Genomic DNA, 115,343 nt, shown 5'->3' on the forward strand with positions numbered 1-115,343 from the left:
CATTTGTCATTTGTCATTTGTCATTTGTCATTTGTCATTTGTCATTTGTCATTGGGCATGGCTTTAGTAATCCCCCTTGTCTCCCTGCTCCCCTGCTTCCCCTGCTTCCCCTGCTCCCCCTGCTTCCCCTACTCCCCACTCCCTTACTTCACTGGCCAAGGAATCATCGGATCGTTAGCTAGCTTTTTCGAGACTTCGTATGCACCAAAGCGGTTGAGGTGGCTAGGATCAGAAAAGAAATCATTTACTTTTGTCCACTGTTGGCTCAAATCACGATAAATAAAGTTGGGATTAGTAGCCAAACGTAACATATATTGCTGAAATTGTTGCTCATATTGCTTACGCACTGGATCTAAATAATCTCCCGTCAGAGGCATATTCACAAATACTAAGGAGATTTTATGAGACTGGGTAAACTGAAGCACTTCTTGAAAAGCAGTATCTTGCTGTCCTTCTACTTGGAAAGATTTATAGTCGCTGTCATAATTTCCGGTAACTCTAGAATGTTTTTGATAGTATCTCGCGGGGTTAAAGCGAATAGATAAGGGTAGAAAGCCATCAAAGTCAACCGCTTGCTGGGAAATACTTTCATCTGAAGTACCGTCTGTCAACTGTTTTTGTGATGCAACTGTCTGATTATTACCAAATATGAGTAATTGTTTTTGTAGTAAACTTTTAATTTGGTCGCGGTTTTGATAGCTAACAGAAACAGATGCTAGAGCCTGATTTAACGATTGATTGACAGCTTCATAAGTACTAATCTCCTGTTTTTCTTCGTTTGTTTTTTGTTCTCCCGAATTTACCGTATTTTCTGGCAAATCATCGCTACTTGCCGTTGTTGGTGTTTTTTCAAATGCTTGTTTATAACCAGCTGATGCAGCAAGCGATTTAAAAGTAATATCCTCGCGCCCACCGTTGAAAGCACGCGCACCATCTGCCCAGATAATTATTTTGGGTAGTTCTGATGGTTCTAGTACATGACGAATCACAAAGTCTACAACTTGTGCCGTAGCACCGTTAATCCCAAAGTTGAACACATCAAGATTTGGATAGCCTTGAGTCGCTAAAGCTTTAGAAAGTGCTGCGGGATCTACTCCTCTGAGGGCGCGAGAGGAGCCAATAATCAATATATCTGGCGGACTACCAGTTCTAGCTAAACGCTGTTTATACAGTGCTAGTTGCTCGTCTAACTGTCTGACATTAAAACTTGGCATCTGCGATCGCGCTGCTAAAAGAATAGCTGTTGCGGTTGCTTTTTCCTTCAGTGGTGCGGCTGCCAAATTATTTTTTGGGCTATCATCACTCTGGGTAAATTCCGAAGCATTAAATACAGAACTCTGATTTGGAGGAGATTTTGTCTTGGAAGGGCTGGTAAAAAATATCGTTTTTTCGCTCTGATTTTTTCCAGATGTCAAAGATGCCTTTTGCTCGGAAGATGATGGAAGGGTGGCACTAGCGACTTTTGGCGAACTGGGCGTATTACGTGCAATAATTTGACCCAATACCCAATCAGTTTGGAGGGTGAGCAATAATCCCAGTGTTCCCCAAACCAGAGCAGTTTTAATTCCTTGAACATCATGGTTATGTTCGGCTGACTGGTTGCTTTCGGTAAATAGCTGGCTTTTCAACAGGAATTTTCTCGCAGTTGAACTCGCCGTTGCTATCCAATCTCGCGCTACTTCTGTTACAAAATTTTGAACTTCTTCTGTGGTTAAGTCTGGGCGCAAAATTGGCTCACTAGTCTCAGATGTTACTAAATCGTTAATGTATATAGAAGTAGCAGCAAATTCTGGGGTTGCTTCTGGTACTAAACGTTGGCGATGTTCAAGATCGACGCCATAATGCCAAAAAGGTTCTTTATTCCCAGCACGGCGACCGTAGATACGTACTCCCATAATACCGGAAATTTTTAACTGGCGGATAAACTGCGTAATTTTACTTGCTACTTGTTGCCGATGTGGACAAACAGGTGCATCACACATAATGTGCAATAAACCATTTCTGTTCAGTAGAAGTACGCGAATTCCACCAGTCAATAGTCGCCAATCCAAATCAGGATTGAGTAAGCGCTCTAGTAAAAATACGAGCGCTGGTTCATCGCCAGTATTTGCCAAATCAAGTGGTGATATGGCAAAGGCGGGATGGTTTGCTGCGGGTAAAGCCAGCCAATCAATCCAAGTGGGTTCCTTGTCGCCTGCTTTTTGTCCGTATACAGTGGCGGCGAGAATGGCTTGAGGAGCGATCGCTTCTAGCTGCGGTAAAATCGCCTCTAAGCACATTACCTTGTCTGGGATCGGGGCAGTTCCTAAAGGATCGAAAGCTGGGATACAAAATATATGTAGCGTTGATTCTTTTAGAGAAACTTGGACACCAACTTTTAACCCTGATAGTACTTCAGCTAATAATCGAGCGATCGCTTGCACATCCCCCCAACGCGCCCACTCTTTCAGCATCACCTCTGGTGGCGTCAAATCCACCCGCAGCAGCCAATCAGGGGCAGTTTCGCCGCTTACCTGAGAAACAATTACGGCATCTTGGTAGCCAGAAAGCTTGAGATAACGCAACTTTTGTGCTATGGGTTCGGCAAGCAAAGATGCATCAGGGCTATAGCTTGACTGGCAAAATATCCACAGGCGATTTTCTTCTGGCTGAGAATTCTTTGGCTTATGTAGCTTAATTTTTGCCTGTACTGATACACCTAACGTACTCAGAGTTTCGCTCAGATATCGAGCGATCGCTTCTGGATTGCCTTGGCGTGCCAAACTTTCGTTAGAGACAATTAGCGCCCCACCCGATTGTTTTGATTTTTCCGAGTCTGCTAGCAGCGCTTGCTGTACCTGATCGAGATGCTTATCTATTTGATTTAACTGAACCCGATGGCACCATGAGGGGCGCTGTTCTCCTTTTCTGCGGCCATAGACAAATACTTGATATATTGAGGTTTGTTCGCTGTTTGTGAGGATATCTAAGTTTGTTTGCTGTAGTGCTTGCAGCAAATCAGACAAAGTACGCCAACGCTGCGGACATTCTGTACCTTCACAAAGAATATGAAGGTCATTTCCCCGCAACCGGACTTTCACTCCGAAAGTGTTGATCCCTGTTGCTTGGCTTACCCATTGCACTAAGGATTGCTGGCGATCTGGTACTACTGTTTTCATGCTCAGTTAACTTTACAGTCAGCGATGGTTGGGAGATAGTGCCTGCACTTGTAAACTAGAACCATAGGTTTATCACACTCTGACGTTTTTTTTTAACAATTTTGTTACCTTCGTAGCTCACAAAATCGGCCAAGATAGTCTTGTATAGGTTGCAAGTCTGACTAATGTTGAGTTTTGCGTTTATTTTACTAATAGGGAGTTAGAAATCAGAAGTTAGGAGAGACGCGATTAATCGCGTCTGTACAAGATTTAGGAGTTAGGAGTCAGAATAATTCTATATGACTGGCTGATGACTTGTCCTTTAAAGCCGGATTTGTGTCCTACTACGCTAATGCTCCGGATCGGCTAAACAAATAATAAGCTTATCTCATTTCAACTCTCTCCCTTTATCGTTGGAGTCATCTTAACTCTGAACTCTTAACTCCTAACTCCTAACTCTGAACTCCTAACTTCTTCTTACTCATAATTCCCATAACCAAAAATTAGCAATGCCTCCTACCAACCAACAGTCTTCACCTAAACCCGCATCCAATCTGGATTTGTTTCCCATTTCTCAATCGTTCCTTTTACAAATAGGTACAGCGTCTATATTACTGCTGCTGATTACTGGAAAAACTACAGTAAGAGCACTAGAAGCCATAGGAGAAGCTAGTGAAGAATTATTTCGAGGCGATCGCCTACCCAATCTAGACTTCCCAGATGAACCCGAAATCAATCAAGATGAGAAGATATACACCAAATAATTATTTGCTCAGGAACAACCCGGTGAGCATTAAGTGCAAAACCTAGAACCGTAAACAGTAATTAGCTTTACAAGAATAGAGAATATGGGTTCCCTTTTATACTCTTCGTCTCAAACTGCTGATATATACCCGGTGTCGGAATTATTTTTGCGCCATCGTCTCCAGGTAGTGGAAGAATTGTGGGAGTCAGTTCTCCGGCAAGAATGCGGTCAAAATATGGTGGACTTGTTGCGTGAGTTGCGCGATTTATGTTCGCCAGAAGGACAAGCAACAAATGACCAAGCATCCTCAGCCGTCAAATTAATTGAACAACTAAATATCAACGAAGCAATTCGCGCGGCTCGTGCTTTCGCTCTGTATTTTCAGTTGATTAACATCATCGAGCAGGAATACGAACAACGGCAGCAATTGAGTCGGTATGAGGCAGAAACAGAGGCTATGGAGCCAGAAACACCAGCCAATGTTAACTATTCGTCTAATCAAAGAGAAGATGATGCGCCTGTTAGCAAGGGAATAGCAGCAGCCTTCTTGAAAAAAAGTTATCTAGAAAAAGCGCCAGTCAAACCAAAAGGTACTTTTGCTGCCTTGTTTCCCTATTTATTCAAACTGAATGTCCCACCCCAGCAAATTCAACGTCTAATTGCTCATCTGGATGTACGCTTAGTTTTTACAGCCCACCCGACGGAAATTGTTCGTCATACCATCCGAGATAAGCAGCGACAAGTAGTACAACTTTTGCAAAAACTGGATGCCTTGGAAAACCATTCCGGGACTACGCCAGGAGCGTATTCTTGGGAAGCAGTAGATGTCCGTGAACAATTGCTCGAAGAGATTCGCCTGTGGTGGCGTACAGACGAACTTCACCAGTTCAAACCCACAGTACTAGATGAAGTAGATTATGCCCTGCACTACTTCCAAGAAGTTTTATTTGATGGCATTCCCCAACTGTATAAACGTTTTAAACACACTCTATCCAATACCTTTCCTTGGCTAGAACCACCGAGTAAAAACTTTTGCTCTTTTGGCTCCTGGGTAGGCTCAGACAGAGACGGGAACCCATCAGTTACACCCGAAATCACCTGGAAAACAGCTTGCTATCAGCGCAAAATGGTGCTAGGGAGATATATTCAGTCAGTGAAAAATCTGATTGAATTGTTGAGTGTGTCGATGCACTGGAGTGATGTTTTACCAGACTTACTGGAATCTCTAGAATTGGATCAGTCCCAGTTGAGTGAAGTCTACGACGCACTGGCGCTGCGTTATCGACAAGAACCTTATCGGTTGAAACTGGCTTACGTGCTGAAACGGCTGGAAAATACTCGCGATCGCAATCTAGCTTTGTACAATCGGGAAACGCCAAAAAATCCAGACAGCCCCCTGTACCGTTCGGGAGCCGATTTTTTAGCAGAACTGCGAATGATTCAGCGCAACTTGACAGAAACAGGTTTAAGTTGTCGAGAATTAGAAAATCTAATCTGTCAGGTAGAAATTTTTGGCTTTAACTTGACACAGTTAGATATTCGCCAAGAGTCATCCCGTCACGCCGACGCGCTCAATGAGATCCTGGAATACCTGCAAATATTACCCCAACCTTACAACGAACTATCCGAGGAGCAAAGAGTTGCTTGGCTCACAGGCGAACTGCAAACCCGAAGGCCATTAATTCCGGCAGAATTGCCATTTTCCGAAAAAACCAACGATGTCATTGAAACCTTTCGCATCGTGCGATCGCTGCAACAAGAATTTGGTCTAAATATCTGCCAAACTTACATTATCAGCATGTGCCGCGACGTGAGCGACGTGCTGGAAGTATTGCTTTTAGCCAAAGAAGCCAGACTTTTTGACCCCGCCATTGCCGTCGGAACTATTCAAGTTATCCCCCTATTTGAGACAGTAGAAGATTTACAACGCTCCAGAAGCGTCATGCGAAAACTGTTTGAACTGCCGTTATATCGCGCTTTGTTAGCAGGTGGTTACGAACAGACAAAAACACAAGGTACAGATGAAAATTCACCCTCCCCTGCTCCCCCTGCTCCCCCTGCCTCCCCTGCCTCCCCTGCCCCCCCTGCCCCCCTGCTCCCCTGCTCCCCTGCCTCCTCCATCACCCCCAACTTACAAGAAGTAATGCTGGGGTATTCTGACAGCAACAAAGACTCTGGTTTTTTAAGTAGCAACTGGGAAATTCATAAAGCTCAAAAATCATTGCAAGAAATAGCAGAAAGCTACGATTTGAATTTGCGGATTTTCCACGGACGCGGCGGTTCTGTGGGACGAGGTGGCGGCCCCGCTTACGAGGCAATTTTGGCTCAACCGGGTCATAGTATCAATGGGCGAATCAAGATTACCGAACAAGGAGAAGTTTTAGCTTCCAAATATTCCTTGTTAGACTTGGCTTTGTACCACATGGAAACCATCACCACGGCTGTGATTCAAGCCAGTCTTCTGCGGACAGGGTTTGATGATATTGAACCTTGGAATGAGATTATGGAAGAATTAGCAGTGCGATCGCGTCAACATTATCGTGCCCTAATCTACGAACAACCTGATTTTGTTGACTTTTTTCACCAAGTAACTCCCATTGAAGAAATTAGCCAGCTACAAATTAGTTCCCGTCCAGCCCGCCGTCCATCTGGTAAGAAAGATTTAAGCAGTCTGCGAGCTATTCCTTGGGTATTTAGCTGGACACAAAGCCGCTTTTTGCTTCCTTCGTGGTACGGCGTTGGCACAGCTGTACAAGAATTCTTGAACGAAGAACCAGAAGAACACTTGAAATTGCTGCGCTACTTTTACGTTAAGTGGCCCTTTTTCAAGATGGTGATTTCTAAGGCTGAGATGACCTTGGCAAAAGTAGACATCCAAATGGCGCATCACTACGTCCAAGAACTCTCAAAACCAGAAGATCAACTTCGTTTTGCCAAGGTTTTTGACCAAATTGCCAGCGAGTTCCATCTTACAAGGGATTTGGTGTTAAAAATCACCGATCACAATCGACTGTTAGATGGTGATCCTGTCTTGCAACGATCTGTGCAGTTACGTAATGGCACAATTGTCCCCTTGGGATTTATCCAAGTTTCACTACTCAAGCGCCTACGGCAGTCCCTAAATACTACTGCTACTTCTGGAGTCATCCACTCTCGTTACAGCAAAGGTGAGTTACTGCGAGGGGCATTGTTAACTATTAATGGTATTGCAGCTGGGATGAGAAATACAGGTTGATGGGGAGTGGGGAGTGGGGAATGAGAATGAGGGAGCAGGGGAGGCAGGGGAAAAATTTCTAACTCTTAACAAATGACCAATGCCCAATGCCCAATGACCAATGCCCAATGCCCAATGACAAATGACAAATGACAAAAAATAAAATTTTAATTTGCACTTTCTTGGCGGTGTCATCAGGTTTCTTTGGTGCTTATACAAGTGGACAAATTACCATAATGCTGCATAGCCAAAAGTGCCAAAACCAACCTTGGGGTTTAAAGGAGATGTGCAACGCTTGGATGACACCAGGAGCAATATGGCAAGGTAGCACAACAGGACTATGGACAGGCACTATCTTAGGGGCATTTGTTGGTGGTGTGGTGACGCGACAAGCTCGTGATTAATCTAATGTGATACCAATTCAATTAATGATTGCAACACATCCTTGGGTAAAGACGCGATGAATCGCGTCTCTACAGATTTTCAAATTGGTATGAGTTTGAGGGTTGGCAGCTTTGGTGTCAGCAAGGCTGGTAAAATCTACCCATAGCGAAGAAGAGAAAATCACCATGCCTACCGAAACTAACCCAGGAAATCAAACTACTACAGGGGCTGATGCGATTGATGAAGCGATCGCACAGGGAATTGATTTTGATGGTTCTCCCATTCCCCCTGCCAAGCTAGAACTTTATGGTAAAGTTATGGCGCTAGAAGGCAATAGACAGCGTAGTGGTGTATCTAATACGATGCGATCGCGTATTGTGCGAATTGGCGCAAAACACATTCCTCAAGCAGAACTCGACCAGTTACTCGTAGATGCTGGTTTCGCACCCCTAAAAGAGAAAGAAATTGCCTTTTTTTATAGTGGTAAATAAAGTTAGGAGTTAGGAGTTAGGAGTTTGGAGTTCGTTGAGATAAGATACTTTAGCGATGTCTGGCGACAAACTCTGACACTCCTTCGCACGGGAGATCACCTCATCAATCTTCGACAGCACTGCCCAAAATCCAGATTGGCTGGGAGAGTAACCACAGCGCATCCAGCAGTTGATGTCAGCATGATACTTTCTTAGTGTTGTCTGTGCGGAAAGTTCACACATCGACTATGCTACCACTGATATCTTTCTGGTTTCATTCGCTCCCAAGCAAAATTCATTTTTACCCAAGCATCCCGCCAGTAACTTTTAAAACTATGTCCTCCAGCTCTAAGTGCGCGATGATGACCAATCCAGACTAGAATCACTGGTACATAGTAAAGAAATTGCTGCATAAGATAAGTGAGCTTCCGTAACCATGCAGGGCGGTTTCTGTGTAGAACTGCCAAACGCTCGTATTGAAAACGAATATGCTTTACTTCGTCTCTCAATATTTGTTGACACAACTGCTTAAGAACTGGGGAATTTGTTGCGTTTTGAATTGCTTTGTAATAGACCAATGCTAGAGTTTCAACCATAATCACGGGAGTTGTCCAAATCTCCATTGTTGGGATTGCATAGCGTATTTTCCGAAACAGCGTGTCGCCCCAGTTACGCTGTAACCGAGGAATTTGGGCAAGGTCTAGAAACCGTCCTAAGTCGCCTCCGTGACGTTGTTCTTCTTTGATGAATAGTTCTATTACATCAACATATCTGGGATCTTTGATGCGCTGTGCATAGTTTTGAGCAGTAGACAGTAAGTGCAACCCATCTGATGTCTCACCCAACTGCCAAGCTGCTAAAGAATCTGCTATGGCATTCTGTTCATCCTCTGTGATTTCTGCACCCCGTTTCCAAGGGATTTCTAATTGAAACTCAGCATTAGCTTTGTAGTAAGTGTACCACTCATCAGATGTTGTGATTGAAGACAAAGTAGGTAACAGCTTGTGAGGATTCATTAAAACTCCAAATGTGTGTAGGATTGTATTGTTTTAATGATTCCCAAAACTTACTGTAAACTCCTTAGATTGTAATTGCGATCGCCACGCTATCTAATGCAACCCCCTGCAATGCCATTGTTTCGGCTGACAATGCGATTAGACCTCTTGCAAAAGCCCCCTAAACCCCACCCCCAGCCCCTCCCCGCAGGCTCTTAGGGGAGACTTTGACGTAAGTCAAAGGCGGGGTGGGGTTCTTATTTTGGATTTATGCAAGAAGTCTATTGTTTGGACTGACAATGCCATTGTTTGGACTGACAATGCCATTGTTTGGACTGACAATGCCATTGTTTCGAGTGACAATGCCATTGTTTCGAGTGACAATGCCATTGTTTCGAGTGACAATGCCATTGTTTCGCCTGACAATGCCATTGTTTCGACCTGCAAAAATTAACTCACGCTTTTTTTAACAAAGTGTAGGGGTTTAAGTCCCCGGCTTCTATCAAGCCGCAAGTGTTGTGGCGGGGTCTAAATCCCCGTTACAACACGGAAAAAGCGAATTGCTCTCTTCTCTACGAGACGCTTTGCGAACGCAGCGTTAGCGAGTCTTCTCCCTTGGCGCTAGCCTCTCCCTTTGGGAGAAGGGGAGACGCCAAGGGCGAACGAGCGTCATTGCGAATTGCGTTAGCGCAGCGTTAGCGAGTCCGCGAGCGTCATTGCGAATTGCGAATTGGTTTAACCTTGTTCTATCTAAAAATCCTAATTTACTGTTAGATTTTTTGTTCTAATGGGCACATTAAATGTATACAGTATATCAGTATGCATATATGCCCGCCCAAGATAAAACCCGTCGTTTGCCTTCTCAGTCAATTAGTCAAGATATAAACTCATTGCACGGTTTGCAAACCATCAGCACATACAACACAACCCGTACTGATGCGTCTATAGAAAGCTTACAGCAAGCTTATCAAGCTATGCTGGCGCAGCAACAATCCGAAACTGAAAAACTAACTTTATATCGTGCTGCTGCTGATGCTGCACGATTAGCAGAATGGGAATTTCATAATGCTGTATTAGCCATGAAAGAAGTAATTCGCGGGCAATATGGCTCAGATAGCGATCAAGCTCAAGCCGTTGGACTGAAGAAAAAATCAGAACGCAAGCGTCCCAATCGTAAAAAGTCAGTTGCGATAGCGTAACTGCCCAGTGGAAGCGATCGCAAGTTAATAACTGAAAAGCGATCGCTAACTTTTCTCTCGGTGCGATTACCCATATTCAAAAACTGTAAACTGTTGAATTCGACCTTTAATTGCCAATAAATAATCTTTACTCAAAATTCAATCTATCAAAATAGTGAATTCATTTCATAACTATTGATGCGAGAACTTCTATCTAGGGATCGATATGACAAATAAGCTAAATGAAGTAGAAATAGTATACTAAATCACATGAGATTGTGTTGTATGAAATCCAATTATGTTGCAAAGCAGCTTTCCATTCTAAAACGCTGGATGGCCACAGCGCTGTTTTGTATGTTAGCGATCGCTTTTGTTTGGCAAGGTGCATTTTTCTCCAATACCTCAGCAATGGCTGATCCTGCTGGAACCTTGATTGCGTATGATGATGCAGATCGCGCTCAAGACAAAGCTAGTAGAGATGCAGGACGAACCAAAAATTTCATTGACGATACGGCAGATAAAGTTAAAAACGCTGCCAAGAGCAATGCCAGTAAAGTTGACCAAGCAACAGACAATGGTAGTTTTGTTGAGCGCAAAGCCAAGAAAGATGCCGCTACAATTCAGAGAAGAGCAAATGAAGATTCATCTCGGACTAAAGAAGCAATAGACAACACAAAGAATGCAGTTGAACGTACTGTTGAAAACATTAAGGATGCTTTTGGTAAATAGAGATATAGATATAGCAATCCTATTGGATTTGTGAAAATCAAAAGCTTTAAATTTCCGATTTCTCTAAGAAGTCGGAAATATTATTGTTTGCGAATAATTTTGGAAAGTCTCAGGTCAACCCCTGCGGGGAAGTCAAAAGGAGCCAGTGCGTTGGGCGGCTCTGCCGACTTGTTCGCGCAGCGTCTCCCCTTGGGAGAAGCAACTGGCTCTCAAAAGTCAAAATTGAAGCACGACCAGGATAAATCCGGGGGCTTGAATTAATGTGTGTCAAGTGAATATCATTACAACAAGGCGTTAAACCAAATAACTTGTATTAGGTACGATCGCAAAGAAGGCATACTCATACCAAGCAGTCCAGATGAAACTGCGAATCCATCGCTGACGCTTGTCGAGACTCAATTCATATTCAAACGCGCCACGAGATACATCAATGGAAGATAGATGAGAGTTGCAACCGCAGCCATGCTGATAAGTAAAACCGTATTTAGAAGCAATACTTTGCACCTTCATTTGCATAGCAAACACCTTACCCGCATGGAGTATGGCATCCCAAGCACGTTTATGCTCAATATCGCGCCGATCAAATCGTAAAGCACGTTCTTCAAAAACATGATCGCGGTAAATTGGTGCTAAATGTACGTGATAAAAGCTAGCAGGTAGTTCATAACCAAACTCATTAAACAAATCTATGCCAATGCGAGCCACTTTTACTTCATCAGCGTAATCTGTCCCCTTTGACTCCAGATCATGGAGAATCTCTGCAAAGTTCGGATAGCTGTGTTTGAGAAAGTCTTGCCCAAAAAACTCTAGGGTTTCCCATGCCAGTTGTGTAAATAACTGGGAAAATGATGGTATTAGGTGAGCTAGTTGGGGGCGATCGCTAAATAAATCAACATCACCACGTTCCAATTTATACAAAAATAACTGCGCCATCTCAATATAGCTTTGGGGTTGAGAAAGTCCGACACTCGTGGTTCCTCTAGCAATGTCTTGCCATATAGAAGGTAGTTGAGAAACATGAACCGCATTTTCTCCAGCAATCACTGCAACAGGAGGACATTCGAGAAGTTGCATCGACAATCTCCTTTAAGACTTTAATATGTAATTTACCTTAAGCGATCGCTAAATCTATCTTTTGAACACAATAAAAAATGTTTGACAGACTGTCTTTTGACAGTTGTATCAACAATGGGCTATACCTACGCAATTTTATTTATAATTTTTGGGGCATTCGGCATTAGTTATTTTACGATAATTCCTAATTCAGTTCCCCACTCAAAGCATTCTCTTCACCCACCAGCTATTTTCCTATATATTTTTTCACCCTTGATTAATTCTTCATAGTACTGCTCGTAAGAGGTGAACCTGATAGATTCTTGTCTTCCCAAACCTAAAATACCAAAGGTGCAAAGGCTATTATAAAACAGTTCGTGTACCCGTTTTTGAAGTACCTGATTAAAATATATGAGGACATTACGACAAAGAATCACATTAAACTCATTAAAAGAACTATCAGTGGCTAAATTATGCTGGGCAAAAACAACATTTTCTCTTAGAGACGAGCGAAAAATAGCATTGTCATAAGCTGCTGTATAATATTCTGAGAAAGATTTTTTGCCGCCTGCTTTCAGATAAAGGTGAGTATATTCCTGCATCATTTTCAGCGAGAAAATCCCACTTTTGGCATTTTGTAATACCTTCTCATTCGTATCAGTGGCATATATGCGGCAACGGTGATAAAGTCCTTCTTCTTGCAGTAAAATTGCCATTGAATAGACTTCTTCACCAGTTGAACATCCAGCGTGCCAGATCCGAATAAACGGATAGGTTTGTAAGAAGGGAATAACCTGATTTCTGAAGGTATTATAAAAGCTGGGATCGCGAAACATTGATGTTACATTCACTGTCAGAGCAAGCAAAAATCTTTCTAAATAGGCGCGGTTGTGGAGTAACCGCTCTTGCAATGCAGAAATATTTGCTACTCCTTCTAATTGCATGAAGCCTTGAATACGGCGCTTGAGTGAGGAAAGAGCATAATTGCGAAAGTCATAACCATAGTATTGATACACACCCTCCAAGAGCAAGTGTATTTCTATATCCTCCAAGATGGGTTTGGGCAGAGGCATAATAATATTCATCATTCATCATTCATCGGTTTCAGCTCAACCAAGTGGCTTTTACTACTAAAACAGCGATCGCAATTATTGAAATTCCAGCTAGCCATCTAACCTGATAGCGCAGATTTTTAATCTCTTGGCTCAGACTTTCTGTCTGTGGTAGAGAATATGGTTCCAGTTTGACAACTTCAATAGCTACTTGTTCGGGTGTTTTTTGAGGGTTTTCAAAAGAGACTTGTGTGTGTAGCCAATTAGTAATCAGTTGGGGACAGTTCTTTTTAAACCAATTTAAAGCTATGCTTCTAAAAACTGGTTTGGACATTCGGGCAATTAATTTCATCACCCTATTTAAGGGTTTCAGGCGAAGCTTTTGATTGATCAAATTGACTGAACCAACATCATAAAGACAATCCAGAATTAGTTTCACAGTGGCTTCTTCACTGTTAACCAAGTTTTGCAGTAAAAGCAGAACATCATGCATACGCTCTGCTTCCATATACTTTTCTGCCAAGTTTCCTGGAGGACTGACAGAAGGATTTACAGGATTTACAGTTGGATTTAGGGTGTTTTTTCTTACTATCGTCATAATATTGGTAATATAGCCGCCATAATAATGTCAGTACACCTATCTACCGAGAGAAAGATTTTTTATCTAGAGAGAGAACCTAAAAGCCAAAATTTATTCGTGAGAAACATGACTATATCGTGTTTGGAAAAAATCTATTTGTCTAGTTTTGATAAATCTTTTATCTACTTCAGAGTAAATAATTTTTTTATTTGGATGCTAACACTTCAATTTGCAAAATCACCCGTTCTAATTCCTCAATTATTACAGTGCTTTCAGTTTTTTTAAAAGCATCTACAAGCGCCCGATAATACCAAAGAGTACCTTCTTTACGCCCATGAAAACGTTCCCAAAGTGATTCGCCCAAAATGCGATAATCTTTGAGAATAGACTGGGCATTGTAAAGTTTATCAGCTAATGACACAAGCAGTACTGATGGGGAAGCTGTAGGAATATGAGCAATATATGCCTCTTTGCGCTGTCGCCAAGGGGGTTTTGGAGTTGTATCAGCGTCAGTACAACCATCTACAATTGCTGTTACATTGTCACCAAAACGACGGCGAATTTCTTCTCGTGTTGCAGCGCCACCTTGATCTTCGATCGCATCGTGTAAGAGGGCTGCGATCGCTTCATCTTCATTTGCACCGTATTCTAAAGCAATACTGGCGACACCTAATAAATGAGCTATGTAGGGAACATCTGAACCTTTACGAACTTGGTTAGCGTGCAGTTGGGTGGCGTAGGTCAGGGCTGTGGTAAAACGTTCTGAGAGCATTGTATAAAAAAATTCCAGCAGTCAGAAGAACTCAACCGAAATATTGGGTTTGTGTCAATTTTATAACAAATCGCTCCAAGTGCAGAGGTAATAAAGGATGAAAGGGGTACGGAGGGAAAATTCAAATTAGATAAACAACATTTAAATCTATATTCCATCGCCAGATAGATAAAACTCTGCTGTTAGTTTATTAAATTTACTCAAGGATGTACTTCAAACTAGGAGTTAACTCAACATAATGCCAGACAATCCTGGATTAGGAGAGCAAGCGCTCAATAAAGCGGCAGAAATAGGATTATCTAGTCAATTAGATGAAGTAGAAAATTTAGATGTAGACATCAAGACAGACCCGCTGAAACTGGTTCAGGGAGAGGTGGATGAAGTCACGATTGAAGGTCAAGGTTTGGTGATGCAGAAAGACCTCCGCATGAAGGAGCTGGAAATGCAAATGACTAGTGTTGCCATTAATCCTCTAAGTGTAGCTTTTGGCAAAATTGAACTAACTAAACCGACTAAAGCTCATACACAGGTTGTGTTAACCGAAGCTGATATCAATCGTGCTTTCAACTCCGAATATGTGCGATCGCAACTACAAAGTCAAAAAATACATATTAACAGACAATTGAGGACTATTGAACCTCAAGATGTAGATTTTCGATTACCGGGTGATGGGAAAGTAGCACTAAATGCCAGCATAAAATTAGTAGAAACTGATGAAAATCAGCAAGTTGCTTTTTCCGCAGTTCCCAGAATTAGCAGCAATGGAAAAAGTGTTAGTTTGGAAAATATCGAGTATGGCGAAAGTGAAGAAATATCGTCAGATTTGACAAAAGCTTTGATAGATCAAACTAGCGAAATTTTGAATCTAAGTAATTTTGATTTAGATGGCATAAGTTTGCAAGTCAACCAACTAAAAGTAGAAGTAGGCAAACTAATCCTACAGGCTGAAGCTTATGTGGAAAAAATTCCTTCAGCTTAAAAATGTAACGTTCATAAATTCAGGATACTAATAATGGAAACTACAGAAACAACGCAAACAGGTTCAACACCTTTTCCAAATATTCCACCAGTTATTGAAAGTAACGACAGTGAGTATCGTGATACCGGTGTACCCAGTACAGTTGCGATCGCCGGACATCCCCTACACCCGTTGAGTGTGATCTTTCCCATAGCCTTTCTAGCCGCCGCTTTGGGAAGTGACGTTGGTTACTGGTTAACTGGCGATTTCTTTTGGGCTAGGGCTTCGCTATGGTTAATCGGACTTGGACTAGCTGGAGGTCTGCTTGCATCTGCGATCGGTCTGAGCGACTTTTTGAAAATTGAACGAGTCCGCAAGCGCGCCGCCGGTTGGACGCATTTGATACTTAACGTTTCTATACTAGTTTTATCACTCGTTAACTTTCTCTTACGCTTGGGCGACGCTGAGTCCCGAATATTACCTTGGGGACTGTTAATCTCGCTTGTTGTCGGTACACTGACTAGTGCTTCTGGTTGGTTCGGTGCTGAACTCTCCTATCGCCACAAAATTGGTGTAGTAGGTGGAGGTAGCAGAAGATATCCTTAAAGGAGGCAGAAGATAGGAAAAACGCAGCACTTAACAAGATAGTTGGTCGGAGCTAGAAACCCAGTGACAGATTATTATTTACAGCTTCCGCTAAGAATATTTAGCAGTTATCGTTTGTATTTGATACAGTTTTGATACATCTTGTGGGATGGAGATGAGTCCGATCTAAGGTTTTACCAAATCAAAATTTGGGAGGATATTTCCCTTACCCAGTAAGGCTTTTGAACCCATCTCACAACAAAAAATGTCGCTTGTTTAATTAATAACTGTATACTTTATCTATGTGGTGAAAAAAATTACATCCTGTTAAATACTAACTCTTTATATACACAAGCTTATAAAAATTACAATTATACAAAAGTGTGAGATTGCAATATTGAATTTTATACTAAATTAAGTTTAAAAAAGTGTGCGAACGGTAATTTTCAGACTTGAAAGTGTTTTAATAAAGTTATTACCGAAAGTTTAGAGAAGCAAAAACATGAAAGGTTTCAGGAAGTTATCTTCAATAGCAGTATTGCTATTTGCCTTTGTGTCTCCGCCCTCATTAGCTGAAGCGAAAGATATTTCTCTAAGTAATGCTCTGAATGAACAGAGCGTTGCACCAGATGCCAACCTGGTTGAAAATAAAACCGGAGAGCTTTTGATTGCTCAACGGCGGTCAAGACGATACTATAGACGACGGCAGATAATCCGACAACGGCAGCCCTTCGGACGATACCAGATTATCCGACGACGGCAGCCTTACGGACGATATCAGAGAATCCAACGACGGCAGCCTTACGGACGATATCAGAGAATCCAACGACGGCAGCGTTTTGGACAACGCCAGATTATTGAACGACGGCAGCCCTACGGACGATACCAGATTATCCGACGACGCTATTAGATATAGGCGTGAAAATGACGTAGGCATAATTCATGAATTATACCTACTAAGGATTTCGGATAAGGCAGATAAATCACTAACCATTAGCTATAGTGGCTCACTCCAGCCTGGGATTAATCGCTGGTATCACCTTGAAATTGGCGATTTTCCAAGGTTGTATCATCAAGATTTGTTGCTGAGATGAAAATTCAGTACTGGTGGAACGCTCTAATAAATCTACTGTATTTCCGAGATTCAAACCTAAATCACTTTGCAAAGATAACTCGGCTGTTTCTCCGTGAGATTCATAACATCGCAGAATTAAATGTTGAGGATCATCTTCAGATGGTTTCAAGGCCATCAAGATCAAATTTTCAGCTGATAAGTCTAGGAAACTTACTCCTTCAATAGTACTGTTAGCGATAGCGGAGGGTTGAGCCAGTGGCCAATTCAATATCACTTGCAACGGTATATTCAATTCATAGCCACGCCGTACTGTATGGGCTGATTCCCAGCTATCAGCATGAGGATACAAGGTATATTTGAACTCATGAAAACCTCGGTCAGCTTCTGGGTCTGGCCAATTAGAACTGCGTAGCAGTGTTAGGCGGAGTTGATTTGGTTTGCTGTCATAACCGTATTTACAATCATTGAGCAAACTGACACCATAACGATTTGGGATTGCGGTATTTGTCTGTGTGTCCTCTGCTGTTAAATCAGCCCAACGCAAAGCAGGAACTTCCCATTTTGCTTGTTCTGCGGGGGTTTGCAGTTTAGTTGGGCGGCGAATCGCGCCACAGGGAATTTCATAAGTAGCAAAGTCGGCTTCAATATTTAGAGGAAAAGCAGCTTTCACTAATACATGATTTTCTTGCCAATTGACAGTTGTAGCGATGTTCAGCAGAGGTGAACGATTTTGCAGAATATAGTCTTGGCAAAATTCCGATTCACCCAACTGACGCACCACGCGCACACGACTTTGCACTGGGCCTTGTTCTAACCACTGAATAGATTGAAGATTTGTTGAGGGTAAGGGATGTTGAGCATAATTGGGGTCTATATTCCAAGCATCCCAATATTGCCCACTGTCTTTAAAAGCTTGCAGTTGATTTCCCGCCCCACTCAAAACTTCCCGTTGATAAGTTTTGTCAAAAACACTTGATAAATCTCCGGTGTCAGGATCTATAACAACTCGCAAGAATTCATTTTCTAAAATCCAGTCTGGGAGGAGTGAGGGAGATGGGGGAGATGGGGGAGATGAGGGGGATGAGGGGGAAAGCCAAAATATGCGGTAGCCTACGGGTGGAATTTCGGTGGCGAGAAATATTAGGGTTGATGGTTCAGATAATTGGGAGACAAGCTGCTTTCCAGAAACATCGTAAATTTGCCATTCTTGGGTAATTTTTGGTGGCGTGGGTAAGGCTACAGAGACTACCTCAGAACGTTGCCAATTGAGAGAATTGAAAACAAAAATAGGCAGACTATCGGGTTTTGGTGGTTCTGATAGGGTAATGTGAGATGCGATCGCTAAAAGTGATTCCTGTAATATTTTCGTTCCCACTTGTTGGACTTGTTGCCATTGGGGCAAGGCATCTGTGTAAACTTGGGTAATTGAAGAACCAGGTAAAATATCGTGAAACTGTTGAAATAACACCAATTTCCAAGCTGCTTCAATTTCTGCCTTGGGATATGTCACACCACAGCTTACAGTTGCCAAGGTAGCAAATAGTTCAGCTTGATATAATAAATTTTCACAACGACGATTCCAGCGTTTTTGATCTGCGTGGGTAGTGTAGCAACCACGATGAAATTCTAAGTATAGTTCGTTACTCCAAGTAGGGAATGAGGGATATGAGGGGGATGAGGGGGATGGGGAAGCAGGGGAAGCAGGGGGAGAATAATAACTCTTGACTCCTAAATTCTGACTCCTGCCTTCTGCCTCCTGCCTCCTGCCTCCTTTACTGATTTGCTGTAAATACTTTTCAGCCGTCGTAAATTCTAAGTCTGGAAATAAAGGCGACTTTTGCCAGCGTTGGGCGGTTTCTAACATATCACGGGTGGGGCCGCCGCCGTGGTCGCCGACACCGGGAAGCCAGAGAGATTCTGGTAAACTAGTTTGGGTTTGCCACTCAAGAGCATAAGTTGCCATTTTAACTGGGTCTATAGCTTCACCGATGAGTGCAGACATTAAACTAAAGACTTCACTGCCGTCAGGCGATCGCCACCAAAAAGCCCCATAATCAAATTTAGTAGTATCATTCCACCGTAACTTCTGCGTTACAAAATACTCAATTCCAGCATTAGCGAAAAACTGCGGTAAAGTTGCACAGAAACCAAAAGAATCTGGAACCCATTCCACAGTTGAAAGCTTGCCAAATTTCTCCTGAATGTAGCGCTGACCATACAATAGCTGACGGACTATTGATTCACCAGTAATTAGGTTGAGTTCTGGTTCCACCCACATTCCGCCGACAACTTCCCAACGTCCAGCAGCTACCTGTGCTTGAATCGCCCTAAACAAATCCGGGCGATGTTCTTCAATCCAAGCATAAAGTGCGGGACTTGAATGACAGAAAATTAACTCAGGAAAATCTTCTTGCAACTTCAAAACCGACTCAAAAGTATTTTGCGCCGCATTCCAAGTTTCACTCACAGGCCATAACCATGCTAAATCTAAGTGAGCATGACCCAATAAAAAAATTTTAGATTTTATATCCCTAGCCTTCAAAAAGGGGGCTAAGATATCGGATTGAATTAAATTTTGACGTAGAGATAAAAACGACTGTACTAACTCTCCTTCCTCCTCCGTGTTCTCTGCGCCTCTGCGGTTCGTAACCTCCCCCACCATCGCCGCCAAAACATCCAACCTCTCCGGCGCAAACTTTTCTAAATAAAGTTGCACCACAGCTAACTCATCAGCCACAAAACCCGGATCGGGATTATTATTAACATAAGACTCATAAACTAAGAGCGATCGCACTAAAGCACCATCACAATGTCCCGGACTCACTAACCGCAAAGCCACAGTGAATTCTTCCCCTGGTGTCACTTCCTGACTGAGAAGCACTCTCGGCGAACAATCAAATAAATCACCCTCCAGCACTAACTCGCCATTTACATAAATCTCAGCAGAATCCGCCCACCAAACCAGCGCCAGCCGCAAAGATAACCCAGCTAAGGGATAGCCGTGTAAATCTTGGGGAACCACCAATCTTTGCACTAGCCATAGCACTTTTTTCCCGCCCATCCAAGCAATATGTTCTTTAGCATTCAACTGGACTGGTTGCCAATCAGACAAATCAGCAGCTACAACATCAGTAATAACTAAGTCAGATTCCTGATACAGCCACGTAGACTGAAGATTAACTTGACAAAAAGAGCGCAGTTGCTCAATTGCTTGTGAAATAAATTTGGTCTGGGATTGAGAGACAGTCGGGGTCATATATTCGCTAAGATGAGGTGTTGGTCGTTTTTATTGTTTGGCGCGAGTCTCACAACTTAACAAGACTTGAACTAAAAAATTACTACTATGTCTTCTGGTTCCTCTGGTCGTTATCAAAGCAGACTATTTAACTTTATCCACCAGCAATCTCGGCGGGTGACACAACAGTGGGAACATACCTTTCGGCATTTGCAAGTTGCCACTAAGTGGGGTGTCGAGGTACTACTTTACCCAGTGTATCTACTGTTTCAGTCATCTGAATTATCTGGGAAAACGCTACATACTAAAGAACCACAAACTAGATTAAAGTTACAACCAAATGATACCGATTTCCAGCCTGAAACTCTACCCAATGCTGATAGTCCCATTCAAAATGTACTAGAGGCTGTCAATTACCTGTCATCAGATGAACCCGCCTCCACTCCTACGAAAGCATCTAAACATTTCAATCCCTTGGCTTTATTGGGAGTTTTTCGGCTGAAATTCGTTGAAAATAACTCTAATTTTACTCAATCATCAAATATTACAGTTAATCAAGCTGTCAGTCTCAACCCTTCACAATTAGACAATGCCCTTCAACAGCGTCTTCCAATAGTGCGAGGAATTGCCACAAATTTGATGAATCGAAATTTAGTATTTGTTACTGCCGACAATGAAATTCTAGATATCTTAACACCCGAACAACAGGCAAAATTAGAAAACAGAATTATTAATGAAGTTGCTAAGTACTGGCAGTCTAGGCGTTTGATTGTAGCTAAAAAAGAAACGCAGTTATTACCACAAATTGACCGATTATTAGCAAAACTCACTAACGTAAATCCAGCTGAAATTGCAGTTTTAGCGGAGGGTATACCAAAAGATTTACTCAATACAGATAGATTATTAGCATTTCTAGATATAGCCATTGCTAAGTTGGAATCGAATGCTTTAGTCCCAGTGCAAGAACGTAGCCAGGAAATTGTCCAAGTTGTCCAAACTCAGTTAAATATATTTCTTTATGGCAAAGAGCAATTAGCTGCCAAAGGAGAAATTGCCCTTAACGCTGATGGTTTAGAAACTCATTCACAGAATTTTCAGGCTTTGATTGAGGCGGCGCTTAATTACTTTTTTGGTATTGGTAATAGAAAAACACTTGAGACAACAACCAGCAATGAGAGATTGCCAGGTAAACTATTTCCATCACGCCTGAGAAAAGCTTTGTCGAAAAGCCCTCTGGTAGAGAATCAGGATTTAACAGACGATCCTTGGCTAACGTGGAATGATTTATTTGGTGACACCAAAACCGTTGCTGACAAGCCAGTTACACTTTCTGGGGGGAAAAATCCTGCTTTAGCCCCAAGTTTATCAATAGGGCATTTTCCACAAAAGAATTTGAGTGTAAAACAATCTCAAGTCGGATCTGGTTTAGTACAAAGAAAACAACCAAGTAGTAATCTCGCCTCAAATCAAAAAACATCTGGAAAAGTCGCTTCTGTAAAACAAACTCAAACCCGCATTTCCCAAACTAAAAGCGAGAGTCGTAAAGGGGAAATTTTGCAACAGCAATTTCACCAAAGCAGTCAAGTTGAGGCACAGCCAGACTGGATAGAAACCACAGCAACTTCAACTGGTTATGAAAAGCACCCCTTAGAGCAACTTTTGGAATGGCTTGATTATATTATGGTCTGGCTAGAAGAGAGATTTGTAAAGATTTTTCAGTCGTTGCGGCAGCTATGGCAAAGAAAATAAGCTAAGGGATATTTTTTAAAAATTTACTATAATATTCACAATTTTACAATTCAGATTTTTGGAATAAATATAGGGTGCGTTAGCAAAGCGCAACACACCATACATATACTCTGAAATTTTGAATTTTGTTAGCGCAGCGTTAGCGAGTCCCCGAGCGTCATTTTGAATTTTGAATTGTTATTGGTGGTTGTCTAAGTGAAAATTATTGTTTACTGTAAATACTTTAATTTCAAAAATCCATTAGATAAACCGAAAATTGAGACGTTTGTAGTAAATGTATCTCAAATCCCGAAGATAGGTGAAACAATTGTAGTGGAAAGAATTTCACCCCAAAAGCAGTTTGTAATTATCTTTGAGTACATTGTGACAGCAGTACAATTTAATGTTTCTAAAGAATCGGCTGATGCCGCAGATGCTCAAGTAAACGCATTTTTGAACCACTGTTGGGAGGGAACATCAAATTTCAAAGTTACAAACTTTTTAGAACAATAATCTCTCACCACAATATATGATTGAGTAAATAACGTAACAGCTTTAATCCTGTTGGTTCAGGGTAATCAGTTGGCAAAAGAGCCAGCATTGCATTTTGCAATTTTCCTAAAGCTATATCTACTTCCTGGCGCTTTGGTCTGGTTGTTTGAAGAAAGTGTAATGGTTCGCCTACCCGAATTGTTAACTCTTTTCCCAAATAGAGGTCATGAGTTCCAATCAGCCCAATTGGAATAATCGGTACACCAGCCCGCAAGGCATAGATTACAGTCCCGCGCTTCAAAGGGAGATGCAATTGAGCTTCAGCAGTTCCTAGTCTTCCTTCAGGAAAGAGAATCATCCCATCCCCACGAGTCAAAATTGCCAGAATAATCCGGTCTATTTGTCGCAGTGTATGCATGTCTTCCCCTGTGGTTACTGTCTGTTTAATTGCTGCGGCTAGCTCAACTAAATCTTGCCTTCCTGCTTTAGCCGCTTCTATGACAGCAATTTCTTCTTTCCACACCCGTTTCAAAGGAATCACACCCCCTGCAAAATCCAGGATGAAGCGCTTCCACCACTTGTTATAGAGGGTACGAGCATCGCCCAGGATGTAATAGTAAGGTTGGGTAGGGAGTTCAGCTAAGAGGAGCAAGGGATCGATGTGGTGGAGATGGTTGACTGCTAAAATTGCAGGTTTCTGAGGTATCCTTTCAAGGTGTTCGACCCTTACTTTGAAAAAGGAATAGATAAGCGATCGCATTACAAAGCGACGCAGCCCAGAGTTGGCTCTAGGTTCGGAATGCCCTTTACTTATAGCTTCGAGGCGATTGAGAGTTTTTTCGATAATTTGGCGAACAGCGCCATCGCCAGCCGCAGCTATACCCTCTTTTACTCGCTTGATTGCGGCGGTACTCAAGGATGGCAAAGTTTCTGATTGTGTTCTATTTTCCTGCTGATGGCTAGATTTTGAGTCGGTATGAACTTCGGAAGTTGCCCCATCAGCTAAGTCTTCTTGAACTGACTCGTTAGAAGAACTTTTGATAACACCCTCTTTGAATTCATAAAATAATCATAATTCTTGAGGTTATATCATTCACCAACCCACGGTTAGAAGTTGTGGAATTATTTTCAGGATACTTTAAATAGATGAGGGTAACTCAATTAACTGTAATTACTATATATATTGACTTTTTAGTAGCTTGTTGGGAGAATACGTAAAAAATTAACCAGATGATTGACCATAGCGATCGCCTAGCTTCTCGTAAAGAAGGCAGATTCCCAGGTGTTGGAGGACTTGAACTGTATTACCAAAGCTGGCATCTTGAGGGTAAAGTACGGGCAATTTTAGCCATTGTGCATGGACTTGGAGCGCACAGCGATCGCTACAGTAATATAATTGAGCATTTGATACCCAAGCAATACGTTGTCTACGCATTAGACTTGCGCGGTCATGGACGCTCACCGGGTCAGCAAGGCTATATCAACGCTTGGAGTGAGTTTCGTGAAGACTTGAGAGCTTTTTTACAGTTAATTCAGACTCAGAATCCTGGATGTCCAGTTTTTCTCTTGGGTCATAGTTTAGGAGGGGTAATTGTCTTAGATTACATTCTCCGCTATCCCCAACAAGCATCATTATTGCAGGGTGCGATCGCTCTCGCGCCAAGCTTGGGGAAAGTAGGGGTTTCACCGATTCGGGTACTTTTAGGAAAAATGCTTTCACGGGTGTGGCCGCGTTTCACCCTGAATACAGGCATTGACATCAGTGCTGCTTCACGAGATCCGCAGGTTTTAGCCGCCATTGCTCAGGATACACTGCGACATACCCTTGCTGCTGCCCGTCTAGCTACAGAATTCTTTGCAACAGTTGATTGGATTAATGCTCATGCAGGTGATTGGCAATTACCATTATTGATTCTGCACGGTGGTGCAGACCGAGTAGCTTTGCCGGGGGGAAGCGACATTTTTTACCAACGGGTAAACTGCAAAGATAAGCTGAGAATCGAGTATCCGGGAGCCTATCACGAAATTCAGAGTGATATAAATTACCGCGAGGTAATGGCTGATTTAGAGGATTGGTTAGAGCGACACCTATCATCTGAGGTGGTGCAGTTAGAGCGGGGAAGCGCTGAGTTAGAGTTTCCCAGTTCTTAACCTTTCAGTACTGAGGCTTGATCACTGTATCATCAACTAATGCGTAAGCGTAGCCCGTCGTAGACATCGCCTCTCAATTTCTTGATGATAGAATTCTTGCATCATGATTATTTTTTTAATTTTGAGATGTAATGGAAATCACAAAATTGTCGAGTCAAGAGTATCTCATTAACGTTACATACCAGATTCTTTTTTAAATGCATAGGGAGCATAATTTTTGATGCCAATGTTTATATTATTTTGACGATGCATAATGGTTTTAATATAGTTTTTAAGACCTGACATTGTAACCAAATCAACTCTGTAATTTCCTCTTGTATAGTTTTTTGTATTGTACTCAAATCGGAAAGGAGCGGAGTCTACTTCTTCAATATGTATATCTCCAGAATCAGTCAGTTCAGCCGTAACTAGTGTGCCATCTAAAATAACAAGAGGTTGAAAAAAATTCCACTCAGTTGGTTCTTCTAAGATATTAGAAGTCGTTTTATTGCCATCCAATTTATTGCGTTCATAATATTCTTCACAAGCTTTACATGCCGCTATAAAGGCTGGATACCACCGAGAAGGAGTATTAGGATCTTTAAAGGCGTGGTGTATTCCTGAGCCTTCCCAGCCCTTAATAGCTAATAAAGAATGTTTTGTAATATATTCAACGAGGTTGAAATTCTCAGTAGGAAGATTAATACAATCAATTAGATTATTCCAAGCACATGATTGAAAATACGGATGCGGATAATTACGAAAAACAATCCAAGGCTGTTCTGATTTTTTAACTTCAGCACATATATGTAAAAAATTTGAAACACAGAATTTATTGTTAACTTTTAAATGTGCTGAATAATAAGCATAAATATCAATTTCTCTGCTTTTATTTTCATCTTTGTCAAAATAGCATTTGCCTGCCTCTACTCGCCATCCAAGTGAATTCAATATCTTTAAAACAAGCATTTCTGCTCCAAAACCAGATTTTTCTAAGTCTTTAATTATCTTATTTTTTAAATCTTCATTCATGTATTTTTTAGGGTAATTGGTTTAATGTTTTGGTTCTTGCGTTGGTTTTATGGTAGAGCATTAAAACCGCAGTTTTATAGAAAGGCTCAAAAAATTAAAACCCAGTCACGGCAATAAATCTAGCCTATCTTTAGATTTTATTGATTATTTTGTTCCATAAAATGAACTGAAGAACCAATGTTTTTATCCTATAGAAATCCTACTTGAATATTGCTAATTATACTGATAAGCAAATCTTTGTATAGCAAACTTATAAGCAGTTTAGTTGTTCAAAAATCAAATAGGAGCCTTAATTTTAAGAAAAAGGCGATCGCATATTAAAATGCAGAGTCAGTTATGTACATTATCTGAAAAATAGATTGCTGAAGATTGAGAGTTTTTTTCAACCAAAATAGGTTCTCCCTTTACTCCTCCACGGGTAAGAGTACAAATCTTATAAAGGTTTTCACACTCAAAGATTGCTAAAACTAGCTCTTTCCCTGTTTGGTAAGAGGATGGTAAAGGTTTCCCTACCTCGCATTCCATATCAATTTCGTTATCACGCCACTGTAACTTCCAAATACGCTTTTCGGTTATTGGTGCTTTAAGAGACTGAGCAAGAGCACTATACACCTGCTCTGCTTTGATATCATCCTTGGCTGCTGGCACAAAAAACTTCATAGGCTGAGGTTACAAATAACGTAGGTTTCATTAGCACCAGCGTAACGCAGTTACCAAGGCAATCTGCTCCCATCCCATGAGAAAAACTGTCCACTATCGCCTTCTTGAAGCTGTTCGATGACAGCCAATAATTGGGTAACAGTGCGTTCCACTGAAAATAATTTTTCCGCAGGTACATTTCCCTGGAAAGGACGAGAAAGGCGGGTATCAGTTGTACCAGGATGCAATGTTACTATTAATGCTTTCGGACAACTTCTTTTATACTCAATTGCCGCAGTTCGCATCAACATATTGAGTGCTGCTTTAGAAGCCCGATAGCCGTACCATCCACCAAGTTGATTATCGCCAATACTGCCCAATTTAGCAGAAATAGTGGCGAACACGCTGCGTTGTCCATGACGAAACAGAGGCAATAAATGTTTAGCCAGCAAGACAGCACCAATACTATTTATCTGAAAGTAGCGCAGCAAATTTTCTGAATTGATCTGTCTTAAGCTTTTTTCAGGTTGCAAAGTATCTTCATGTAACAGTCCTACACAGTTGACTACCAAATGCAGTTTGTCAACTTGAGTATGTATTTTTTGAACAGCTTCAATAATCTGTAACTCGTCAGTAATATCCATCTCCAAAAAAATTAATCGCTTAGGATATTCGTCTGCAAGAGCTATTAACTCTGAGGCCGATTTCAGTTGACGAGAAGTTGCATAAATTTTAGCTATTCTGTCATCTTGTAGCAATTTTTTTACAAAACCTAAACCAATACCTTGGCTGGCTCCCCCAATCAAGGCATTGACAGGATTAATTTCATCGATAAAAGACATATCAATTTAGGTAACTTGCGGAGGTATTTGATATTCATAGCGAGAGACAAAATAAGCACCAACTTGTCTGTCGCTGTAATCATGCAAACCAAAGCCTTCATGTACTGCTCTTAGGCGCAAACGCAAAGCATCGCAATCTAGACGTAAATAACGTTTACTAAGTCTTTGTGAGTATTCAACAACCCAAGCCAGCAGTATCGAACTGCGAAGCAATGTACAAATGCTGACTCTTCCCCAGAGATATCGAACCACAAAAGTAAATGCTCTAGTTCTTAGAGCAAAGCGCCACTACAACTAGAACCACACCCAGCAGTACAACCATAGCAATAAGCAGCAGTTTGTACCTCACTAATCAGGTCTAAATTACCAGTTTCTAACAATTTGCCAACTGTCAAAGTTTCACCATTGCGAGTTTTTGCAGGCAAATTCATCATTTGGTTAAAGTCACAATCATATACATTGCCCAGATAGTCAATTGAAAGTTCATCACGACACATTAAATGTTCAACTGTGCTGGGATTAAAATGTGACTCTAAAAACTGCAAATAGCTAGCGTACAGTTTTCTCCGTTCTAAATGCATTTTGGTTCTACCAACTGGTAGGTTAGTAAAGGTGAAGAGGTTGTTAAACACAATATTAAAATGTTCTTGTAAGAACATTTTGTAATCTCGTTCTAGGTTACTCTGTTCGGGAGCTAAAGAAAATTTTTCATCGGTGGGCAACTGAGGATTAAAAACCAAGTCCAAAATTAAATTTTGGTCTTTACCATAGCCGAGTTGGTTAAGCCACTGCAAAGCTTTAACTGAACTATCAAAAACACCAGTACCGCGCATTTTATCAACATTATCTGCTAAGTAACAGGGTAGAGAAGCCACAATTCTTACTTGATGTTTAGCAAAGTATTCTGGTAAATCACCAAATCCATCTTCAAAATAAATCACCAAATTAGACCGGACAATCACTTGTTTATCAGTTGCTTTTGCTGCTTCTACCAGTGGCTTAAATCCATAATTCATTTCGGGTGCACCACCAGTCAAATCCACAATTTTAATTTCGGGAAATTCATGGATTAGTAAAATCAATTGTTCGCAAATTTTAGGAGAAAGTTCTTCTGTACGTTTTGGCCCGGCTTCGACATGACAGTGTGTACAGGCAAGATTACAACGCTTACCTAGATTAATTTGTAAAACAGTGATTCCTTTTTTGGTCAAGGGTGAACTGAGTTTGTTTTTAAAGGCTGTGACTGCTGTATCTAGCAAAATTTTTGTTTGAGTTTGCATTAGTTACTACTCCTAAAAAATTATAGCGGTTCTCGGTTGAGTAGGTACTGAACCCCACCCCCAACCCCCTCCCCGCTTTTCGAGAGCAGGGTGGTTTCATACAAGCAGAGAAAAACTAAAACTGGGTTTCAAAGCCTCTCCCCCCGTGGGCTATCCATTACCCGGATCTTTCTTAACATTTGCGAGAGTATTCACTCACGTTTTTTATAACCCTGATTCGTTCGTCGTTAATTCTCAATAAAAACCTACTTTTAGCGAGAATATTAAGAGGTAACTTGTCAAGTATGCCTCACACCGAGCGTGTTTAAGATGCCTACAAAACAAGCGTTTCAAGATTGTAAAGAAAGATGTGACTAATGGATAACCCCGTGGGGGAGAGGAATGGAAGTGAGGGAAAAAGCCCGGACACAAAACGATAAATCAAGACTTATGTATTTTTCTTTTTTCGTATGAAACCACCCTGCCTCACCTCTACATCAACTCCATCTCCTGCAATCCCTGGCGTAGTCTCTTCGCCTCTTCGGGATTATACCTTTCATGAAGGGCGATCGCTTTTTTAAAAGCTGTTAAACTATCTTGATGATTGCCAATTTTCAGCAACACTACCCCTAAATTTTGATATGCTTCGGCATAGTTAGGATTTAAGGTGATTGCATGTTGATAATATACGATCGCATCTGCAAATAAACCCAAAGCCTTAAATGTCATCGCCAAATTATAATGTCCAAAAACAAAAGTAGGGTCAATTTTTAAAGCTGTGACATAAGCAGTTTTCGCACCGTTGAAATCTCCTGCTGCTTTGAGTAAGTTACCCAAGTTGTTGTATGCTCCTAGTTTGAGCATGGAATAAATTGGCAATTTGATGGCAGCTTGATAGTGAGAAATTGCTTGTGGGGATTTTTGCAACCGACTGTAGGCAATGCCTAAATGATAGTGGAGTTCATATAAAATATCGTAGTTGTCTTCAGCAACGGTGATTCCTCGTCTCAGTAAATCCATACCTTGAGAAATTTTCCCAGTTTGCACATACAACGCTCCTAATTTACTGCAAACATAAGGATCGTTGGGATAAGTTGCAAAAAACCCTTCCATCGCCGTAGCGGCTTTGGCATATTTGTTATTTTGAGCGATCGCACTTTTTTGATATCCTGTGTGTACAAGTGCAACCCCAGGTAAATAACCTATTTGCCAATGGGGTTCTCTGGTTAAAATTTCTGACACGCTATCATCTACCAAAGCATGGTAAGGACGGTCAAAACGAATGTCTGGATGATTGCGGAATAGCCTGGAAACCAAAGAATAGGGAGATTGTTCTGCACCAACTTCCTGGCGGACGAGGTTGATGAGCAAATATTCATCTGTTGCGATCGCCTCTCGCAACTGCGGTACAATTGTTGGAGTCAGAGTTTCATCAGCATCTAATACCAAAATCCAATCACCAGTGACATATTTGAGAGCTGCATTGCGGGCAGCACTGAAGTCATTACACCATTTAAAATGATGGACTTTTGCACCGAGTTGTTGGGCAATATTAGGAGTGCGATCGATTGAGCCTGTATCCAAGACTATCATTTCATCCACTACTTTTCTCACACTGCTCAGGCATTTAGGCAGTGTTGCTGCTTCGTTTTTCACAATCATGCATAGACTCAAACTCATAATTTAAAAATTGGGAGTGGGGATGAGGGAAATGAGGGGGATAAGGGAGATGAGAAAGCAATATCTCTACTTCTTATTTTCTTTGAGAGTGATAGACTCTGCATAGTAGAAGATTTGCCTCGATTATGAAATGTTACAATCAAGGCTTTTGGATGGGGCAGAAACACTGATAATTGGTATCAATGATGACAGTGTAACGGATAAACTGCCAATCTAAATAACCAGTGTCAATTTATGCTAATCTGTCTGATTTTACAGGTAATATGAAATTGCTAGCGTAGACGTAGCCCGCCCTTAGACATCGCATCAGGGAGTATTACCTGAATCTTGATTGGACTAACTATTTAGCTGTTATTACCCATTTTCTATGATTATATAACTATAATACACATTATCTAAAAGTCATATATATAATGAAAAATTCACTTACCAGAACATTCCAAAAATATTTGCGATCGCTTAAGCGTTGGTTTTCAGATACGCCAGAAAGGGCACTTTTAGAAGCTTACCAAGCAGCTCAGAGAATTAAAAATATTGAGATCGAACATTTTGATAGCAAAAAAATATCTTTACAATCAGTAAAGTATACTGAAAATGTAATGTCTTATTGGCAAGTATATCTTAATAAGAACTTAACTATTATTAAGATCAGGCTTGCAGAATTCCAGCTTAGTCGAGGAATTGTCAATATCTCTAATTCTGTTTTATTAGAAAAATTGAAGGTTATTGATGAAGTAGTAGAAAGGTATGCTATCAAAGATAAAGTAATTAATAATACTTCCTTAGTGTCAACTTATCAGCCTTTAAACATTAATGATAACGAAATAAAAAAACAGCTAAATTCATCTGACATAAATAATACTCAAGTTAACGCTCCAATTCAAAAAAATAGACGTACTAAGAGTTCTATTGGCAGAAGAATTAATAAAATTCAAGCAGATTTTGCACCGCAGACAGAAGAAGAGTTTGTCAGGAATTATCGCATTTCTAAAGGTAGAACAATAATTGCCCTGCGATTTGTGATAGTTCTCATTATTGTACCGCTTTTAACTCAATATTTATCTAAAGAATTTATCGTAACTCCAATATTAGAAAGAGTTAGAGGAGATAATACAACTAAAATATTCATCAATTCTGACATGGAAAAAGAAGCTCTCCATGAATTACATAATTTTCAAGAAGAATTGAGATTTGAATATTTTATTAATCATGCACCACCACTTTCTTCCGAGCTAACACAAGAAAAAATCAAAAGTAAAGCGATTGAAATCTCTGAAGAATTCAGCAGAAAAAGTAATAGTAGTATTAGTAATGTTTTTGCCGATCTAATATCACTCTTTTCTTTTGGTATAGTTATCGCCCTGAGCAAAAGAGAAATTGTGATTCTTAAGTCTTTTATGGATACCATTGTCTCTGGTCTGAGTGATAGTGCCAAGGCTTTTTTAATTATTCTCTTTACAGATATATTTGTAGGATTTCACTCACCAGATGGCTGGGAAGTCCTTCTTGCGGGATTAGCAGAACATTTAGGTTTACCAGCCAGTAGAAATGTAATCTTTTTCTTTATTGCGACATTTCCTGTAATTTTAAACACTATCTTTAAATACTGGATTTTCCGCTATCTCAGTCGTTTATCTCCATCGGCATTAGCTACATTAAAAGAGATGGACGAGTAATTAGTAATTATCCAACACCTAAATTCACTTCCTTTGAGTAAAAAATGTGTTTTTTATTATAAATCAATTAATTACGAATTACGAATTATTTTCACGCATTTGTCTTTTGATTCGCTAGGCTATGTATATCCTGGTTTTTCTGAAGTATACTATGGATTTTGAAAGCCAAGCTAATGCCTCAACTCCTACAGACAACATAGAGTTTGCTCAAGCAACTACTACCCGTAAGCCGTTGGAACTGCTGCGAGATACTGAGGCTTTGCTTCGTCGCCCAACTGTAGCGAAACTGTCGCCGATTTTGCCACCAAAACTGAGCAATAGATTCCAAGCAACCTCATCTTTGGCAGATGACTCTTTTAAGGAACTGGCAGAAATTGACCTAAATACTATTAGTGATTTTGAACTGCGTCCTGCACGAATTCTTGTTGGCTTGAGCCTTGTTGGTTTTGGGGCACTCATGATATTGCTGCTGCTGTTATATTTAAACACATTGCATCCAAAAACCAGTACAGTTGAGCAGATTGGGCAATATTGGTATCAATATATTTGGTTTGTCAGTTTAGGTGTCACGGGGATGTTTATCTTAGGACGTGAAGCTATGCGTCCTATGCCAAAGCGACGGAAGTAATTCATAATTAAGTTTTGTCATTGAGATATGAGTGAACAAAAATGTAGAGAGGTAAGCTAATGCGCCTATATATTGCACTATTTTCCGTATAGACCGTCATTAGTCATTAGTCAAAAGTGTTTTTAAGGACAAAGAACAAATGACTAATGACAGCCAACTCCAAAAATATTTCCCAATTTAGGACTGCTATAGCAGTGCTAACTCTCTACAAGGTTTCTGGATAACGCATAATAGTTAAAAAATCAGAATAAAATTTGCTGAATAAATATACTAATTCTTCTAGATTCCTGATAAATTCTGACTCCTGAATCCTGAGTGTTGAATTGTTACTATTAATAAATTATAACTTTCAGTAATGAATAGTTAAAAATGTGCTTATGTATTATTAATAATTAGCTGTTAGGAAATTTTATACATGAATAATGATGCTTTCATTGTTCCACCTGATTCAAAAATTTCTTTGAAAAAAAACTATGACCCAGCTTATAAGACTGATTTTCATCAAAAAAGTGATGCTACAATCAAATTACAGGCAGATATTCAAAGACTAGCTAATTACCAAAATATTCTCTATGCTCAAAACACCTATGCTTTGTTAATTATTTTTCAAGCAATGGATGCTGCTGGCAAAGACAGCACTATTAAACATGTTACCTCTGGTGTGAACCCGCAAGGATTTCAGGTGTTTAGTTTTAAGGGCCCCAGTGCGGAAGAATTAGACCATGACTACTTGTGGCGTTCAATGAAAGCTCTGCCAGAAAGAGGTCGAATTGGCATATTTAACCGTTCATACTATGAAGAAGTACTAGTGGTTCGCGTCCATCCAGAAATGCTTCAGAAACAACAACTTCCTCACTTCCCTAATGGAAACAAGATATGGAAACAGCGTTTTGAAGAAATCAATAACTTTGAAAAATATTTGGTTGATAATGGTGTAATCATTCTGAAGTTTTTTCTAAATGTCTCCAAGTCAGAGCAGAAAAAACGCTTTTTAAAACGGATTAACTCTCCTGAAAAAAATTGGAAGTTTTCAGATAATGATGTCCGAGAACGAGCTTTTTGGGATGATTATATGAATGCTTATGAAGAGGTTTTTAACAATACTAGTACTAAATGGGCACCGTGGTATATTATTCCTGCCGATCGCAAATGGTTTACCCGCCTGACCGTTGCCAATATTATCTGCACAAAATTAGAAGAACTAAATCTGCAATACCCAACAGTTAGTGAGGAACATAAGCAGCAACTTTTGGAAGCGAAACGTATTCTAGAGCAGGAAGATTAACCTGTGAATTTGATAGGTAAAGGCAAAAAAATGCTGAATTAGTTCAGATATACTGTAGAATATATGTAAATAAGAATAAAAAATTGTAACTTGATTAATGCTATTTGTAAATAAAGAAGTTACGCAAATAGTCATAGGCGCAAAATCATGATTGAGATGGCAGAAAATGCCAAAAATCATCCACCTCACTTTACTAATGTTGCCTTTGATATAGTGGCGATCGCAGCCTCAGCAGGCGGACTGACTGCTATAGTTAAAGTACTATCGACTCTAAAAGCAGAATTTCCAGCCGCGATCGCTATTGTGCAACACCTGGCTCCCGAACATCCATCGTTCATGGCAGAAATTCTCGGTCGGTGTACAGATATTATCGTTAAACAGGCACAAGAAGGAGATTTCCTTACCCCAGGAACGGCTTACGTTGCTCCACCCAATCGTCACTTGTTGGTTAACGGTGACGGTACACTTTCCTTATCACAGTCGGAATTAGTACATTTTTTACGTCCTTCGGCTGACTTATTATTTGAATCGGTTGCAGCTACTTACAAAGACAGAGCCATCGCCCTTGTGCTAACTGGAACGGGTAGCGACGGCGCACTGGGAGTAGAAGCAATTAAAAAAATGGGCGGTACTGTTATTGTCCAAGACGTAGAAACCGCCGAATTTGCCGGGATGCCCTCCGCCGCAATTAACACTGGCAATGTAGATTTTATTCTCCCTCTTGATGAAATTTCTACTACCCTGGTAAGTTTAGTCATGGGAAAATTTAACTAAACTTAGAGGCATGGGGACAAAAGAGCAGAGGAGATACAGCATTTTGCATCTAAATGAAGTATATCCTTACCCCCCTCCCCCTTAATCCCCCCGATGCATTGGGGGGAAATTCCCAATCTAGTTCCTTCCCCTTGGAAAGGGGGAGGGTTAGGGAGGGGTATTTTTGTACTTCATTAACTTGCAATAGGACTACTATTTGATTTTTGAAAAGATACGTAGGGTGCTTTAGCGATAGCGTAACGCACCATTCTTAAGGATTTGGTGCGTTACGCAAAACGCTAACGCACCCTACTGGCGTGGCAAGTCTTAAATGTTGCGATAGATTTTAGCTTTGTTTAGCGCTAAAGCGCAACTACGAACATTTTCTATTGCACTATTTTAGCTGTGTCACGCCACTACAAATACCTAATTTTGTTCAAAAATCAAACCGGATTCCTAAATCTGCTGTATGTATTAGAGTGCAACCAACTTAGTGTCAACATAGTTTAATGAGTCTTTAATACTCATTAATGAAGCTCAGAACTCCATTAATGAGGCTTTGAACTCCGTTAATGAAGCTCAGAACTCCGTTAATAAGTCTTTGATACTCGTGAATGAGGCTTTGATACTTGTGGACGCAAATTAGAACTCCACTCCTTTGCCCCCTGCCCACCTGCTCCCCTGCCCCCTGCCCTCCTAAGCTATGACTTCCGCAGAAAAAGATTCTAAATTTGAAAATCTACTGCTTTATCTCAAACAAAGCCGGGGATTTGATTTTACAGGCTATAAGCGCTCGACTTTGATACGTCGGGTAGTCAAGCGGATGCAGTCATTAACCATAGAAAATTTTGAAGAGTATCAAGACTATCTAGAAGTTTATCCAGAAGAATTCAATCATCTTTTCAACACCATTTTAATTAACGTCACTGCTTTTTTTCGAGATTCATCAGCTTGGGAAGACATAGCAGAGCAAATACTGCCTAATCTGATTAAGAAAAAAAAAGCATCCGAGCAAATCCGCATCTGGAGCGCTGGCTGTGCTTCTGGGGAAGAAGCTTATACTTTGGCAATGTTGATGGCCCAAATATTGGGAGCAGAGGAATTTCGCCGACGAGTGAAAATCTACGCCACAGATGTAGATGAAGATGCTCTCAACCAGGCTAGGCAAGCCGTGTATTCAGCAAAAGATGTCCAAACTATGCCAGATGAACTGCGGCATAAATACTTTGAAATTGTCGGGAACCGCTATGTTTTCCGCCAAGACTTACGCCGCTCAGTGATTTTTGGTCGCCACGATTTGCTTCAGGATGCGCCCATTTCGCGCTTAGATTTATTAGTCAGCCGCAATACATTAATGTATTTTAATTCTGAGACTCAAGGGCGAATTCTAGCCCGGTTTCATTTTGCACTAAATGATAATGGTTATCTGTTGTTAGGAAAAGCAGAGATGCTATTGATGCATTCTAGTCTGTTTACGCCAATAAACTTGAAAAACCGGATATTTACTAAGATATCGACAGTGAATTTACGCGAGCGCCTCTTAGTTATGGCAAATTCCGTAGATGACGAATCTAACAGCCGCTTGTCTCGAAACCTCCGGTTGCGAGATTTGGGTTTTGACACACCACCAATCGCCCAAATAATTATTGATATCAATGGCACTCTGGTAATGGTGAACGAGCAAGCGCGAACTTTGTTTGCTCTTTCCCCCAAAGATTTAGCTCGTCCCTTCCAGGATCTAGAACTTTCCTATCGGCCTGTTGAATTGCGATCGCTAATTGAACGGGCTTATGCTGAACGCCGTCCGATCAGCCTAACAAATATAGAGCGCTATGTGTCTAACACAGAAACCCAATATCTAGATGTACAAATTACGCCTTTACAAGAAACAGACACCAGTTTTTTAGGAGTCAGTATCTCCTTTCATGATGTCACCCGTTATATTAAACTCCAAGATGCCCTGCAACGTTCCCAACAAGAACTAGAAACTATTAACGAAGAATTCCAATCTACCAATGAAGAATTAGAAACTACTAATGAAGAATTACAATCTACCAATGAAGAGTTAGAAACTACCAACGAAGAACTCCAATCTACCAATGAAGAATTGGAGACGATGAATGAAGAGCTCCAATCTACTAATGAAGAATTACAGACAATTAATAACGAACTGAGCGAACGCACCACACAACTCAATCGCACAAATATTTTTCTCACCTCTATTCTCAAAAGTCTGCAAACGGGAATAGTGGTAATTAACGGCAACTTTAATATTTCTATTTGGAATTACATGGTAGAAGATTTATGGGGCTTGCGAACTAATGAAGTGATCGGCAAATCTATCTTCAGCTTAGATATTGGGCTACCCGTCGAGCAGTTGCGATCGCCTATTCGGGAATGCCTATCCGGGAAAAAGCAGTTTCAAGAAATGATCCTCGATGCTACCAATCGTCGGGGTAGGCAAATAGAATGTTACGTGACAATTACTCCACTGCTTGGCATTGAAATGCAAGGAGCAGTTTTGATGATGGTAGATGTAGAGAAAGTCAGCAGTATGATTTCTACTCAAGAAATTGAGAAACGGCGGCATCAGGAATGAAGGAAGTAGGGGAGCAGGGGGGCAGGGGGCAGGGCTTTCAAGGGTAGGTGTTTAAGAAAGTCGCCAAATGAAGGTATGATAGCGAACTGAGGTTTGTGGGTAGAAACCACAAATTTAGGGTGAGCGATCGTTAACTTTCAGGGAGGTTTTCTTTAGATGCAAGTGGTCAAGAATGAGCCATTAAACGAGTGGAAATGATAAGTCTTTGACCGGACATAATATAAGGCTTTTTAGCGAAACCCTTCACCGCCAGTCAATTATTGAACTTTGTCCAAAAAATATTCCGTTAAAATCAATTTACTACAATACTCAGCCAAATTTAAATTCTGGAGTTTTGTGACTCTGTGCTTATTCAGTTATCGACTATTAACGCCCTGAAACAGCCCACTAGCTCTGCTTGGGTTGAACAAGCGATCGCTAACTTAGATATTATCTTACTCGACCACTCCCACTGTGAACGCAAAGCAGCAGGTGTGGCTTTGAATATGATGTTTCGCTACCCTTCCAATACTAAAATGGTACGGGAGTTAACTGCGATCGCCCGCGAAGAACTAGAACACTTTGAGTTAGTCAACCAATGGTTAGAACGCCGGCATATTTCCCTAGCTCCCCTACCACCGTCTCCCTACGGCGCTCTTTTAAAAGCTGCTGTCCGCCCCAAAGAACCTGAGCGATTTCTAGATTCTTTACTAGTCGCTGGTTTAATTGAAGCTCGCTCTCACGAACGCTTGGGACTATTAGCTGCTCACTGTCCAGAGCCAGAGTTAGCAAAATTTTATCGTGGGCTAATGGCATCCGAAGCGCGTCACTACGGTATATATTGGGTTTTAGCTGCTACTTATTTCGACAAAGAAATTGTCATGCAACGGCTTGATGAATTAGCAATTGTCGAAAGCGAGTTGCTAGCGACTTTGCACCCAGAACCTAGAATTCACAGTTAGTAGACTAACCCAACAGATATGAAGCTTCAGCTAACACACCTGAGACTGCTTGTCTCCAACTACAAAGATTCTTTTCTGTTCTACCGGGATCTGCTGAAATTTGATGTCGATTGGGGCGATGAAGATAGCGGATATGCTGAGTTTAATGCCGGATATCTCAAGCTGGGTTTGTTCAAAAAAGAATTAATGGCTGAAGTCGTCCCAAGAATTGAACAGCCTTCGTATGTTGCCAATCGAGATAAAATTGTGTTGATTTTCGCAGTCGATAACGTGGATGAAGTCTACGAGCAAGTAAAGGCTCAGAATGCGGTCGTTGTGACTCCACCACAAGATCGCCCAAGCTGGGGAATCCGCACAGCTCATTTGCGCGATCCTGATGGCAATCTGATCGAAATCTACAACAATCTAGGAATTATCAGTTGAAAGTTCCTGCCAACAACGTTATAAAGTAATTAATCATGAAATGGCTTTCTATTGTTGGCATTGGGGAAGATGGATTACAGGGGTTAAGCGCGATCGCTCTTTCTTTACTCGAGCGAGCCAAAGTAATTGTCGGAGGCGATCGCCATTTAGCAATGCTTCCTACAGATGACCAACGTGAAAAACTAGTCTGGACATCTCCCATTAGTGCTTCAGTAGAAGAAATCATCCAGCGTCGGGGTCAGTCAATCTGCGTACTTGCAAGCGGCGATCCGATGTGTTACGGCATTGGTGTCACCTTGATCCGGCGAATTCCCGTCTCTGAAATGACAATTATCCCCGCACCTTCAGCTTTCAGCCTCGCCTGTGCCAGGGTGGGATGGTCTTTAACTGAGGTAGAAACCTTGAGTTTGAATGGTCGTCCATCCTCCCTAATCCAGTCTTATATTTATCCGGGAGCGCGGCTGTTGATTTTGAGTGAGGGTAAAGACACACCAGCGCTCGTTGCTCAAATTTTGACAAATCGCGGCTATAGTGGCAGTAAAATCACTGTATTGGAGCGTATGGGCGGTGCTAATGAAAGAATTGTGGAAGCTACGGCTGCATCTTGGGGTGAAACCGAAGTTGCAGTGTTGAATGCGATCGCAGTTGATTGTATTGCTGATACTGGGGTTATCCCATTACCAAGATTACCAGGATTACCAGATAAAGCCTACCACCACGATGGCCAATTAACGAAGCGTGAAGTTAGGGCAATCACCCTTGCAGCTTTAGCACCCACACCAGGAGAATTATTGTGGGATGTGGGCGCGGGTTGTGGCTCAATTTCAATTGAATGGATGCGGAGTCATGCGCGCTGTCGAGCGATCGCGATCGAACAAAACTCTTCTAGACTACTGTACATTGCTGACAACGCCGCTACTCTTGGTACTCCAAATCTGCAAATCATTGAAGGTAAAGCCCCCCATACCCTGAAAAATTTGCCAGCACCAGATGCCATTTTTATTGGTGGTGGGGTGACAGCAATGGGACTTTTTGATATTTGCTGGGAAGCATTGCGATCGGGTGGACGTTTAGTGGCCAATGTTGTCACCGTAGAGGGTGAGCAAATTTTATTTCAATGGTATGAACGAGTCGGTGGCAATTTAACTCGTATTGCCATTCAGCGGGCGGAACCTATTGGTAAATTTTTAGGTTGGCGAGCAATGGCGGCTGTGACGCAATGGGTAGTAGTGAAGTCTTAAAAATTGAGTGGTTAATGTATGGGTGCGATCGCTTTTGTAATTTTGCTCACTGATAGTGGTAACTCTGTTCTGGGTATACTAAACCAGAGAAAGAAAATTATCATAACTAGATGCAATGTTAATAGAATCAAACGAACTATTTATAATACTTGGCTATCGCATTACTCAGCAATTATATTCAGGTAAAAAAACTTTAGTTTATCGGGCTATAAGAGAAAAAGATCAGCAACCAGTTATTTTAAAATTGATGCGTAATGAAGATCCTAGTTTTGCTGAAATTAATCAGTTTCATAATCAATACACTATTACCAAAAATCTGGAGATTCCAGGTATAGTAAAAACAATCGGCCTAGAAAAATACAACAATAGATATATTATAGTAATGGAAGATATTGGGGGTATTACCCTGAATATCTGGCAGCAAGAAGAGCAGAAAAAAGGAAAAAATTCTGTTTCATTGAGTGAGTTTTTTGATATTGCCATTGAAATTAGTGCAACTTTGGAACGGCTACATCACCATCGGATCATTCACAAAGATATTAAACCTGCTAATATTTTGATTCATCCGATAACAGGTAAAACCAAAATCATCGATTTTAGTATTGCCACTCTATTACCAAAAGAAATTCAATTTCTCACAAATCCCAACGTTTTAGAAGGAACTCTAGCTTATATTTCCCCTGAACAAACAGGACGCATGAATCGAGGTATAGACTACCGTACCGACTTTTATTCTTTGGGTATCACCTTCTTTGAACTCTTGACAGGGCAGTTACCTTTTAGTACCACTGAACCGATGGAGTTAGTCTACTCTCACATTGCCAAAGAACCGCCAAAAGCCAGCTATATTAACTCCAATATTCCCACAATTTTATCTGATATTATCAGCAAGCTGATGGCAAAAAATGCCGAAGACCGATATCAGAGTGCTCATGGACTCAGGTATGACTTTGAGAAATGTCAAAACCAATGGCAAGAGAAACAAAATATTACAGTCTTTGAGTTAGGAAGTCGGGATATTTCAAATCATTTTGCCATTCCTGAAAAACTTTATGGTCGTCAAAGAGAGATTGAAATTCTACTTGCTACTTTTGACCGGGTGACAAAGGGAAACACAGAAATGATTTTAGTCTCTGGTTACTCAGGGATTGGTAAAACTGCTGTGGTGAACGAAGTCCACAAACCCATTGCTAAACAGCGTAGTTACTTTATCAAAGGAAAATTTGACCAATTCCAACGTGATATCCCGTTGTCAGGATTGGTACAAGCTTTGCGAGATTTAATTGGGCAAATACTCTCCGAAACAGATGCCCAAATTCAACAGTGGAAAACCAAAATCTTATCGGCATTGAGTACGCAATCTCAGGTAATCATTAATGTAATTCCTGAACTTGAAATAATTATTGGTAAACAACCTCCATCTGCTGAACTTACTGGTAGCGCTGCTCAAAATCGCTTCAATTTATTGTTCCAGAGATTTATCCAAGTGTTCTCTACTAAAGATCATCCTCTGGTTATTTTTCTAGATGATTTGCAATGGGCAGACACAGCTTCCTTGAAGTTTATTCAATTATTAATGGATGGGACTTCTTCTCGCTTTGCTAAGGATGCAGAGAATATATCTGGAAATAAAGGTAGTTTACTACTCATTAGTGCCTATAGGGATAATGAAGTTTCAAATCTACATCCGCTACATTTAACACTACAAGAAATTACTAAGACAGGAGGAGTAATTAATACAATTAAACTTTTACCTTTAAGTCAGATTGATTTAAATTATTTAATTGCTGATACGCTGCGTTGTCCAGAAGCCATTGCTGTGCCTCTGACTCAAATGGTGTTTTTCAAAACTCAAGGCAACCCCTTCTTTGCATCTCAATTTCTCAAGTTATTATATGATGATGGATTAATTGAATTAAATTTTGATGCTGGTCATTGGAAGTACGATATTACCAAAATTCAAACTTTATCTCTTACAGATGATGTAGTAAAGTTTATGGGCATCCAAATAGAAAAGTTGCCCCAAAATGTACAAAATGTATTAAAAATATCTGCTTGTATTGGTAATGAGTTCGACTTAAAAACATTGTCACTCGTGAATGAAAAATCTGTAATAGATACTGCATCTGACTTATGGCAAGCATTACTTGAAGGATTGATTATTCCTCAGAAAGATGGTTATAATTTTGCACCAGAAAATGATAGACAACTATTAAGCCTTTCAACTAGAGAATCAGAAAATTCATCAACGACTAATTCCCAACTCCCCAGATATAAATTCGTACATGACAGAGTTCAGCAAGCAGCTTATTCTCTAATTCCCAAAGACCAAATCAAGCAAATGCACTTAAAAATTGGGCTGCTTCTCTTGAAGAATACCCCAGTCGCCGAACGGGAAGAAAATATTTTTGAGCTTGTCAATCATTTCAATATTGCAGCTGAATTTATCACCCATCAAGCTAAACGTAATGAGTTAGCTGAAATGAGTCTAATTGCTGGACGTAAAGCTTTAATATCAACAGCTTATTCTTCGGCACTTAAGTATTTAACTACTGGAATTGAGCTATTAGCAGATGATAGTTGGGATACTAAATATAATATCACCTTAGCTTTGTATAATACGGCAGCAGAAGCGGCATATCTCAATGGTGATTTTGAATATACAGAAAAATGTGTCCAGGTTGTGTTATTAAAAGCGAAAACTCCACTAGATCGAGTCAAAGCTTATGAAGTTGAAATCCAGTCTTATGGTGCACAAGGAAAAGAACTGGAAGCTGTCCATATTGCAAAAACCTTTTTGAAAACTTTAGGAGTAGAGTTTCCGACAAATCCCAGCCAAGCAGATATTCAGTTAGCAATAGAGACAACATCTGCAAAATTGGCTAATAGATCCATTCAAGACTTAATTGAACTGCCGGAAATTACAGAAGCGCAACCACTGATAATCATGCGTATTCTATCTAGTACAATTGGTCTTGCTTATACAGTTGCACCGGAATTATTACTATTTATTATTCTGAAACAGATCAATTTATCAATCAAATTTGGTAATTCTCCTTTGTCTGCTTTTGCGTATGTGATGTATGGAGTAATGTTGTGCGGAGTAATAGGAGACATTGATTCTGGATATAAGTTTGGAAAACTAGCTGATAGTTTGTTGCCTAATTTCCAAACAAGAGAAGTAACTGGCAAGGTTATGGAAACATTTAATCATCTTGTCAGACATTGGAAAGAGCATCTGAAGGAAACATTGAAACCTTTACTTGAGGCTTATACTACTAATCTTGAAGTAGGAGATATGGAATTTGCAACTTATGCTCTTTATGGTTACTCTCAACATGCATACTTTACAGGACAAGAACTAATAAAACTTGAACAAGATATAGAAATATATAGCAAGACTATTAAGCAAATAAAGCAAGAAAGAGTATTTTATTGGAATGAAATATTTCGGCAGACAATATTGAATCTTCTAGGAGATGTTCAAAATCCGCAGAGTTTAATCGGTGAAGTCTATGATGAAGATAAAATGTTACCACTTCATCTGAAAGCTAAAGATGGAGTAGCACTTTTTTTCCTATATTTCTGCAAACTTCACATATCTTATCTGCTGGCTAATTACTCTCAAGCTCTTAAAAATACAGTCATAGCAGAAAAGTACCTATATGCTGGTGTCGGTATGTTCGTGACTGCTCAATTTTATTTCTATGATTCATTGACACATCTAGCAGTATATTCTGATTTCGATGAATTTAAACAAAAAGAAGTCCTTCAGAGAGTGACAGAAAATCAGAAAAAAATGCAAAACTGGGCAGATCAGGCTCCCATGAATCACTTGCATAAATTTTATTTAGTAGAGGCGGAACGACATCGAGTTCTTGGTCAATATCTGGAAGCGATAGATAATTATGAATATGCTATTTCCCTTAGCAAAGAAAATGAGTACATTAACGAAGAAGCTCTTGCTTGTGAATTAGCTGCTAAATTTTATCTTGAATGGGGTAAACAAAGAATCGCCCAACTATATCTCACTGATGCCTATTATTGCTATATTCGCTGGGGAGCATTAGCCAAAGTTTATGACTTGCAAAAACGCTATCCTCAATTACTTCTCCCCATAATTCAGCAAGAAGAACCTAGCTATTCTTACAGTGAAAAGAATCTACCTGAACTGAGCCTACACCTATCTACACTTAGCAATAAATCTACTCTGGTGACGAATGAAACTGTCATTGGCTCTAACACTAGTATTTCCGATATGTTAGATTTGGGAACTGTGATTAAAGCTTCTCAAGCAGTGTCTGGAGAGATTGAATTGGAGGCACTCCTTTCTACTTTAATGGAAGTTGTGATGGAGAATGCCGGAGCTTCTAAATGTGTGCTGATATTGAGTGAAGCTAATAACTTAGACTTAACTGTTGCTGCAATTAGTTCTGGTTCTACTTTTAGAGATACTCACACAGAATTTTTATCTATTCCTTTCGAGTCCAGCGATCTTGTTCCGATCTCTTTGATTAATTATGTCAAACGAACCCAAGAAATATTAGTAATTGATGACATTAAAGCTAAAGCTGCTTTTGCGATAGATAGTTATATTAACCGTGAGGAACCAAAAAGCATATTATGTATTCCGATGCTTAATCAAGGTAAATTGCTGGGGCTGATTTATCTAGAAAATAATTTAACTACAGGAGCATTTACACGCGATCGCCTAGAAGTTCTCAAACTCTTAACTATCCAAGCTGGAATTTCTTTAGAAAATGCCATTCTCTACAATAATTTGGCAGAAGCGAATCAGCAATTGGAAGAATACAGTCATATACTAGAGGAAAGGGTGGTAGTAAGAACAGCAGAACTTAACGAAAAAAATCAGCATCTGCAAGAAGCTCTAGAAGAATTACAAAGTACCCAAAGTCAATTAATCCAAAGTGAAAAAATGTCTTCTTTAGGGCAAATGGTGGCGGGAATTGCCCATGAAATTAATAACCCCATCAATTTTATTCATGGTAATATTAATCATGCAAGTGATTATGTTCAACAACTGCTAGATTTGATTAATCTCTATCAGCAACAATATCCCCATCCCTCAGCAATAGTAGAGCAAAAAATTGAGGAAATGGATGTCCAATTCTTGACAGAAGACCTCCCAAGGGTTCTCGATTCTATGAAGGTGGGAAGTTCCCGTATCCGAAATATTATTCTGAGCTTACGTAATTTCTCTCGTCTAGATGAATCAGAAATGAAGCCTGTAAATATTCATGAAGGCATCGACAGTACCTTAATGATTTTGCAGCACCGACTCAAGGAAAAAAGCATAGACGCATTCGCGCAGCGTCTCGTAGAGAAGCGGCTTGTCGATAGACATCGCCCAGAAATTGAGGTTTTTAAAGAATACGCACAACTGCCAAATGTTATTTGCTATGCCGGTCAACTCAACCAAGTATTTATGAATATTTTAAGTAATGCGATCGATGCTTTAGACGACTACAACTATGGAGAAGATTCTCCCAGAAGAAATCCTCAGATTCGGATTCGTACTGAACTAGGAGAAGTAAACACGTTGAAGATTCGGATTGCTGATAACGGTTATGGCATGACCGCACAGGTGCAGCAGAAAATATTTGATCCATTTTTTACCACTAAAGCAGTAGGAAGTGGTACGGGGTTGGGGTTGTCAATTAGCTATCAAGTGGTAGTGGACAAACACAAGGGTCAGTTAAGCTGCAAATCAACTCCGGGAGAGGGAACTGAGTTTGTGATTGAGATTCCAATGCAACAGTGAGACAAGCTACCGTTACTGAAAAATTTGGCGTTGGATAATGGCGGTATAAATCATATCATGTCCGTCGAATTGACCATAATAAAAACACCCCACCCCCAACCCCTCCCGCTTGCGGGGAGGGGAGACAAAGCGTAGCGTTGGCGGGGTGGGGTTCCCAGAGAATTAAGGGTAATTTAGCGGACATGATATCATTGCAAAACTGAAACATCTTAAATAGAAGTCAAAAGTCAAAAGAATTGTATTTTCGGCTTTTGCGCCATTTTGAATGGTCTGCTTATTTACGCCGTGCTGTACTAGTAACTAATGCCTTTAATTCCTCAGTTTTTAATCTTGGGCCATAGGATGTAACAATCTTAGAAGCTGCGTCCGATGCTAATTTTCCGGCTTCTTCATAGCTCATACCTTGGGTAATTCCATAGAGGAAAGCTCCTGCATACATATCTCCTGCTCCCACTGTATCTACAGCTTTTACTTGAGGTGCAGTGATTTCGATTAATTTCTGACCATCAAATACTACTGAACCCTTAGCACCGCGAGTAATGGCAAATTTCTTACTCAGGGTTTTTAGTTTGTCTACAGCTACTTGAAAATCTTGTGTATCTGCTAGTTCTAATGCTTCACTTTCATTAGCAAAAATCAAGTCAAAACCAGATCCAATGATGTCTAACAAACCATCTTTAAAAAATTTCACCATGTTGTAATCAGATAAAGACATAGTGGTTTTTACTCCTGCTTTTTCAGCTATTTCTCTAGCCTTTATAGCTGCTTCTTTTCCTGTGGGAGAAGTCACTAAATATCCTTCGATATATAAATATTCTGAATCAGCGATCGCTGATGATACTAATTCTTGTGTAGAAAATTCTCCCGTAATTCCCAAAAATGTATTCATGGTGCGATCTGCATCGGGAGTTACTAACACCAAACATTTACCTGTAATTCCTGATTGGCGGTCGCCATTTTTTAAGTTGGTATCTACCTGAGAGTTGAGTAAATCCTCGATGTAAAAGTCTCCAAATTCGTCATTAGCCACTTTACAAGAATAAAAAGCTTTTCCTCCTAGTTGACTAATTGCCACTATTGTGTTTGCTGCTGAACCTCCACAACTCTTACGACAATGAAGATTTTTGAGATTTTCCAAAATATGATTTTGATTATCTTCATCTAGGAGTGTCATTACACCTTTATCAATCTTTAACTGTTGTAGTAACTCTGGAGATACTTCGTATTCTATATCTACTAAGGCATTACCTACACCATAAACATCATATTTCTTGCCCATTGTTTATCTCCGAGAATAATTTCTGTTTGACTTGAACAGAATTGATAATAACAGATAGGCAGCAGATAAGAGTTGCTTGGTCATAATTTCGTAGATCCGCATTTTTTCATGGTCTTTGGGGGAGTCTGGGAGGAGTCGTAGAGAAAGTTAACCATACCGAGGGCGTGGACGATACCACAAGCCCATGACTTGGCTTGCCCAGTTGCTAGGGGCGAGGGACGCTTGCGGCACGAGCAGCCGCCAACTGGCGCGACATCTCTGCATATTCGGCGTTGAGATGTTGAGAGCAGAGGGTATTGGTGAGGCGGGTGATTTCCTCAAATTTCCCTTGCATCTGTCGTGAGCGTCTGAATAAGTGGGTTTAAGAAAAGAGCTAAATCTTCTCTTTCAGAGACGCTCTTGCTAGCTTGCTTAAGAGCAGGGGTACGATTTAGCGGTCAACTTTCGTAGTGGCGGGTCTGAATTCCCCACTAATTGATTCTGATTTCTGTTAGCGGTAGCGGGGCGTTTAGCCCATTCTGACTTCTGGATTCTTCTTCAAGGTGTTTCCTTGATCGGAGTTGATAATGGTGGGAACACACTGCAAGATAATGGTCTTTACTTTTCGTTGCGCTATCAGCCGTTTTGAAACCCTTTTGCAACTAGGTTACAAACAAAGCGATCGCTATAATTGCCGAAAAGCTTAATTTATCGAACCGCCTTTCCTTCCCTACGGGACGCACTCGCGTTCGCGCAGCGTCTAGTAGAGAAGAATTCGTAGAGTGTGCGTAAGTCCTAAAATAGTATCAATGCCTTCGTTATAACCATTGAAGGCGTTACATAAATGCGGGATGAATCAGGCAAACACGGGTACTTGTCTATACTTCAAATAATAAAGTAACAATCGGGGAGGATTGAGAAACTTGTCAAGACATAAAGGAAAAATCCTGGTAGTAGACGATGAAGCCAGCATCCGCCGGATTTTGCAGACACGTCTTGAGATGATTGGCTACGATGTAGTAAAAGCAAAGGATGGCGAAGAAGCTTTGTTAGCTTTTCGTCAAGAAGCTCCAGACTTAATAGTTTTGGATGTGATGATGCCAAAACTGGATGGTTATGGTGTCTGTCAAGAAATACGGAAACAATCGGATGTACCAATTATCATGCTTACAGCTTTGGCAGATGTCGCAGAGCGAATCACTGGACTGAATATAGGCGCTGATGACTATATGACGAAACCTTTCTCACCCAAAGAACTAGAAGCCCGAATTGCCTGTATACTTAGGCGACTTTTCCAAAAAACCAGTGTCAATGTCATTGATAATTCTAGCCTAATCGATCTGGGCAATCTCAAAATCGATACAAGTAAGCGGCAAGTCTATAAAAATGAGCAACGCATTCGCCTGACAGGTGTGGAATTTAGCTTGCTAGAGTTATTGGTCAGTCATTCTGGAAAAGTTTTTTCTCGATTAGAAATTTTGCAGCAACTATGGGGCTTTGTACCAGAGATTCATGCAGATACCCGTGTAGTGGATGTGCATATCTCCCGATTGCGGACAAAAATAGAATCTGACCCAAACTTGCCAGAGTTGATCGTCACAGCAAGAGGTAGTGGTTATTTTTTCCCACGAATTATTTCTAAGAGAGCAGGAATAGCAGAAAAATATGACTAAGCTCATCTTAATTACAGGTATAAGCAAAGGTCTAGGTTACGCGATGACCGAGGGTTTTATTCAAGAGGGACATACTGTTATTGGTTGCGCTCGTTCATCAGATGCTATCGATAAAATACGCCAGAAGTTTAGTGCGCCCAACGATTTCACAGCTGTAAATGTGGCAAATGAACAGCTTGTAAAAAAATGGGCAGAACATGTACTTCAAAAATATGAACCGCCAGATATAGTGATTAATAATGCGGCAATTACTAATTACCCAGCACCTTTGTGGGAAATACCATCCGAAGAATTTTCCGACCTAATAGATATCAATATCAAAGGAGTAGTGAATATAATTCGCTATTTCGTACCAGCAATGGTAAAAAACAAACGGGGTATTATTGTTAACTTTAGTTCTGGCTGGGGACGTTCTACTTCAGCCCAAGTTGCACCATACTGTGCTTCCAAGTGGGCAATAGAAGGATTAACTCGTTCTTTGGCACAAGAATTGCCGACTGGTATGGCAGCCATACCTCTCAATCCAGGGATTATTCATACAGATATGCTCTCTATTAGCTTTGGAGAAGAAGCTGCTAATTATACACCCGTGTCCGATTGGGTATTGAAAGCTGTGCCATTTATTCTCAAGTTAAAACCAAAAGATAACGGGATTCCTTTGACTGTACATTAGACATAGGAGTGAAAATTAATTCTGCGTTGCCCGAAATCCTTGGTAGGCACAATTCATGAATTGTGCCTACGTCATTTCACCAGATGTCTATTAACCTTGAATCTCAATTGCGATCGTTGCAATTAGGTGCCGACAGTTGAATCATCTCAGAAAAACGTGAATACTTAACCGCATCGGTAGGGGGATAATCCGCCGACACTGCAAGTAACCCAATTTTTATATCCTCGAAATAAATTACACCTCCAATACGTCCTTCAACTTGGAAAGCTCCATGAAATAAATGATACGGAGCTATATAGATCAGCAAAAAGTCAGTAATCTTTATTGCCCTGCCAAACATCTGCTGACAAGTTTTATGGAGGACAGCATCTAGGTATTCATTATAGGCAGGCTCACCCAGGTCGGTGAATTCTGAATGATCCGCAAAATGATCCATATAAAATAACCAGATATGGGACAAGTCTGCAACGTCCGTCAGTTTTTGCTTAAGTTCCTGCAATCGGTCGATTTTCATGGTGTGGATATTGAGGAGATGGGGCGAGCAGACAGCACTGTTAAAAATCTACCATAGCGATCGCTCCAACACCTCATTTAGGATTGCTATATCTGCATCTGTTGTAATGCTTCTGATGCGTGACGCGATGGGCTACGCCCCGCCAGAGGCGATCGCAAAATCATTGAGAGATGGATATTGTTTTTGTTTTGCTTGTAATTCCTCGCCCAGATGCTTGTAGGCAGATGGATCTATTGGCATCAGAAACTCTCCAACCAAGTTCCCTGGTTGACGACGGCTACTCAGACCCATATCCTGAAGCAATTCATCAATGTAATGGAATGTAAAAGGAGTTACACATGCTCCACTGACGAAAGCATAGGGTCTATCTTTCTTTCTCCATTCCAACTCTGCTGTGACATCATCTAGCATCTGTTGCGGGGATGGTAAAGCTAAATTCCCTTTGACATATTCTGATAACCACCTAGCACCAATTTCTGCTGATAACTGAGCACAGAAAGTATAGTTATAACCAACAAAACCCATCTCTGGAACATGAGGGTGAATCAGATGGCGGTAAAGATGGATAGTGCCTTCTTGATCAAATACGTGTCTGTGGTATTTCTCTTCTAAAAAAGGGATATCCTGAAGAAAACCTGTGCCAAAGACAACAACATCTGCCTGTATTTTCTCGCCGTTATCCAATTCAACGCCACTAGCAAAAAACTTGTTGATCTTAGTCTTGATAGGACGAATTTTACCTGCGCGTACATATTCAAAAAAGCCTTTAGGCACCAAGCTGATACTACAACCAATCAATTTGTTCATCGGTTGTTTGGGCACCATTCCACAAGCATCAAGGGGAAACTGTAAGCGCAAGATAGTCTCATTTAGCCGCCAGAATGTCCACACCAGTGGCTTGCCAAAACTATGCAGCCACTTTTCCCATCCTCGAAGTTTATGATAGGGCATCCAAGTTTCTGCAAACCGAGTCAGGAAAATATACTTGATGTTCAACAGACCGAGAAAGAAGTTGGGAACTTTCCACAGCGCTTGACGGAACACAAGGGTACATTCCTTGGCCTTGCTAGCTGCGAGATTCGCTAAATCGGTGGCTGACTTGCCAAAACCGACAACAACCACTCGCTTGCCCTCAATTACAGAGCCGTCGTTAAAGTCGTTAGTATGTATTACCTGCCCTCCGGCGGCAATGAACTCTTCCATCCCCAGCAAGTTAGGAATATTGGGAATATCATAAGTGCCATTGCAGACAATCACAAAGTCGAACTCGTAATTTTGTTTTCCGATCTCCTTACCATCTTCTTGAAAGCTAACACTAACTATCCATCCAGGAATATTTCCTGATTTGCGCTCCACTTTAGTTACTTTTGCACCGAACTGAATTTTTTCTGTGACACCAAAGTGTTGGGCATAGGATTCAAGGTAAGCGCATATTTGCTCTCCTGAAGGCCATTCTGGATAAGAGGTAGGCATAGGAAAGTCTGAGAAAGCATAGGTATCTCTGGGATTTTGAATCGACAGTCCTGGGTAAGTTCTCGATCTTTCCCACACACCACCAAGTCCCTGCCGTTTCTCGAACAATGTTACTTCGTAACCTTCCTGAAGAAACGTCTTTGCACAGACTAATCCGCTGACTCCAGCCCCAATCACGCATACTTGTTTCACCGTCATCTTGGATTCTCCTAAATTATGAAATTAGTGCCGGAATCTGATATGAGCGATCGCTAACTACACTCAGATACTCCGACTGTTCTTGTGACTTGATTACATGAGTCAAGTATTCATACTGAGACGGTAAAGTTGAAGTTAGGTAATTGGCTCTTTCTCTAATTTCCAAAAATGCAGCCTCGGCGTTGTGATTTCCGATATGTTCTAAAATCGGAAGACTACTTTCAGGCATGTAATTTAGCCCCAGCAACATTACCGAATAAGAGTAAGACTCGAAGCCGTGGTATTTCGGGTTGATAGTCTTATTGCTTGGCAGTCTATTTTTCCATAACCTTAATTTTTCCTGTAGTTCTGCTGGAACTTTGATATTGTTCTTAGTTGCTTTCCAGAACTCTGTGTCGGTGCGATCGCTAGCATAGTAATGAAGTGTCAAAAATTCTCGCACACCATCTATGCAGTCAGCGATAACTTTGTTATAGCTATGAATTAGCTCTTGATTGAAAGATTTGTTGGGAAAGTGGTTAACTAACTCTTCAATTCCATGTTGAATAAAGAAGATGCCAGTAGATTCTAGTGGTTCCACAAATCCACTGGAAAGGCCAATTGCTACACAGTTTTTCACCCATGAGTTTCTGTTACGTCCAATCCGCATCTTGATATGAGAGGCTTGACGATGATCAGCAGCGACTCCCAAATGCTGGCGAAATTCCTGTTCTGCGTCCTCAGCAGAAATGAATGCACTCGAATAAACATACCCAGTACCGTTTCTGCCATACAAAGGTATATTCCAGACCCAACCAGACGAAAGTGCAGTTGAGGTAGTGTAAGGGTTGATGCCATCCTTTTTGATATCAGTTGGTATCTGCATGGCGATCGCGCGATCGCACAACAGTGAATCTGAATAAGAAATGAATGGCTCACCAAGGGCTTTGTTGATCAAAAGACCACGGAAACCAGTACAGTCAATGAAAAGGTCGCCACTGAGAATGCTATGCTCTTTGGTTGTGAGACTATCTATACTCCCATCCTCAGTTAACTTAATATCCACTACATCATCAACAATTTGCTTCACTCCCCTTTCCATTGCATAATCTTTCATGAATCTTGCGAGTAGATTCGCATCAAAATGATAGGCATAAGGGTACTGAATCTTTAACTTATCCAGAATATTTTTCTTGACGATATGCTGTTGAGAAAATTCATTTTGAACTTTGTTGTCAAAGACTTTACCATCTAAATATTTTGGCGACAGTTTATGATCGCACAGCCAGGGAATTAGAAAGCAAGCATAATCAAATACTTCTTGATCTTTCTTCATTTTTAGCCACCATTCAGAGATATCAAAGCCGTCGATTACCTCATATCTCTGAAAAGGATGGTAGAAGTGTTGCCCCTTCGCATTCCAGTTGACAAACTTAATTGCCATCTTATATGTGGCATTACACTTTGGCATCCATTCATATTCTTGTAACCCAAGAAAATCAAAGAATACTTTGATGGTACTAAAAGTCGCTTCTCCAACTCCAATTTTGGTTATATTAGATGATTCCACCAGAGTAATATTAATATTTTTATCTAGTGCTTTACTCAAATAAGCTGCCGTCATCCAACCGGCTGAACCACCACCAACAATTACGATATTTTGTACATCCTGTAGATTCTGTGACATAGTTAAAGTTCCTCTTTTTGTCTCAAATTAAGTATGCAAGTCAAACGATTTTGGATTTTAGATTTACGATAGCGAAGCGTTAGCGAGTCCGCGTACTCTGTAAGAGTTGCAAGCTAGCAAGAGCGTCTCGTAGAGAGCGTATGCGTGGATTAACCCCGCCCACAAGGGTCGGGGCTTGGGGATTTTAGATTAACGATTTTAGATTTGTTCCGCCCACAAGGGGCGGGGCTTGAATTGAAAAACCCCAATCCAAAATCCAAAATCGGCACGGTCAATTTAAAAAAGCTTGTTTGATAATTTATGCAGCTTTCAATTCTTGCTCGATTTTATGGGTTTCAGCATAGACCAAAAGTTCATTTGTAAATTGTGTAAAAACTGTAAATAAGTTCTCAACTAATTCACAAGCTTCTTGCCGAGCTTCTTCTGATAGTTGAATATCTTGTAAAAATTGCTCTATTCCAGATGTACCCGTGATGTGACCAGTTTCAACATTTAGATGAAAATCTGCAAAATATCGGCATGGTTTTTGGGTAATTTCTTTAATTTCTTTGCCAATCTCTGCCGCTGTTGAAAACATTATATTACCCGTTGCTTCGAGAACTTCAATAATTATGATTTTCTGAATAGGAGTAGCGTTTGAAGTATATCGATATAAGTGATAGTTTAGCCAGCGAGCATTCTTCGTTTCTTCATCCCAAAGAAATTTCAATGCATCACTAAATTTTAATGATTTGTCAAGTTCTAAGTTTTTTAAATCTTCCAAAAACCACAACCAATGATGGTCATCTTCATAAGTATGCTTGTTAATTAATGCCTGAATTGGATCGGTGGTTGGTTCTACTCGCAAAAAATACTTATTAACTTCGCCAAAATTCATAATAAAATGAGCAGCACATGGTGCCCAAGCTAACCTTTGTCTGGGATTTATACTTTTGTTTTGCATAAAATTAAACAAGGGTAGTTGAGCATATTCTTGTTTTTTTTGTTCAATCAATGCTAGTATTGGTTGCATTTTTAATTTTACTGATTTGAAATGTTTAATATGAAAGCAAAAGTAACTTTTCTGCTTTGTTTTAGCAAGGATAATCTGCCCCAGTTTTGGTGATTTAACAACCAAAACTTCGTTGATAGTCATGAGTGAGATCAAAATCCACTATTGGAATAACAAATAATATCTAATTTTTTATATTGCAAGTTTAGTTAAGGGTTGGTAGATAATTAGTCTTTTAAGAGGCGATAAATTGCGTCTATACATCAGGGTTTTAGGCTTATCTGAACTGTATTTTTTATATCGTACTGAGACTAGCGCTAAATTGTAACCAGCTAATTTACTGTTATTTGTTTTTACTTTAACTTCAATATCTCTATGTAATAAACGCAGATTTTACTTAAGTATGCTGGTTCAGAAATGGTCTTATATAAGTGTTTCTTTTGCCCAGAAAAACCAAATCGGTTAGTTAAGCGTTAAGGTTTGAAAGCAGACTCGTGTATACTTAGATAAAATTTTTACATTTATTAAGTAAAAAATAGTATCAATAATTACTTTCCCTTCTTTAGTATCAATGTAGACTCGGCAGTGCACCCAAATTTTTTTGGTGTATATTGCAAATGTACTTGTGCGTCACGACTTATCCTCAACCACCAATGTAGACTCAGCAGTACGCCCAAATTCTTCTGGTGCATATTGCAGGTGAACTTGGGCACCAGGCCAAGATAATGTGCCAGGAGTAACAGAACGGACTAAGCTATGATAATCTTTGTGACTAAATATTTATCTCTTGCAAGAATTCGCAAGAAAAAAGCGATCGCCTTCTCTTCTCTCAGTAGCGGTAGTGCGTAGGCGTAGCCCGTCGTAGACATCGCTCTTGTTAGAAAAGCTCATATAGTGTTTGACTGTTGATCTACCGTCAGATTCCTCAACTTTTCTTCATCAAAAGTAAGCCCGTGACGTTCTAAATATGGGCGCAAATTTATTTTAATGAATAAATCTTTCAGTTCTTGAGTAATTTCTTGGGGTGGATTTCCTGATAATGCGATCGCAATTAAACGTTCTGCTGCTTGAAATTCACCACAATCTATTGCCAGAGTTGCAGCACTGCGATGTAATACTGAACGAGTCGGTTCGGCATCAAGTTGATTAGCAATCAGTCCAGCTGCTTGAGATTCTTTCTCAAAGGCTTGTTGAGATAGCTGATTAGCTTGCTCTAAGTTACCTCTGAGTTTAGCAGTGAAAGCTGCTTGGGCCAAATCCATCGCTTGTTTATGCAACTCTTGAATCTGACTCATTTTTCCACAATAAAAGATAAGGGTTTGCTGAATTCAACAACAATAATGTAAGCGGGAAATATGCCATCTGAAGGATTAGTTTGGTCAATTTTTTGTTTGACTCTGGCCCTAACTCTCCTATCATCTGCTTTACGTATTCCTGAAACTTCCAACCGTACTTTATTTTGAAATGGAAGCTCACTTGTTGTATCTTCGCTACCTAACCAGTAGTCAAATCCTGTGCCTTTGCGCGATCGCTCAATTACAGTCAACTCAGTCAATTCTCTGATGAGCATAAAGGCAATACCATAGGCTGCTTGTTCTGTAATGAACTCTTCATCATTCCAGCAACGAAGCATTTGCTGTGTAACAGGTTGCCAATACAGCCTGAAGGTGGTGTTAAAGTCGCCATTGACTGTAAGTTCTACACCCTGTAAATAACATTGTTCCTCCAAACACACCGCACAAGCTTCTGCTAAAGCTGCTCCAAAAGATGGAGTTATAGCGGGTAGTCCTTCTCCTAATTTAGTTAATATTAACTCTTGGGGTTTATCCAAGCTAAACAGACTGAATCTTACCGTGGTTTGTTTGATTGTACTTTAATTGCAGTTGCAGAAATGCAATAAAGTACAATTATTATTTCCCATCTTCCAATATTAATGTAGACTCAGCAGTACGCCCAAATTCTTCTGGTGCATATTGCAAGTGAACTTCAGCACCAGGCCAAGAAAATGTACCAGGAGTAACAGAACGGACTAAGTAATGCAGGCTATAAACTCCTGGTTCTAGGTGGTCGGCATAGGCGATAATGCGATCGCGGTATACATTCTTAAACCCAAGTTCCCAGCTATCGGCTTTTGCTTGTAATGCAGCTGTAGCAGTTTGGAAACTCGCATCCACCGCCTCAAAACCTGATGGTAACGGATCTTTTATCACCAGATGATCTACACGATGATCGGCGATGATTTCTAAACCAATATCAAACACCTGTCCAGAGGCTAAAGTCAAGGGTTTATCGAAAGCATAAAGACCTGTTTTTTGCAAAATTTTCTCTTTATTTACTTGACTAATTTCTCGTGTTATGCGTAGTCCGTTAAACCTGCCTGATTGATTACCTTGCAAGCGATAATTATAAGCAACTAGATAGTGCAAAGTGCCATTACCTGATTTTTGCAGCGTTAAATCATTACGCCCACGAGGTAATTTCTTCATCGGTACATTTAGCTGTAAGCTAGGATTTTGGTAGCCATTAAACCGATTTTCTCCTAACTTATTACCAGCTAATTCCACTGTGGCAACAAAATTAGGCGGTGTGGGTTGCAGTTGACTATAATCTACCAAAGCTGTTAAAGCTTGGGCATTATTATAGTTGGTTTGCCATGTACCATCACGTCGCAGTGCCAGAAGACTTTGGAATAACTTATCTATAACTTCGGGTTTACTTTGTTTGGCAATAAATAAACGTAAAGCTTGCGCTTGCGTCGTGGTAGATGAACTCATCCATCCCCAACTGCTGGGTAAACTTACAACTGCTGTGCGGCCACTTTCATAAATATTCTGTTGCAGCTTATTCACTAATTGTTGAGATTCATCTTGCCATTCTGGGAATTGAGATAAGTATCGCGCTAGTTTAATTTGAGTTGCTATATCAAAGTTATTGCGTTGTTCATAAATATCTGCAAGGAAAGTATTGCGTTTATCTCCCAATTCTGCTAAAGAGATTAAAGCATTAAGTTGCAGTTGCCTTTTACAGAGTAGTTGTTTACAAAAGTCGTATTCTCCGGGGTTTGCTAGAACTTTTTGTAAATAAGTTTTGAGACGAGATACCATTGCAGAATCGACTAAACTAGGAAATACCTGACTAGCTTTAGCCAAAGATTCAGCCGTATATGAAGAAACCCAAGGGTCGGATTTTTCTTGTCCGGGGAAAGCAGCAAAACCACCATCGGCTATTTGGAGTTTTTGTAATTTTTCAATTGCTTGATTAGCTTGTTGGCTAGGATTAAATTCTGCAAAGTTCTGACTATATTTTTGGGCAAGAGTTTGCAGATTTACCGCAATTATTAATTGACTTGCAGCAGGTTCTGTGAATGGCAAATCATCATCTTCTAAAACTTGTTTTGCTGGTGCTTTAATTTCTGGAATCAAAGTACTCGCCAACTGAATATCTAAACCTCCCGCATCAGGGAAGGTATTTTTATCAACATTCAAGGGAATCTTCACCTGTTTATCAGTGACACCAGATTCAACGACTTGTTCTGTAATTTCAATTGGCTTAATTTCCAAAGGTACTTCAAAAGCATCTGCGGCTGTACCATTTAGCTGAGTGGTAAAGCGAACTTTACCAACTCCGACGCTATCCGCCAGCATGGGAAAGCGATAAGCATGAGTTGCGGATTCAGCTTTGGTTTGCAAAGCAGTAGCTGTGGGGTTTTTGTCAGCAAACTTCACCGTACCGCTAAGTTCGCCATTAATTGAGAGATTTCCTGTATTTCCAGTGTTGTTAGTTACAGATAAACCAGCGAGGATGCGATCGCCTGGACGGGCAAATTGTGGCAAAATGGCATTAGTTAGTAGTGGCTTGGTGCTGATAAACGTCGCATCCCCATTCCCGAAACGCAGATTTCCATCGGTAGCGACAGCCATCACCCGCCATGTAGTTAAATCATCCGGGAGTTTAAAGCTTATTTGTGCATTCCCATTTGCATCGGTAAGGACAGAACCGTTGTAGTAAGCTAAGGCTTTAAAATCAGTGCGAGTGCGAGTATTTGCAGCAGCACTTGAGAAACCACCGCCATAACCCCAACCTTTGGGTTTAGCTACATCTTGTGCTTGTAATATGACATCTGGGCGATTATCGCTAAAGCGAGTAGATATTGGCTGTTCTGCATAAACTGTATCTACCAAATCTGGCGGACGATAACCAGAAAGTTGTAACACCGCCTCGTTTACCACCATAACTGTAAATTGTCCTTTGGTGGGATTGCCTTGATTATCCTTCAGTTCCAGTTGTACTGTTTCCTCTGCACCAGGTTCTAATGATGCTTGCACTGGCTTAACTTGCAGTTTTAAATACTTATCTTCTAAATTAACTTTAAAAGGTGTAAAACCAATCTTCACCAAGTTATCTAAACTTCCCACTTCCACTTGGTTGATGGGTTTACCTTGTCTGACTAAGACAGCTTCAATGGCTGCATTTGGTAGCATTTCTGGCGTAACTTGAAACTGAATTTGTGGTGCGCCTCCCTGAACTTTAATAATCTGCTGATAAAGGGGTTTGTCTTTAATCACAGCAAAGTACAATTCTGCATCTGGATAGGGGGATTGAATTAGTGCGGTAGCAGTTTCACCAGGTTTAAACTCTTTTTTATCTAATTTAACTTCTAAGACATCTTCTTCTCTAGAACCCCAAAATACTGGATTTTCTCCAGTTGCCCAAATTTGTAAATCTGTGGCACTTAACTCACCTTTGGCATCGCTAAAATTAACTCTAATTCGATATGAAGCAGATTCCGGTGCTGTTAAATTTACCGATTGCGGATTACTCGCAGATGTAATTTCTGCTTGTCCTACTGTTTTATATTCAACTTGATTTTTTGGTGTTCGGCTACCTTCCACTAACTGCGTGACGCTGCTGTATTTAATCTGTTGTAATTCTAGACGCACCCGTTGACCTGTGATTGGTTTTCCTGTCGGGTCAGTAACAATCACTTCAATAGGAAAAGGTTTACCAGCATCAGCGATGAAATTACTTTTTAAGCCGATAAGGCGATTACTCGGTAAAGCTGTAAATGTTTTGGAATTCGCTACCGACAGATTAGAAACATCTGCAACTTGCACATCTACTTGGTAAGTCATCGGATATGGTAAATCATGAGCCACATTAACAGTTTGACTACTTTTACCATTAGTATCTAGTTGGGCATTAGTTTGCAATACATCACTAGATATAGTAGGCGTTTCCTCTGGCCATAACCATTGCCTACCAAAAGTAAATCCTTCCCAACCTTTAGGAACAAAATCAGCTTGCTGGCGAGTGATAAAATATTTCGCTTCTCCACCTTCCACAGGCGCACCAAACAAATAATTGCTTGTAGCATTAATATTAACTTTCTCGTCAATGTATGCAAATTCTTTATCTAAGTTAAGTTCGACTTTAAAATTAGGTGGCTTAAACTCAGCTACTCGAAATTCTCCAGAAATTTCTTGCCCATTTTTACCTTTCGCCTGGATTGTATAGTAGCCTAAGCGCTGAGTAGTTTTAATTGGTAGTTCCAGAGAAAAACTACCAAATTCATTTGTAGTTTGCGTACCTAAGCTGGTTTTTTGCCCATCGGGATTTATCAAAGTTAATTGGTAAGCAGCATTTTTATCTTGCTGAATTACACCATTTTGTAAATAGTCTGCAAAACCAGTCAACCAAGCCTTTTCGCCAGGTTGATATAACTGTCTATCCGAGAAAATTACCCCGCGTGATTCTGGCTTACTATCTTGCCAACCTGCATCGATACCATATCCATAAACACCGCTATATTCTTCAGTTCTAGCGAATGCCCAATCTTGATTTTCACGGGCAATTACTAATAACTGTGGTGATTTACTAGAGCTTTTATTGCCAGAATAACATTGCTGTAATCCTTCACGAACAATTCTAAAAATTCCATTTTCATCTGTTTTACCTATTGCACAAGGTAAAGGTTCTGGACGAGATTTTGCTTGTAATTTTGATTGATAAATTTCAACAGCAGCCGCTTTAACTGGCGAACCATCTGTAAGATGATTGATGCGAATTAACCCTGACTCAGGAAACCACTGAGTAAATACGCCCAAATTTGTCAATTCAACTAAGCCATAAGTTGTAGGTTCGCGCCACAGTTCCTTACCATTCTCTTGATATTTATTAGTCCGAGCTTGGACTCCATAAGCTAACATTCCCGTAGCAGCACTTATTTTTTCCCGCAGAGGAACAGCAATATCAACTGATTGATTTTTTTTACCCGATACCTTAAAGCTTTGCCATTCAGAAGGTTGTGGTAATAAATCACTACTATTATTAAAATATACTAAATCTGTAGGTTTAACTACTCGATAAGCTGCTTTATATTTAGATTCTGGCAGATTTCCCGTACTAATATTTAGCTGTAAATCTTTACTTGTAGGAAAAATATTCAAATCTGATGGTACCCAGATATCTCCAGCTAAATCTCCAGTATCATATTTAAGTGTGACGGGTTTACCCAAAGTTTGCCCAAACTTATCTTTGAGATTTCCGCCGATAGTAATTGTATAAGTCTTGGCAGGTTCTAGCGCATAAGGGTTGATACCAACAATTTTATCTTCATCATTTATTTGGATAATTCTCGAAATTTCTTTTGGTGCTGGATTAATGGAAATATTTTCTTTAGCTGAATCTGGCAATAAAACATTATTAAATTCTAGCTGCGGACTACCTTTAATAAATCTTCCAAAAGTTCTGCCTGCATCTGGTTGTCCGTAAAAGTTAATTTTATGAAATGCCAAAGGCGAATAAGTTGCTAACTTCGTTGCAAATTCTTTCTCTGTAGGCAGATTGCCATAAGCAGGACGTATTCCTGGAGAAAATACCAGGCGATAACTGGTTGCTTTTTCCAGATTTTGCTGTGGGATGAGGTTATAAATCCAATTGCGTGCTGAAGGGTCAAATTTTTCTAAAGGGTCTTCTTCATTTTTTAATGGTTTTTCTTCTTTGTTTAATTCAATTTTAAATCCTGTACCTTTGTTTTTGCCTTCAGGAATTAACTGTAAATGTTCTTGTACAGAAGCTGAATCCAATTCGGCATTGGAAGTAAACTGTAACTTTTGTTGTAAATCAATTGGTTCGATATCAGCCTTCTCGATGGGATTGACACCGGGTAAATTAGTTAAGTTTATGGATTCGGTGTTGAAAGTCCAAGGTAAATCTTTGTCTAGGCGATGATTTTTTAAGTCGGCTAATCCTGCTTTTAGTGTGACTTGAAATCTTGTCGCTATTGGTAATGCTTTCTCAGCTTGAAATCCTACCATCCGTGGTGTTAAAAAGCGAAATTGACCGGGTAGAGGCGGCCAAAGGGCAAATTTTTGTAATAATTTTTGCTGTTCTGGACTATCAAGACTTTCAACTGGGATTAAAGCTTCTTTAAAGCGGATGCGGATTTGATTGAGAGGTTTTGCATCTCCAATGGGACTAATTTGCTCAATCCAGTCTGGTAATTTCGGTGGCGTAAGTGGGGAAACTGCTGGAAGTTGTTCTTTACTTGAGTTGATACCAAAAAAATTACACCCTGCCATCCCTAATATAAATGTAAAAAGAAGAAGAAACTGTATTGTTCTCTTCCGGCGTGAAGAATGTCCAAATTTTTTTAACGAACTGCTAAGAGTGCCAAGAACGCGATAGGTAATCTTATGGTGGAAACGCAGTAAAACTCTGATAATCATCTTTCTAGTAATTCAAAATAAAAAATTTACAAATTATAGAAAATAAAAATTTGCATTACCTGATAGAGTGGGCAATGCCAAGGCTAATAAAGGACGCAATATGATTAGTTATTTGTACCCAAAGTGTGCATGTAACGTATGTTTATTTACTTACATAGATAACTAATCTAGTGTTATTGTTCCAAAAATGACTACAATTCTTAACTATAAAGAAGTATTTAAATTTCGCAAACATTAATTTACATCTGCTAAGTTAGTAAAAATTAATTATTAAGGATTTGAAATATTTACTGATGTAGATATAATCGCTGCGTCAAGATTAAGGTACGTTTTCTTGGACAGGGAATTCCCTGATGAAACTAATTTTACGATCGCTACTCAAACTTAAGCATACTACTAAAGTTATCCTGGCTGTGCTGCTAATCTGTATTGTGGTACGCCTACTACCTTATTTTGCGCCCATTCGTGCCGCAGATATTGCCCAAAATCAACTGGCAATGCAATTTAGCGATCGCAATGGTTTACCATTAGGAACACTACTCACCCGTGACCAAGAGCATACATCAGTAGTACCCCTAAATCAGGTTTCGCCCCAGTTTACCCATGCTATTTTAGCCGCTGAAGATGGCAGCTTTTACCATCACGGGGCGTTGGATATAAAAGCTGTTATCCGCGCCAGCAAAGAAGCCATCCACGCCAAAAGAATTGTTTCCGGTGCTTCCACAATTACCATGCAGTTAGCACGGATGTTAGATCCAGTGCCGCGCAGTTTCTCTGGTAAACTGAGTGAAATTTGGCTATCTTGGCGGTTAGCAGCAGGGATGAACAAAGATGAAATTCTCTCTGCATATATCAATCGGCTGCCAATGGGCGGGAATATATATGGTGTGGAAGCCGCCGCCCGGACTTATTTTTCCATTCCAGCTAGTGAGTTGAATCTTGCTCAAGCTAGCTTGTTGGCTGCTATTCCCAATAATCCCACATATTTTAATCCTTACGAACATTGGGAACGGCTGAAGCAGCGACAAAAATACGTCCTTAATCGGATGGTACAGGAAAAGTATATTAGTGAAGCGATCGCAACCCGAACACACACCGAAAAGGTTGTGTTTCAGTCTCGCCAAGGGGGAATTATCGCTGCACCACACTTTTTATTTTGGTTAGCCAATCAGTTTGATAAGCCGCAAACAGAACAAAATTCCCCTATCCGCACGACTATAAATCGCCCTTTGCAGCAGTTTGTCGAAGCACAGGTACAGCAGGTAATTTCTTCCCTAGCCGCTAACAATGTCCATGATGCAGCTGCGTTGGTGATTGATAACCACACTGGTGAAGTTTTAGCTTATGTCGGTTCACCTGATTACTTTAATGAAGCCAAACTGGGACGCAATGATGGAGTGCAAGCACTACGTCAACCAGGTTCTACCCTCAAGCCTTTTGTCTATGAACTAGCTTTAGAAAAAGGTTTAATTCGTCCAAATACCATTTTGGCAGATGTACCCGCCCATTATGCAATTCCCGGCGCGAAACTTTACAGCCCCACAGATTATACCGAAAGGTTTCTTGGCCCTGTGCGGGTGCGAATCGCTTTAGCAAATTCTTTAAATGTACCCGCAGTGCGCGTATTAGAAAAAGTCGGTGTGGAAACTTTCTTAGAACGACTGCATCAACTGGAATTTGAACACCTCAATCAAACTCCAGAACATTATGGTTTGGGTTTGACTCTAGGTAGTGGCGAAGTCAGTCTCTGGGAATTAGCCCGTGCATACTTAACCATAGCACGACAAGGAGATGCTACCCCTTTAGTAAGCACATTTTCCAATTCCCCAATCCCAAATCCAAGTTGCGCTGAAAGCGCACCAAAGGTGCGATGTAAAATCCAAAATCCGACAATTTGGCAATTAATCACCAACATACTCAGTGACAGTCATGCTCGTGCAACAGCATTTGGTGTAGACTCGGTGTTAAATTTACCTTTTCCTGTTGCTGTTAAAACTGGCACTTCTTCCAATTTTCGGGATACTTGGACTGTTGGCTTCACTACAGATTACACCGTCGCTACTTGGGTAGGCAATTTCAATGGCGAACCAATGCGACAAGTCTCAGGTGTGACGGGCGCAGCACCCTTATGGAATCGAATTATGTTACATCTGCATGAACATCAAGAACCAGCAGCTTTTCCATCTCCAGAAGGTTTAGTGCAATTACCTGTTTGTGCAATTTCTGGATTACGACCTACACCAGATTGTACCTCAGTGGTACAGGAATATTTCTATCCTGAAGATAAAAGTAATTACGAACGTGAGAATCAATTCAATTTGCCACCAGAGTATGATGAATGGTTGGCAAAACAACAGCAGTCAAATTTTACTTCTACCAATTTGAGAATTGTATCTCCGCATCACGGCGATTTATTTTTACTTTATCCTGGTGAAGAAGCAAAACAAAAACTAGAATTTAAGCTAGCGGGAAATAAATCTGCACCAGTGGAGTGGTGGTTAAATGGCCAAAAGTTAGATACAAACTCAGCTAATTCTTTATTTTGGAATTTACGTCCTGGTAAGTGGACTTTGTCAGCGAGAAGCGGGGAAATGAGCGACAAGGTAAGTTTTCAGGTGGAGTTAGCTAATATTAAACCTACGCGTCGAGGATTTTCTATTAGTAATAATTGAAATAGCAATGATCGCTCTCTGTCAATGGGTAATATCATGTCCGCTTGATTACTTATTAAACCCGAAGAACCCCAAAGAGCCAAAGCTACGCTTTGTCTCCCCTCCCCACAAGCGGGGAGGAGATTAAGGGGTGGGGTGCAATGACTGTGGGAATCATAACTAATTACCCGGACTTGATATAACTATTTAACGTATATGCTTGATAGGAATCTCAATCACAAACTCCGTACCCTTTTCTGGTGAAGAAATACACTTAATTTTTCCTTTATGTTTTTCCACTATAATCTGGTAACTAATAGATAATCCTAAGCCAGTACCTTTACCTATAGGTTTAGTAGTAAAGAAAGGGTCAAATAATTTAGTTTGATCTTCTTCACTTATTCCTAAACCATTATCTTTAATACTAATAATTACGCATTCTTCATTTTTAACTTGTGTATGGATAATAATAGAATTAAGCTGTTTTTCAATATCTCCGTTTAAATAATCTACTTCTCGTTGATGTAAAGCATCAATCGCGTTACTAAGGATATTCATAAATACCTGATTTAATCCTCCTGCATAACATTCAACAAGAGGCAAATTACCATAATCTTTGATAATTGCAATTTCTTGCTGTTTATGATTTTCTTTGAAACGATACTGTAAAATTAATAGGGTACTATTAATTCCTTCATGAATATCAGCAAATTTCATTTCTGCTTCATCAAGGCGTGAGAAGTTACGCAAAGTTAGCACAATTTCGCGAATACGTTCAGTACCAACTGCCATTGATAATAAGATTTTCGGCATATCATCAACAATAAACTCTAAATCTATTTCATTAATTAGAGTAGTTATTTCTGGGTTGTCACCATAACATTGTTGCTGATATAGTTTAATTAAAGTTAGTAATTGCTGACTATATTCTCTAATATACATCAGATTACCATAAATAAAATTAACTGGATTATTGATTTCATGAGCAACACCAGCAACTAGCTGACCTAATGAAGACATTTTTTCAGTTTGAATAAGTTGTACTTGAGTGTGTTGCAATTCTTGCAGTGTATTTTGTAGCTGAATATTTTTATGTTTTAATTTTGCCGTTCTCTCCGTAACTTGCATTTCCAATCGACAATTTGTTTCTTCTAAAGCGGCTTGAGCAATTTTTTTAGCTTTTAAGTATTGCTGTAATAAATGCAATACTAAAAGCCATGCCGGAATCAGCATTGCTAAACTTATAATAGACTCCGAAATTGCCCATAAAATTCTTTGATAATATTTATCAACCTTCTGCTGTAATTCCAGTGAGATATTATACTTTCTTTTCATCACCCCATCAGCATAAATTTGCTTCTGAGTTTCATATTCGCGGCTAAAAAGTAGTTGTTGCGCTGTCTCTTTTTGATTTTTATTAACTAAATCAAAAGATTGATATTCCATTGCAACCAAGCGTTGATTAGCAGCATCAATTTTCTTGGCATCCTCATTTTTATATGTTTTAGGAGCTAGTTTAATCGATTCTTTAATAACAATGTCAAGCTTAGGTTCAAATTGGCGATATCGTTGTTCCCAAATAGTGTTTCCTGTAGCAGCATTCATGCGGGCTGACATAGTTAGTACTTCATCCAAATAAGTAATTTCATCACTTAATCTTTGGAGTTTAAATTCATTTTTAGTAATACTATTGAAGTTATAATATACTTGCAAGTTGAGCCAAACTTGAGGAATGAATAAGAGCAGAGTAAGCAGTACTGTTACAGTTATTAGTTGAGAGGAAGCAAATCTCAGTTTATAAGGTAGGCGCATTTTAATACTATTTTTTTAGATATGTTTTAATTCGGTGTTGTCGCCATTAATACTCTTGTAGAAGTTTAGACTCATCAGTATTGATACCGAAAAAATCTCTCAAAAATCCTACGGTTTCATTTTGGTAAATTTCAAAGTTAATTTCATTTATTTGTTTAATTTTAATTTTTCTGCCATAAAGAAATCCTAATTTAAAACTCATAAAGTCTACCTTGGAAAAATTATAAGGAATTGGGTATAGAAATTTAGCAAATAATTGATAGATGAATAAATGTAGTTGGTTAGTTTTTAAATCATTGCCCATTGTAAATCCTATTACAAAGGCTTCATCTTCAGAAGAAACCCCTCTATCTAAAAGTATGTGAATATAATCATGATGGAGCAGACTAATTTTTCCAGGTAATGCCACTATGCTATTAGGGTTCTCTAGTAACCAAATGACAAAAGGAATTTTCGGCTCACCATGTAACTTAAATACTAATGTTTGTGCTTTTTTCAAATTCATTTGAGCTATATCTACTTGAAAAGCTTTATCTAAATCAAAAGCCATATTCTGTATATTTATAATAAAACAACTAATTTATTAATATTTGTTTTTCTTCTAATTTGTCTATAATTTTCAACAAAATTATTTTTATTTTTATAATTAAGTATATAAAAAATAATTCTACATAAAATTTCAGTATTATCACTGAAGCTTGTGCTAAGGGCAAAAGCATCTAAATGAAGAATCATCAACTGAGATAAATTGCTGCAACTCTGCTGTGAAAAAAGATGTTGCTGCAATAGCTCGATCGCGCTTTAGTTGATGGACTGTTTCTCACAATCCTAAATTCTCACAATCCTAAATTCGATGAATGCGTTGCTCGATACAAGTAACGAATTAGATACCGGAAAGTGTCAAACTAAATATGAAGTTTATAAAAAAACTACAAACTCAAACCATGACTCAGCAACCAACTGATTTAGATAATAAAGCTGTATTTGAGCAGTTGTGGGAGATTACAAAGGAACTCCGCCAAAAATTAGAGGCTCGTTTTCAGTTACATCCAGACCCTTCTGTAGAAAATTTACAGCAATACAACAGTCTCGATGGCAACATGAAGGGTTCGCTGACCGCTTTTTCTGGGGAAGAAATTGACTGGCTAGTGCATTCGTGGTTGGGAAACCCTGGAAAATCAAACTTTAGCACTATGCGTCTCACCACTTGGTTGAAGTCCCATATTCAAGTTCCTCATTTGGCCTTCGAGTTTGGCACACTTCCAAATATTTTCTTTTATATAGATTACATTCCTCGGACTGAGCTTTTAACCGATTTGGCATCTCTTGAGCGCTACTATGAACCAGTTAATGAAACATTCTTAAAGTTACAGCAAGATTCGCGACTCAAGGTATTTACTAGCAAAAGTGCGTATATTCGGCTATTTCAATCACCCGTTAGTCTTTGCTACACAGGCGCACCTACTTTTGAAACCCTCGAACTAACTCGCACACTTGCACACGAAACACTTGATCGCTGGTTAACTTGGGTAGATGCAGCTGAACCTGTGCCAGAAGATGCACGGGAGGCTTTAGCTGCTCGTGATTTAGCGCTCCGCCGCATCAGTGCTGAACGCGATCCAGGTAATAAATTTGCCGCACAGATGTTTGGCTCGGAATTGACAGATAGACTTGTGCGATCGCTCTGGGGTGGCGATCGCATTCTCTAAATTTGTCATTTGTCATTGGTCATTGGTCATTGGTCATTGGTCATTTGTTATGACTCTCAATTTTCCATGTCCACTAATTTAGAATCTTACTGCGCTTTAGCATTGCAAGTTACCTGTAATGCAGTCAACCAAACAAGCGATCGCGTTAAGGGAGCGATCAACGCTTTATGAACCCCAACCTCCTATTCCTGCTTTCTTGAAATTTTCTCCCTTGCGTTTACAAGCCGCGGAGTATGACCATCCCCTGTACTTAGCTATAGCACTTGAAAATTTGGCGAATCAGGCATGGGACGAGGTAGACCAAATCTACCCAAATTTGTGACAAACAATGCTCTCTGCGGATAAGCATGATAATGGGCTTATGTTGACTGGTCTATACTTTAGATGGTTTTTGTGAGTATGCGTAGACTAGCAAAAACCGCAGAGATCGCTAATTTCCAAAAAAGCATATAAAATTTATATAAAGCTCAAGTGTTATTAAGCATAAAAATCTTTTGGATACACATCAATTTAACTTATATATTTAAAAAATTATTCTTTATAGATAAATGGTTTCTTGTAATTAAACATAATAGTTCTTTAACAAAAAAAATAATCTCGAAACCTAACTTAATGACAAACCCCATCAAGCTAAAAAACTGCCAATATTAACCAAACAAATCAGTAGATTTTAAAAAATATTTAATTTCAGGTTTACAAACATATATCAATATATTATGAATCGAATTTATTAAGTATTTTGAAGATTTAGTAAAGAAGTGTGTGTAACCTTGTACTTCATGATAATTAAATAATTACAGCATGGGTTCAAAAAGTTGGAAAAAACCAAAATATTTGACTTAATTACTTAATCATTTGCGTAATCAATTTAATGGATTATCAGGAAATAAATTATCTGATTTTTTAGGTATGCGTTTCGCTTGCAACCAAGAGCTGGCTTTTCGGATCAGCCCACAGTAAGTAGTTGGATATTTTTTCTTGAGAAACTCCTAACTAAATTGTTAATGTTTTTGAACATGAAATTACGCAAATGACAAGTAATCTACATTGAACTGATAAATAGTTCTTTGATTGATGCTGAACTTACATATTTAGTGAGAAATTTAGGAGAGATAATATGGCTTTCGGTACTACAAATCCTGACACGATAAATGGGGGTTCGGGAAATGACACTATAGTTGGTTGGGCTAGTGGTGGTAATGCCAATAGTACCTCCGGTAACGATAACTTGAATGGTTTGGCTGGTAACGATTCCCTCGCAGGTGGGACGGCGAACGACAGTCTAAGCGGTGGAGATGGCAATGATACACTTGATGGAGGTACAGGAAACGACATTTTAAAAGGTGGTGCTGGCAATGACACCTTCAAAGGCAGTCAAGGTAATGACAATATTGATGGTGGAGATGGCTTTGATACCGCAGACTACACTCAACTAGGTCAAACTATTACCTTGTCAGGTGTTGGAACCGTTCAAAAAGGTGGGGGATTGGGAAAAGACCTACTTTTTAAAGTAGAAAAGGTTATTGCTAATGCCAAGCTTGCCAATAACACTATAGATACATCCCAATCTTTGTCTGGGGTATCTATTGCAGTTAACCTGGAAACCCAAAGTTTGTCTGCCAATAACGTTCCTGGTTTGGGTAAATTGTCATTTACCGCAGTCAACTTTGATAATGTCATCGGCACAAATGGAGATGACAGCATTGCTGGCGACACCCAAAATAACCAATTATCCGGTAATGATGGCAATGACACACTTAATGGCGGTTTAGGTATTGACACTTTGAATGGGGGGGCAGGTGATGATAGTTACGTCGTTGACAATACTCTTGATATCATTATAGAGGCTCTTGATTCAGGCATAGATACCGTCCGGTCTTCTTTCAGCTACACACTAGGAGCCAATCTGGAGAATCTGAGGCTGAGAGAAGGTGGCAACTTTACTGGGACAGGTAACAGTCTTAACAACTTCCTTTTTGGTAATACTACTAATAACACTTTAAATGGAAGAGTAGGTGATGATACGCTAGACGGTAGTAATGGCGATGATATCCTCAATGGTGAGGACGGCAATGATAGCCTACAAGGCGGACCGGGTAATGAAATACTCAATGGAGGAGCTGGAAACGATATTCTCATCGGTAATTTTCCAGGTAGTCCGCTTCCACCTGGATTAGGGGAAACTGATACTTTAACTGGCGGGACTGGGGCAGATAGATTTATCCTGGGGGACGCTGTAAATATTTTCTACGACGATAACAACAGCGCAAATCCTGGTTTTGTGGACTACGCTACTATTACTGACTTCGACTCTAGCCAAGATCGAATTGAACTCAAAGGATCTTTACAGGACTATCGGCTGCAAGTTGTTGGCAGCAACACACGAATCTTCTCAGACAAACCGGGAGCAGAACCAGATGAGATCATCAGTATTGTGCTAGGCAAAAACAATCTCAAACTTGATAGTGATGACTTCTTTTTCTTTGAGGGGGAAAATGCTGGAGAAGGTACAAACAACACACTGGCCACCGCTGAAGGATTAGGTTCCTTATCATCAGGCTCAAACATTAATCTTTCAGCCCAGATTGCCACAATTCAACCGGAGGGCGATCCCGATTTCGACTTTTTTAAATTTTCTTTAGCAAATCCAGGAACTGTCACTATTAAGACAGTGACATCGGGAGATACAGTTCTCGGACTGTTTGACGATACTGGGATTGGGACTTTATTGGAGACGAACGACGATAGTGGCGGTAGCAATTCGTCATTAATTACCAGTTCCCTAAGTGCAGGTACGTACTACATCTCAGTGAGTAAATATGCTTTCTTACCTGAAGATGGTGGAACTTTCTCTGGTAGCAGTTCTAATCTTGATTTTTCTTATACACTAGGAGTCAGTTTTGCATAAAAACATTGTCAACTTAAGAAAGTACTATAGGACTCGTATTTGATTGCGTGAAAAAACTCAGTACATCTTTATTCCTTCTTCCTTGTTAAGAGTTCCCTGTTCCCTCCCTACGCAAGTAAGTTCAGTAATCAAATCGGATTCCTATAGTACCGCAAGGCGGAAGTCAAAAGGAGCCAGTGCGCCCTTGCGGCATTGCCCGACTTGTTCTTGAGTAAGTTTCAGAGAGCGGCAACACATCTTAATTCTTTTTAATTGATTAGCGTTCTAAAATTATCTTGATAATTGCAATTTTGAGTAAATGATAATCAAAACTAATCACCTAGACAAATTGAATCGTCAATAGTTGCAATAAAACCGATGAAATCCCTCAAAAGTCCCTCATCCAGTTTTTCTAATTCCCAAGCATCAGAACAAACTTCTCAATTGGCGTATAGACCGTTTGGTAGCCAAACTCAAAAAGCGCCTTTTACGCCTGTGACACAAACGGACGTAGAGAATGAAGCTTTTGCAGAAGAAAAGATGGAAATAACTGGATTGGAATTACAAGCCAAGCATGGGACGATTACGCCAGAGGGACAAGAACGGCTGACTGTATTGCAAGCCAAGATGGATCAATCATTGAATTCTCGACTGGAAAAAGCAACTCGATTTGGTCATAACTTTGCCAATATTCCAGTCAGAAGACCAGATACACCAACACCAATTCAGGCAAAACTGACAATTGGGGAGCCTGGAGATCGGTACGAGCAGGAAGCTGACCAAACAGCACGTCAGGTGATGCAAAGAATTCATCAGCCACAGAGCGAGCAACTTCAGCGAGAAGAATTACCTGATGAAGAAGATGAATTACAAATGAAACCAGAGGGCAGTATTCAGCGCGAGGAACTGCTAGAGGAAGAAGATGTACAAATATCTTTGGGAAAAACTGCCTCGCGGCAACGGCAGGAACTACCAGAGGAAGAAGAATTGCAAATGAAGCCACTTGGTACTTCATCCCAGATAGTGAATGAGGTAAAATCCCCAAACAAATCGTTTGGACATGACATTAGTCGAATATCACTGCGGCGTCCACAAACAAAACTGACACTTAACCAGCCTGGAGACATTTATGAGCAGGAAGCTGATAGCGTCGCCAAGTTGGTGATGCAGAGGATGAGCGAACCTGTGCAGTCTATCCAACGAGAGGCATTGCCAGAGGAAGAAGACCAATTACAAATGAAATCCCTGGCGGATTCCGTTACTCTTTTGGTACAGCGTCAGGGCAAAGGAAGAACAGCAGCAACATCTGAGCTAGAAACTTCTATCCAACAAGCACGTGGAAATGGGCAGCCGCTTGCAGATGATATCAAGCAACCAATGGAGGAAGCATTTGGGGCTGATTTTGGTAGTGTGCGTGTTCATACTGATGCTCAATCTAATAGCTTAAATGAATCTATACAAGCTCGTGCTTTCACCACAGGGCAAGATGTGTTCTTTCGTCAGGGCGAATACTCTCCTGAAACTAATGCAGGCAAAGAATTACTGGCCCATGAGTTGACGCATGTTGTCCAGCAGAATGGTAGTGCGGTACAGCCGAAATCTCTTCACATAGCATCAAAAGAAAATAAACTCCAGACAAAAGCTCTGCTGACAACCTCTACGGGGCATGGGCTAGCTATCCAACTGCGGGAGAATTTCCAAAAACCAAGTGACGAAGATAACCAAAAAAATTTAGAATCCAAAACTGATAGAGAAAACGGCGAACAACAGAATCAGGCTACGACAGAAAAACATCAAGCTATCCCCACACCACCAGATGATGGTGGAAACGCGGCAACAGATCCACCCCCGACAAAAAAGGCTAGTGCAGCAGTAACTCAGAAACAGGTTGAGGTTGGGGGAAATCAACCAAAAGAGCCTGAGTCAAAAGATACCAAATTTAATACAGAAAAGGTCGATTCTCAACAGCAAGCTCAAAGCAAAGGAGGATTACCAGGAGCAGATGTAGGTAAGGGAGCCATAGATTTACCTGGAGGAAACGCAGGGAAAGCGATCGCCGGATTACCAGGATCAAATATAGCCAGTACAACTGTAAAATTACCTGATGCAGCAGTTGATGGTAAAAAGGCTCCCACTTCCCCTAAAGATGACCCAGCATTTCAAGCCGTAGTCGGCACAACAAAAGAGGTTGCCGGACAACAGAAAAAACACCCACCTGCCAATAGCAAAGCTCAAGAAGCCCAAGCGGCAGCCCAATCTCCAGGTAATGAAGTAGACAGCAAAGCGCAAGCCAATCAAGTTGGGGAGATGCAACAAGCTCCAACACCAGGATTTGACGCTGCCGCCTTCAAAGCCAAATTGATGGAGCGGATTGCTGATATGGCTCCCAAGAATTTGGAAGAGGCGGACAACTTTAAAAATAACAACAAACTGGATTCTGTTAAAGGCGATTTGAGTGGTCAGGTCAAAGAAGAACAGAAAAGCTCTCAGGGTCAGCTAGAAGAGAAAACCAAAGAAAAACCTGATGCCAGTGGTATTGAGGCTAAACAAGTAACACCACTGCCAAAGAATGAGCCAGGGACACCGCCAACAGGCGTTGATGCAGATAAAGCTGCACCTAAATCTAAGGGACAAGGTGAAGTCGAGGCACCACTGCAAGATGACAGTAAAAAACTTGACCAGCAGATGAAAGAGGCGGATATTACCGAGGAGCAATTGGCAAACTCCAATGAACCGGAGTTTCAAGGGGCACTCGCAGCCAAGAAAGACGCTCAAACTAATGCACAAGAAGCGCCGCCACAATATCGCCAGCAAGAGCAAGGCATACTAGCAACCGCTCAAGCTACGGCAGAAGCTACAGCCCAGCAGCATTTGCAAGGAATGCACGGTATTCGTACCCAAAATCTGGGTCAGGTAGGAGAGCAACAGGTGGGAGCCAAGGGCAAGGATGAGCAAGCACGGGCAAAAGTTGCTGGTGATATTAATAAGATTTATGACAAGACCAAAGGTAAAGTTGAAAAAACCCTCGGTGAACTAGACGGGCAAGTTATACAAGCCTTTGATGCTGGTGCTGCTGACGCGAAAAAAGCCTTCGAGGATTACGTTGGCAAGCGGATGGACAAATATAAGAGCGATCGCTACAGTGGCTTTTGGGGACCAGGAAAATGGCTGATAGACAAATTGTTTGGTATGCCCTCAGAAGTGAACGCTTTCTATCAAGAGGGTCGCCAGCTTTACATCAATCAGATGGATGGTGTTATTAACAAAGTTGTCGCCATTATCAGTAAAGGACTTACCCAAGCCAAAGCAGAAATTGCCAGTGGTAAGCAGGAGATTCAGAATTATGTTAACCAACTGCCGCAAGACTTAAAAGGAGTTGGTCAACAAGCAGCCGCAGACATTGACAGCAAATTTGAAGAATTGCAACAAAGTGTTGACGATAAGCAAGATGAGCTAATTGACACCCTAGCCCAGAAGTACAAAGAAAACCTGGATGCTGTTGATGCCCGCATTGAAGAGATGAAGGCAGCAAATAAAGGTTTTATTCAAAAAGCTTTCGACTTCATCGTGGGAGTCATCAAGACGATTATTGAACTGACCAAAATGCTTTTGCAAGTGCTAGCGCGAGTTGCTGGCGTAGTTGGGCAAATCCTCAAAGACCCGATTGGTTTCTTGGGTAATTTGATTCAGGCGGTGAAGCAAGGCTTCCTCAACTTCATGAATAATATCGGGAAGCACCTCCAGCAAGGATTAATCGGCTGGCTGACAGGCACAATGGCAGAAGCTGGTATTGAAATGCCAGAAAACTTCGACCTCAAAGGTATATTTAGCCTAGCAATGCAGCTTTTGGGCTTCACATATCAAGCAATTCGCGCCCAAGCTGTGAAACGACTGGGAGAAGAAAAGGTCGGCTACCTCGAACAAACTGTTGACGTATTTCAAGTCTTAGCCAGCGAAGGAGTGGCTGGTATTTGGGAGTTTGTCCAAGACAAGATGGGCGACCTCAACGCCTTAGTAATCGAACCCATCAAGAACTTTATCATTGAAAAAGTGATTACAGCCGGGATTGAGTGGATTCTCAGCTTGTTGACTCCGGCTTCAGCATTCATTAAAGCCGCCAAGGCGATTTATGAGATTGTCAAATTCTTTATTGAACGCGCCCAGCAGATTGCTGATTTAATTAATGCTATTTTAGACGCGATTGGGGCGATCGCTAGTGGTGCGATCGATCAAGCAATCAAAGGCGTTGAAAATGCCCTAGCGAAATCTTTACCAGTAGTCATCAGTTTCCTAGCAAGTCTTTTGGGCTTAGATGGTATTGCCGGCAAGGTTCAAGCAATATTCCAGAAGCTGCGGAAACCGATGGAAAAAGCAGTTGATTGGGTAATTGATAAAGGTGCGAAAGCGTTTAAGAAAGTTGGGAACAAGGTTAAGAATAGCAAGTTTGGTAAGAAGGCTGGAGAACTGAAAGATTCGGTGAAAGAGAAATATCAAGCTGGTAAGCAGTGGGTTGAAGATAAGAAAGAAGCTGGTCATAAATGGGTTGAGAATAAGAAAAAATCCGTTAAAGATAAGTTTGACAAGTTTGGCAATAAAGTCAAAGATAAGTTTGGGTTTGGTAAAGATAAACAGAAAGAAAAGAAAGATCAGAATAGTAAAGACAATACATCACAATATCAACGAACTCATGATGTGAAAAAGAAGGATTTAGAAGCAGCTCGAAAAAAATTGCAGGGAATTATTTCCAAATCTGAGAGTACAAAACAAGTGGAGCAACATTTTCCTACTATTCAAAAAGATTTTGGACTTAAGAAGCTTGAGTGGGAAAAAATAGGCACGCCCTCGGCTAGTATAATCATGGAAGTCAATCCCAAAGCAATTATTGATCTTTCTGGCTCCGATCTAATACTTAACGAAGGAGATACAACGCATAGTAACAAATTTAAACAGAATGTTACTTTTGAAACTGCTTATATTGATGGCAAATACTTGGTTGGAAAAAAGATGGAAGCTACCAAGTTAGGCCCAAATCATCCACAAGGAAGTCCTCCACTTGGGGGCGCACTCAATCTGCTAATGAAGAAGTTACAAACTAATCCTCGTTCACGTAGTTACGAAAAATATATAAAAGGACACTTATTAAATGATAATCTTGGTGGTCCAGGAAGCGTACAAAATCTTTATCCTATAACTGCTGATGCAAACAGCAAACATGTACAACAAGTTGAAAGCATAGTTAAAAGTTGGGTTAATACTGAAGGCTATTGGGTTTATTACAAAGTTGAAGTTGCTAATGAGAAGGTTGATCTGGCAAATGGAGTAATTAATGCTGATTTAGTTTGTGAAGCAGCTAAACTTGATGTTGATGGGAAAAAATCCTTTAAAGGTGCTATAAAATCAACTATACATTCGGAATTAGGAGAGAAGAGAAAGGATACAAAAAATAAAATTAATAAGGATGAATTTAGTGAAAAAGATGCAATAAAAGATCCATCTTTTGATAGTACAAAAGTAGAAGTTTCATCTAATAAAAAAAGAAAGCGTAGTGAAATGGAAGAAGTAGAACTCTCATCCTCTACTTAAGAAACAAAAACTCTAAAAATAGAAATAAAATTTATGAACAACCAAAGTCTCGTACATAAATTTCATTCAATGGTAGACGATCTGAGAAATAACCAAGCTATCAATATCGACATTGACAGTTGCGAATTTAATCCTCCCGCAACAGAGGAAGAACTAAACGCACCCCAAATCAAGTTCAAACTCACTCCAGCGATGATTGATTTTTATAGCGAGGCAAATGGTATTAACATTTTCTGGGAAAGAGCGGAGCAACAAGAAATTACTGGAGGAGGATTAGCGGCTGGATATATTGATTTGTTGCCTGTTCAGGAAGTATTTAAGGATTGGGAAAATATTATTTATTTTGGTGAAGACGATCCTTGCAAACCTTTACATCCCATAGATTTTTTCATTGGGAATGCTTGTGCAGCGCTTTATTTAAATGGCTCAGATAACCCAGAAGTCTATTATTATTATCGTGGCGAAAAAATGAGGTCGCTAGGTGTAGATTTTGAGGGATATTTGGAACTGTTACTGAAATCACGTGGTTTTTGGTATTGGCATCTAGCTATTGCTGGCCCTGAAGATGTTAACCCTGATGCACCGATTCCAACTGAAGAAAGAAACTTTAGAAAAATTATGCCTCAGCTTTTTGCAGACTTTGATGCATCAGATTTTCAAAGGTTGAATAAGGAATAAAATTATTAAATGACTAACTGTGCATGACTGCAAAAACAGAAAATCATCAAATAAACACCGACTTAACCCTACACGACTCCTCCCAAACTCCCCTCACAGTTCGCGCTGTCGCCCTCACCCTCACCACACAAGACAACGAACTCATTGCGTGTCGCCTTACCTTTCAAGTCAACCCACAACTCTATCAACGCATCGACACCGCCGCCTTACTCAATCTCAAACCAGATGCGCGTAACCCTCTATCATCTGGTAAATTCCTCAGCGAACCAGACATCACTATTGAAGTCAGCCTGAAACCCGATTTATTACCACTCTTAACAGAACACGCTACCAACATTAACGAAGTTGCAAATTACCTCCTGAATTTAAGCCAAGAACAACCTGATAACCAAATCTTCTTCACTGAAAGTTGGTTAGGTTTATCTGTTAAACAACAACAAGAATCAGGCGAAATCGGCTATCGTACTCTTTGGTCTTATATTAGTCCAGAAAATCTGGCTCAAACAAGCACGAACAGTGAAGGAATTGCTGAAGGTATTGTCAAGTTTTTTAAAGACTGGACTGAGGCTAATTTATCTGTAAAAACTCAGAAAGCATCTGCCAAAATGCTGGAAGGAATCGAGAAGTTTTTGACAGAGTTAGCTGATATTAACCCAGATGATATTACACAAAAAATAGAAGCAACTTTGCCCTCAGATTCTACAGATGGTAGTCTTTTTGAAGAAATAATCAATTTTTTCCAAGCCGATGATTGGCCGTTTGTACAACTTCCAGGACAGCCAGCTTTACAAATACCGTTCCAAGGTGAAAATGGCAAATGGAATTGTTACGCTAGAGCCAGAAGTGAACAAAATCAATTTGTTTTTTACTCAATTTGTCCAGTCAACGTACCAGAAAACAAACGGCTGGATATAGCAGAGTTTATCACTAGAGCTAATTCTGGCATGATGATCGGCAATTTTGAGCTAGATTTTACCGACGGGGAAATTAGCTACAAAACTAGTATTGATGTCGAAGGTGACAGACTTAGTTCAGCACTCATTCAACGGGTGGTTTACGCCAATGTCACGATGATGGATGAATACTTGCCAGGGATAATGTCTGTGATCTATGGTAATGTATCGCCAGAAGAAGCGATCGCTCAAGTTGAAAAGTAAGCTATTTAAAGAGGTAATTGCTCAACTAGGGCTAAAAAGAGAGCCGTTAGTAGAAAGAGCTTTCTGAATAACTTGATAAGCAGTCAAACCTTGATACTTACCTATACCGTTCGATTCTGCTAATAATTGGTCGAATTGGTGGTAGTTCTATTTTTTCGTAGATTGCTTGGTATTTGCTTTTTTTATCAGCAAGGCACTATTTACTCAACCCGCTTAACTTCAAATCCCCGTAACCCTTCCGGTTCCTCATATTCAACCACAACATCTTGAACTACAGCAGCAGGTGGCCCAGAGTGACACCAGCGAACCATGTCATCTACAACCTCTCGCGCCCCTTCAAAAACTGCCTCTACTCGATTATTGGGAAGATTCCGCACCCAACCAGTTAATCCCAATTGCCTAGCTGTGTCTACAGTGGAATAGCGATAACCCACTCCTTGGACTCGGCCAGAAATGAATACATGGGCGCGGATAATCTTTGGCAGTGCTGTAGAATTCTGCATAAACTGGTCTAATCTTTACGATTTCCAGTCTACCTAGTTTGTGTATACACAATCTGTTTTTAACTCCAACTCGCGAAATTAATCTCGGTCTTTCTTAATACCTACTAGTTTTTGTATATTTCCAGCGCTTTTCAAGTAATTAAACTACCCTACTCCTAATTTAAGTGCTAGTCTAAATACCTGAAAACTGCTGTAATTTAATCAGTAGTCAGTTTTTCCACTTGAAATTTTGAATTGTTTATGTCTAACCTGCCACCACTTAATACAGAAACAATTTGGGCAATTCTTGACGATCAACTTGATGATGCCACAGTCAACCAGTTGCTATGGCATTATTTAGGCTATCGCTATGACTCCTCAATTGCACAATGGGACACTAAGCAAGTTGCACCAGAATGGCATAATGAGTACCCACAACCACCAGATTTCATTGCATCTCGCCCCGCAACCGTCAAGCTGACTCGTTCCATTCCTGCTGAAAATAAACAAATGCTAAAAGAAAAACTGGGTTTCAAAGGTTACAAAATTGGGGAATTTGGGCCTCGGCAAACTCGCAGAGCGACGGCGGCGAATTGGTTATTAAGTTATCTACAACAAGTTAATAACAAAAAAGAGTAATTTTGCAGTATATATTTGGTAAAAAACATCCTATTTTTACCAAATATATACTGTATTTGAATATTATCAAAACTATTGTTTTATTTAATATTTTTTTGTATTTGTATATATAACGGTTTAAAAATATTAGTTTGATAGACAATCTTTGCATTAGAGTAAATCCGTATTTGAGTCAAAAAATAAATACTATAAACAACCAAAAACCAAAATGATATGGTTAATTTTTATAAATAAATTAATAAATTATTCCTGAAGGTAGAAGCACTCCCGATCTAATTATTTCTCTAGAGCGATTTGCAAATTCTATTGAGCATCAGAGAATATCTCTATCAACCCTTGATATTACAAACACTTCTATGGCAAAGCCAATTGAATTTAATTTATTTGCACCTTATAACAAAGGAGCAGCATTAATTGGTTCTTTTTCTGATTGGCAAGAAATTCCAATGGAAAGAGGTGATGATGGTTATTTCCGCACAAGTGTTGAACTAGAAGATGGCGTTTATAAATATAAATTCCGCGTTCAATCAAATTCATGGTTTTTTGAACCAGAGCAATGGGTTGATGTTACAGATCCTTATGCAACTGATATAGATGAACAAAGTGGAAACGACGATAGTGTTATCCGAGTCAAAGATGGGAAAAGGATTACTGATACTTATGTTTGGCAACATGATGATAAACCTTTACCTGCTGACCACGAATTAGTAATTTATGAATTGCACGTTGGTGACTTTTCTGGTGGCGAGGACGATCCTTATGCACGAGGTAAGTACAAACACGTCGTTGAAAAGTTAGACTATTTGTGCGAACTGGGAATCAATGCTATTGAGTTGATGCCACTTAAAGAATATCCTGGTGATTATAGTTGGGGTTATAATCCCCGTCACTTCTTTGCAACAGAATCAAGTTATGGTTCGACTGCTGAGTTGAAAAATTTGATTGACGAGTGTCATAGCAGAGGCATTCGTGTAATTATTGACGGAATTTACAACCACTCAGAAGCATCTGCTCCTTTAACACAAATCGATCACGATTATTGGTATCATCACGAACCTCGCGACCCTGATAATAATTGGGGGCCTGAGTTTAATTACGAGCATTATGATGAAAAATTAGATATTAAGCCAGCCTGGAAATTTATTGGTGAGACAATTCGTTTTTGGATATCAGAATATCATCTTGATGGTATTCGCTATGATGCAGCGCGGCAAATTGCTAACTATGACTTCATGCACTGGATTGTTCAGGAAGCCAAAAAAACTGCTAGCATGAAGCCTTTTTACAACGTTGCCGAACACATTCCTGAAACTACCAGCATTACCAATGTAGATGGGCCAATGGATGGTTGCTGGCATGACAGTTTTTATCACTGCATTCTAGAACACATTTGCGGTGATACATTTGATTTAGAGCGTCTCAAAGATGTCATTGACTGCAAGCGCCAAGGCTTTTTGGGTTCCACCAATGTGGTAAATTACCTCACCAACCACGACCATAATCATGTCATGGTTGAACTGGGGAACCGTGAGATTTTTGACGAAGAAGCATTTCGACGGGCTAAATTAGGAGTAGCCATCCTAATGACTGCCGTTGGTGTACCTTTGATTTGGATGGGAGAAGAATTTGGCGAGTATAAACCTAAACAACCTGAATCATCCAAAATCGATTGGACGCTGTTAGGTAACGATCTAAATCGTGGTTTATTTGAATTATACAAAGGCTTAACCAACCTGCGTAAAAGCAATCATGCTCTCTACACAGAAAATATCGATTTTATCCACGAAAATCCTGAAGCAAAAGTATTAGCTTATACTCGTTGGAATGATGAAGGCTCTCGTGTAATCGTAATTGCAAATTTCTCAGAAAACTTCCTAGCTGAGTATCATGTTCCTAACTTTCCTAGCGCTGGTACATGGCACGAGTGGACAGGCAATTATGATGTCGAAGCTGGTGAAGATGGCATCATAACTGACTTAGGGCCATACGAAGCCAAAGTGTTTGTATGGCAGTAATGATCTACACTACTGCTCAGTCAGTAGTCTAATAGCAAAGAAAAGGGGGAAAATATTCCCCTTTTTTAGTTATGATTTTACTTAGGTACACACAGTTTAATTAGAAATTTGTCAAGCAGAAAATAAGCTATTTTAAAATCTCATAGGTTTATGTTACACTTTTGAGTTGAAGTGCGTCTATATAATTGCCAAAGCATCCCTATGCACAACAAATTATTTAATAGTAATATCGACAACGCTAACATTGAGAACGATCGCATTTTATTAACTCCCAATGAAGTCAAGTCAAAATTACCTTTGACACAATTAGCTGAACAAAGAGTTTTAGCATATAGGCGGGAAATAGAACATATCCTGGATTTTCAGGAGCGCAGGAAATTTATAGTAGTTGGCCCATGCTCAATCCACGACCCAAAAGCAGCGCTCGAATATTCTCAGAGATTGAAAATATTGGCCGAGCGAGTCAAGGATAACTTGCTACTAATTATGCGAGTGTATTTTGAAAAACCAAGAACAACCGTAGGCTGGAAAGGGTTAATTAACGATCCAGATATGGATGATTCTTTCCATGTAGAGAAAGGTTTATTAATTGCACGGGAGCTACTATTAAAAATTACAGAGTTGGGATTACCTGCTGCCACAGAAGCACTAGATCCAATCATACCTCAATACATCAGTGAACTGATTACATGGTCTGCCATTGGCGCACGCACAACCGAATCACAAACTCACCGCGAAATGGCAAGTGGGCTTTCGATGCCTGTAGGTTTTAAAAACGGTACTGACGGCAATATTCAAGTAGCTTTAAATGCCCTACAATCAGCTGGAAACCCGCATAATTTTCTGGGAATTAATCAAAACGGACAGGTCAGCGTCTTTCAAACTAAAGGTAACGACTACGGTCACGTAATTTTAAGGGGTGGTAGTCAACCCAACTTCGATCCAGCAAATGTCAAACTGGTAGAAGAAAAATTAAAACAGGCAAATTTACCACCAAGAATTGTAATCGACTGTAGCCACGGCAATACCAATAAAGATTACAAATTACAAGGTGCTGTCTTAGAAAATATTATTCAGCAAATAGTGGATGGTAATACATCAATTGTTGGCATGATGCTAGAATCGCATTTGTATGAAGGTAGTCAACCGATTACTGGTAAAAAAGAAGAATTAAAATATGGTGTTTCTGTAACTGACAAATGTATTAGCTGGGAAGAAACCGAAAAAATTATTTTGGCTGCTCACGAAAAACTTAAATGAGAAGTCAGAATTCAGAACTCAGGATGCAATATCAGGATTCAGGAGGCAGGAGATAGGACGCTTTGTATCTCGCGGCGCTTTCCGCGACGCTCGTTCGCCCTTGGCGTCTCCCCTTGGGAGATGACTCGCTAACGCTGCGCTATCGATACAATTCCTTTTTTAAACTGGGCAATGACCCAGAACTAAAGTTTTTATTCATACTTCTTTTCTCCTGCCTTCTTTGTAATTCAATGTCTAAATCTACTCTAAATACCCTCACTACGATTTTTGGGCTGGCTGCTGGTGCTGCGAATTTCCTTGGTAGTATTGGGGTAATTAACCACGGTGTCGCTGGCACTAACGGCGGTATCGCTACAGCCATCCTTGGTTATCTGGTACAGCAGCCCGCGGCTGGTGAACAACAGCCACAGCCTAAATAATTACCCTTGAATTCGGCAGTCACCGTCTGCCAAATTAACTCTTGTGGGGATTCTTGTTAATAAATCGCATAGATGATATTTTTACCTCTTTTGAGGCACTAATACAGGTAGTTTAGGGGCATCGGCTGCAAATTTAGCGTGTTGTCCAACAGTCAAAACATTAAACTGACTGGATATAATTTCTAAACTTTTGTTCACTATTGCCAGCTTTTTGTAGGTAGGGACACTCATACCTGGGAAGAATGAGAGTTCTGGCACATCTTCTTGACTTACAAAATCTGTAGGATGAAGTAGTAAAGAAGGCTGGACGCGTGTAACTTTACACAGCCACAGGGCAATTCGCAGGTAGAGTAAAGCCACTTCCGAAGAAAATGTACTCAGAAACATTATGTAACTGAAGTGAATTGGCACTTTAAAAATTGGCATGGTGGTAACGGGAATCTCAGTCAATTTATCCTTATCTAGTTTCCACTGGTAAGGTTTTAGAGGCTGCAAACCCTCTTTAAAACCACCAAACAGCGCTTCCCGTTTTTTACGTTCTTCCTTGCTCAATTTACAAGTTATTAAATAATATGCTCGTGCTATGGGCCCCAAAAATGTGGGAAAAGTCGAAGCATCATATTCGTATCCTCGTCGTGCTAAGACTTTCAATACTGCTGGAGAAAAACTGTATCCTGGCCCCCGAAAGCCGATAGGATGTTGATGAGTGACACGCTTGATATGTTCTTCGGCGAGCGCCACCTCTTCTTCAATCTCATTCTCTGAATACAGATGTAGCCAAGGATCGTGATAGAATGAATGGTTGCCAATTTCGTGACCTGCAGTGGCGATCGCTTGTATTGCCTTAGTATTCTTTTCTAGCGCTGCATCCTGACCAACAATGAATACTGTGATTGTCAAATCCCATTGCTTGAGAATATCTAAGAAACGAGGTACTGCGATATCCAGGTAAGAAGGATAAGTCTCCCAACCCGGAGCACCCTGATTTTTTAAATAAGACCAAATATTATCCAAGTCTAAAGAAAGACTGGCTATTGGTTTGTTTCCTTTTTGCTTTGTTTTCATTATGAGTTAAATTATTTGGACAATTTTAAGCGTCAATTATAGTCTAAGGTTTGGACTTTATTGGTCAAGTTCCATAGTTCGACCTGGACTGATACCATTTCACTTTCAGGTTGATACAGGGAGCAGGGGAGCAGGGGAGCAGGGAGCAGGGGGAAAGAATTAGAGACAAATCATTTGTATCAAATATTTCGTGAAATGGTATGAGTTTAAGGGAAACCTCAAGCTAGAGTATTTGCGGCTCCTAATTCTCAAAATAAATAGTTACTTTAAAAGCAGCATTTCGTAGGCATCGCCCGTCATCTCATGTCTGCTTGATTACTTATTAAACCCAAAGAACCCCAAAGAGCCAAAGCTACGCTTTGTCTTTCCTTTAGCAAGGGGAGGGGATTAAGAGGTGGGGTGCAATGACTGTGGAAATCATAACTAATTATGTGGACATGATATGAGTCCTATATAAACTTACATAAACCGCGTCCACCTTGAAAACTGTAGTTCTTTCTGTATGAAAAGAAAAAACCCTCATCCCCCAGCCCCTTCTCCCAATATTGGGAGAAGAGGAGCCGGAAAGAAGTCCTTCTCCCTACTTGGGAGAGGGATTTAGGGTGAGGGCAAAAACTACGGTTCTCAACGTAGATGAGGTCTAAGTAGGTTTTAGCGTAGGCGTAGCCCGTCGCAGACATCGCGCTAAATCTAGAAGTTATTAATGATTTGAATGCTCAATTTCTATCATCACTTCCAATTAAAAGCAATTATACAAAAATTTTTATCCACATCCTAGATGTTGATTTGCTGCCTCTGGGTCAAACACATTGCAATTCCCTTTTCGTAGTAAGCTGCCTCATTAATAAAAATTGGCCAAACAGTAGATGCACCTTCATAAACAATTGTTTTATCGTCAAAAGTTATAAAAAGTGGATCTCCTGGATTCAAGGCTTGATAATCGTTATCCTGAAGCTCTGGATGAATCATTCCAAAGATTGTACCATCCGGTTTTTTTGGGTAGTCTACAACTGATAAATGGTCATAAAGAATCAAAGTTTCATTATTTGATGGAATTTTACCCTGGTTAAACTGTTCTAGGTAGTCCAGAAGGGCGCGAACAAGTTCCTCTGTTTGTTGGAACAGCCTTGCTTTTAAGATACCTTGGGCAATTGGGCCAACCTCGAATGCAAAGCCTAATTCGCACAAAGAATTTACAAATGGGTTTTCTGCAATTGATTTAAAAGAGCAGCGATAAACCCTAACTAAAGGATTAAGCTGGTTTAGATAAGCAGCCAATTTTAAGTTTAAGGGATGACTGTTATCAAGAATAATTGTCAGACCCATATTAGCTGTACTGCTGTGCAAGTCTAAGATAAAATCTGCTTGTTTATTCCCATTTAATGCTAGGATATCCTGGATTAATTTAGCTTGCAATTCTTCGTAACTATTTAGAGTCGGATCTTGTAAATCTTGCTTGAGAAAACAGCGATTTAAATCTTTTTCTACATATCGTCTCCCGGTGGCAAAAGCATTGGGATTTGCTAACAGAGTGACTGTCTCAAAACTCGATCTAGTAATTAAATCGGGAAACTGGGCAAATTTCTGGATTAGGTAGGCTCCTGTAAACTCATTACCATGAGTTCCACCAACAATTGCAACCCGATTAATCTGATTCATGAAGCATTCACCTTGCCGATACGATCGCGATCGTGTGGTTGATTAAGATAGGACATATCAGGGCCATTGGGAATAATACCGCCAGGGTTGAGTGGGAATAGGTTCCCGTAGTAGTCCCGCTTCACAGTTTCTACGTCGCAAGTGTCAGCTACACCCGGAAGCTGATACAAATCACGTAGATAAGCTCCGAGATTCTGATAGTCTCGAATTCGCTGCCGATTGCATTTAAACAGCCCATAGTAGGCACTATCAAACCGAAATAATGTTGTGAATAAACGCACATCTGCAAGTGTCAAATGTTCACCGCAGAGATAGCGATTAGTCTGCAATGCAAGTTCAATCTCATCGAGAGTTGCGAACAGTTCATTACAGGCTTGATTGTATGCTTCTTGAGTCTGGGCAAAGCCACAGCGATACACACCGTTATTTACCGCGTGATAAATCTTTTCATTCCACCAGTCAATTTTCTCTTTAAATTCTTCTGGGTAAAGATTTAGCGTCGGATTGTTAGCGAACTCGTTAAACTCAGAGTTTAGTATGACAATAATCTCTGAACTCTCATTATTGACGATGGTTTTTGTTTGGTTATCCCATAGTACTGGCACTGTAGAGCGTCCACTATAGCCCGGTTCTGCCTTCTGATAAAATTCAGCCAGTGTGCGACAACCTTCTTCTTCTTGGTTAAATATCCAACCGCCTTCAATGGGAGAAGGAGAGACGACACATATTGATATTACCGCTTCGAGTTTTTTGAGCGATCGCACAACCAAGGTTCGATGTGCCCAAGGACAGCCCAGCCCAACATAGAGTTTGTAGCGCCCGGTTGCTGGTGGGTGTGGATTCCCTGATTCTGTACCGATGAACTTGCGAAACTGACTATTAGGACGAATATATGCTCCCGACTGATTGCGAGGAGCAAGATTTGACATCATTATCTGCCACATACTCGTCCAGACAAACTTTCCTAGCCAGATAATCAGCTTGGGAGGAAGCGACTTGCCTTTCTTCTTTGGGGGATTTTTATCGTCATCCATTGGAGTTGAGTTAGTCATGGCGACAATTTTGCTTTCGGAGCGATCAACGTTACTGCTGTATATGCTGTTAAATTTATAGTCCGTAGGTTTTCATACTTACACGCACCTTGAGATTTCTTACTTTACTTTACTACGCTTTGCCTAAACTGTTGGATCTATATTGTGGATACCGATATCGCCTTAACGCTTCTTTTTGCATAGATTATCAAAAATTAAAAATAGTTTATTCTGTTTCAGAATCTCTATCTACTTTGTAAGCCTGTAATAAATATTCTCCATTGAAGTGAATCAGATGAGTAGAATTTTCCGCAACCCAAACATCGGTTTCCCAAGCAATTTTAGCCAAATACTCTACCATCGCTTTCCGACTTAAAAAGGTTGTTACCATTACAAGAGGAATTTTTATATCAGCAAAGATAACTTCAAGTTCTTTCTTGCGTTTAGGGTTAATTGGGCCATGAGAAGTTACAGCTTCAATTAAAACTAGCCAATCATTTTTTAGATGATGGATAATCACATCAGGCATTTTTCCGTGAGAATCGACAGTAACGCCTAAATCCTTCAATGCAACTTTATTAAAATACGCGAACTTCTCATCTGTATCGCCAATATAAATCAGTTTTCCTCCAGGTGTAAAACGTTCTGCAAATTCATTAATAATCTTTTCAATCAGTATATTCTGACCACCTGGCAATAGAGTTTTTAACTTTCCTTCAATCACAATAGGGATACGTGATAGTTCCCGCTCCTGAGCATATCGTTTTTTCAAAGTTTCAACTGAAGTAAGGTAAGTACGAATGCTCTTTTCCCATTCAGTAGTTCCATAAGTACGTAAGAGTTCAAGCGCACTTTCTTCAATCTGATATACGGTTTTTGGACTGTTAACGGGTCGTTCAGGTGCATCTGGATTTGCAATTATCAAAGCTGCATCTAAGAATTGATGGACTGTTTGGCGGCGAACAGTTTCCCGCGTATTAGGTTTATATGTTTTGCCATAGTGCTGTGCCATAAATTCCATCATTGGCGTAATTCCGATTAGGTGAGACGCAGCAGTTTCCCAAGGATCTGATGGCTTTAAATTAAGTAGAGCCAAAAGAGTTAAGGCTGAACGTTCATTCAGCTGTGCCCGTGGAAGTCCAAGTTCAATTAGTATTTGCAATGCTTCATCAATCCGGGTTTTGATTATTAAAGGGTTGTTTTCAGACTGATTGCTCATACTCAGTAACTCTTCTTGCACAAGTTCATCGATTTCTTTCTGTGATGGGAAATGCTCAGTAATGTATAGTCCTACGGTCATTAGCTGCGCTATTGTCGGATATTTTAAATTTCGTAAATCGGCTGCATTAACCTGAGTATGCCCATTAAACAACCGGAAAAATGCGTCAACGAGGCTAGAGTTAAGATAAGCAGCAAGACCACGTGCTAAGGTAAGATTAAGTCCTTTTCCGTCTTTGTGAAAATAATTCAGGTGATTTTCAAAACCTACCCAAGAACAATTAATTTGGTTAGCATCATATACAACAGCAACAACTCGTTTTTTTTCCTCTTTGGAGGAGAATCGTTTAGTCAAAACATAATGTTCATTTGGTACTAAGAGAGATACAGTTTGTTCTGCATATATTAGAGCTTGGTGTTTTTTAGTTACCTTGGGATACTCAACATATCCTCTTGAGAAATTTAATGGATAAATCAAGGGAACAGTATTTTTGTCTGGCATTAAACACAGATATTCTTTAGCACGAAAATCTACAACACGTCCCGTTGATACAGTTAACTCTAGGTCTTTTAATGTACAGGTAAAATTAGCCATTTTCTCAATGACCTGCTGACTTAGTGTATCAGGGATAATGTGGATAAATTGTTGCGAATCGCTGGGAATAACTATCTCTGTATAAGCTAATGAATTTGACAGAATAAAATCGTCATCAGCATTTGAACTTGTACTGATAGTTACATTGTCAAATTTTGGTTTTTGTTTAACAGCATGGATGATAATTGTTTCTTGCAAAACTTCATCATCAATAAAAGCTTCCTGTCTGGATTCAAAAAGATGTATTTGGTCTAAAGCCATCATTTCTAAAAACATTTTGCGGAAGTCTCTAAAATATGGCCCATTACAGAAACTACGCGGCGAGATAGCTACAAGCTCTCCTCTTGATTCAAGAAGTTGAACTGTAGCAGCAATAAAACCTGTATATAGATTGCTAGTTTCTAACCCTATACAACGTAACAAATCACGAATTTTGGAATGAGCGTTAATTTTTAAATATGGAGGATTAAGAATAGCATGGGTAAACCTGCAATTGTCAGGATTATCGAGCTGAAGAAGTCTGACTGCATCCTCAATAAAATCTGTATCCCGGATCTCATAGTTTAAAGAGATACCAGCTGTTTGACATTCTTTAGCACATAATTTCAATGTCTGATGCAAATAACCAATCAGAAAAGGATCAATTTCATAGGCAACAATATCTAAATTGGTTGGGCGTTTTTGGCTCTGACAAAGATTAGCTACAAAGGCTGCAAGTAATGAGCCAACTCCTGCTCCAGCATCAAGTAGAGATATTTGAGGAAGATCGAGCTTACTAAACATCCCAACCATTAATTCTGCTACTGAAGCAGGAGTCAAAAATTGCCCCAGTTTTCCTTTTTGCTTTTGATCCTGTTTCAAGCTTGCAGCAATCCTCAGAATATCTACTTCATCTAGTAAGTTTCTGACAGAATATTTCGACAAGCTTTTGAATTCCAACGACTTGTGATGATTGTCTGTAGACTCTCTACTGCTTGATTGGAACATCACGCCTCATTTTCACAGAACAAAAACCAACTTTATCAGGTTTTGAATTTCCGCCATGATATTTTAAGGGGAAACTGATACAAGAAGCGTCCTTTTTTCCAGAAATTATTTTAAAACTATGCTTCATAAAGTCTTCGTCACTCGTCGCCTACCCATCGAATTAGAGCAACTGCGATCGCTCGCGATTGTGGAAGTTTGGCCAGAACGCCAACCCCCTCCCTACAAAATTTTACTAGAAAAAGTCAAGGAAATAGATGGATTGCTATGTCTGCTGACTGACCAAATCGATCGCCAACTCATTGAGTCTGGGAAACTCAAGGTCATCAGTCAAATGGCGGTGGGTTACGATAACATTGACATTGCCGCCGCTACGGCACGGCAAATTCCCGTCGGTCATACTCCTGGGGTGTTAACCGATGCTACCGCAGATTTTGCCTGGGCATTATTAATGGCAGCTGGACGGCGCGTAGTAGAGGCAGATCGGTTTACTCGTGCAGGTTTGTGGCAGACTTGGGAACCAGACTTGTTGTTAGGGCCAAATGTTACAGGTGCTACCTTGGGAATTGTTGGTTTTGGGCGGATTGGTCAAGCGATCGCTCGTCGTGCCAAAGGGTTTGAAATGCAAATTTTTTATACCAGTAGGCAACGATGCAGCCCAGAATTAGAACAATCTTTAGGAGTGGAGTTTGCTACGTTGGAACACTTACTGCAAGAATCTGACTTCGTAACACTGCATACACCATCGGCTGATGATACTTACCATCTGATTAGCGATCGCCAATTTGAGTTGATGAAGCGATCGGCTATTTTGATTAACACGGCGCGGGGAACTATTGTAGATCCCGATTCTCTGTATCGCGCCCTTGCAAGTGGTCAAATCGCTGCTGCGGCTGTAGATGTCACCGAACCAGAACCGATTCCCAAGGATAGCCTGTTGTTGACCTTAGAAAATCTAATTATTGCACCTCATATAGGCAGTGCCAGCCATCAAACGCGCTCTAAAATGTCAACAATGGCGATCGCTAATTTAATCGCGGGACTCAGGGGCGATCGTCTAGATTATTGTGTCAATCCTGAAATTTATAACTCATAATTCATTAATTTTGAATTTTGAATTTTGAATTGTTAATTATTGCCATTGGGAAATTTCCAAGCGAACTGCCGCATTTGTTCCTAAGACTTTTTGCCCACGTTCGGGTATGGAAATATAGGCAACATATCCACTGGAACTGGATTCTGAAGTCGGATTTAACTTTGTTACTGGCTCTTTTTCATCAGAATTCCAACTGTACTTAGCCTCATAAGTGCTATTTGATTCGGCAACATCAGTAATTAGATAGTCAGACCATACGGGCACTTGGTCGAGATGATGGTCACGTAACCAATTCGTCTCTTGTTTTGTAAAGGAATGCAGTGCTAAACGTAGGGCATATCTACAGGTATTATCATCACTGACTGAGTTTCTTGGGATTAAGAAAGCTGTAAATAGCGGAACAGGTTTATCTGTTCGGGTTAACTCTTGTGTAATTGGGCAATAATGAGCGATCGCTTGCTCATATATAGGAATAGGAAGACCACGCAAAGCCACCCTAGTTTCCAGTTGATAAAAATTATTGTCCAGGTCTTTTAACTCAACATTGCTCAAAGAGAGTTTCACCTGGATATCACCAAACAAAAATCGTTGCAGGTTTTGATAACCTTCTTCAGAGTTCAAAATGCCATAACGTCCACCATGAGAGCGATGAACATAAGCACGATGAGATCCCGCGATATAAGCTTTATCGATTTGAACTAGACCATCACTTTTGACTCCCACAACCTTGCGTGAAAAACCAAAACCTTCTTCATAATCATGTGCATTAGTGCCGATCAAAGAAAAAACGCGGTCTGGCGAAAAAGCATTCTCTATACTTTGTAGTTTTTCTAGCTGAAAGTCATCGGGTAACTCAGTTGTTGGCTTTATACCAGGTGTTAAATACTGATACATCCGCTGAGGGCCAAAGTCATCAGAATTATTCAATTGAAACTTGTCCCTCAGATTTTCTAGCAAGCCACTCCCAACCTCAAAATAAATACCGCCATGAGGTGTACCGTAGGTAAAGAATTTGTCAATGTGATCCGCAGCTTGCTCGCCTTGTTCTGGATAAATCTTTTGAATCAAGCTGCGACAAACGAGACCTCCCATCGAGTGGCCAACTAGATAAATTTTGTCAGCACCCGTCGTTTTCTTGACATTCTGGATCAAGTCTCTTAAACTCTTGGCGATCTCCTCCATCTCTTGTCGAACTACACTTGAGGAGCCAAAACTAGGTGTAGATATATCATAAAATCGATAGATCCAAATAGTTTGATTCAGTTGACCAGACAATCTTTTAATCTGATTGCTTACATTCTGATTGTCAACAATCGGTTGATAACCATGATCAGTCATTAGCCGCAGCAATGGACTCTCGAAAAAAAACTTCTGGGGATTTTCCTTCTCATCGACTCGAATATGTGTTGAACCACTATTGAATCCATAAAAGGGATCGTTGACTGTTTGCTCAACGTCTTTTTGTGTACCTGCATATCCACGAACGAAGACGATTGGTAAATACTGCATATATATCCTTGCTATTTAATCAATATTTTTCTCGTTCCCAGGTTAAATCTGGGAACGAGTGCAGAATATCAAGACAAGTTGTCTTAGTACAACATTTTATTAATTCGTAGCGAATTCTCTGCGTTTAAAACACTACGATTTTACACGGGAGCTGTACTTAGAAAGTTTTCACGAACTCAATTAGGGCTTTCTTATCTTCATCTGGGAGATTTGAGCCAAAATAATGACCTTCATCTTCTACAAAGTCAGGAGATTTGTTGGCTCTTAAAAGCACACGTGCTAACTTACCCTTAATTCCACCGCCTGGTTTCAAATCTTGGAAAAGGCTGCTGAGATTGAGAGATGTAATCGCCTCCCTCATATTGATGCTTGCCAGCAAATTCACAGGTGTACCTTTAGGAACAGGAATCCTAAATCTCGGATTCGGATCTCCTGGGGGAAGCTCTAATTTGGTATCTCTATCTGTCCTGCTGATAATTCCTTCACGTTTTTCAGGCCATAGCAGCTTTTCCATAGCATCCGTATAGGCTTCTACACGTCCTTTCACTGAGGGATCTTCGTTGTAAAGTCCTAGTGTGTTGTTGTGCAGAAGTGGTGCTGTTGCCCAAATGCTCACTAGTGAAGGTGTACGGTAATAACCTAAACCGCCGTCAGGTATCTTAAATTCGATGGGTTTTTTCTCATCGAAGGGGTTGTACAGCGTCAAAGTACCTGGTGAAGGCAGTTCTTTGAACGTCTTCGACGAGAACTGATCCCAAATATGCCCCTTAGCCGCATTTGTCCCTAGCGATCGCGCTGCATTAGTACCAATTAAAGTAACTGGATAACGCTGGTCATCAGACAAGAAGTTGTGGTCGAGGAAATTACTACTGAGTACAGACTCTTCGTACCATTTTTGAGCCTGTTCGGGGTCAGCAGCGATCGCAGCCGATGGCTTTTTGCTGGAATGGCAACTAGCACAAGTGCTGGCAAAAACCAGCTTGCCACGTTTGAGAACTTCTTCATCTTTAGTCAAGAACTTTTCACCATCTGGGGCATCTTTCAGGTGCATCGGCTCGATAGTTTTTAAGAATGCTTCGGCATCAGCCATACGTGCTTCTGTCTGTCTCCAGCCTTCGCACTCCTTCCGTGCCTTTTCGATATCAAAAGGTTTTTGGGGAGTTCTGCCTAATAAAGGCTCATGGAGACTTGTCCAGTAATCGCCGCACATCCCAATGTTGACGTAGACGCGTAGTGAGGCATTTGCCACTCCTGTAGAGTCTGCACCATCCTTGAGAATATGATTGACATCCTTGGTTGAACCATCGTTCATCACCTCTGGATATTTGGGGCGATCGCCTAAATTAAAAATGGCATTGATTGCATTCGGATTGTTAATATGATCGGTGGCAATCCGAGAAGTATCAGAGGTACCAGGTTTTTGAGAATCAAGTACTTGCTTAACAAAACTATTTTCTCTAACGCTGGATGCAAATAATTTGTTTTCCTTGATGTACTGATTACCTAACGCTGCTACAAGGTTTTCCCATTTCGGGTGTTCCTTATCTTTGGGTGGATTGAGGGGATCTAATGCTACGTGACAAATAGCACAAGACTGCCCAATCACATAGGGAGGCTCAACTTGCGAGGTTTTGATATATTCAACAGGGTTCCATTTTGCCGAGTCGAAGTTGGGGTTTTGGAACTTACGCAACCCAATAACACCAGTTGAGAGCGGATCTTTACACTTATCTAGCCACAAACCGTATTCATCTGGTGTTGTCGCCTTTTCACATCCAGGATCGTTAATTGCGCCATAACGTTGCAATCGCTCGTCATGCATACGCGAGTCAATCAGCTTTAACAGGTCAACACCGCCATGTGTTCGCTTCGCTAAATCACGATAGTACTTATCATTACCGCCAGTCCATAAGTACCAAGTGCAACGACCCCGTTTTTCGGCATCTGTCAAATTCTCCTTTGTGTACTCTGGGAGATAACCGATACCGTCACAGTTATCAGGGTATTCAGATACACTGGTATCTGAGTACTCTGTATTTATGGACGTAGGTATTTCACTATACTCATCAGCTAGAGCTGTAGGCGTTCCATAAAAGCCGCAGACTATAAACATAGTCACGAATAGGAGGAGCAGACAGCCCTTAAAAATTAGACTTGTCTTTTTCATAAAACTCTCTGGTTGTAACACCTAAACCTTTTCCACTGCACCTCACTTTTACAGAGGTACACTAATGCTTCATCACTAATTTCCCATTTTCCAGATTTAGTCTTGGGAGATTTTGACGACTTAGAATGTACCTGACTGAGGTTCGTTATATATGAAGTTACTACACAAATTTGCAAAACGTCATCAATAAACTTTTATACATTTATAAATCAAAAATTTAAAAAATTGTAAATTTACAATGGTGTTCAATAATCAATTTGCTATGGTTATATCGATTTCCTACAGACTTGGTTAGGTTTGTAACAAATTGTTAGCAGCTACTTTTAAGGTTGCCTTAACCTTTTAAGAGAAATAAAAGACGGGAATTTTCACTTTTTTTTAAGAATTGCTCTGTAAGTACCATAGCTTTACAAACTGCAAAAGTCTTTATATAACTGTAAAAACCAATAAGGATAAATATCCATGCTAAAACTTGGTAGGTAAATTTAAGTAACAAAAACTTAATATTTAGCGCTCCCACCCGAAAACCTCCACTGGAGATTTGTAGACATAAAAAACTGCTCTCCCAGAGACACTAGAAATAATAGTTCTCTGGCGAGACTGTTAGTGCTACGAATAATTTTGATGCCTAATTTTATTGCCGAAATAATATAAAAGACAGAGGAACACATGCAAAACGATATTATCTTTGAACCATTGAGATTCCGTAATCTCACAGTAAAAAATCGGATATTTCGCTCAAGCATTTCTGGAAGATGGGATAACTATGATGGTTCAGGCACTCAAGCCCGAATCAACTGGGAAGAAAAGTTTGCTCGTGGTGGTGTAGGAGCTATTATTAGTTCCTTTGTCCCAGTCGCCATCCGGGGACGAATTATGCCCAATTACGCCACCATTAACTGTGATGAGCGCATTCCTTTTTGGCGAAAAGTAGGAGAAAGAGTCCACGAATATGACTGTAAATTTATTTTGCAATTAAGTCATTCGGGGCGACAGCAAGATATTGGTGGTGTAGAAAACTTAGGAAAAAAAGCCTTAAGTTCTACTAGCCAAACTGAGCCATTCCACGGCTTTTTATGCCAAGCGATGACACTAACAGAGATTAAAGAAACAATCCAATACTTCGCCGATGGTGCTAGACGTGCCCGTGAAGCAGGTTTGGACGGAGTGGAATTGCACAGTGCTAATGGATATCTTTTTAATCAATTTCTCAGTTCTGGAATTAACGACCGTCAAGACGAATATGGTGGTTCATTAGAGAATCGAGCGCGGTTTTTGCTAGATGTAATTAGAGCAATCCGCAAAGAAGTAGGCAACGACTTTCATCTGCAATTCAAAATTAGTGCCGTTGACTATAACAACGCCGTCACCTTTTGGGAAAAACCAGGTAATACCATAGAAGATTCCATCCAAGTTTGTAAATGGGCAGAAGAAGCTGGGGCTGATGCCGTGCATGTGTCAACTGGTAGCTTATTTCCTCACCCACTCAATCCCATTGGTGATTTTAATTTTGATGTCATTACTAAAACTTATGATGCCATGTTGTCAAGTGGTGTCGAAACCACACGCAACTACATTTTATTTCGCAAAGCATTTTTGCATCCACTGTTCAATTTTTTATGGAATCGCGTGAAAAAGCAATTACCTCCTCAAGCATTTAGTGGTGATGATGTAAAAGACGCTAAAATCAAACAGCTACTAATAGAGAACCAAGGTAGAAACTTACTAGATTCCAGAGAAATTAAAAAGCACGTTAATATTCCCGTATTATGTACAGGTGGTTTGCAGCAAGCTTCTTATATTTGTCAGGCAATTAACGATCGCTATTGTGATGGTGTTACAATGGCTCGCACCCTAATTGCTAACAATGACCTAGTTAAATCTTTTCAAGCAGGTAAAGATTTGGCAGATAAACCCTGTACCTATTGTAATAAATGTCTGCTGAATGTAATTGAAAATCCCTTGGGTTGTTACGAGCAGGAGCGCTTCAATAGCTATGAAGAGATGATGGAAGAAGTAATGTCAGTTTTTCATGAAACTCAGTTTGCAAATTTATCTAGATAAAAAAGCGATGCGTATCATATCGACAATTTCGCTTACAAATAATCTCGACAACATGGGGAGTGTTTCATGACTGAACAAACAAACCCTACCCTACTTCCAACCTCAATCAAGGGAGTCTTCCAGCGGATTTGGGTTGTGATTGTAGGTATTGTAGCAGTAGCAGTATTTTTCCTTTGGCCTGTTTTATCTAACTCCCCAGTGGATTATGCTGATATTCAAAACCACTTTAAATATGGTTCAATCGGCAGCGAACCTATCAATGGCATTCCTTACTGGATTTGGAAAGTTTTACCAGAATTATTCCCAGATAAATTACCTGGAAAAGGTTATACTTCTCTGGGATTTATCAAAGAAGCTGACAAAGATTTCCCTATAGGTTTTTCGCAACGGCGAGTCTTTATCGATAGAGTTGGGTTGAATTGTGCTGTATGTCATACAGGAACGCTGCGAGATACCCCTAGTAGTGAACATCAAGTTATGACTACCATGCCTGCTAATGTGGTTAATTTGCAGGGATATATCAAATTCCTATCAGCAGTTGGCGCAGATGAGCGCTTTACTGCTAACCGGATGTTGCCAGAAATTGAAAAAATCAGTGGTGGTCTTAATCCCATTGAAAAACTACTTTATCGCTTCATTGCAATTCCTCAAACTAGAGATGCACTAATTAATCAGGCATCTCGACTTGATTTCGTTGAAAAACAACCAGATTGGGGCCCAGGAAGAGTAGATACTTTTAATCCTTATAAAGCAATTCAATTCCATTTCCCAATGGATAAATTGCGTCAGGATGAACTGATTGGTACTTCTGATTTTCCCTCAGTTTGGAATCAAAAACCCCGCGAAGGATTACAGTTACATTGGGATGGTAATAACACTTCCGTTGATGAACGAAATAAGAGTGCAGCTTTAGGCGCTGGAGTCACACCCACAACAATTGATTTGCCTCGAATTCAGAGAGTTGCTGATTGGTTGTGGGAACTACCACCACCAAAATATCCCTACGAAGTTAACGAAACTATAGCAGCGAAGGGAGAACAGCTTTTTCAAAGTAATTGTGCTAGTTGTCACGCTTTTGGTGGTGCATATACAGGCAAAGTTGTCCCAATTCAAGAAATTGGTACAGACCCTCATCGTCTCGACTCATATACCTACGAAACGATGTCTAACCAAAATACTCTGTATACAGGGTATCCGTGGCGCTTTAAGAATTTCCGTAAGACTAATGGCTATGCAAATATGCCCCTTGATGGTGTTTGGTTACGTGGCCCTTATCTGCACAATGGCTCAGTCCCCACCTTACGAGATTTACTAGAAACACCAGAAAATAGACCTAAAGAATTCTATCGTGGCTATGATGTGATTGACAGAGCAAAAGTTGGTTTTGTGTCTGATATCGGTGTAGAAAACGGTAAGCAATACTTTAAGTTCGATACCACAAAACCTGGAAATAGTAACAGTGGTCACTTGTATGGTATCGATCTTCCTACAGAAGATAAAGATGCACTAGTTGAGTACATGAAAAAGCTTTAAAAGGAGAGAAAAATGAATAATTACGCTAAATGGTTTAGTCGCGTTACTTGGCTTGGCATTATTGTTAATATGTTTTTTGTCATTCCCTCTTGCTTCTTTCCAGAATTAATGCTGACGTTCCTTCAAATGCATATACCAGTGCCAATTATCTGGGTTCGTGCTGCGGGAATGTTGTTATTTATTATTAGTGCATTTTATGTTCCTGGAGCACTTGACCCGTACCGATATCAGGCAACTGCCTGGATATCAATATTTCCTTCAAGAGCTTTTGGCTCAACATTTTTTATTTGTGCAGTGTTTTTCTTTGGGCAAGATAAAGGATTTTTATCTATTGCCTTTGTAGACCTGTTTTTTGGATTAGCGGAAGTAATTCTTCTGACCCTAGCAATGCGTACTAAAATGCAATTGCTGCAATTCCAGTGAAGCAATTCTTCTAATTTTATCCCTAGTCTAGTGTGGGTATATTTCCTGGACTACAAACAGATTCTTCTGCAAAGGAGCAAAAGAGTGCCATGACAATACTCAAAGATAAAATAAGTAGGGTAATCACAAGCATTGTTTTAATTGTGATCCTTTTAGCTGGTGTAGTTGGGTATGTGGGATGGTACAACCTTTTTCGAGAGGTTCCCACATATTATGAATCGCCTGAAGAACACTTTAAATATGGTTCTATTGGCACAGAAGAAGCGCAAGGTGTTCCCTATTGGATTTGGCTGGTACTACCACGAATATTCCCTGATAAATTACCAGGGCCAGGTGGTTATACTTCCTTGGGAATCACATGGGAAGAGGGTAAAGAAATGCCAGTTGGGTTTACTAAAAAAACCATTGGCTTTCCTCGCGTTGGTATAACTTGCGCTGTTTGCCATACTGCCACCTATAGAAAAACAGAGAAAGATAAACCCACAATTGTGGCCACGGCTCCTGCTAATAAGTTTGATTCACAAGGTTATTTACGATTTTTGAGTGCAACTGCTGGTGATGCTAGATTTACAGCAGATTATATCCTTGACGAAATCAAATATAACTATCAGCTTTCGTGGTTAGAAAATTTACTTTATCGCTTTCTGCTAATTCCTCAAACTAAGAAAGCACTGCTGCAACAAAAAGAAGACTATAGTTGGACAGATTCTCGTCCTAACTGGGGCCCTGGTCGAATTGACCCTTTTAATCCGGTTAAATTCAATACTTTAAAGTTGGCCAAAGATAACACTATCGGTAACTCTGATATGATGCCTCTTTGGAATCAAAAGATGCACAAAGGGTTTGCACTTCATTGGGATGGGTTAGAAACTTCACTAACAGAAACTGTTCAAACTGGAGCAATTGGTGACGGTGCTACCAAAAAATCACTTCCTGTAGCCGATTTACAACGAGTAGAAGATTTTATTCAAGAAGTACCACCTCCTAAATATCCATTTGCTATTGATGAGCAAGTGGCTGCAAAAGGAAGTCAAATTTTTGCTAATACTTGTGCATCTTGTCACGCTTTTGGTGGGGAAAGAACGGGTACTGTTATCCCTGTGGAAGAAGTGGGAACTGACCGCCATCGGTTAGATATGTGGACGCAAGAAGGAGCAGATACTTACAATCATTTTGGTGATGGCTACCCTTGGGACTTCAAAAACTTACGCAAAACCAATGGGTATGTATCTGTTTCCCTAGATGGATTATGGTTAAGAGCGCCATATTTACATAATGGTTCAGTCCCATCTCTACAAGATTTGTTAGAAAAACCAGAGAATCGTCCTCAAGTTTTCTATCGGGGATATGATGTCTACGACCCGAAAAAAGTTGGTTTTATTACTGAGGGAGATGAAGCCAAAGCTATAGGTTTTAAATACGATACGACGGTAACTGCTAATTCAAATCAGGGACATATTTATGGCACTGATTTATCTGAGGAGAATAAAAAAGCTTTGATTGAGTATCTGAAAAGTCTGTAATTCAAGTCATTGCTACATCCTGATGTAATTCAGCACCTTTCTGACCGAGACAATTTTAGATTTTCGATGCGTGGATTTTGGATTAAATTGAAATCTAGAATCTAAAAAAAGGTTTCAAGCCCCCGACTTAAGTCGGGAAGAAAATTCCCAAATTTTCAATATTTAAGCCTCTTCTTTATAAGGAGAGGTTAATCCAAAAGACGTTCACGGACTAGTTGGCGCAGCCTCTCGTAGAGAAGGAGCTTCGTTATCATAAATGCAAAATCTAAAATTGGTTGACGTTAATCATTTACTAGCAGACGCTCAAAAATAGAATTGGAGATAATCGTGAAACCATATTTACCACAAAAAGATCCTGATGTGAATGTCCGAATCAATTGGCTAGATAAAAATCGAGAAGAGTACAAATTTAATTTCAATTATCTAGCTCCTCTACCAGTCATTGATAAAGTTCCTCATAAGGAAATTTTCTCGGCAGAATATACTGCTAAACGTTTGGCAAGTATGGCAACTCTTGCACCAAATATGCTAGCTGCCAAAGCCAGAAACTTCTTAGACCCATTAGATGAATTGGAAGAATATGAAGAACTTTTGTCACTGTTACCAAAACCTGATGTCATAAAAAATTACAAAACAGACTCTTGTTTTGCAGAACAACGACTCTCTGGAGCGAACCCATTAGCTATCCAAAGAATTGATGTATTACCTGATAATTTTGCTGTCACTGATTCCCATTTTCAGAAGGTTGCAGGTACAGAAGTTACTTTGGAAAAGGCACTCAAGGAAGGTAAGCTATATTTTTTAGATTACCCTTTGTTATCTGATATTAAAGGTGGTGTCTACGAGAATGTTAAAAAGTATCTTCCCAAGCCACAAGCTCTATTTTATTGGCAAAGTAATGATAGTTCTAATGGTGGTTCTCTAGTACCTGTTGCTATCCAGATTAATCATGAGTCTGGCGCAAAAAGCGTGATTTATACACCAGATGACCCCCATTTAGATTGGTTTTTGGCAAAAACCTGCGTTCAAATTGCTGATGGCAACCATCAAGAATTGGGTAGTCATTTTGCCTATACCCATGCAGTTATGGCTCCGTTTGCGATTGTAACTGCGCGGCAACTAGCAGAAAATCATCCCATCGCTTTACTGTTAAAACCCCACTTCCGTTTCATGCTATTTGATAATGATTTGGGACGCACTCAGTTTTTACAGTCTGGAGGCCCGGTTGATGAGTTTATGGCAGGTTCATTAACGGAGTCTCTGGGATTTGTGGCGAAGGTTTATGAAGAATGGAGTGTTGAAAAGTTTACCTTCCCTCGATTAATAAAAAGTCGCCGAACGGATGATCCAGAAATTTTACCACACTTTCCTTTCCGGGACGATGGTATATTAATTTGGAATGCTGTCGAAAAGTTTGTGGCTGAATACTTGCAACTCTATTACAAAACCTCACAGGATATCAGTGACGACTATGAGTTGCAAAATTGGGCTAGAGAATTAGTAGCTCAAGATGGTGGTAGAGTCAAGGGAATGCCAGCCAAGATTGAGACTCTAGAACAACTAATTGAAATCATCAGTGTAGTAGTATTCACTTGCGCTCCTCTACACTCTGCTTTGAATTTTTCTCAGTACGAATATATGGCTTTTGTACCCAATATGCCCTATGCAGCCTACCACCCAATTCCAGAAACTAAGGGTGTGGACTTGGAAACTATCATGAAGATACTTCCTCCCTTTAAACAAGCTGCCGATCAGGTGATGTGGACTGAGATTTTAACGTCGTACCACTATGACAAATTGGGTTTTTATGATGAGGAGTTTGCCGACCCATTGGCACAGGAAATTGTGGTGCAATTCCAACAGAATTTGCATGAAATAGAACGGCAGATAGACATTAGAAATCAAACTCGTCCCATACCTTACAACTACTTCAAGCCTTCGCAAATTATTAACAGCATTAATACTTGAACTGGGGATTGGGGATTGGGGATTGGGGATTAAGACCCCAACCTCAACCAAATCTTAAAATAATTTCTGACCCAGTACCGAATCGCACTAAACTTGTGTCACTTCTTTCCCAGTCTAGAGACTGGAACCAGTCAACCAGTCAGGGTAAGGGGTATATCTTAACTTAGTGCCATTCGACCCAGCGCCCATTTATCGCAAACTTTTCTTAGCTGAAATTGGAGAATCTTGAACGCGACCTGTTGAACTAATCTCAGAAAAAAGAGGTATAACAATGTCAAATCAGCAAGTAACTGTCACCGCTCGATTAAAAGTAAAGCCAGGTTTGGAGGAGGGATTCAAACAGGAATTTCAATCTGTAATAGCTGTTACCCTTACAGAAGAAGGTTGTATTAATTACGACTTACATCAATCTGTTGAAGATCCATCTTTGTTTCTGTTGCATGAAAACTGGGTCAGCCAGGAAATTTTGGCTCAACACTTAGAGCAGCCGTATATTAAAGCTTTGAGCGAAAAATCAGGACAATTTTTGGTTGAACCGCCGGAAGTTCGGTTATGGCAGCAGATTGCAAACAATCCCTAGTTGGTGATAATAATGACATCAAGGGTGTTATTGTATGGTGCAACTGGCTATGCTGGAAAACTCATTGCTGAATCTGCTAAAAATAACGGACTGGAATTAATTTTAGCTGGACGCAATCAAAGTTCACTAGCAGCAGTAGCCAATGAATTAAGTTTGGACTTTCGGGTTTTTGGCTTAGACGATCCGCAGGCGATCGCTCGCTCTCTTGAGGATATAATTGCTGTCATCAACTGCTCTGGGCCTTTCTCCAAAACCTCAAAGCCACTTGTCGATGCTTGTCTACAAACTAAAACTCATTATTTAGACATAGCTGGCGAAGTACCTGAATTTCAGGCGCTACAGGCACGAGATACTGAGGCTAAAAATGCAGGGATAATGCTTCTCCCTGGTGTGGGATTTGGGGTTGTTCCTACTGATTGTGTCGCTGCTTATCTCAAACATAAGTTAGCGATGGCAACGCGACTGATTTTAATCTATGAAACAGTGGGCGGTGTATCTCAAGGAACTGCAAATACCGTACTGCCAACTTTACATCATATCGGGGTAGTCCGAGAAGCAGGTAAGCTTATCACATCTCGGCCAGCATCGAAAAAACGTAAAGTTGATTTTGGTTATGGCCCGGTGACAGCAGTAACAAACCCTTGGCGTGCTGATATTATCACTGCCTTCCAAACTACGGGTATCCCAAACATCGAGGTTTATACCGTATTTCCTAATCCTGTGCGCTTCCTGATGGAGTCGAGCCAGTATTTGGGATGGTTATTTAACTCGTCTCTATTTCAAAGTGCTTTAGCAAGTTTAATTAAAACTCTACCCACTGGGCCAACGGCAGCAGAACGAGCCAAGGGGCAAGTTAGAGTAATTGGTATTGCTGAGGATGAAACTGGTCAACAAGTAAGTGCAAAGCTCTTAGGGCCGGAAGCATACGATTTTACGGCATTAGCGGCTGTAGCAGTTATCAAACGGGTGATTCAAGGCGAAGCTAAGGTAGGATTCCAGACTCCTGCATCTGTATATGGGGCAGATTTTGTCCTTGAAATTCCGGGAGTTACTGGGTTCAACTAAGGATATAAAAGAAAGCTGGGTTTTTTAGGCTTGATAGCGAAAAAACCTGGCTTTTTTTTGCTGACTTTGTGCATTCATTTTAAGCCATTTTATTGACAAGGTTAGAAGAGATGCGATCGCTTGGTTGGAGAGGAGTTGCTGGGAGGAAGTGCGATCACTTGTTTTGTTACCAAGGTTAGAAAAAGCGATCGCGCTCCGCGCTCCATTTTCATCCTCGTGCGATGCAGTCCACGCTAATAAAAATATTAATGAAGAGTTATTATTCTATATTTTAGTTAGCCGGATGAAAATTAAATTGTATAATTAACTTACTAACAAAATTAGTTTTAACTCTTTCTCAAGTACTTAAATTGCTAATTGATAATCCATTTGGCAATTAATCGATTACGCTCACCATCAAATTCGTTCACCCAGATCATAGAGAGTTTAGGTTGAGTTGTTTTTGTATTTTGATTTAGAGACTCGTCTGACAATGCTGCTAGCTGTGGTTTAGCTAAAGACTTGTTAGAAATATTTAAAAGTTGCATAAGTTTCTACCTTTGATTTTTTGAGAACTGTTAGTATTTAGAAAATTCTTCGATACAATTACATGAGGTTTAGTAGACAAAGTATCTAGTTACATCCACCAATAAGTACGGTTTTTTGTTGTTAGATATCTTTTGTTGATTTCTCCTGATTGGCAATCATTTAACTCTATTGTCTTATTTAAAACATTAGGCAAGTATACAGATAGACTAATATTTGAGCCTAAGCTATTATTAACATTTTCATACTTTGACGATTTGCTTTTTTGGAATTGTTTAACGCCTTGATGAAACAGTTGAATGTATGACACAATCGATGATTTGTTAGAAGAATTCAGGTTAAACAGCATAAGTTTTCTCCTGCAAATAGGATGACAATAAATGATGAGCGACGCAGACATATAAATTTAATTCTGTGTGTGAAGCCTTGTTAAGATATAAATAAACATAAAGTATCGAGTTAAGATACTAAGGTTAAGTTCATGCAACACTGACTTACTAGCTGTTCGCTTTCGTTGCATAATCCTAGAATAAATAGATTTAATTAGGAATACATCGTCAAGCTAGGAAATTAGCTTTCCAATTTTGGAAGTTGACTAAAGCGTATCTTCCTGTATGATTTACACGTATAGTCTCCCTTTTTATGCAACGCTTTCTACACTATATCCGTCGCGTTCAGGCAGTTTTATTCTTTACGACGCTAATTTTATGCTTGTGGTTATCCCATCCTTCCCTAACAATTGGGCATAAGGTAGTTAGCAGAGATAACGACAGCCAAATCGTCAGGTTTAACGCAGTTAGTACAGCAAGGACTTATACCAATTCTCCAAAATATAGCTACACATGGACAGCAGGGAGCAGGGGGAGAGTTATCTGTAGTCAGGATTTAGAGAAATGGTATAAAACTGTTAATGATGGAGGGAGGGAGTTTTTGAATTTGTTTAAAGTGCGATCGCTTTGACTCTGAGTTTGGTGGTAGGATTGCCGAGCTATGGTAGCAAGTACTGACTCGTTCCATTCTGAACCCACACCCTGAACTTGCTAATTTGGCATGAATGAAGAGAGAATCTATCAGTCAAGTTAAACTAACTCTCCAAAACGCCATAGTGGATGTTACCGAATTAGTCAAAGTTTCAATTATTCTCTTGCTCCTTGCTACAGGAGTAGCTTTGCTGTCCCGACGGTTAGGAATTCCTTATGTTACGGGTTTAGTACTAGCAGGTTTGCCCATCACCGAGTTATTGTCTCGTCGGATTGGTTTAAGTCCAACCCTTGTTTTGGATCTTTTCCTGCCAATTCTCATCTTTGAAGCTGGTATTAATACAGATGTCAGCCGCTTACGCAGCACTTTTAAACCAATTGCTTTACTAGCTGGGCCAGGGGCTGTGATTTCCAGTGCGATTATTGCCGTCCTGTTGAAATTTGTCTTGGGATTGAGTTGGATACCTGCGTTATTTGTCGGAGTAATGCTGGCAAACACTGATACTGTTTCCATGATTGCTGTATTTAAAGATATACCAGTGCCCTCACGGCTTTCCACCATCGTTGAAGGGGAAACCCTATTCAATGATGCCGCTGCCCTAGTTTCCTTCAATCTGATTGTGCAAGTATATTCAACAGGCTCACTCACATTTATACAGGGAATCGAACAACTGCTATTTATCTCTCTAGGAGGCTGCGTTGTGGGGTTAGTCTTGGGCTATTTGAGTATACCTGTATTTGCCCGTTTAGATGATGCTCTTAGCAGTCTTTTGCTGACAGTTGCAGTTGCATTAGGAACTTTTCAGGTTGGGCAATATCTCGGTGTCTCAGGCCCTGTAGCCGTAGTTGTCGCTGGCTTAATTTTCGGTAATTTAGGGCTTTCTCGGAATACTTCTGCTTCTAGCCGCATTACCTTGTTGAGTTTCTGGGAATATGCCAGTTTTACTGTCAACACCTTTATTTTTCTGTTGATTGGTGTAGAAATAAACTTAGTTACACTCTGGAAAACTTTACCTGCAATTCTACTTGCAGTTTTGGCTTATCAAATTGGGCGAGTTCTTACAGTCTATCCACTGCTAGCATTAGTTCGTTGGATTGACCGCCCAATTCCGCTGCGCTGGCAACATTTACTGTTTTTAGGCAACATTAAAGGTTCACTCTCAATGGCTCTGGCATTGAGTTTACCTACAACACTGCCAGGGCGAGAAGTCCTGATAGCTATAGTCTTCGGCTGTGTGCTGGTGTCGTTAGTGGGACAAGGTTTAAGTTTGCCTTGGGTGGTAAAACGCTTAAAATTATCTAAATTTTCCGAAGTTCAACAACAGGTTGAAGAGTTGCAAGCCCAGTTGATGACGAGTAAGGCGGCACAAGATGAATTAGATAGCCTGTTGAAATCAGGGGTATTACCAAAAGCCGTTTATGAAGAGATGCGTTCGGCTTATCAGGTACGAATTGCTGGTGCAGAAAAAACACTGCGGGAACTATATAATCGTCGCCCTGATGAGGTGGAAGGTAGAAGTGGCAAGAGCAGTAAACTTGAAGCCATTCGCCGACGTTTACTGCTGGCAGAAAAAGGAGCGCTCAATGAGGCAATGCGGAAGCGAATTCTCTCAGAAGAAATTGTGCGCGGGCGGATACAAACTCTTGATGAACAATTACTGAAATTAGAAGATGATTAGAGATTAGAGATTGGGGACTGGGGATTGGGGATTGGGGATAGTCTGAGCTTTGTGAGTGAAGCTCTGAGCTTCTTTGATGAACCTCTGAGCTTCGTTGATGAACCTTTGAGCTTTGTGAATGAACCTCTGAGCTTTGTGAATGAACCTTTGAGTTTTGGCTAATTAGGATCTGTTGGCTCCAGTAAGAGATTGAGTCAGAGAAAAGACTCAATGAATGCATTCCCATGCGGAGCATAGGAATGAGGAATTAACGAGGAATTAACAAGGAAACTTAATTCGGAATTCGGAATTCCGAATTATTTTAAAGGCGATGGCTTATCGTTATTTTGACTTTTTATTACCCTACCAGGACTGATAAAAGAAATTCCTTGTTGAAAGTCAGTACCAATCATGACTGCTTCCACTATCGGTTCGGATATTTCTGTTTGGGCTACCCACTCGACAATGAAGTTTGCGCCTAAACCTCCACTGCTATCATTTCTATTGATAAAAAAATCTGTAGAAGCTAGGGCATCAAGTTGAATAGGGCGCTCCAAGTACTGTTTAACTGGTTTTCCTTCGGAGTTATAGTAGCGCACAGAAGTAATAATAATCGGATTGGTCAAATCTGTATTCCGAATACTAAGCGTAACTGCTAACTCAAAAATCTCTTGGCGATTGTGATGATAGATATGAGAGTAGACCGGAACATAAAGAGTTTGACTGCTGGCTATCTTAAAATTCTTATCCAGCGTCACTGTTTTTTGCAATGGGGTTGCTGGAATGGCATTAGGTTGTGACTTGGGTGTTGATTCACAAGATGCAAGAATCATAACAGCGATCGCTAAATAAATATATCGATACGGCTTCATCAAAACTCACCAATTTTTTTATATGTGTAGCTAACCCTACCTAATAGACATAGGAGTGAAAATTAATTCTGCGTTGCCCGAAATCCTTGGTAGGCACAATTCATGAATTGTGCCTACGTCATTTCACCAGATGTCTAATAAACAGTTTAAGTAGGAACTGCGCTCAACATTTTTGTTCAATAAAATCAATGACTTGATGTAAGCATCTTGGTTTAGTCACAATCAGCACAGTTGAATGAGGTTCCAGTATTGTACTGCCGTTAGGAATCATCAAATCTTCGTGGGGATGGGATTGATAGCCAATAATTAGCGAACCACTAGGGAATTGCGAATCCTGAGCAATTTCGGCAACGCTACGACCAGCAACATAGCAATTGTTAGGGATGGAAAGTTTCAGAACCTCAATCTGTCCCTGCTCAAAATGCATCATTGATTCCACTTGGGGATACTCAATGGCGTTCACCATTGTTGAAACAGCTAGTTCAACAGTACTGATAATATGGTTGGCTCCAGCTATCCGCAATGGTTCGGCAAAATCGGGGTGGCGCATCCGACTCAAAATATGGGTTACACCGTAGTGTCTAGCAAGAGTTACCATTGCTAAGTTTAAGGCATCACTTCTCAGAACAGCTGCCAAGGAACCTGCTTTGCGAATCCCAGCTTCTAGCAATACTTCTGTACTCACAGCACTGCCTTCAAAAGCCATTGCTCCCACTTGTTCGCGGGCGTAGCGGCAAGCGATAGGGTCAATGTCAATTACAGCAACAGTATGCCCTAGTTCTACCAGTTTTTGCGCTAAACTTAAGCCCACTAAGCCTGCTCCACCTATAAGTACGTACATGGCTGTTCTTGATACTCTGTAACTTCTTGTTTCACTCTATAGGTTAACAAGGAAATGAAGATGTAGCTTGAGAGACTTATAGTTACTGAGTATTGTTGGCATAGCGGAACGTACCCGTGCTAAGTACTGAGTGGAACAAATATATTCTGTCTGGGTGCAAGCCCTTGCGCCTCTACGAAGGTTGTATGTGTTGCAAAGATTTTTTGAATTAGCTTTGGTAATATAAGAAGTATTCTATTATCAGGCATTTAAAAACTTCTAATGCATCAATATTACATTAGTCTTTTATTAACTAATTTGCTAACAGTAAATTTCCTCTTTTCTCCGGTGGCGTTAGCAGATGTTAAACCTCAATTACTACCTTTAGCTCAGATGATATCCCCAAGTCAATCTATTTCTCCTAAAGCTGCTTTAGAAAGATTATTTACTAGCAAAGAAATTGAGAATGAATGGTTTGCACCGGAATTTTTAGCTCAAGTTCCTATCGAACAGGTGCGGAGAGTTATTGACGGAGTGAAAAGTCAACTAGGAACCTATGAAGGCGTACAAAATAATGCCAAAGATTATTTAGTTATTTTTAGTCAAGCTTCAGTGCCAACTAAAATAGCTCTGAATAGCAAAGGACAAATTTCCGGGTTGCTGTTTGAGCCACCGCAAGCCAAAGTCATTAGTTTAGAAGAAGCAGCTAATAAATTTAAAGCGTTACCGGGTAAAGTCAGTTTTCTAGTTCAAGAAGGCAAAACAATACAGGCTGCATTAAATACTAAAATACCTCTAGCGGTTGGTTCAGCCTTCAAACTAGCCGTACTCAAAGCACTGAAATCAGAAATTGCTTCTGGTAAGCAAACATGGAAAGATGTAGTGCAACTGCAACCTAGTTGGAAAAGTTTACCATCTGGAATGTTACAAACATGGCCAGATGGGGCATATCTGACAGTGGAGACACTCGCAGCTTTAATGATTTCTCTAAGCGATAATACAGCAACAGATATATTAATTAACCTGCTAGGACGACAGCCGATTGAATTGGTATCACCGCGTAATCGTCCTTTCTTAACTACCCGTGAATTGTTTATTTTGAAAGGTTATCGTAATCGGGACTTTCTGAAGCGTTATCGCACAAGCAATGAAGCTCAACGTCGCGAAATCCTCAAAGAACTCTCAAATAAGCCGCTTCCTGATGTTAATGAATTTGAGGGAGGTAATCCAGTTGCCCTTGACGTAGAATGGTTTTTTACAGCTGAAGAACTTTGTGGATTAATGGAAGAGGTTGCTGATTTGCCTTTAATGAGTATTAATCCTGGTGTTGCCAAAGCTAAAGATTGGCAGCGGGTAGCATTTAAAGGTGGCTCTGAATCTGGTGTTCTGAATATGACAACTTGGTTGCAAGGAAAGAACGGGAAAAATTACTGTGTGGTTGCTACTTGGAATAATAGTGATGCATCAATAGAAGAGTCAAAATTTGTGGCGTTGTACACTGGGGTGCTTGCAAAACTTGCAGCTAATAAATGAATTTGTCATTTGTCATTTGTCATTTGTCATTTGTCAAGAATCAATTAATATTTACTAATAACCAATGCCCAATACAACTCTTGGAGAGGCTGCGCCAACGGCAACGCTCAGTACAAGTGCCCCATGCCCAATGACTGTTCTCCCGATTCTTTAAGTATTATGACTTCTGAATTCTTACATTTTCCCGTTGTCCAATCCTTTGGAATTGTAATTTTTAAACTCGTATTTTTCGAGTAACTCTTTAACTTGAGCGGCCACCAAAGGATGTGGATCTTTTTGTAACTGGGGGAGGATTTGCTGGAGAACGCGATGTGAAACCATATTCAAGTATGCGATCGCAGCTTCTCTGACAAAGCCGGTTGGATGACGCAAACTCACTAATATCTCAGAACTGGTCAGTCGAATGCGTGTCACCTGAGCATAATGAAAACAACAAGCTAAACACCAGTCAGAAAGGAAATTACCTAACATCAGCAATCTGTGGAGGCGATCGCTAACTACCATGTTCTCATATTCTACGATCTTGGCTTCGACAAGATATTGTAATTTTTCTGCCTGTGGTCGGTTATCTAAAATATTCAGCAATAAAGACTTTGAAGACAAAGTTACGGTATGCTCTAAGATTTCTAACCCCCGCGCTAAGTTTACCACTGAGAGCGATTGCAGATTGAAGGATGCTGCCTGCATCTTTTCTGGCGAGTAAAGCAGTTTCAGTAATAGTAGCAGCCGCTCTTTCACAGCCAATTCCAATTCTAAAAGGGCGCGTTGCAGTAATTCACAGACAATCACAATCCTCTGATTAGATTGATAATTTTCTTTTTCGTCTGGTGTTTGGAAGTCAATGTATGCGGCATAAATTTCACCTAAAAACTTTAATTCCTGCTTAATTAAATTTTCCACCCGACTTTCATAAAATCGATCTACTAAACCTTTAATTCCTGGTTGTTTGTGTATTTTTAGTAAGCTGCGGAGAATATGATCCCTAGTAGTACCCCAGGATATTTCCAAGTTTTCCCATAAAGTCTCCAATGCTTGCTGAGTACCGACTTGAGCAATACTACGCCAAGCATACATTCGCACTACTTCTGGTTTGTAAATATTGGTAGCCAACCGCAACAGCATTTCTAAAGCTTCATTTTCTAGTCGCACTAGGGCTGACATAGCTGTGCTGCGGGTTGATTTGTAATAAAGTGCTGCAATCAGTGCTGAATAGTATTCTTCTAAATGGGTTGCTGCAATCATTTCTAATACGGCACAGCGCACCCGTAACGATTCATCTTGTAATAAATTCGGGATGTGAATCCGCAATGCCTGCAAATAAACTGCTTCTCTCAGCGCTCTAACTCCATTCACCCGTTCCCGTTCTTGCTTATGAGTCAGCATCCGGCGCATGGTTTGAGTAGCTGCTACCTTTTGCATAGGCGTTCCCTGGCGTAAGACTAAAGCGGCGGCGGTGGCGCGGATGAGTGAGTTTTGCCGAGGGTGTAAATATCCTTCTAAGAGGCTTAAATTGGGATTTGGTTCAGCCAGCCAAACGTAGCGCAGCGCTAAGGCAAAAACTTCGGGGTTAGTTTCTTGGGATTCTTCTAACAAAGGACGGATGGCGGCTAAATAAACCGGATTTACACCTCCCATCAGCATCACTTCTAAACTTTGGCGCTGCAAATCTGGGGTTAACTTCAATAGTAGCGGGGCTAAAACTTCCGCCGCTCCAAGGGAATCAATTTGGGCTAAAAGTTCAATACAAGAGCGTTTATCAGCCTCACTGCCTTTTTCTGCTAAAGCTTTGACTACACCCTGTTTAAAAAATCGTAAGCCGACATTGGTTGCACTTAAGTGACCCCTCGCCACACTCAAGACTAACAGTTCCACATAGCGCGATCGCAATTCCCAAACTACTTTTAAACAAGTACCAGCTATCAGCATTGTTTCTGCTACCAACACCCATTTTTGTAGTGGTTCGGGTACAAACCGCCCACAAAACAAGATAGTTACAAAAATTAGCGCTCCTGTCAAACCTGTAGCAATCGCTTCGGCAGTTCCGCCGGATAAAGTCTGCATCCGGCTGCGAATTCCCTCTGGAATCGGTTGATACAGGATGGGGCCGCTACTCATGACAAAGGTGTAGCGCAGAAGTTCATCGCAGAATTTGACAATTATCAAACCCCAGAAAAAGCTTTGCGATTGCATGGCTGGAATTAAATGCAGTAATACCAGCACTCCTGGGAGTGAAAAGCCGATGGTGATTGGTAAAAGCGTGGCAGTGAAAAATACCCCCATTCGTTCGATGAGTCGGCTGGAAAAAAACCACTGCAACAACAACTCACACAGTCCCAACATTCCACCAAAAAGACCTAAAAAGCTCGCAAGTTCTCGGTCGCCTAAATTGGATTGGAGTTCGCGTAAATACTGAAAATCTATTAACAAGCCAATGACTTGCAACAATCCCACAAAAGCAAACAACTGCCAAACGTACCGCTTCAGCGGACTTTTGATGAAACGCTCTCGTGAAGCTTGTTGTTCACGAACTAGTCTTTGTGGGGTTTCAGGAAAAGCTGCTCGATAGTGATGAGTTAAATAGAATAGAATCCCCGATCCTAATAAAATCACCATACAGGCGATGAAGATGATCTTATTCAGCGTGGTGTATTGCACTAGCCAAGGCAAACTAAAGCCACTGATCACATCTGCTACCAAAAGCCCACTACTTACCAGTGGGTAAGTCCGTTTAATCTCCCGAATATTAAATATTTGGTTGGCGACGATGGAAGTGTTGAGGTCATTGACCACATAAAGTGCATCTACCCACAGCCGCAGTAGAAAAGCCGAAATCACTGCCAGGTAGGAAAAATGAGATCCCCAACGTAATACAATTAATAAAACTAATGGCATCAACATGCAAGGTGCGATCGCCACAATTACCCGACGTAAGGGAAAAATCTTTTGCAGCCAAGAGTATAAAAAAACCAGTCCGGCACTCATTGCTGCGCTAGCAATATACATCCACGGCAATAGGTGAGTCCCATATTCATCCAAAAACAGCGCCACCGTACTGTCTTCTGCCCACCGCAATCCTACACATACAATTGTGTAGAAAAGAAACATTATCTGGGTTCGTTCGCTCTCCTCTGGTCGGAGATTCACCCACTGTAATAGTCGTGGTAAAGCAACTTTATTTGCAGCCAACCAGTGATTTTTCAGTTCCATGCAGTTTTATTTTCTGGTAGTATCACCGCGTAATCGGGAGCGGGGGCAGAGGGAGCAGGGGGAGCAGGGGAAGAAAATATTTCCTTATCTCCCTCATCCCCCTCATCTCCTGGAAATAGCAAAAGTCCTGAGCAACTGAGTATTATGTTTCCCACTCAGCCTTCAGAATTATCGATTTTAGATAAATTGATACAACCTCACAGCTTTGGGCGCATGTTGCATGGAAACAAAACATCAAAAAATCCCCTGACTTCTAGCCAGGGGATTTTCAAACTTGGTCTATTAAACAGTTAGAGAATTATTTTTTAGGCGAAATGAGCATCATCATGTTTCGTCCTTCTTTTTTAGGCGCTTGTTGAAGCTCACCAAAAGGCTCCAAATCCGTTGCCATTCGCTTGAGCAAATCTTCTGCTAGGTCGCTGTGTTGAATTTCTCGACCCCGGAACATCACAGTCGCTTTGACTTTATCGCCATCTTTCAAAAAGCGCTCTGCTTGCTTAACACGCACGTTGTAATCGTGTTCTTCTATTTTGTAGCGCATCTTAACTTCTTTGACATCAGCCGTGTGCTGCTTTTTCCGGGCTTCCCGCGCCTTTTTTTCCTGCTCAAACTTGTATTTCCCGTAGTCCATAATCCGACAAACCGGCGGATCAGCTTTATCGCTGATTAGCACCAAATCTAGCTCTTTTTCTTCTGCTAGTTGTAGTGCTTCCTGTGGGGGCATAATTCCCAGTTGGGCACCGTCAGTATCAATGACCCGAATTTTCGGGAAGCGAATTCGTTCGTTAATTTGGGGCAGATCGCGAGTTCTTTTCTTCTCAATCACAGCCATTATGATTTGTGGGAGCTCTTAAATGAAGGATTTGGTGTGGTCTAAATTGGTATGCCTCAGAGGCAAAATACAGAAGTAACTCAGGACTGAAAACATAGTCTCCAGTTCTAGGGTAACTAATCTATAAAATAGTTGCCTCGTTGTATTTGTCATTTTACTCAGTCTGAGAGAATTTCTCTGCAATAGTTAATCTAAATTAGACAACCTAGACTCATATTAAATATTATTACAATTATTTAGCAAGACTTTTTGCGATCGCTTAACCGCCGATCAGGGCGTGCAATAAAAAATTTAGATTTGCGATTCATCAGTTTTCTCGCAGAATAAAATCTGATAAGTACAATAAATTGTTGCTATTTTCTCTCATATTTGCACCCATGATTTTTTCTACCCTCAACTGTTGCAATTTTACCTGTTTTAGGGAATGAAACAGCCCTGCCCATAAGAGGGCGCTTGGACGCAAGCCGCGAGTACAAGCTCACGGCTTGCGTCTTTCTTCCCCCTTGCTAAGAGCTCCCTGCTCAAGAGCTTCTTTTGACCATCCAGATTTTCGGTGCGTTAGCCTACGGCATAACACACCCTACGAAACTATGAGGCTACCAGCTACCTACAGGTTGAGCAGTAGCACCCAGCATTGAGGGATCGATAGAAATGCCTAACCCCTCGGCTACACGACGACCATAAGAAATATCTGCCCGGAAGAAGTGGCAAAGTTGGCGCATTTGGATATCCTGTGTCGCTTGAGAGAGACTGCCAACGATATTATGAGCAAGACGCTCTTGCTGCTCAGGAGTCATTAACCGATACAGATTACCTGCTTGGGTGTAATCGTCGTTTCCTTCACGATGACTGTAACGATCAACTGTGACATCGCCCAAATGACTAGGTGGTTCTGCATAAGCTGGATTTTCTTTGGGCGTACCCTCAGCACTATTGGGTTCATAGTTAGGAACGCTACCGCCGTTGTTCCCCGATGCCATAAAGCCATCTCGCTGGTAATGCATTACTGGACATTTGGGCTGGTTGACGGGTAGTTGCTGATAGTTACCACCCAAGCGATACCGTTGAGCATCTGGGTAAGAAAAGATGCGAGCTTGCAGCATTTTGTCTGGAGAGAAACTAACGCCAGCAACCACTGCACTAGGGCTAAAAGCGGCTTGCTCTACTTCGGCGAAATAATTCTCAGGGTTCCGATTTAGCTCTAATATCCCGACTTCGATTAAAGGATATTCTGAGTGCTTCCAAACTTTGGTCAAGTCAAAGGGATTATCTGGATGTTTAGCTGCTTGCTCCTCAGTCATTACCTGAATAGACATCCGCCACTTAGGATAGTCTCCTTGAGCGATCGCTTCAAACAGATCGTGAGTTGCATGATCTGGATCTTCGCCCTTAATCTTAGCTGATTCTTCCTCAGTCAAGGTTTGATGCCCTTGCAGAGTCTTAAAATGAAATTTGCACCAAACGCGATCGCCTTCAGCGTTAATCAAACTGAAGGTATGGCTACCAAAGCCATCCATGTGTCGATAGGTTTTCGGTATTCCCCTGTCTGAAAACAAAATCGTTACCTGATGAAGCGATTCTGGACTAAGTGACCAAAAATCCCATCTTGCATTATGGTCTTTGCAATTGGTTTGGGGATTGCGCTTTTGGGTATGAATGAAATCAGGAAACTTCAGCGG

Annotated in this window: 86 protein-coding genes (1 of these 86 running past the window's edge); 45 read left to right on the forward strand and 41 right to left on the reverse strand. The window is 40.4% G+C overall.

The genetic code is table 11. The features are described 5' to 3' along the window. Window positions 1–143: 143 nt before the first annotated feature. Window positions 144–3,158 carry a DUF1574 family protein gene (locus RMY63_RS03015; RefSeq protein ID WP_322727276.1) on the reverse strand — a complete coding sequence of 1,005 codons (3,015 nt, stop codon included), beginning with the start codon at window positions 3,156–3,158 and terminating at the stop codon, window positions 144–146. A gap of 488 nt (window positions 3,159–3,646) precedes the next feature. On the opposite strand from RMY63_RS03015, the gene RMY63_RS03020 reads away from it, so the two are divergent. From RMY63_RS03020 to RMY63_RS03030, 3 genes are all read left to right on the forward strand, one after another. Beyond that, window positions 3,647–3,901 carry a hypothetical protein gene (locus RMY63_RS03020; protein ID WP_322727277.1) on the forward strand — a complete coding sequence of 85 codons (255 nt, stop codon included), beginning with the start codon at window positions 3,647–3,649 and terminating at the stop codon, window positions 3,899–3,901. Between the two features lie 84 nt (window positions 3,902–3,985). After that, window positions 3,986–7,117, forward strand: a complete 3,132-nt coding sequence (locus RMY63_RS03025; protein ID WP_322727278.1) for a phosphoenolpyruvate carboxylase — start codon at window positions 3,986–3,988, stop codon at window positions 7,115–7,117. Between the two features lie 128 nt (window positions 7,118–7,245). Then, on the forward strand, window positions 7,246–7,500 hold the full coding sequence (locus RMY63_RS03030; RefSeq protein WP_322727279.1) for a hypothetical protein: 255 nt from the start codon (window positions 7,246–7,248) through the stop codon (window positions 7,498–7,500). A gap of 17 nt (window positions 7,501–7,517) precedes the next feature. Here RMY63_RS03030 and RMY63_RS03035 read toward each other — a convergent pair whose 3' ends face one another. Continuing rightward, entirely contained in the window at window positions 7,518–7,667 is a 150-nt protein-coding gene (locus RMY63_RS03035; protein WP_322727280.1) for a hypothetical protein, read from the reverse strand. On the opposite strand from RMY63_RS03035, the gene RMY63_RS03040 reads away from it, so the two are divergent. Then, entirely contained in the window at window positions 7,666–7,971 is a 306-nt protein-coding gene (locus RMY63_RS03040; RefSeq protein ID WP_100898458.1) for a DUF4090 family protein, read from the forward strand. The two genes, RMY63_RS03035 and RMY63_RS03040, sit on opposite strands and share 2 nt — an antisense overlap. A 9-nt stretch (window positions 7,972–7,980) precedes the next feature. On the opposite strand, the gene RMY63_RS03045 is transcribed toward RMY63_RS03040, so the two are convergent. The 3 genes from RMY63_RS03045 to RMY63_RS03055 all read right to left on the reverse strand — a co-directional run bounded on the left by RMY63_RS03045 (window position 7,981) and on the right by RMY63_RS03055 (window position 9,392). Further along, entirely contained in the window at window positions 7,981–8,193 is a 213-nt protein-coding gene (locus tag RMY63_RS03045; protein WP_322727281.1) for a hypothetical protein, read from the reverse strand. A gap of 8 nt (window positions 8,194–8,201) precedes the next feature. Continuing rightward, window positions 8,202–8,966 (reverse strand): ferritin-like domain-containing protein, encoded by a 765-nt coding sequence (locus RMY63_RS03050; RefSeq protein ID WP_322727282.1) that lies wholly within the window; start codon window positions 8,964–8,966, stop codon window positions 8,202–8,204. 216 nt (window positions 8,967–9,182) lie between these two features. After that, the gene (locus RMY63_RS03055) at window positions 9,183–9,392 is read right to left on the reverse strand and encodes a hypothetical protein (protein WP_322727283.1); all 210 of its coding nucleotides are present in this window, start codon (window positions 9,390–9,392) and stop codon (window positions 9,183–9,185) included. A 380-nt stretch (window positions 9,393–9,772) separates the two neighbouring features. Between RMY63_RS03055 and RMY63_RS03060 the strand changes: the two genes are divergently transcribed. After that, on the forward strand, window positions 9,773–10,144 hold the full coding sequence (locus RMY63_RS03060; protein WP_322727425.1) for a hypothetical protein: 372 nt from the start codon (window positions 9,773–9,775) through the stop codon (window positions 10,142–10,144). Between the two features lie 264 nt (window positions 10,145–10,408). Next, a complete protein-coding gene (locus RMY63_RS03065; protein ID WP_322727284.1) occupies window positions 10,409–10,852 on the forward strand; it encodes a hypothetical protein in 444 nt (147 codons plus the stop codon). 294 nt (window positions 10,853–11,146) lie between these two features. Here RMY63_RS03065 and RMY63_RS03070 read toward each other — a convergent pair whose 3' ends face one another. From RMY63_RS03070 to RMY63_RS03085, 4 genes are all read right to left on the reverse strand, one after another. Then, window positions 11,147–11,926 carry a hypothetical protein gene (locus tag RMY63_RS03070; RefSeq protein WP_322727285.1) on the reverse strand — a complete coding sequence of 260 codons (780 nt, stop codon included), beginning with the start codon at window positions 11,924–11,926 and terminating at the stop codon, window positions 11,147–11,149. A gap of 215 nt (window positions 11,927–12,141) precedes the next feature. Next, window positions 12,142–12,978: a protein-glutamate O-methyltransferase CheR gene (locus tag RMY63_RS03075; protein WP_322727426.1), complete on the reverse strand. Its 837-nt coding sequence runs from the start codon at window positions 12,976–12,978 to the stop codon at window positions 12,142–12,144. Between the two features lie 31 nt (window positions 12,979–13,009). Next, a complete protein-coding gene (locus tag RMY63_RS03080) occupies window positions 13,010–13,555 on the reverse strand; it encodes a hypothetical protein (RefSeq protein ID WP_322727286.1) in 546 nt (181 codons plus the stop codon). Window positions 13,556–13,742: 187 nt separating this feature from the next. Beyond that, window positions 13,743–14,309 (reverse strand): HD domain-containing protein, encoded by a 567-nt coding sequence (locus RMY63_RS03085; protein ID WP_322727287.1) that lies wholly within the window; start codon window positions 14,307–14,309, stop codon window positions 13,743–13,745. A gap of 238 nt (window positions 14,310–14,547) precedes the next feature. Between RMY63_RS03085 and RMY63_RS03090 the strand changes: the two genes are divergently transcribed. The 3 genes from RMY63_RS03090 (at window position 14,548) to RMY63_RS03100 (ending at window position 16,762) form a co-directional block, all read left to right on the forward strand. Continuing rightward, window positions 14,548–15,288, forward strand: coding sequence for a DUF2993 domain-containing protein (locus tag RMY63_RS03090; RefSeq protein ID WP_322727288.1), 741 nt, complete (start codon window positions 14,548–14,550; stop codon window positions 15,286–15,288). A 33-nt stretch (window positions 15,289–15,321) separates the two neighbouring features. Beyond that, window positions 15,322–15,873, forward strand: coding sequence for a DUF2231 domain-containing protein (locus RMY63_RS03095; protein WP_322727289.1), 552 nt, complete (start codon window positions 15,322–15,324; stop codon window positions 15,871–15,873). Window positions 15,874–16,354: 481 nt separating this feature from the next. Then, window positions 16,355–16,762: a hypothetical protein gene (locus RMY63_RS03100; protein WP_322727290.1), complete on the forward strand. Its 408-nt coding sequence runs from the start codon at window positions 16,355–16,357 to the stop codon at window positions 16,760–16,762. A 97-nt stretch (window positions 16,763–16,859) separates the two neighbouring features. Here RMY63_RS03100 and RMY63_RS03105 read toward each other — a convergent pair whose 3' ends face one another. After that, window positions 16,860–20,183 carry an alpha-mannosidase gene (locus RMY63_RS03105; protein ID WP_322727291.1) on the reverse strand — a complete coding sequence of 1,108 codons (3,324 nt, stop codon included), beginning with the start codon at window positions 20,181–20,183 and terminating at the stop codon, window positions 16,860–16,862. An 87-nt stretch (window positions 20,184–20,270) separates the two neighbouring features. Between RMY63_RS03105 and RMY63_RS03110 the strand changes: the two genes are divergently transcribed. Continuing rightward, complete coding sequence (locus tag RMY63_RS03110) at window positions 20,271–21,911, forward strand: hypothetical protein (RefSeq protein WP_322727292.1); 1,641 nt, start codon at window positions 20,271–20,273, stop codon at window positions 21,909–21,911. Between the two features lie 195 nt (window positions 21,912–22,106). Then, entirely contained in the window at window positions 22,107–22,403 is a 297-nt protein-coding gene (locus tag RMY63_RS03115; protein WP_322727293.1) for a hypothetical protein, read from the forward strand. Between the two features lie 4 nt (window positions 22,404–22,407). Here the strand turns inward: RMY63_RS03115 and RMY63_RS03120 are convergent, their stop codons facing one another. After that, window positions 22,408–23,298: a 1-acyl-sn-glycerol-3-phosphate acyltransferase gene (locus RMY63_RS03120; protein ID WP_322727427.1), complete on the reverse strand. Its 891-nt coding sequence runs from the start codon at window positions 23,296–23,298 to the stop codon at window positions 22,408–22,410. Window positions 23,299–23,612: 314 nt separating this feature from the next. Here RMY63_RS03120 and RMY63_RS03125 point away from each other — a divergent pair, with 314 nt between their 5' ends. Continuing rightward, window positions 23,613–24,533 carry an alpha/beta hydrolase gene (locus RMY63_RS03125; protein ID WP_322727294.1) on the forward strand — a complete coding sequence of 307 codons (921 nt, stop codon included), beginning with the start codon at window positions 23,613–23,615 and terminating at the stop codon, window positions 24,531–24,533. Between the two features lie 174 nt (window positions 24,534–24,707). On the opposite strand, the gene RMY63_RS03130 is transcribed toward RMY63_RS03125, so the two are convergent. From RMY63_RS03130 to RMY63_RS03155, 6 genes are all read right to left on the reverse strand, one after another. Continuing rightward, window positions 24,708–25,544 (reverse strand): hypothetical protein, encoded by an 837-nt coding sequence (locus RMY63_RS03130; RefSeq protein ID WP_322727295.1) that lies wholly within the window; start codon window positions 25,542–25,544, stop codon window positions 24,708–24,710. A gap of 330 nt (window positions 25,545–25,874) precedes the next feature. Continuing rightward, a complete protein-coding gene (locus RMY63_RS03135; protein ID WP_322727296.1) occupies window positions 25,875–26,204 on the reverse strand; it encodes a hypothetical protein in 330 nt (109 codons plus the stop codon). Window positions 26,205–26,254: 50 nt separating this feature from the next. Next, entirely contained in the window at window positions 26,255–27,025 is a 771-nt protein-coding gene (locus RMY63_RS03140) for an SDR family NAD(P)-dependent oxidoreductase (protein WP_322727297.1), read from the reverse strand. Between the two features lie 6 nt (window positions 27,026–27,031). Then, on the reverse strand, window positions 27,032–27,277 hold the full coding sequence (locus RMY63_RS03145) for a hypothetical protein (RefSeq protein ID WP_322727298.1): 246 nt from the start codon (window positions 27,275–27,277) through the stop codon (window positions 27,032–27,034). Window positions 27,278–27,297: 20 nt separating this feature from the next. Next, a complete protein-coding gene (gene arsS / locus RMY63_RS03150) occupies window positions 27,298–28,305 on the reverse strand; it encodes an arsenosugar biosynthesis radical SAM (seleno)protein ArsS (RefSeq protein ID WP_322727299.1) in 1,008 nt (335 codons plus the stop codon). 471 nt (window positions 28,306–28,776) lie between these two features. Continuing rightward, entirely contained in the window at window positions 28,777–29,964 is a 1,188-nt protein-coding gene (locus RMY63_RS03155) for a tetratricopeptide repeat protein (protein ID WP_322727300.1), read from the reverse strand. Window positions 29,965–30,377: 413 nt separating this feature from the next. On the opposite strand from RMY63_RS03155, the gene RMY63_RS03160 reads away from it, so the two are divergent. The 9 genes from RMY63_RS03160 (at window position 30,378) to RMY63_RS03200 (ending at window position 45,292) form a co-directional block, all read left to right on the forward strand. Continuing rightward, a complete protein-coding gene (locus RMY63_RS03160; protein WP_322727301.1) occupies window positions 30,378–31,640 on the forward strand; it encodes a proton extrusion protein PcxA in 1,263 nt (420 codons plus the stop codon). A gap of 151 nt (window positions 31,641–31,791) precedes the next feature. Further along, a complete protein-coding gene (locus tag RMY63_RS03165) occupies window positions 31,792–32,268 on the forward strand; it encodes a hypothetical protein (protein ID WP_322727302.1) in 477 nt (158 codons plus the stop codon). 415 nt (window positions 32,269–32,683) lie between these two features. Beyond that, complete coding sequence (locus tag RMY63_RS03170; RefSeq protein ID WP_322727303.1) at window positions 32,684–33,553, forward strand: polyphosphate kinase 2 family protein; 870 nt, start codon at window positions 32,684–32,686, stop codon at window positions 33,551–33,553. A gap of 147 nt (window positions 33,554–33,700) precedes the next feature. After that, the gene (locus tag RMY63_RS03175; RefSeq protein ID WP_322727304.1) at window positions 33,701–34,327 is read left to right on the forward strand and encodes a chemotaxis protein CheB; all 627 of its coding nucleotides are present in this window, start codon (window positions 33,701–33,703) and stop codon (window positions 34,325–34,327) included. Between the two features lie 682 nt (window positions 34,328–35,009). After that, complete coding sequence (locus tag RMY63_RS03180; protein ID WP_322727305.1) at window positions 35,010–36,905, forward strand: CheR family methyltransferase; 1,896 nt, start codon at window positions 35,010–35,012, stop codon at window positions 36,903–36,905. A 344-nt stretch (window positions 36,906–37,249) separates the two neighbouring features. Continuing rightward, window positions 37,250–37,846, forward strand: a complete 597-nt coding sequence (locus tag RMY63_RS03185) for a tRNA-(ms[2]io[6]A)-hydroxylase (protein WP_322727306.1) — start codon at window positions 37,250–37,252, stop codon at window positions 37,844–37,846. 18 nt (window positions 37,847–37,864) lie between these two features. After that, a complete protein-coding gene (locus tag RMY63_RS03190) occupies window positions 37,865–38,269 on the forward strand; it encodes a VOC family protein (RefSeq protein WP_322727307.1) in 405 nt (134 codons plus the stop codon). Between the two features lie 35 nt (window positions 38,270–38,304). Continuing rightward, window positions 38,305–39,510 (forward strand): precorrin-6y C5,15-methyltransferase (decarboxylating) subunit CbiE, encoded by a 1,206-nt coding sequence (cbiE, locus tag RMY63_RS03195; RefSeq protein WP_322727308.1) that lies wholly within the window; start codon window positions 38,305–38,307, stop codon window positions 39,508–39,510. Between the two features lie 115 nt (window positions 39,511–39,625). Then, window positions 39,626–45,292: an AAA family ATPase gene (locus RMY63_RS03200; protein ID WP_322727309.1), complete on the forward strand. Its 5,667-nt coding sequence runs from the start codon at window positions 39,626–39,628 to the stop codon at window positions 45,290–45,292. A gap of 274 nt (window positions 45,293–45,566) precedes the next feature. Here the strand turns inward: RMY63_RS03200 and RMY63_RS03205 are convergent, their stop codons facing one another. Then, window positions 45,567–46,571: an adenosine kinase gene (locus RMY63_RS03205; protein ID WP_322727310.1), complete on the reverse strand. Its 1,005-nt coding sequence runs from the start codon at window positions 46,569–46,571 to the stop codon at window positions 45,567–45,569. Window positions 46,572–46,651: 80 nt separating this feature from the next. Further along, a complete protein-coding gene (locus RMY63_RS03210; RefSeq protein ID WP_322727428.1) occupies window positions 46,652–46,861 on the reverse strand; it encodes a DUF6398 domain-containing protein in 210 nt (69 codons plus the stop codon). 612 nt (window positions 46,862–47,473) lie between these two features. Here RMY63_RS03210 and rpaB point away from each other — a divergent pair. Beyond that, a complete protein-coding gene (gene rpaB / locus RMY63_RS03215; RefSeq protein ID WP_322727311.1) occupies window positions 47,474–48,223 on the forward strand; it encodes a response regulator transcription factor RpaB in 750 nt (249 codons plus the stop codon). Continuing rightward, window positions 48,216–48,896: an SDR family oxidoreductase gene (locus tag RMY63_RS03220; RefSeq protein ID WP_322727312.1), complete on the forward strand. Its 681-nt coding sequence runs from the start codon at window positions 48,216–48,218 to the stop codon at window positions 48,894–48,896. The genes rpaB and RMY63_RS03220 overlap by 8 nt, the downstream gene beginning before the upstream one ends. A gap of 103 nt (window positions 48,897–48,999) precedes the next feature. Here RMY63_RS03220 and RMY63_RS03225 read toward each other — a convergent pair whose 3' ends face one another. The 7 genes from RMY63_RS03225 to RMY63_RS03255 all read right to left on the reverse strand — a co-directional run bounded on the left by RMY63_RS03225 (window position 49,000) and on the right by RMY63_RS03255 (window position 61,318). Beyond that, window positions 49,000–49,410 (reverse strand): hypothetical protein, encoded by a 411-nt coding sequence (locus RMY63_RS03225; RefSeq protein ID WP_322727313.1) that lies wholly within the window; start codon window positions 49,408–49,410, stop codon window positions 49,000–49,002. A 132-nt stretch (window positions 49,411–49,542) separates the two neighbouring features. Next, window positions 49,543–51,081 (reverse strand): NAD(P)/FAD-dependent oxidoreductase, encoded by a 1,539-nt coding sequence (locus RMY63_RS03230; RefSeq protein ID WP_322727314.1) that lies wholly within the window; start codon window positions 51,079–51,081, stop codon window positions 49,543–49,545. Window positions 51,082–51,097: 16 nt separating this feature from the next. Continuing rightward, window positions 51,098–52,747: a tryptophan halogenase family protein gene (locus RMY63_RS03235; protein WP_322727315.1), complete on the reverse strand. Its 1,650-nt coding sequence runs from the start codon at window positions 52,745–52,747 to the stop codon at window positions 51,098–51,100. Between the two features lie 298 nt (window positions 52,748–53,045). Further along, the gene (locus RMY63_RS03240; protein WP_322727316.1) at window positions 53,046–53,882 is read right to left on the reverse strand and encodes a hypothetical protein; all 837 of its coding nucleotides are present in this window, start codon (window positions 53,880–53,882) and stop codon (window positions 53,046–53,048) included. Between the two features lie 743 nt (window positions 53,883–54,625). Further along, complete coding sequence (locus RMY63_RS03245) at window positions 54,626–55,033, reverse strand: hypothetical protein (protein ID WP_322727317.1); 408 nt, start codon at window positions 55,031–55,033, stop codon at window positions 54,626–54,628. Further along, window positions 55,030–55,569, reverse strand: a complete 540-nt coding sequence (locus tag RMY63_RS03250) for a hypothetical protein (RefSeq protein WP_322727318.1) — start codon at window positions 55,567–55,569, stop codon at window positions 55,030–55,032. The genes RMY63_RS03245 and RMY63_RS03250 overlap by 4 nt, the downstream gene beginning before the upstream one ends. Before the next feature lie 79 nt (window positions 55,570–55,648). Then, window positions 55,649–61,318, reverse strand: a complete 5,670-nt coding sequence (locus RMY63_RS03255; RefSeq protein WP_322727319.1) for an alpha-2-macroglobulin — start codon at window positions 61,316–61,318, stop codon at window positions 55,649–55,651. Between the two features lie 500 nt (window positions 61,319–61,818). Between RMY63_RS03255 and pbpC the strand changes: the two genes are divergently transcribed. After that, complete coding sequence (pbpC, locus tag RMY63_RS03260; RefSeq protein WP_322727320.1) at window positions 61,819–64,137, forward strand: penicillin-binding protein 1C; 2,319 nt, start codon at window positions 61,819–61,821, stop codon at window positions 64,135–64,137. 186 nt (window positions 64,138–64,323) lie between these two features. On the opposite strand, the gene RMY63_RS03265 is transcribed toward pbpC, so the two are convergent. Together RMY63_RS03265 and RMY63_RS03270 are read right to left on the reverse strand one after the other, a co-directional pair. After that, window positions 64,324–65,928 carry a sensor histidine kinase gene (locus RMY63_RS03265; RefSeq protein ID WP_322727321.1) on the reverse strand — a complete coding sequence of 535 codons (1,605 nt, stop codon included), beginning with the start codon at window positions 65,926–65,928 and terminating at the stop codon, window positions 64,324–64,326. 46 nt (window positions 65,929–65,974) lie between these two features. Further along, the gene (locus RMY63_RS03270) at window positions 65,975–66,478 is read right to left on the reverse strand and encodes a hypothetical protein (RefSeq protein ID WP_322727322.1); all 504 of its coding nucleotides are present in this window, start codon (window positions 66,476–66,478) and stop codon (window positions 65,975–65,977) included. A gap of 394 nt (window positions 66,479–66,872) precedes the next feature. Between RMY63_RS03270 and RMY63_RS03275 the strand changes: the two genes are divergently transcribed. From RMY63_RS03275 to RMY63_RS03300, 6 genes are all read left to right on the forward strand, one after another. Continuing rightward, window positions 66,873–67,637 carry a red chlorophyll catabolite reductase gene (locus RMY63_RS03275; protein WP_322727323.1) on the forward strand — a complete coding sequence of 255 codons (765 nt, stop codon included), beginning with the start codon at window positions 66,873–66,875 and terminating at the stop codon, window positions 67,635–67,637. A gap of 118 nt (window positions 67,638–67,755) precedes the next feature. After that, window positions 67,756–67,959: a hypothetical protein gene (locus tag RMY63_RS03280; protein WP_322727324.1), complete on the forward strand. Its 204-nt coding sequence runs from the start codon at window positions 67,756–67,758 to the stop codon at window positions 67,957–67,959. 795 nt (window positions 67,960–68,754) lie between these two features. Beyond that, window positions 68,755–70,545, forward strand: coding sequence for a DVUA0089 family protein (locus tag RMY63_RS03285; protein WP_322727325.1), 1,791 nt, complete (start codon window positions 68,755–68,757; stop codon window positions 70,543–70,545). A gap of 357 nt (window positions 70,546–70,902) precedes the next feature. Continuing rightward, window positions 70,903–76,107: an eCIS core domain-containing protein gene (locus RMY63_RS03290; protein WP_322727326.1), complete on the forward strand. Its 5,205-nt coding sequence runs from the start codon at window positions 70,903–70,905 to the stop codon at window positions 76,105–76,107. A gap of 33 nt (window positions 76,108–76,140) precedes the next feature. Further along, window positions 76,141–76,785 (forward strand): hypothetical protein, encoded by a 645-nt coding sequence (locus RMY63_RS03295; protein ID WP_322727327.1) that lies wholly within the window; start codon window positions 76,141–76,143, stop codon window positions 76,783–76,785. A gap of 23 nt (window positions 76,786–76,808) precedes the next feature. Then, window positions 76,809–77,942 carry a YbjN domain-containing protein gene (locus RMY63_RS03300; RefSeq protein ID WP_322727328.1) on the forward strand — a complete coding sequence of 378 codons (1,134 nt, stop codon included), beginning with the start codon at window positions 76,809–76,811 and terminating at the stop codon, window positions 77,940–77,942. A 200-nt stretch (window positions 77,943–78,142) separates the two neighbouring features. On the opposite strand, the gene RMY63_RS03305 is transcribed toward RMY63_RS03300, so the two are convergent. Then, window positions 78,143–78,445 carry an acylphosphatase gene (locus tag RMY63_RS03305; RefSeq protein ID WP_322727329.1) on the reverse strand — a complete coding sequence of 101 codons (303 nt, stop codon included), beginning with the start codon at window positions 78,443–78,445 and terminating at the stop codon, window positions 78,143–78,145. A gap of 240 nt (window positions 78,446–78,685) precedes the next feature. Here RMY63_RS03305 and RMY63_RS03310 point away from each other — a divergent pair, with 240 nt between their 5' ends. The 4 genes from RMY63_RS03310 (at window position 78,686) to RMY63_RS03325 (ending at window position 82,757) form a co-directional block, all read left to right on the forward strand. Beyond that, on the forward strand, window positions 78,686–79,063 hold the full coding sequence (locus RMY63_RS03310; protein WP_322727330.1) for a DUF1823 family protein: 378 nt from the start codon (window positions 78,686–78,688) through the stop codon (window positions 79,061–79,063). 356 nt (window positions 79,064–79,419) lie between these two features. After that, a complete protein-coding gene (locus RMY63_RS03315; protein WP_322727331.1) occupies window positions 79,420–81,078 on the forward strand; it encodes an alpha-amylase family glycosyl hydrolase in 1,659 nt (552 codons plus the stop codon). Window positions 81,079–81,279: 201 nt separating this feature from the next. Beyond that, window positions 81,280–82,338, forward strand: coding sequence for a 3-deoxy-7-phosphoheptulonate synthase (locus RMY63_RS03320; RefSeq protein ID WP_322727332.1), 1,059 nt, complete (start codon window positions 81,280–81,282; stop codon window positions 82,336–82,338). A 230-nt stretch (window positions 82,339–82,568) separates the two neighbouring features. Continuing rightward, entirely contained in the window at window positions 82,569–82,757 is a 189-nt protein-coding gene (locus tag RMY63_RS03325; protein ID WP_322727333.1) for a hypothetical protein, read from the forward strand. 81 nt (window positions 82,758–82,838) lie between these two features. On the opposite strand, the gene RMY63_RS03330 is transcribed toward RMY63_RS03325, so the two are convergent. The 4 genes from RMY63_RS03330 to RMY63_RS03345 form a co-directional block, all read right to left on the reverse strand. After that, window positions 82,839–83,822 carry a polysaccharide deacetylase family protein gene (locus RMY63_RS03330; RefSeq protein ID WP_322727334.1) on the reverse strand — a complete coding sequence of 328 codons (984 nt, stop codon included), beginning with the start codon at window positions 83,820–83,822 and terminating at the stop codon, window positions 82,839–82,841. Between the two features lie 774 nt (window positions 83,823–84,596). Next, on the reverse strand, window positions 84,597–85,481 hold the full coding sequence (locus RMY63_RS03335) for an aspartoacylase (RefSeq protein ID WP_322727335.1): 885 nt from the start codon (window positions 85,479–85,481) through the stop codon (window positions 84,597–84,599). After that, the gene (locus RMY63_RS03340) at window positions 85,478–86,533 is read right to left on the reverse strand and encodes a glutathione S-transferase family protein (protein ID WP_322727336.1); all 1,056 of its coding nucleotides are present in this window, start codon (window positions 86,531–86,533) and stop codon (window positions 85,478–85,480) included. The genes RMY63_RS03335 and RMY63_RS03340 overlap by 4 nt, the downstream gene beginning before the upstream one ends. 205 nt (window positions 86,534–86,738) lie before the next feature. Then, the gene (locus RMY63_RS03345; RefSeq protein WP_322727337.1) at window positions 86,739–89,249 is read right to left on the reverse strand and encodes a BsuBI/PstI family type II restriction endonuclease; all 2,511 of its coding nucleotides are present in this window, start codon (window positions 89,247–89,249) and stop codon (window positions 86,739–86,741) included. A gap of 181 nt (window positions 89,250–89,430) precedes the next feature. On the opposite strand from RMY63_RS03345, the gene RMY63_RS03350 reads away from it, so the two are divergent. Then, entirely contained in the window at window positions 89,431–90,405 is a 975-nt protein-coding gene (locus RMY63_RS03350) for a D-glycerate dehydrogenase (RefSeq protein WP_322727338.1), read from the forward strand. A 36-nt stretch (window positions 90,406–90,441) separates the two neighbouring features. Here RMY63_RS03350 and RMY63_RS03355 read toward each other — a convergent pair whose 3' ends face one another. Together RMY63_RS03355 and RMY63_RS03360 are read right to left on the reverse strand one after the other, a co-directional pair. Beyond that, on the reverse strand, window positions 90,442–91,914 hold the full coding sequence (locus tag RMY63_RS03355) for an alpha/beta fold hydrolase (RefSeq protein ID WP_322727339.1): 1,473 nt from the start codon (window positions 91,912–91,914) through the stop codon (window positions 90,442–90,444). A gap of 157 nt (window positions 91,915–92,071) precedes the next feature. Further along, on the reverse strand, window positions 92,072–94,081 hold the full coding sequence (locus RMY63_RS03360) for a hypothetical protein (RefSeq protein WP_322727340.1): 2,010 nt from the start codon (window positions 94,079–94,081) through the stop codon (window positions 92,072–92,074). A 669-nt stretch (window positions 94,082–94,750) separates the two neighbouring features. Here RMY63_RS03360 and RMY63_RS03365 point away from each other — a divergent pair. The 7 genes from RMY63_RS03365 (at window position 94,751) to RMY63_RS03395 (ending at window position 103,237) form a co-directional block, all read left to right on the forward strand. Further along, the gene (locus RMY63_RS03365) at window positions 94,751–96,145 is read left to right on the forward strand and encodes an NADH:flavin oxidoreductase (RefSeq protein ID WP_322727341.1); all 1,395 of its coding nucleotides are present in this window, start codon (window positions 94,751–94,753) and stop codon (window positions 96,143–96,145) included. A 66-nt stretch (window positions 96,146–96,211) separates the two neighbouring features. Beyond that, window positions 96,212–97,678, forward strand: a complete 1,467-nt coding sequence (locus tag RMY63_RS03370) for a cytochrome c (RefSeq protein ID WP_322727342.1) — start codon at window positions 96,212–96,214, stop codon at window positions 97,676–97,678. 12 nt (window positions 97,679–97,690) lie between these two features. Continuing rightward, entirely contained in the window at window positions 97,691–98,101 is a 411-nt protein-coding gene (locus tag RMY63_RS03375; RefSeq protein WP_322727343.1) for a hypothetical protein, read from the forward strand. Between the two features lie 89 nt (window positions 98,102–98,190). Next, entirely contained in the window at window positions 98,191–99,624 is a 1,434-nt protein-coding gene (locus RMY63_RS03380; protein WP_322727344.1) for a c-type cytochrome, read from the forward strand. A gap of 327 nt (window positions 99,625–99,951) precedes the next feature. Beyond that, window positions 99,952–101,592, forward strand: coding sequence for a lipoxygenase family protein (locus RMY63_RS03385; RefSeq protein ID WP_322727345.1), 1,641 nt, complete (start codon window positions 99,952–99,954; stop codon window positions 101,590–101,592). Window positions 101,593–101,863: 271 nt separating this feature from the next. Then, a complete protein-coding gene (locus tag RMY63_RS03390) occupies window positions 101,864–102,172 on the forward strand; it encodes a putative quinol monooxygenase (protein WP_322727346.1) in 309 nt (102 codons plus the stop codon). A 12-nt stretch (window positions 102,173–102,184) separates the two neighbouring features. Continuing rightward, window positions 102,185–103,237, forward strand: a complete 1,053-nt coding sequence (locus RMY63_RS03395) for a saccharopine dehydrogenase family protein (RefSeq protein WP_322727347.1) — start codon at window positions 102,185–102,187, stop codon at window positions 103,235–103,237. Between the two features lie 353 nt (window positions 103,238–103,590). On the opposite strand, the gene RMY63_RS03400 is transcribed toward RMY63_RS03395, so the two are convergent. Beyond that, a complete protein-coding gene (locus RMY63_RS03400) occupies window positions 103,591–103,764 on the reverse strand; it encodes a hypothetical protein (RefSeq protein WP_322727348.1) in 174 nt (57 codons plus the stop codon). Window positions 103,765–104,404: 640 nt separating this feature from the next. On the opposite strand from RMY63_RS03400, the gene RMY63_RS03405 reads away from it, so the two are divergent. Next, window positions 104,405–104,722 (forward strand): hypothetical protein, encoded by a 318-nt coding sequence (locus tag RMY63_RS03405; protein ID WP_322727349.1) that lies wholly within the window; start codon window positions 104,405–104,407, stop codon window positions 104,720–104,722. A gap of 145 nt (window positions 104,723–104,867) precedes the next feature. After that, window positions 104,868–106,421: a cation:proton antiporter gene (locus RMY63_RS03410; protein ID WP_322727429.1), complete on the forward strand. Its 1,554-nt coding sequence runs from the start codon at window positions 104,868–104,870 to the stop codon at window positions 106,419–106,421. A gap of 296 nt (window positions 106,422–106,717) precedes the next feature. Here the strand turns inward: RMY63_RS03410 and RMY63_RS03415 are convergent, their stop codons facing one another. Beyond that, on the reverse strand, window positions 106,718–107,272 hold the full coding sequence (locus tag RMY63_RS03415) for a DUF3124 domain-containing protein (protein ID WP_322727350.1): 555 nt from the start codon (window positions 107,270–107,272) through the stop codon (window positions 106,718–106,720). Window positions 107,273–107,435: 163 nt separating this feature from the next. Continuing rightward, entirely contained in the window at window positions 107,436–108,113 is a 678-nt protein-coding gene (locus RMY63_RS03420) for a TrkA family potassium uptake protein (RefSeq protein WP_322727351.1), read from the reverse strand. 261 nt (window positions 108,114–108,374) lie between these two features. On the opposite strand from RMY63_RS03420, the gene RMY63_RS03425 reads away from it, so the two are divergent. Then, on the forward strand, window positions 108,375–109,625 hold the full coding sequence (locus tag RMY63_RS03425; RefSeq protein ID WP_322727352.1) for a serine hydrolase: 1,251 nt from the start codon (window positions 108,375–108,377) through the stop codon (window positions 109,623–109,625). A gap of 174 nt (window positions 109,626–109,799) precedes the next feature. On the opposite strand, the gene RMY63_RS03430 is transcribed toward RMY63_RS03425, so the two are convergent. The 3 genes from RMY63_RS03430 to RMY63_RS03440 form a co-directional block, all read right to left on the reverse strand. Further along, window positions 109,800–112,832: an MFS transporter gene (locus tag RMY63_RS03430; protein ID WP_322727353.1), complete on the reverse strand. Its 3,033-nt coding sequence runs from the start codon at window positions 112,830–112,832 to the stop codon at window positions 109,800–109,802. 298 nt (window positions 112,833–113,130) lie between these two features. Then, entirely contained in the window at window positions 113,131–113,664 is a 534-nt protein-coding gene (gene infC, locus RMY63_RS03435) for a translation initiation factor IF-3 (RefSeq protein ID WP_104908867.1), read from the reverse strand. Window positions 113,665–114,260: 596 nt separating this feature from the next. Next, window positions 114,261–115,343 carry the 3' portion of a catalase gene (locus tag RMY63_RS03440; protein ID WP_322727354.1) on the reverse strand. 411 nt of this gene lie beyond the right edge of the window, so only the last 1,083 of its 1,494 coding nucleotides appear in the window; its start codon lies off the right edge, out of view; its stop codon occupies window positions 114,261–114,263.

Source organism: Nostoc sp. ChiQUE01b, from assembly GCF_034531255.1.
Taxonomy (GTDB): domain Bacteria; phylum Cyanobacteriota; class Cyanobacteriia; order Cyanobacteriales; family Nostocaceae; genus Nostoc.

Bases quoted from the DNA above. Each gene is read 5' to 3' on its own strand.
- RMY63_RS03015 (WP_322727276.1), bottom strand. From the start codon at position 3,158: ATGAAAACAGTAGTACCAGATCGCCAGCAATCCTTAGTGCAATGGGTA.
- RMY63_RS03020 (WP_322727277.1), top strand. From the start codon at position 3,647: ATGCCTCCTACCAACCAACAGTCTTCACCTAAACCCGCATCCAATCTG.
- RMY63_RS03025 (WP_322727278.1), top strand. From the start codon at position 3,986: ATGGGTTCCCTTTTATACTCTTCGTCTCAAACTGCTGATATATACCCG.
- RMY63_RS03030 (WP_322727279.1), top strand. From the start codon at position 7,246: ATGACAAAAAATAAAATTTTAATTTGCACTTTCTTGGCGGTGTCATCA.
- RMY63_RS03040 (WP_100898458.1), top strand. From the start codon at position 7,666: ATGCCTACCGAAACTAACCCAGGAAATCAAACTACTACAGGGGCTGAT.
- RMY63_RS03035 (WP_322727280.1), bottom strand. From the start codon at position 7,667: ATGGTGATTTTCTCTTCTTCGCTATGGGTAGATTTTACCAGCCTTGCT.
- RMY63_RS03045 (WP_322727281.1), bottom strand. From the start codon at position 8,193: ATGTGTGAACTTTCCGCACAGACAACACTAAGAAAGTATCATGCTGAC.
- RMY63_RS03050 (WP_322727282.1), bottom strand. From the start codon at position 8,966: ATGAATCCTCACAAGCTGTTACCTACTTTGTCTTCAATCACAACATCT.
- RMY63_RS03060 (WP_322727425.1), top strand. From the start codon at position 9,773: ATGCCCGCCCAAGATAAAACCCGTCGTTTGCCTTCTCAGTCAATTAGT.
- RMY63_RS03065 (WP_322727284.1), top strand. From the start codon at position 10,409: ATGAAATCCAATTATGTTGCAAAGCAGCTTTCCATTCTAAAACGCTGG.
- RMY63_RS03070 (WP_322727285.1), bottom strand. From the start codon at position 11,926: ATGCAACTTCTCGAATGTCCTCCTGTTGCAGTGATTGCTGGAGAAAAT.
- RMY63_RS03075 (WP_322727426.1), bottom strand. From the start codon at position 12,978: ATGCCTCTGCCCAAACCCATCTTGGAGGATATAGAAATACACTTGCTC.
- RMY63_RS03080 (WP_322727286.1), bottom strand. From the start codon at position 13,555: ATGACGATAGTAAGAAAAAACACCCTAAATCCAACTGTAAATCCTGTA.
- RMY63_RS03085 (WP_322727287.1), bottom strand. From the start codon at position 14,309: ATGCTCTCAGAACGTTTTACCACAGCCCTGACCTACGCCACCCAACTG.
- RMY63_RS03090 (WP_322727288.1), top strand. From the start codon at position 14,548: ATGCCAGACAATCCTGGATTAGGAGAGCAAGCGCTCAATAAAGCGGCA.
- RMY63_RS03095 (WP_322727289.1), top strand. From the start codon at position 15,322: ATGGAAACTACAGAAACAACGCAAACAGGTTCAACACCTTTTCCAAAT.
- RMY63_RS03100 (WP_322727290.1), top strand. From the start codon at position 16,355: ATGAAAGGTTTCAGGAAGTTATCTTCAATAGCAGTATTGCTATTTGCC.
- RMY63_RS03105 (WP_322727291.1), bottom strand. From the start codon at position 20,183: ATGACCCCGACTGTCTCTCAATCCCAGACCAAATTTATTTCACAAGCA.
- RMY63_RS03110 (WP_322727292.1), top strand. From the start codon at position 20,271: ATGTCTTCTGGTTCCTCTGGTCGTTATCAAAGCAGACTATTTAACTTT.
- RMY63_RS03125 (WP_322727294.1), top strand. From the start codon at position 23,613: ATGATTGACCATAGCGATCGCCTAGCTTCTCGTAAAGAAGGCAGATTC.
- RMY63_RS03130 (WP_322727295.1), bottom strand. From the start codon at position 25,544: ATGAATGAAGATTTAAAAAATAAGATAATTAAAGACTTAGAAAAATCT.
- RMY63_RS03135 (WP_322727296.1), bottom strand. From the start codon at position 26,204: ATGAAGTTTTTTGTGCCAGCAGCCAAGGATGATATCAAAGCAGAGCAG.
- RMY63_RS03140 (WP_322727297.1), bottom strand. From the start codon at position 27,025: ATGTCTTTTATCGATGAAATTAATCCTGTCAATGCCTTGATTGGGGGA.
- arsS (WP_322727299.1), bottom strand. From the start codon at position 28,305: ATGCAAACTCAAACAAAAATTTTGCTAGATACAGCAGTCACAGCCTTT.
- RMY63_RS03155 (WP_322727300.1), bottom strand. From the start codon at position 29,964: ATGAGTTTGAGTCTATGCATGATTGTGAAAAACGAAGCAGCAACACTG.
- RMY63_RS03160 (WP_322727301.1), top strand. From the start codon at position 30,378: ATGAAAAATTCACTTACCAGAACATTCCAAAAATATTTGCGATCGCTT.
- RMY63_RS03165 (WP_322727302.1), top strand. From the start codon at position 31,792: ATGGATTTTGAAAGCCAAGCTAATGCCTCAACTCCTACAGACAACATA.
- RMY63_RS03170 (WP_322727303.1), top strand. From the start codon at position 32,684: ATGAATAATGATGCTTTCATTGTTCCACCTGATTCAAAAATTTCTTTG.
- RMY63_RS03175 (WP_322727304.1), top strand. From the start codon at position 33,701: ATGATTGAGATGGCAGAAAATGCCAAAAATCATCCACCTCACTTTACT.
- RMY63_RS03180 (WP_322727305.1), top strand. From the start codon at position 35,010: ATGACTTCCGCAGAAAAAGATTCTAAATTTGAAAATCTACTGCTTTAT.
- RMY63_RS03190 (WP_322727307.1), top strand. From the start codon at position 37,865: ATGAAGCTTCAGCTAACACACCTGAGACTGCTTGTCTCCAACTACAAA.
- cbiE (WP_322727308.1), top strand. From the start codon at position 38,305: ATGAAATGGCTTTCTATTGTTGGCATTGGGGAAGATGGATTACAGGGG.
- RMY63_RS03200 (WP_322727309.1), top strand. From the start codon at position 39,626: ATGTTAATAGAATCAAACGAACTATTTATAATACTTGGCTATCGCATT.
- RMY63_RS03205 (WP_322727310.1), bottom strand. From the start codon at position 46,571: ATGGGCAAGAAATATGATGTTTATGGTGTAGGTAATGCCTTAGTAGAT.
- RMY63_RS03220 (WP_322727312.1), top strand. From the start codon at position 48,216: ATGACTAAGCTCATCTTAATTACAGGTATAAGCAAAGGTCTAGGTTAC.
- RMY63_RS03225 (WP_322727313.1), bottom strand. From the start codon at position 49,410: ATGAAAATCGACCGATTGCAGGAACTTAAGCAAAAACTGACGGACGTT.
- RMY63_RS03230 (WP_322727314.1), bottom strand. From the start codon at position 51,081: ATGACGGTGAAACAAGTATGCGTGATTGGGGCTGGAGTCAGCGGATTA.
- RMY63_RS03235 (WP_322727315.1), bottom strand. From the start codon at position 52,747: ATGTCACAGAATCTACAGGATGTACAAAATATCGTAATTGTTGGTGGT.
- RMY63_RS03240 (WP_322727316.1), bottom strand. From the start codon at position 53,882: ATGACTATCAACGAAGTTTTGGTTGTTAAATCACCAAAACTGGGGCAG.
- RMY63_RS03245 (WP_322727317.1), bottom strand. From the start codon at position 55,033: ATGAGTCAGATTCAAGAGTTGCATAAACAAGCGATGGATTTGGCCCAA.
- RMY63_RS03255 (WP_322727319.1), bottom strand. From the start codon at position 61,318: ATGGCAGGGTGTAATTTTTTTGGTATCAACTCAAGTAAAGAACAACTT.
- pbpC (WP_322727320.1), top strand. From the start codon at position 61,819: ATGAAACTAATTTTACGATCGCTACTCAAACTTAAGCATACTACTAAA.
- RMY63_RS03265 (WP_322727321.1), bottom strand. From the start codon at position 65,928: ATGCGCCTACCTTATAAACTGAGATTTGCTTCCTCTCAACTAATAACT.
- RMY63_RS03270 (WP_322727322.1), bottom strand. From the start codon at position 66,478: ATGGCTTTTGATTTAGATAAAGCTTTTCAAGTAGATATAGCTCAAATG.
- RMY63_RS03275 (WP_322727323.1), top strand. From the start codon at position 66,873: ATGACTCAGCAACCAACTGATTTAGATAATAAAGCTGTATTTGAGCAG.
- RMY63_RS03280 (WP_322727324.1), top strand. From the start codon at position 67,756: ATGCAGTCAACCAAACAAGCGATCGCGTTAAGGGAGCGATCAACGCTT.
- RMY63_RS03285 (WP_322727325.1), top strand. From the start codon at position 68,755: ATGGCTTTCGGTACTACAAATCCTGACACGATAAATGGGGGTTCGGGA.
- RMY63_RS03290 (WP_322727326.1), top strand. From the start codon at position 70,903: ATGAAATCCCTCAAAAGTCCCTCATCCAGTTTTTCTAATTCCCAAGCA.
- RMY63_RS03295 (WP_322727327.1), top strand. From the start codon at position 76,141: ATGAACAACCAAAGTCTCGTACATAAATTTCATTCAATGGTAGACGAT.
- RMY63_RS03300 (WP_322727328.1), top strand. From the start codon at position 76,809: ATGACTGCAAAAACAGAAAATCATCAAATAAACACCGACTTAACCCTA.
- RMY63_RS03305 (WP_322727329.1), bottom strand. From the start codon at position 78,445: ATGCAGAATTCTACAGCACTGCCAAAGATTATCCGCGCCCATGTATTC.
- RMY63_RS03310 (WP_322727330.1), top strand. From the start codon at position 78,686: ATGTCTAACCTGCCACCACTTAATACAGAAACAATTTGGGCAATTCTT.
- RMY63_RS03315 (WP_322727331.1), top strand. From the start codon at position 79,420: ATGGCAAAGCCAATTGAATTTAATTTATTTGCACCTTATAACAAAGGA.
- RMY63_RS03320 (WP_322727332.1), top strand. From the start codon at position 81,280: ATGCACAACAAATTATTTAATAGTAATATCGACAACGCTAACATTGAG.
- RMY63_RS03325 (WP_322727333.1), top strand. From the start codon at position 82,569: ATGTCTAAATCTACTCTAAATACCCTCACTACGATTTTTGGGCTGGCT.
- RMY63_RS03330 (WP_322727334.1), bottom strand. From the start codon at position 83,822: ATGAAAACAAAGCAAAAAGGAAACAAACCAATAGCCAGTCTTTCTTTA.
- RMY63_RS03335 (WP_322727335.1), bottom strand. From the start codon at position 85,481: ATGAATCAGATTAATCGGGTTGCAATTGTTGGTGGAACTCATGGTAAT.
- RMY63_RS03340 (WP_322727336.1), bottom strand. From the start codon at position 86,533: ATGACTAACTCAACTCCAATGGATGACGATAAAAATCCCCCAAAGAAG.
- RMY63_RS03350 (WP_322727338.1), top strand. From the start codon at position 89,431: ATGCTTCATAAAGTCTTCGTCACTCGTCGCCTACCCATCGAATTAGAG.
- RMY63_RS03355 (WP_322727339.1), bottom strand. From the start codon at position 91,914: ATGCAGTATTTACCAATCGTCTTCGTTCGTGGATATGCAGGTACACAA.
- RMY63_RS03360 (WP_322727340.1), bottom strand. From the start codon at position 94,081: ATGAAAAAGACAAGTCTAATTTTTAAGGGCTGTCTGCTCCTCCTATTC.
- RMY63_RS03365 (WP_322727341.1), top strand. From the start codon at position 94,751: ATGCAAAACGATATTATCTTTGAACCATTGAGATTCCGTAATCTCACA.
- RMY63_RS03370 (WP_322727342.1), top strand. From the start codon at position 96,212: ATGACTGAACAAACAAACCCTACCCTACTTCCAACCTCAATCAAGGGA.
- RMY63_RS03375 (WP_322727343.1), top strand. From the start codon at position 97,691: ATGAATAATTACGCTAAATGGTTTAGTCGCGTTACTTGGCTTGGCATT.
- RMY63_RS03380 (WP_322727344.1), top strand. From the start codon at position 98,191: ATGACAATACTCAAAGATAAAATAAGTAGGGTAATCACAAGCATTGTT.
- RMY63_RS03390 (WP_322727346.1), top strand. From the start codon at position 101,864: ATGTCAAATCAGCAAGTAACTGTCACCGCTCGATTAAAAGTAAAGCCA.
- RMY63_RS03395 (WP_322727347.1), top strand. From the start codon at position 102,185: ATGACATCAAGGGTGTTATTGTATGGTGCAACTGGCTATGCTGGAAAA.
- RMY63_RS03400 (WP_322727348.1), bottom strand. From the start codon at position 103,764: ATGCAACTTTTAAATATTTCTAACAAGTCTTTAGCTAAACCACAGCTA.
- RMY63_RS03405 (WP_322727349.1), top strand. From the start codon at position 104,405: ATGCAACGCTTTCTACACTATATCCGTCGCGTTCAGGCAGTTTTATTC.
- RMY63_RS03415 (WP_322727350.1), bottom strand. From the start codon at position 107,272: ATGAAGCCGTATCGATATATTTATTTAGCGATCGCTGTTATGATTCTT.
- RMY63_RS03420 (WP_322727351.1), bottom strand. From the start codon at position 108,113: ATGTACGTACTTATAGGTGGAGCAGGCTTAGTGGGCTTAAGTTTAGCG.
- RMY63_RS03425 (WP_322727352.1), top strand. From the start codon at position 108,375: ATGCATCAATATTACATTAGTCTTTTATTAACTAATTTGCTAACAGTA.
- RMY63_RS03430 (WP_322727353.1), bottom strand. From the start codon at position 112,832: ATGGAACTGAAAAATCACTGGTTGGCTGCAAATAAAGTTGCTTTACCA.
- infC (WP_104908867.1), bottom strand. From the start codon at position 113,664: ATGGCTGTGATTGAGAAGAAAAGAACTCGCGATCTGCCCCAAATTAAC.